The 115,343-nt window shown below is 60.7% G+C and carries 99 protein-coding genes and 1 pseudogene (2 of these 100 running past the window's edge); 75 read left to right on the top strand and 25 right to left on the bottom strand.

What is annotated here, in order from left to right; genetic code table 11:
- On the bottom strand, nt 1–453 hold the 5' portion of the coding sequence (locus BM235_RS06445) for an NAD kinase (protein ID WP_090110707.1). The gene continues 408 nt to the left of window position 1, outside the view; 453 of the gene's 861 nt are visible here — the first part of the coding sequence; it begins with the start codon at nt 451–453; the stop codon falls past the left edge of the window.
- Nucleotides 454–543: 90 nt separating this feature from the next.
- Nucleotides 544–1,710 (bottom strand): nucleoside recognition domain-containing protein, encoded by a 1,167-nt coding sequence (locus tag BM235_RS06440; protein ID WP_255374095.1) that lies wholly within the window; start codon nt 1,708–1,710, stop codon nt 544–546.
- A gap of 207 nt (nt 1,711–1,917) precedes the next feature.
- Between BM235_RS06440 and BM235_RS06435 the strand changes: the two genes are divergently transcribed.
- The 3 genes from BM235_RS06435 to BM235_RS06425 all read left to right on the top strand — a co-directional run bounded on the left by BM235_RS06435 (nt 1,918) and on the right by BM235_RS06425 (nt 5,105).
- On the top strand, nt 1,918–3,417 hold the full coding sequence (locus BM235_RS06435) for an aminoacyl-histidine dipeptidase (RefSeq protein ID WP_090110704.1): 1,500 nt from the start codon (nt 1,918–1,920) through the stop codon (nt 3,415–3,417).
- Nucleotides 3,418–3,975: 558 nt separating this feature from the next.
- Entirely contained in the window at nt 3,976–4,353 is a 378-nt protein-coding gene (locus BM235_RS06430) for a globin domain-containing protein (RefSeq protein WP_090110702.1), read from the top strand.
- 44 nt (nt 4,354–4,397) lie between these two features.
- On the top strand, nt 4,398–5,105 hold the full coding sequence (locus BM235_RS06425; RefSeq protein WP_177244205.1) for a DUF2225 domain-containing protein: 708 nt from the start codon (nt 4,398–4,400) through the stop codon (nt 5,103–5,105).
- A 7-nt stretch (nt 5,106–5,112) separates the two neighbouring features.
- Here BM235_RS06425 and BM235_RS06420 read toward each other — a convergent pair whose 3' ends face one another.
- Entirely contained in the window at nt 5,113–5,349 is a 237-nt protein-coding gene (locus tag BM235_RS06420; protein ID WP_090110698.1) for a hypothetical protein, read from the bottom strand.
- A 132-nt stretch (nt 5,350–5,481) separates the two neighbouring features.
- Between BM235_RS06420 and BM235_RS06415 the strand changes: the two genes are divergently transcribed.
- Both BM235_RS06415 and BM235_RS06410 read left to right on the top strand, forming a co-directional pair.
- On the top strand, nt 5,482–7,272 hold the full coding sequence (locus tag BM235_RS06415; protein ID WP_090110696.1) for a M3 family oligoendopeptidase: 1,791 nt from the start codon (nt 5,482–5,484) through the stop codon (nt 7,270–7,272).
- Nucleotides 7,273–7,513: 241 nt separating this feature from the next.
- Nucleotides 7,514–7,930, top strand: coding sequence for an O-methyltransferase (locus tag BM235_RS06410; protein WP_090110694.1), 417 nt, complete (start codon nt 7,514–7,516; stop codon nt 7,928–7,930).
- An 84-nt stretch (nt 7,931–8,014) separates the two neighbouring features.
- Here BM235_RS06410 and BM235_RS06405 read toward each other — a convergent pair whose 3' ends face one another.
- Entirely contained in the window at nt 8,015–9,109 is a 1,095-nt protein-coding gene (locus BM235_RS06405) for a permease (protein ID WP_090110692.1), read from the bottom strand.
- Between the two features lie 573 nt (nt 9,110–9,682).
- Here BM235_RS06405 and trpS point away from each other — a divergent pair.
- On the top strand, nt 9,683–10,690 hold the full coding sequence (gene trpS, locus BM235_RS06400) for a tryptophan--tRNA ligase (RefSeq protein WP_090110690.1): 1,008 nt from the start codon (nt 9,683–9,685) through the stop codon (nt 10,688–10,690).
- 60 nt (nt 10,691–10,750) lie between these two features.
- On the opposite strand, the gene BM235_RS06395 is transcribed toward trpS, so the two are convergent.
- Entirely contained in the window at nt 10,751–10,936 is a 186-nt protein-coding gene (locus BM235_RS06395; protein WP_090110688.1) for a hypothetical protein, read from the bottom strand.
- 104 nt (nt 10,937–11,040) lie between these two features.
- On the opposite strand from BM235_RS06395, the gene BM235_RS06390 reads away from it, so the two are divergent.
- A complete protein-coding gene (locus tag BM235_RS06390; RefSeq protein ID WP_090110685.1) occupies nt 11,041–11,265 on the top strand; it encodes an alpha/beta-type small acid-soluble spore protein in 225 nt (74 codons plus the stop codon).
- Between the two features lie 159 nt (nt 11,266–11,424).
- On the opposite strand, the gene BM235_RS06385 is transcribed toward BM235_RS06390, so the two are convergent.
- Nucleotides 11,425–12,408: a metal-dependent hydrolase gene (locus BM235_RS06385; RefSeq protein ID WP_090111078.1), complete on the bottom strand. Its 984-nt coding sequence runs from the start codon at nt 12,406–12,408 to the stop codon at nt 11,425–11,427.
- 95 nt (nt 12,409–12,503) lie between these two features.
- Here BM235_RS06385 and BM235_RS06380 point away from each other — a divergent pair, with 95 nt between their 5' ends.
- Nucleotides 12,504–12,821, top strand: a complete 318-nt coding sequence (locus tag BM235_RS06380; protein WP_090110683.1) for a hypothetical protein — start codon at nt 12,504–12,506, stop codon at nt 12,819–12,821.
- Here BM235_RS06380 and gerQ read toward each other — a convergent pair.
- The gene (gene gerQ, locus BM235_RS06375; RefSeq protein ID WP_255374094.1) at nt 12,808–13,290 is read right to left on the bottom strand and encodes a spore coat protein GerQ; all 483 of its coding nucleotides are present in this window, start codon (nt 13,288–13,290) and stop codon (nt 12,808–12,810) included. The genes BM235_RS06380 and gerQ overlap by 14 nt on opposite strands.
- A 355-nt stretch (nt 13,291–13,645) precedes the next feature.
- Here gerQ and cyoE point away from each other — a divergent pair, with 355 nt between their 5' ends.
- Entirely contained in the window at nt 13,646–14,515 is an 870-nt protein-coding gene (cyoE, locus tag BM235_RS06370; protein ID WP_090110681.1) for a heme o synthase, read from the top strand.
- Nucleotides 14,516–14,520: 5 nt separating this feature from the next.
- Nucleotides 14,521–15,243, top strand: coding sequence for an SCO family protein (locus BM235_RS06365; RefSeq protein WP_090110679.1), 723 nt, complete (start codon nt 14,521–14,523; stop codon nt 15,241–15,243).
- A gap of 62 nt (nt 15,244–15,305) precedes the next feature.
- On the opposite strand, the gene BM235_RS06360 is transcribed toward BM235_RS06365, so the two are convergent.
- A complete protein-coding gene (locus BM235_RS06360) occupies nt 15,306–15,665 on the bottom strand; it encodes a DNA primase (RefSeq protein ID WP_090110677.1) in 360 nt (119 codons plus the stop codon).
- A gap of 192 nt (nt 15,666–15,857) precedes the next feature.
- On the opposite strand from BM235_RS06360, the gene BM235_RS06355 reads away from it, so the two are divergent.
- Nucleotides 15,858–17,621 carry an ABC transporter ATP-binding protein gene (locus tag BM235_RS06355; protein WP_090110675.1) on the top strand — a complete coding sequence of 588 codons (1,764 nt, stop codon included), beginning with the start codon at nt 15,858–15,860 and terminating at the stop codon, nt 17,619–17,621.
- A complete protein-coding gene (locus BM235_RS06350; protein WP_177244197.1) occupies nt 17,599–19,377 on the top strand; it encodes an ABC transporter ATP-binding protein in 1,779 nt (592 codons plus the stop codon). Before BM235_RS06355 ends, BM235_RS06350 begins: the two co-directional genes overlap by 23 nt.
- A gap of 268 nt (nt 19,378–19,645) precedes the next feature.
- Here BM235_RS06350 and BM235_RS06345 read toward each other — a convergent pair whose 3' ends face one another.
- Nucleotides 19,646–20,887, bottom strand: a complete 1,242-nt coding sequence (locus BM235_RS06345) for an MFS transporter (protein WP_090110671.1) — start codon at nt 20,885–20,887, stop codon at nt 19,646–19,648.
- A 389-nt stretch (nt 20,888–21,276) separates the two neighbouring features.
- On the opposite strand from BM235_RS06345, the gene BM235_RS32465 reads away from it, so the two are divergent.
- From BM235_RS32465 to BM235_RS06285, 13 genes are all read left to right on the top strand, one after another.
- The gene (locus BM235_RS32465) at nt 21,277–21,399 is read left to right on the top strand and encodes a hypothetical protein (protein WP_255374093.1); all 123 of its coding nucleotides are present in this window, start codon (nt 21,277–21,279) and stop codon (nt 21,397–21,399) included.
- A gap of 72 nt (nt 21,400–21,471) precedes the next feature.
- Complete coding sequence (locus tag BM235_RS06340) at nt 21,472–21,918, top strand: hypothetical protein (protein ID WP_090110669.1); 447 nt, start codon at nt 21,472–21,474, stop codon at nt 21,916–21,918.
- Nucleotides 21,919–21,938: 20 nt separating this feature from the next.
- Entirely contained in the window at nt 21,939–23,036 is a 1,098-nt protein-coding gene (locus tag BM235_RS06335) for a transglutaminase domain-containing protein (protein WP_369803477.1), read from the top strand.
- Between the two features lie 426 nt (nt 23,037–23,462).
- Nucleotides 23,463–25,487, top strand: a complete 2,025-nt coding sequence (locus BM235_RS06330) for a peptidoglycan D,D-transpeptidase FtsI family protein (RefSeq protein WP_090110665.1) — start codon at nt 23,463–23,465, stop codon at nt 25,485–25,487.
- Between the two features lie 155 nt (nt 25,488–25,642).
- A complete protein-coding gene (locus BM235_RS06325; RefSeq protein WP_090110663.1) occupies nt 25,643–26,341 on the top strand; it encodes a response regulator transcription factor in 699 nt (232 codons plus the stop codon).
- Nucleotides 26,331–27,803 carry a sensor histidine kinase gene (locus BM235_RS06320; protein ID WP_090110661.1) on the top strand — a complete coding sequence of 491 codons (1,473 nt, stop codon included), beginning with the start codon at nt 26,331–26,333 and terminating at the stop codon, nt 27,801–27,803. Before BM235_RS06325 ends, BM235_RS06320 begins: the two co-directional genes overlap by 11 nt.
- A 100-nt stretch (nt 27,804–27,903) precedes the next feature.
- Entirely contained in the window at nt 27,904–29,016 is a 1,113-nt protein-coding gene (locus tag BM235_RS06315; protein ID WP_090110659.1) for a TolB family protein, read from the top strand.
- Between the two features lie 82 nt (nt 29,017–29,098).
- Complete coding sequence (locus BM235_RS06310; RefSeq protein WP_090110657.1) at nt 29,099–29,332, top strand: S-layer homology domain-containing protein; 234 nt, start codon at nt 29,099–29,101, stop codon at nt 29,330–29,332.
- A 154-nt stretch (nt 29,333–29,486) separates the two neighbouring features.
- Complete coding sequence (locus BM235_RS06305) at nt 29,487–31,535, top strand: peptidoglycan D,D-transpeptidase FtsI family protein (RefSeq protein WP_090110655.1); 2,049 nt, start codon at nt 29,487–29,489, stop codon at nt 31,533–31,535.
- Between the two features lie 152 nt (nt 31,536–31,687).
- A complete protein-coding gene (locus BM235_RS06300; protein ID WP_090110653.1) occupies nt 31,688–32,431 on the top strand; it encodes a Cof-type HAD-IIB family hydrolase in 744 nt (247 codons plus the stop codon).
- Between the two features lie 7 nt (nt 32,432–32,438).
- Nucleotides 32,439–32,918: a DUF456 domain-containing protein gene (locus tag BM235_RS06295; protein WP_090110652.1), complete on the top strand. Its 480-nt coding sequence runs from the start codon at nt 32,439–32,441 to the stop codon at nt 32,916–32,918.
- A 21-nt stretch (nt 32,919–32,939) separates the two neighbouring features.
- On the top strand, nt 32,940–34,607 hold the full coding sequence (locus BM235_RS06290; protein ID WP_090110650.1) for a putative polysaccharide biosynthesis protein: 1,668 nt from the start codon (nt 32,940–32,942) through the stop codon (nt 34,605–34,607).
- 178 nt (nt 34,608–34,785) lie between these two features.
- The gene (locus tag BM235_RS06285) at nt 34,786–35,193 is read left to right on the top strand and encodes a VOC family protein (protein WP_090110647.1); all 408 of its coding nucleotides are present in this window, start codon (nt 34,786–34,788) and stop codon (nt 35,191–35,193) included.
- A gap of 20 nt (nt 35,194–35,213) precedes the next feature.
- Here BM235_RS06285 and BM235_RS06280 read toward each other — a convergent pair whose 3' ends face one another.
- Nucleotides 35,214–36,560 (bottom strand): DUF2515 family protein, encoded by a 1,347-nt coding sequence (locus BM235_RS06280; RefSeq protein WP_090110645.1) that lies wholly within the window; start codon nt 36,558–36,560, stop codon nt 35,214–35,216.
- A 132-nt stretch (nt 36,561–36,692) separates the two neighbouring features.
- Between BM235_RS06280 and BM235_RS06275 the strand changes: the two genes are divergently transcribed.
- From BM235_RS06275 to BM235_RS06255, 5 genes are all read left to right on the top strand, one after another.
- Nucleotides 36,693–38,240, top strand: a complete 1,548-nt coding sequence (locus tag BM235_RS06275; protein ID WP_255374130.1) for a stalk domain-containing protein — start codon at nt 36,693–36,695, stop codon at nt 38,238–38,240.
- 128 nt (nt 38,241–38,368) lie between these two features.
- Nucleotides 38,369–38,719 (top strand): thioredoxin family protein, encoded by a 351-nt coding sequence (locus tag BM235_RS06270; protein ID WP_090110641.1) that lies wholly within the window; start codon nt 38,369–38,371, stop codon nt 38,717–38,719.
- Between the two features lie 531 nt (nt 38,720–39,250).
- The gene (locus BM235_RS06265; protein WP_177244196.1) at nt 39,251–40,282 is read left to right on the top strand and encodes a COX15/CtaA family protein; all 1,032 of its coding nucleotides are present in this window, start codon (nt 39,251–39,253) and stop codon (nt 40,280–40,282) included.
- A gap of 18 nt (nt 40,283–40,300) precedes the next feature.
- Nucleotides 40,301–42,076: a UbiD family decarboxylase gene (locus BM235_RS06260; RefSeq protein WP_090110637.1), complete on the top strand. Its 1,776-nt coding sequence runs from the start codon at nt 40,301–40,303 to the stop codon at nt 42,074–42,076.
- Between the two features lie 60 nt (nt 42,077–42,136).
- Complete coding sequence (locus tag BM235_RS06255) at nt 42,137–42,952, top strand: acyltransferase domain-containing protein (protein ID WP_090110635.1); 816 nt, start codon at nt 42,137–42,139, stop codon at nt 42,950–42,952.
- A 292-nt stretch (nt 42,953–43,244) separates the two neighbouring features.
- On the opposite strand, the gene cls is transcribed toward BM235_RS06255, so the two are convergent.
- From cls to BM235_RS06240, 3 genes are all read right to left on the bottom strand, one after another.
- Nucleotides 43,245–44,696 (bottom strand): cardiolipin synthase, encoded by a 1,452-nt coding sequence (cls, locus tag BM235_RS06250; RefSeq protein WP_090110633.1) that lies wholly within the window; start codon nt 44,694–44,696, stop codon nt 43,245–43,247.
- A gap of 81 nt (nt 44,697–44,777) precedes the next feature.
- On the bottom strand, nt 44,778–46,334 hold the full coding sequence (locus tag BM235_RS06245) for an ABC-F family ATP-binding cassette domain-containing protein (protein WP_090110631.1): 1,557 nt from the start codon (nt 46,332–46,334) through the stop codon (nt 44,778–44,780).
- A gap of 86 nt (nt 46,335–46,420) precedes the next feature.
- A complete protein-coding gene (locus tag BM235_RS06240; RefSeq protein WP_090110629.1) occupies nt 46,421–46,708 on the bottom strand; it encodes a hypothetical protein in 288 nt (95 codons plus the stop codon).
- 213 nt (nt 46,709–46,921) lie between these two features.
- Between BM235_RS06240 and BM235_RS06235 the strand changes: the two genes are divergently transcribed.
- Together BM235_RS06235 and BM235_RS06230 are read left to right on the top strand one after the other, a co-directional pair.
- Nucleotides 46,922–47,644 carry a Cthe_2314 family HEPN domain-containing protein gene (locus tag BM235_RS06235; RefSeq protein WP_090110627.1) on the top strand — a complete coding sequence of 241 codons (723 nt, stop codon included), beginning with the start codon at nt 46,922–46,924 and terminating at the stop codon, nt 47,642–47,644.
- Between the two features lie 22 nt (nt 47,645–47,666).
- Nucleotides 47,667–48,449, top strand: coding sequence for an SDR family oxidoreductase (locus BM235_RS06230; RefSeq protein WP_090111074.1), 783 nt, complete (start codon nt 47,667–47,669; stop codon nt 48,447–48,449).
- Nucleotides 48,450–48,519: 70 nt separating this feature from the next.
- Here the strand turns inward: BM235_RS06230 and BM235_RS06225 are convergent, their stop codons facing one another.
- Nucleotides 48,520–48,768 (bottom strand): NifU family protein, encoded by a 249-nt coding sequence (locus tag BM235_RS06225; protein WP_090111072.1) that lies wholly within the window; start codon nt 48,766–48,768, stop codon nt 48,520–48,522.
- Nucleotides 48,769–48,850: 82 nt separating this feature from the next.
- On the opposite strand from BM235_RS06225, the gene BM235_RS06220 reads away from it, so the two are divergent.
- Nucleotides 48,851–49,117, top strand: a complete 267-nt coding sequence (locus BM235_RS06220) for a YuzB family protein (RefSeq protein ID WP_090110625.1) — start codon at nt 48,851–48,853, stop codon at nt 49,115–49,117.
- A 23-nt stretch (nt 49,118–49,140) separates the two neighbouring features.
- On the opposite strand, the gene BM235_RS06215 is transcribed toward BM235_RS06220, so the two are convergent.
- On the bottom strand, nt 49,141–50,202 hold the full coding sequence (locus BM235_RS06215; RefSeq protein WP_090110624.1) for an NAD(P)/FAD-dependent oxidoreductase: 1,062 nt from the start codon (nt 50,200–50,202) through the stop codon (nt 49,141–49,143).
- 26 nt (nt 50,203–50,228) lie between these two features.
- On the bottom strand, nt 50,229–51,332 hold the full coding sequence (mqnE, locus tag BM235_RS06210) for an aminofutalosine synthase MqnE (protein ID WP_090110622.1): 1,104 nt from the start codon (nt 51,330–51,332) through the stop codon (nt 50,229–50,231).
- A gap of 268 nt (nt 51,333–51,600) precedes the next feature.
- Between mqnE and BM235_RS06205 the strand changes: the two genes are divergently transcribed.
- Nucleotides 51,601–52,068 (top strand): hypothetical protein, encoded by a 468-nt coding sequence (locus BM235_RS06205; protein ID WP_090110620.1) that lies wholly within the window; start codon nt 51,601–51,603, stop codon nt 52,066–52,068.
- Between the two features lie 63 nt (nt 52,069–52,131).
- On the opposite strand, the gene BM235_RS32830 is transcribed toward BM235_RS06205, so the two are convergent.
- Both BM235_RS32830 and BM235_RS32825 read right to left on the bottom strand, forming a co-directional pair.
- Entirely contained in the window at nt 52,132–52,443 is a 312-nt protein-coding gene (locus BM235_RS32830; RefSeq protein ID WP_304441393.1) for a pentapeptide repeat-containing protein, read from the bottom strand.
- Nucleotides 52,444–52,563: 120 nt separating this feature from the next.
- A pseudogene (locus BM235_RS32825) lies at nt 52,564–52,734 on the bottom strand (pentapeptide repeat-containing protein); the annotation flags it as partial.
- Nucleotides 52,735–52,882: 148 nt separating this feature from the next.
- Between BM235_RS32825 and BM235_RS06195 the strand changes: the two are divergent.
- Nucleotides 52,883–53,245, top strand: coding sequence for a HesB/IscA family protein (locus BM235_RS06195; RefSeq protein WP_090110616.1), 363 nt, complete (start codon nt 52,883–52,885; stop codon nt 53,243–53,245).
- A gap of 334 nt (nt 53,246–53,579) precedes the next feature.
- Here the strand turns inward: BM235_RS06195 and BM235_RS06190 are convergent, their stop codons facing one another.
- Nucleotides 53,580–53,912 (bottom strand): hypothetical protein, encoded by a 333-nt coding sequence (locus tag BM235_RS06190; RefSeq protein ID WP_090110614.1) that lies wholly within the window; start codon nt 53,910–53,912, stop codon nt 53,580–53,582.
- Between the two features lie 22 nt (nt 53,913–53,934).
- The gene (locus BM235_RS06185) at nt 53,935–57,261 is read right to left on the bottom strand and encodes a DEAD/DEAH box helicase (protein WP_090110612.1); all 3,327 of its coding nucleotides are present in this window, start codon (nt 57,259–57,261) and stop codon (nt 53,935–53,937) included.
- Between the two features lie 336 nt (nt 57,262–57,597).
- Between BM235_RS06185 and BM235_RS06180 the strand changes: the two genes are divergently transcribed.
- The 21 genes from BM235_RS06180 (at nt 57,598) to BM235_RS06070 (ending at nt 85,296) form a co-directional block, all read left to right on the top strand.
- Nucleotides 57,598–58,269 (top strand): YheC/YheD family protein, encoded by a 672-nt coding sequence (locus BM235_RS06180; protein WP_090110610.1) that lies wholly within the window; start codon nt 57,598–57,600, stop codon nt 58,267–58,269.
- Nucleotides 58,270–58,562: 293 nt separating this feature from the next.
- The gene (gene sda / locus BM235_RS06175; RefSeq protein ID WP_090110608.1) at nt 58,563–58,709 is read left to right on the top strand and encodes a sporulation histidine kinase inhibitor Sda; all 147 of its coding nucleotides are present in this window, start codon (nt 58,563–58,565) and stop codon (nt 58,707–58,709) included.
- Nucleotides 58,710–59,228: 519 nt separating this feature from the next.
- Nucleotides 59,229–60,422 (top strand): NAD(P)/FAD-dependent oxidoreductase, encoded by a 1,194-nt coding sequence (locus BM235_RS06165; RefSeq protein ID WP_090110604.1) that lies wholly within the window; start codon nt 59,229–59,231, stop codon nt 60,420–60,422.
- Complete coding sequence (locus BM235_RS06160) at nt 60,422–60,703, top strand: hypothetical protein (RefSeq protein WP_090110602.1); 282 nt, start codon at nt 60,422–60,424, stop codon at nt 60,701–60,703. Before BM235_RS06165 ends, BM235_RS06160 begins: the two co-directional genes overlap by 1 nt.
- Before the next feature lie 157 nt (nt 60,704–60,860).
- Nucleotides 60,861–62,651: a sensor histidine kinase gene (locus tag BM235_RS06155; RefSeq protein WP_090110600.1), complete on the top strand. Its 1,791-nt coding sequence runs from the start codon at nt 60,861–60,863 to the stop codon at nt 62,649–62,651.
- Nucleotides 62,644–64,056, top strand: coding sequence for a response regulator transcription factor (locus tag BM235_RS06150; protein ID WP_090110598.1), 1,413 nt, complete (start codon nt 62,644–62,646; stop codon nt 64,054–64,056). The genes BM235_RS06155 and BM235_RS06150 overlap by 8 nt, the downstream gene beginning before the upstream one ends.
- Before the next feature lie 220 nt (nt 64,057–64,276).
- Nucleotides 64,277–65,185, top strand: a complete 909-nt coding sequence (locus tag BM235_RS06145) for an ABC transporter permease (protein WP_090110596.1) — start codon at nt 64,277–64,279, stop codon at nt 65,183–65,185.
- A 15-nt stretch (nt 65,186–65,200) separates the two neighbouring features.
- On the top strand, nt 65,201–66,112 hold the full coding sequence (locus BM235_RS06140; RefSeq protein WP_255374092.1) for a carbohydrate ABC transporter permease: 912 nt from the start codon (nt 65,201–65,203) through the stop codon (nt 66,110–66,112).
- Nucleotides 66,113–66,160: 48 nt separating this feature from the next.
- Nucleotides 66,161–67,828, top strand: a complete 1,668-nt coding sequence (locus BM235_RS06135) for a type 2 periplasmic-binding domain-containing protein (RefSeq protein ID WP_090110592.1) — start codon at nt 66,161–66,163, stop codon at nt 67,826–67,828.
- A gap of 147 nt (nt 67,829–67,975) precedes the next feature.
- Nucleotides 67,976–69,721: a right-handed parallel beta-helix repeat-containing protein gene (locus BM235_RS06130; RefSeq protein ID WP_090110590.1), complete on the top strand. Its 1,746-nt coding sequence runs from the start codon at nt 67,976–67,978 to the stop codon at nt 69,719–69,721.
- 385 nt (nt 69,722–70,106) lie between these two features.
- Entirely contained in the window at nt 70,107–71,129 is a 1,023-nt protein-coding gene (locus BM235_RS06125; protein ID WP_090110588.1) for a LacI family DNA-binding transcriptional regulator, read from the top strand.
- Between the two features lie 183 nt (nt 71,130–71,312).
- Nucleotides 71,313–73,463, top strand: coding sequence for a DUF5054 domain-containing protein (locus tag BM235_RS06120; protein WP_110468937.1), 2,151 nt, complete (start codon nt 71,313–71,315; stop codon nt 73,461–73,463).
- Nucleotides 73,464–73,605: 142 nt separating this feature from the next.
- Nucleotides 73,606–75,471: a 3D-(3,5/4)-trihydroxycyclohexane-1,2-dione acylhydrolase (decyclizing) gene (gene iolD / locus BM235_RS06115; RefSeq protein WP_090110586.1), complete on the top strand. Its 1,866-nt coding sequence runs from the start codon at nt 73,606–73,608 to the stop codon at nt 75,469–75,471.
- 12 nt (nt 75,472–75,483) lie between these two features.
- A complete protein-coding gene (gene iolE, locus BM235_RS06110; protein ID WP_090110584.1) occupies nt 75,484–76,404 on the top strand; it encodes a myo-inosose-2 dehydratase in 921 nt (306 codons plus the stop codon).
- A complete protein-coding gene (iolC, locus tag BM235_RS06105) occupies nt 76,401–77,456 on the top strand; it encodes a 5-dehydro-2-deoxygluconokinase (protein WP_090110582.1) in 1,056 nt (351 codons plus the stop codon). Before iolE ends, iolC begins: the two co-directional genes overlap by 4 nt.
- 37 nt (nt 77,457–77,493) lie before the next feature.
- Nucleotides 77,494–78,939 carry a CoA-acylating methylmalonate-semialdehyde dehydrogenase gene (locus BM235_RS06100; RefSeq protein ID WP_090110580.1) on the top strand — a complete coding sequence of 482 codons (1,446 nt, stop codon included), beginning with the start codon at nt 77,494–77,496 and terminating at the stop codon, nt 78,937–78,939.
- 30 nt (nt 78,940–78,969) lie between these two features.
- Nucleotides 78,970–79,995 (top strand): inositol 2-dehydrogenase, encoded by a 1,026-nt coding sequence (iolG, locus tag BM235_RS06095; protein WP_090110577.1) that lies wholly within the window; start codon nt 78,970–78,972, stop codon nt 79,993–79,995.
- Between the two features lie 5 nt (nt 79,996–80,000).
- Complete coding sequence (gene iolB / locus BM235_RS06090; RefSeq protein WP_090110575.1) at nt 80,001–80,810, top strand: 5-deoxy-glucuronate isomerase; 810 nt, start codon at nt 80,001–80,003, stop codon at nt 80,808–80,810.
- Nucleotides 80,811–80,822: 12 nt separating this feature from the next.
- On the top strand, nt 80,823–83,294 hold the full coding sequence (locus tag BM235_RS06085; RefSeq protein WP_090110573.1) for a glycoside hydrolase family 95 protein: 2,472 nt from the start codon (nt 80,823–80,825) through the stop codon (nt 83,292–83,294).
- Entirely contained in the window at nt 83,291–84,604 is a 1,314-nt protein-coding gene (locus BM235_RS32460; RefSeq protein WP_255374086.1) for an HAD family hydrolase, read from the top strand. The genes BM235_RS06085 and BM235_RS32460 overlap by 4 nt, the downstream gene beginning before the upstream one ends.
- Before the next feature lie 386 nt (nt 84,605–84,990).
- Nucleotides 84,991–85,296 (top strand): family 4 glycosyl hydrolase, encoded by a 306-nt coding sequence (locus BM235_RS06070; RefSeq protein WP_090110571.1) that lies wholly within the window; start codon nt 84,991–84,993, stop codon nt 85,294–85,296.
- A gap of 125 nt (nt 85,297–85,421) precedes the next feature.
- Here the strand turns inward: BM235_RS06070 and hemQ are convergent, their stop codons facing one another.
- A complete protein-coding gene (gene hemQ / locus BM235_RS06065; protein WP_090110569.1) occupies nt 85,422–86,168 on the bottom strand; it encodes a hydrogen peroxide-dependent heme synthase in 747 nt (248 codons plus the stop codon).
- 169 nt (nt 86,169–86,337) lie between these two features.
- On the opposite strand from hemQ, the gene BM235_RS06060 reads away from it, so the two are divergent.
- The gene (locus BM235_RS06060) at nt 86,338–86,622 is read left to right on the top strand and encodes a YuiB family protein (RefSeq protein ID WP_090110567.1); all 285 of its coding nucleotides are present in this window, start codon (nt 86,338–86,340) and stop codon (nt 86,620–86,622) included.
- Between the two features lie 37 nt (nt 86,623–86,659).
- Nucleotides 86,660–87,076 carry a GtrA family protein gene (locus BM235_RS06055; protein WP_090110565.1) on the top strand — a complete coding sequence of 139 codons (417 nt, stop codon included), beginning with the start codon at nt 86,660–86,662 and terminating at the stop codon, nt 87,074–87,076.
- A 55-nt stretch (nt 87,077–87,131) separates the two neighbouring features.
- Here BM235_RS06055 and BM235_RS06050 read toward each other — a convergent pair whose 3' ends face one another.
- Both BM235_RS06050 and BM235_RS06045 read right to left on the bottom strand, forming a co-directional pair.
- Entirely contained in the window at nt 87,132–89,219 is a 2,088-nt protein-coding gene (locus BM235_RS06050) for a class I SAM-dependent methyltransferase (protein ID WP_090110563.1), read from the bottom strand.
- Between the two features lie 21 nt (nt 89,220–89,240).
- A complete protein-coding gene (locus BM235_RS06045; RefSeq protein WP_090110561.1) occupies nt 89,241–89,732 on the bottom strand; it encodes a GAF domain-containing protein in 492 nt (163 codons plus the stop codon).
- Between the two features lie 206 nt (nt 89,733–89,938).
- Here BM235_RS06045 and BM235_RS06040 point away from each other — a divergent pair, with 206 nt between their 5' ends.
- From BM235_RS06040 to BM235_RS06030, 3 genes are read left to right on the top strand one after another with little or no spacing between them, the layout of a single operon-like run.
- Entirely contained in the window at nt 89,939–90,502 is a 564-nt protein-coding gene (locus BM235_RS06040; protein ID WP_158543892.1) for a type IV pilus modification PilV family protein, read from the top strand.
- Complete coding sequence (locus tag BM235_RS06035; RefSeq protein ID WP_158543893.1) at nt 90,486–91,001, top strand: prepilin-type N-terminal cleavage/methylation domain-containing protein; 516 nt, start codon at nt 90,486–90,488, stop codon at nt 90,999–91,001. The genes BM235_RS06040 and BM235_RS06035 overlap by 17 nt, the downstream gene beginning before the upstream one ends.
- A 14-nt stretch (nt 91,002–91,015) precedes the next feature.
- The gene (locus BM235_RS06030; protein ID WP_090110553.1) at nt 91,016–92,944 is read left to right on the top strand and encodes a hypothetical protein; all 1,929 of its coding nucleotides are present in this window, start codon (nt 91,016–91,018) and stop codon (nt 92,942–92,944) included.
- 74 nt (nt 92,945–93,018) lie between these two features.
- On the opposite strand, the gene BM235_RS06025 is transcribed toward BM235_RS06030, so the two are convergent.
- Nucleotides 93,019–98,961, bottom strand: coding sequence for an Ig-like domain-containing protein (locus BM235_RS06025; RefSeq protein WP_090110551.1), 5,943 nt, complete (start codon nt 98,959–98,961; stop codon nt 93,019–93,021).
- A 329-nt stretch (nt 98,962–99,290) separates the two neighbouring features.
- Here BM235_RS06025 and BM235_RS06020 point away from each other — a divergent pair, with 329 nt between their 5' ends.
- From BM235_RS06020 to BM235_RS05960, 13 genes are all read left to right on the top strand, one after another.
- Nucleotides 99,291–100,958 carry a GspE/PulE family protein gene (locus BM235_RS06020; protein WP_090110549.1) on the top strand — a complete coding sequence of 556 codons (1,668 nt, stop codon included), beginning with the start codon at nt 99,291–99,293 and terminating at the stop codon, nt 100,956–100,958.
- A 28-nt stretch (nt 100,959–100,986) separates the two neighbouring features.
- Nucleotides 100,987–102,030, top strand: coding sequence for a type IV pilus twitching motility protein PilT (locus BM235_RS06015; RefSeq protein ID WP_090111066.1), 1,044 nt, complete (start codon nt 100,987–100,989; stop codon nt 102,028–102,030).
- Nucleotides 102,030–103,238: a type II secretion system F family protein gene (locus BM235_RS06010; protein ID WP_090110547.1), complete on the top strand. Its 1,209-nt coding sequence runs from the start codon at nt 102,030–102,032 to the stop codon at nt 103,236–103,238. Before BM235_RS06015 ends, BM235_RS06010 begins: the two co-directional genes overlap by 1 nt.
- A 115-nt stretch (nt 103,239–103,353) precedes the next feature.
- Complete coding sequence (locus BM235_RS06005; RefSeq protein ID WP_090110545.1) at nt 103,354–103,872, top strand: prepilin-type N-terminal cleavage/methylation domain-containing protein; 519 nt, start codon at nt 103,354–103,356, stop codon at nt 103,870–103,872.
- A gap of 73 nt (nt 103,873–103,945) precedes the next feature.
- Entirely contained in the window at nt 103,946–104,704 is a 759-nt protein-coding gene (locus BM235_RS06000) for a prepilin peptidase (protein ID WP_090110543.1), read from the top strand.
- Nucleotides 104,705–104,721: 17 nt separating this feature from the next.
- Nucleotides 104,722–106,233: a pilus assembly protein PilM gene (gene pilM, locus BM235_RS05995; RefSeq protein WP_090110541.1), complete on the top strand. Its 1,512-nt coding sequence runs from the start codon at nt 104,722–104,724 to the stop codon at nt 106,231–106,233.
- Nucleotides 106,205–106,828, top strand: a complete 624-nt coding sequence (pilO, locus tag BM235_RS05990) for a type 4a pilus biogenesis protein PilO (protein WP_090110539.1) — start codon at nt 106,205–106,207, stop codon at nt 106,826–106,828. The genes pilM and pilO overlap by 29 nt, the downstream gene beginning before the upstream one ends.
- A 150-nt stretch (nt 106,829–106,978) precedes the next feature.
- Nucleotides 106,979–108,502 carry a DnaD domain protein gene (locus BM235_RS05985; protein ID WP_090110537.1) on the top strand — a complete coding sequence of 508 codons (1,524 nt, stop codon included), beginning with the start codon at nt 106,979–106,981 and terminating at the stop codon, nt 108,500–108,502.
- Nucleotides 108,503–108,623: 121 nt separating this feature from the next.
- Complete coding sequence (locus BM235_RS05980) at nt 108,624–109,571, top strand: ATP-binding protein (protein WP_090110535.1); 948 nt, start codon at nt 108,624–108,626, stop codon at nt 109,569–109,571.
- Between the two features lie 265 nt (nt 109,572–109,836).
- Entirely contained in the window at nt 109,837–110,976 is a 1,140-nt protein-coding gene (locus BM235_RS05975; RefSeq protein WP_090110533.1) for a sulfate ABC transporter substrate-binding protein, read from the top strand.
- A gap of 36 nt (nt 110,977–111,012) precedes the next feature.
- Nucleotides 111,013–111,849, top strand: a complete 837-nt coding sequence (cysT, locus tag BM235_RS05970; protein ID WP_090110531.1) for a sulfate ABC transporter permease subunit CysT — start codon at nt 111,013–111,015, stop codon at nt 111,847–111,849.
- Between the two features lie 12 nt (nt 111,850–111,861).
- Complete coding sequence (gene cysW, locus BM235_RS05965; RefSeq protein ID WP_090110529.1) at nt 111,862–112,746, top strand: sulfate ABC transporter permease subunit CysW; 885 nt, start codon at nt 111,862–111,864, stop codon at nt 112,744–112,746.
- Between the two features lie 48 nt (nt 112,747–112,794).
- The gene (locus tag BM235_RS05960) at nt 112,795–112,998 is read left to right on the top strand and encodes a YezD family protein (RefSeq protein WP_090110527.1); all 204 of its coding nucleotides are present in this window, start codon (nt 112,795–112,797) and stop codon (nt 112,996–112,998) included.
- Nucleotides 112,999–113,164: 166 nt separating this feature from the next.
- On the opposite strand, the gene BM235_RS05955 is transcribed toward BM235_RS05960, so the two are convergent.
- Nucleotides 113,165–113,314, bottom strand: a complete 150-nt coding sequence (locus BM235_RS05955) for a YqzM family protein (protein WP_090110524.1) — start codon at nt 113,312–113,314, stop codon at nt 113,165–113,167.
- A 168-nt stretch (nt 113,315–113,482) separates the two neighbouring features.
- On the opposite strand from BM235_RS05955, the gene uvrC reads away from it, so the two are divergent.
- A protein-coding gene (gene uvrC, locus BM235_RS05950; RefSeq protein ID WP_090110511.1) for an excinuclease ABC subunit UvrC crosses the window boundary here: on the top strand, nt 113,483–115,343 show its 5' portion. 191 nt of this gene lie beyond the right edge of the window; 1,861 of the gene's 2,052 nt are visible here — the first part of the coding sequence; the start codon lies at nt 113,483–113,485; the stop codon falls past the right edge of the window.

Genomic DNA, 115,343 nt, shown 5'->3' with positions numbered 1-115,343 from the left:
GACGATGCCGTCCCCGCGGAACATCTCGAAAGGCTCGTCGTTAATGTTAAGCTGGGCGACCAGCGTGCCGCCGGGCCGTTTGAGCGTAAATTCGTTCAGGGCAAGATAAGACTTGGTCTCCGTATCCGTGACGACCTGAATATGGAGCAACGGATAGCTGACCTTCTGCGGCTCGGTGGACGCGATCAGCGTGACCAGTTCCTCGAGCTCGTTTTTTTTCCAATCGGCGTAAAATCCCAGGTGGCCCGTGTGCACGCCGACGAAGGCCACGTCCTCGACGCGGTCCGCGAAGGAATGAAAGGCCTGCAGCAGCGTCCCGTCGCCTCCGATCGAGACGATCAGATCCGGACTGCCGGGGTTGGACGTCAGCCCGCGTTCGCGCGCGAGCTTGTGGAACGACTCCGCAAGTTCGCGGGACAGCGAATCGCCCCTGTCGAGCAGCGCATACTTCAATGGAATGCTCCTTCCCAGCTTAAGCGCTCAATCGTTGTCTGACATAGATGATAAACAATATCCGCGCTTAAGACAATGTCGGCGCGGCGATCAGCCCGCATAAAGCCAGGGCCAGAGCAAGTAGACGAGCGCGACGCTGATCGCCGCGTGCAGCAGCCGCGCGCGCGCGAAGGGGCCGTACCGCCAGCCGGTGCGTCCCATGAGTCCCGCGACCTGCGCGTGCACGGACAGGCCGGCCCAAGCCAGGACGAACGAAGCGACCGCGACGCGGTCGATCAATGCGGCGGGTACGCCGTCCGGACCGGCTCCGGCTGCCGACGCGGCGTTGCCCAGCGTCACCTCGAACGCGCCTTGCACGAAGGCGCCGGCGAGACCGGGCTCGAGGCCCACGGTCTGAAGGACGAGGACGATAACGTGCTTCAACGGCAGCAGCAGTCCGCTGTGCAGAAGCAGCTGTAGCGTGGCCGAAAAGCAGACGACCAGTCCGCCGACGACGATCATGAGGGCGAGCGAGGATTTTATGGCCTGGTTCAGCACGATGCCGAATGGCCGTCCGTCCGCCATGCGCGCTTCGTGCATCGCGAGGATCGCCTGTTTGACTCTGCCGAGACCAAGCTTGGATTCGGGAAGCCGGTTTTCATCGCCGAAAGCAGGCGTTTCAGGGGCCGGCCTTGCGCGCTCCTCCGGCTCGGGCTCGTCCTTGCGCCACCGCAGCAGCAATCCGAGCAGCATCGCCCCGCCGTAATGCGCCGCGGCCAACACCGGCACGATGTCAAGCCGGCCGAAAAATCCGAGGCTGACCGCGCCGATGAGGAAAATCGGATCGCTGGTCGTCGTCATCGCGACCAATCGCTCGCCTTCGCCTCGGCTCAGCAAATTCTGCTCCATGAGCCGGGACGTCAGGCGGGCGCCGATCGGATAGCCGGCCCCAAAGCTTAGCGCCAGCACGAAGCCGCCTGCCCCGGGAATGCGGAACAGCGGCCGCATGAGCGGATCGAGCAGCGCGGCGGCCAGATGGACGATGCCGAATCCGAGAAGTACCTCGGACAGGACGAAGAAGGGAAATAAGGCGGGAAACAGCACTTCCCACCAGACGGACAAGCCTTTGAGCGAGGCTTCGAGCGCGATGCCGGGCATGAGCAGGACGAGCAGCCCGACGAGCAGGACGCATGCGCCCGCCCCGGTCACCGCTGCCAGCCGCAGCCCTCTTCGGACGAAGCCGGCGCTTCCTTTTCGCGACAAGATGAAGTCGGACACAAGCGCACTTCCTTCCCTGGACCAAGCTACTCTCTTGTCCGAGTATATGCGCGGCCGGCCGGAAAATTTCAAGGTCGGCGCATTGCGCTTGCCGGACCTTGGTTGCTTAAGGGGAGCCGCTGCTATATATTGCAAGCATGGGCTGTCAAAGCGGCTTGCCGCGCAAGCTTTTCGTAAAAGAAACGACATCAAGGAGGGGCGCGACCAATGAGCGGCGCGAATGCAGAATCGAGGCTTTATCGGGGCGACTGTCCCGTCATTCCGTACTTCGAGGCGCTGTCCGCCATCCCGCGGAGCTCGGGCCATGAGCGGGCCGCCAGCGACTACGTGGCAGCATTCGCGAGAGCGCGCGGATACGAAACCATCCAGGACGCTTCGTTGAATCTCGTCATTCGCAAGCCGGCCTCGCAAGGTTACGAACAGGCGCCGCCGGTTATCGTACAGGGCCATCTGGACATGGTCGGGGAAAAAAACGAGGGGGTCGCGCACGACTTCCTGAGAGATTCGATTCGGCTGCGGCTGGACGACGACTTCATGACGGCCGAAGGCACCACGCTCGGCGGGGACAACGGTCTGGGCGTCGCCTTCGCGATGGCGCTGCTCGATGCCCGCGATGCCGAGCATCCTGCGCTCGAGATCGTGCTGACGACGGAGGAAGAGACGTCGATGAAAGGCGCGAGAAAGCTCGATCCCGGCCTGCTGCAAGGCCGAACGATGATCAACCTGGATTCCGACCGGGAGGGCATCCTCTACGTCAGCAGCGCCGGCGGGGCGCGGGCTTACCACACGGTGCCCGTCGCTTGGACGGATGCGGCCGGGGCCGGGCGCCCGGGGCGGCTGCGCGTATTCGGCCTCGTCGGCGGGCATTCGGGCGACGATATCGTCCACGAGCGAGCCAACGCCTGCGAGCTGCTCGGACGGGTGCTCGACGGCTTGCGCAAGCGGCTGCCGTACGCGATCGCGGACGTGGGGGGCGGCTTGGCGTCCAATGCGATCCCGCGGGAGGCCGAGGCGTCTTTATACGTGCCGGAGGCGCGATTGGCGGAGGCCGCAGAGGAAGCGCGGGAATGGGAGGCAAAATTCAGAGCGGAGTATGCGGTGTCCGATCCGGGCGTGAGCGTCTCGTTCGAGGCGGACGATGCCGCCAAGATCGATGAGGACGGGGCGGCGCGTGTATTTTCCGAAGCGTCGAAAAGCACGCTCGTCGATTCGCTGCTGCTCGTCCCGAACGGCGTCCTCCGGATGGACAAGGCGATCCCGGGATTGCCGCGCACGTCGACCAACGTGGGGATCGTGAAATTGACCGAGGAGGGCGTGCGCTTCGAGAGCCTGATGCGGAGTTCGCTCAGATCGGAGCTCGAAGCGGCCATGAGCAGGATGGAGGCGCTCGCCCGCGTACTCGGCTGCGGCTTCGAGGCGGGAGATTACTATCCCGGCTGGCCGTACCGGATGACGTCCCGGCTGCGCGAAGTTTTTGTAGACGTCTATAGGCGCGAATACGGGAAGCCGATGGAGGTCAAGGCGGTGCATGCGGGCATCGAATGCGGGATATTCGCCGACAAGATGCCGGACCTGGATGCCGTCTCGTACGGGCCCGACCTTTACGACATCCACACGCCCGACGAGCGATTCAGGATCTCCTCCGTCGAACGGACATGGCTTTATCTGCTCCAAGTGCTGCGGGCGCTAAACGTTTCATCCGCTTAAAAACGCAAAAGAGACCTGCCCTTGCGGGCAGGTCTCTTCTCATGCGCGCATGCTGCCGTATGAACATTAAAATTCAACGGCCTCCTCGTCCGACAGACGGGCAAACCCACTGCCGAGAACGTCGTCATGATGCGCGGCGATGTGCGCAGCCATCCGCGGGAAAGCGGGATCTCCTGCCATCGTTTCTTTGTTAGATTGACACGTCAAATTATTTTGTAAGCGGTTGCAAAAAAGTAATGTCGCTGTTACATTCGTGTGGTACAATAGAACCACGATATTGCTTCAGGGAGTGATTAACGTGGCAGGAATCGTGGCAGGTCTTCTGATGTGCGCTTTCGTATATGTCATTCGGGAGTCGCTCAGCGGTCCCGAGGAAGAGATTTAACTCCCGGATCAACCAGTTTTCTATTTCATCCAATCGCCCGACGAGGGCGATTTTTGTTTTGTGCGGAAACGGCAAAATTAGGATAGAAGTCTTACGTCTTTGTGGTATAATAAAGGGACTTCAGGTAGTAAGTCCCGATACCCGCAAAATGAATCGGGAGGAGATTGCAACCTATGAACTACGGAAGTGTGTACGAAGCGATCGGCGGAGCGGCTACCGTCCGCAAGATGGTCGAAGGATTTTACCCGAAGGTGCTGCAGCATCCGCTGCTGGCTCCGCTATTTCCGGAAGACATCACGCCTGTCATGGACAAGCAGTACATGTTTCTGACGCAGTTTTTCGGGGGACCTACTTTATATTCCGACGCCTACGGGCATCCGATGATGCGGGGCAGGCATCTGCCGTTCCCGATCACGCCCGCGAGAGCCGAGGCATGGCTGGATTGCATGCGGCGGTCGCTCGACGAGACGGAGCTGTCCGAGGAACTTAAGGCCTTCGTGCTGGAACGGCTGTCCGGTCCGGCGCATCATTTTGTGAACACCGAAGAGTAACTGACCGTCTCGCGCGTTCGCCGGGACGCGTCCCACATGGAGGGATCGGGATGGAACCCCTGTACCAGACCAAGGTTGCATGCGTATGCTGCGAAGCCGAGTTCGCGACCTCCCGTGTTAGGCCGAGCCTGAAGCGCGCGATTCGTTCGGATTCGGACTTTTGTTCTTATTTCAAATCGGTCAATCCCGATTATTATGTCGTGCGCGTCTGCCCGTACTGCGGATTCGCCTCGACGGAAAATTCAAACCAGCGCCTCGTGGACTGGCAGCGGAACGCCTATCTCGAGCGTATCGGCAAGCATTGGAAGATGAACGACTACGGCGGGGAGCGCAGCGCGGCGGACGCGCTGGCCTGCTACAAGCTTGCGCTTCTGACGGGGCAAATCATCAAGGAAAAGGATCGCGTCGTGGCCGGCATCCTGCATCATATCGCTTGGCTGTACCGGTACGAGGGCAATGCGGAGCAAGAGCGCAGATTCCTTCAGTACGCGCTTGAAGCGTATATTAAGACGTATCAGTCGGAGCGCGAGCTGATGAACAACGCCCGCCTGCTGTACCTGATCGGCGAGTTGAACCGGCGTCTCGGTCATTTTCACGAGGCGGTCAGATGGTTCAGCCGGGTCATCCACGACAAGAGCATCATGGATTCGGCGATGATTCGCGCCTCGCGCGAAGGCTGGCATGCGGTCCGCGACGAGATGTCGGGCAGGGGGGCCGAATTGCCCGAAGAGATGCAGCGGATCGGAAGTTGAGGGCGGGTCAGGCGCGGAGCGGTTTGTTCGCGAGTAAGTAGTCGCTGTCGGCGTCCACGAGCTGGAGTCTCGACCTGCAGCAAGGCATGACGATCGTGCGCTTCATGAGGCCGCCGCGCAGCTGGTCGAGCTCCTCGGTCTTCATCGGCAGGCGAACGTGGGATTGGCGGCAGAACGGGCATTCGGAGGCGTATACCTCGTTCATCTGGATGTCGTAAGGCAAGCTGTTGCGAAATGGGATCATGTCTTCCCCTCTCCTCTCTGGCGAAACCGTGTCCATTAACGATACAATAGATGGGACGGGCTGACAATGTCCGGGTGCCGATGGCAATCGGTACGCCGATCGCCGGCAACGCGAGAGAGGACGGGATCATAGATGACGGACAGCTACTCCCAGATATGGGATCTGGACAAAATTTTCTCCGGGGGTTCCGAATCCCCGGAATTTGCTGCGTTCTCGGAAGCGCTGGAAAAGGAGACAGTCGCGCTGCTCGCGGAGCTTCAAGCCGCCGGCGAAGGCGAGGTTGCGAGCGACGAGGCATTGAACGATTGGACGTCCAGGCTGCAGGACCTTATGGCCCGGTTGCGGGAGGCGTTCTCCTACGTCGGCTGCCTGTCCGCGCAAAATATGGAGGACCGCAAGGCGACGGCTTGGACGGAGAAGCTCCAGACGTTGTCCGCCAAGCTCGGCCAGTCGCTCGATCTGTATGATGCGGCGTTGGCTCTGGTGCCGGAGGAGCGGCTCGAGGCTTGGATCGCCTCGGAGCCCGTCTCCGAGATCGCCTTCGTCGTCCGCGAGCGGCGGGACTTCGTCAAGGAGAAGCTGCCGCCCGCCCTTGAGGCGCTCGCCAGCGAACTGGCCGTCGACGGCTACCACGGCTGGGGCGAGAACTATCAGACCATCGTCAGCCGAATCGCCATTCCATGGGAAGAAGACGGCACGGTCAAGACGTTGTCCGCGGGGCAGGCCTTCAACAAGCTGTCGCATCCGAGCCAGCAGGTGCGCGACGAGATGGGCGCCAAGTGGGAAGCGGCCTGGGCCGGACAAGCGGATCTCGCGGCGGACGCGCTGAACCGGCTTGCGGGCTTCCGCCTGAAGCTGTATCAGGCGCGCGGGTGGCAGGATCCGCTGAAGGAGCCGCTGCTCATCAACCGGATGAGCCGGGATACGCTGGATGCGATGTGGGAGGGCGTCTCGGGCGGGATGGAGCCGCTCAAGCGCTACATGGCGGCCAAGGCCCGGCTGCTCGGCAAGGAACGTCTCGATTGGCACGACGTGTCGGCGCCGGTAGGCGCGGAAGGAGGCGCGATCGGCTACGACGAAGCGGCCGCGCTGATCAAGGACGCCTTCGGCAGCTTCTCGCCCGCGCAGGCCAAGCTTGCCGAGCGCGCGTTCGGCGGGCGCTGGATCGAAGCCGAAGACCGGGCGGGCAAGCGGCCAGGCGGCTTCTGCACCGACTTCCCGTTAACCGGGGAGACACGCATCTTCATGACGTACTCCGGAACGCCCGACAACGTCTCGACGCTGGCTCACGAGTTGGGGCACGCCTACCACGACGTCTGCGTGGACGGCTTGCCGCAGTTCGGACGGAACTACGCGATGAACGTCGCCGAGACGGCATCTACGTTCGCCGAAGGGCTCGTGAGCGATGCGCTGCTGCGTGCTGCAGGCAGCGACGCGGAGCGGCTCTCGCTGCTCGACGAGCGGCTGCAGCGGGCTTCGGCGTTCTGCAACAACATTCGAGCGAGGTTCCTGTTCGAGACTAGATTCTACGAAGCGCGCAAGAGCGGGATGCTCGACGCCGAGGCGCTGAACGAGCTGATGGTCGCGGCGCAAAAGGAAGCGTTCGGGGATGCTTTGGCGTCTTGGCATCCGCACTTCTGGGCGGCCAAGCTGCACTTTTATGCGACGGACGTGCCGTTTTACAATTTCCCTTACACATTCGGGTACTTGTTCAGCACGGGCATCGCGGCCGTGGCCGAAGCCGAAGGTCCGGGCTTCCACGAGCGCTACGACCGGCTGCTGCGGGATACCGGCCTGATGACCGTCGAGGAGCTCGGCAGGCGCCATCTGGGCGTCGAACTCGACAAACCGGCTTTCTGGCAGGCGGCCGTGCGCCGCGCGACGGCTGACGTCGATGCGTTCGAAGCGCTGTGCGCGCGTTAAGCGTTCAAGGATAGCGATATGGGAAAGCGAGCGGAAGAACCGCACACTTGAGGTGTGCGGTTCTTTGCGTTTTGATGAAAATTGTTGAAAAGTAACAAATAGAGAAAAAAATAAGTGATTTAGTCGAATTTTCTAAATTTATTGTTGAAATAATTAATATACCTACCCTATAATGATTCATAAGTCGTAGGTAATACCTGGCGACAATGGGGAGTATCTCCCAGATTAAAGGAGGAGAATTATGACTTATGAGTTTGAAGTCCCGCTAGCCAGGCAGGTGGATATGGCTTTCCGGCAAATGGAAGGCGAGTTGAAGGGCATGACGGCCGGGACGATCGTCCTTCAAGTGCGCAATGATACCGTCGGGAAGTTCGGCATTCGCCATCTGCCGGTCGATCTGGCGGAACGCAGGACGACGGGGGATGTCAAGCCGGATGGGCTGACGGATAGCTCGATCGGCGAGCTGCGGAAAGCGGCGGTGGAGTCGATCAAGCGCAAGACGAGCTGGACGCATGGGGAAGTTACATATGATTTTGGAGTCAAGCAAGGCAAGTTATACTTAAGCGTGACGTTCGAATCGAACTATAATATGGCAAACGTTTTATTTCATGTAAACAACAAAAAATTGGGCAAGCGCGACAGATCCGGCGAGCATTGAGCGGGGGATTCCTAGTAGAAGAGGCAGGCGCCGACGGCGACTGCCTCTTCTTTGTCGCGTTCGAAGCGCGCGTGGCGATTGCGCTCAATTCAGCAACCGCAGTCTTTCGGCCAAGATCGAGCCGGCCAGCACGAGCGCGAAGACGAGCAGCGCGAACCGGATGACGAAGCCTTTGCGGAAGACGGACAGCATGACGGTCAAGCCCTTGAGGTCGATCATGGGTCCGAAGACGAGGAAGGCAAGAATGGCCCCGGGATGGAATAAGCCGTCGAGAGGTGCTGCCACGAAGGCGTCGGATGTGGAGCAAAGAGAGAGCAGGAATGCGAAGCCCATCAGGAAAATATGCGACAACCAGTTGTGGCCCGCCGCGGCCTCCAATGTCTGCGACCGAAGCACGGTCTGAACGAGTGCCGTCAATGCGGCTCCGATCAATAAATAATTCCCCATGTCGCGAAGGTCGATCATGGCATGGGAGGAGATGGACGAGAGGACCGTCGACATGCGCGCGCGCCGCCCCGCCGCCTTGGAAGCCCCATGCCCGTGCCCGTGCCCGTGCCCGTGCCCGTGCCCGTGCCCGTGCCCGTGCTCATGCCCGTGCCCGTGCCCATGCTCATGCTCATGACTATGGCCGTGCTCATGCCCATGTGTGCATCCGATCGGACCTGCCTCTTCCTTGAGCGGGTTTCGCCGCAGGAAGAGCAGCAGGGCCGTGCCTGCGGCTATCGCGACGGCCAGGGCGAGCAGCAAGCGGGCGAAGGCCATCGACGGATCGCCGTCAAACGCGGCAACCGTGGACGCGAAGACGATGGGATTGACGACCGGGCCGGCGATGATATAGACGATGCCGATGTATGCAGGCAGTCCTTTGCGGATCAGGCGGCGGGCGACGGGGATCATGCCGCACTCGCACAGCGGGAGCGCGAGGCCGAGCAGGCTGCCGAACAGCACGCCGCCCAGCCGGCTCTTGGGAGCGGCGGCGCGGACGAGTTTGTCGCTCACGAACGTCTCCAGCGCCGCGGAGACCAGGGCGCCGAGCACGAGAAAGGGAAACGCGTCGAGCAGGACGGAAAAGAAAGAACGAAAAAAGACGGACGGCCAGTTCGGATTCAGTTTCCAAACCACATATAAGCATCCGGCGGCAGCCGCCCAAGTCGCGCCGCGCAGCGCGGTTAAAGTCATGGCCGTGCACGCTCCTCTCCGATGGGACGCGCGCGGGTCTCGCCCGGCAAAGCCGGAGCGCCGCGTCGCCGTCAACGATTACAAATATGCGCGACTTGTCCGATTCCAGAACAGCGAATTGGCGGATGCATGCGAGGATCTCGTCGCCTTTTACGGCAGCCGATTCGGCGGTTGACTTCTAACGTTCCTCGCGTATAATGGACGATAACATACGAGGCGATGATGAGAACAAGTAAGCGTGGCAAGGAACTTCAGAGAGCCGGTGGCTGCTGCGAACCGGCGTTCCTCCAAGGCCGAATGGATCTCGGAGCCGACTGGGCAACGAATTTTCGCGTCTTTCAGGCCATATGCCTGCCTGACCGCGAGGTTCCCATCCAGTCCGTCCGTTCCCCGTTACCGGAACTTAAGGCTCGCGTCGGGCGACCGTCTTCAATAGGCGGCATGCGATCGGCGAGAGCGAATTAAGGGTGGCACCACGACCTCTTCGTCCCTTTGACGGAGAGGTCTTTTTGCGTTCACCGCGAGCTTGCCAGCAAGCGCGCGTATCCCTGCGAACCGAAGGAGCAATGAACAATGAGCGAAGCAAACGGACAAAAGCGCGTCCTCTCCGGCATCCAGCCGAGCGGACAGCTGACGCTTGGCAATTACATCGGCGCGATGAAAAATTACGTCTCGCTGCAGCACGAATGCGACAGCTACTTTATGATCGTGGATCTGCACGCGATCACGGTGCCGCAAGAACCGGCGGCGCTGCGCGAAAATACCGAATCGGTTGCGGCGCTTTATCTGGCAGCGGGCATCGATCCGGACAAGGCGGCCGTTTTCGTGCAATCCCACGTGCACGAGCACGCGGAGCTAGGCTGGATGATGACGACGCTCTCCTACATGGGCGAGCTGGAGCGCATGACGCAGTTCAAAGACAAGTCGGCGGGCAAAGACGCGGTCGGCGCGGGATTGTTCGTGTATCCGCCGCTGATGAGCGCGGACATCCTGCTCTACAAAGCGGACCTTGTCCCGGTCGGCGACGACCAGAAGCAGCATTTGGAGCTGACGCGCGATCTCGCGGGTCGTTTTAATCATCGTTTCGGCGAGACGCTGGTCGTGCCGGAGCCGTTCATCCCCAAGGTAGGCGCGCGTATTATGTCGCTTGACGACGCCTCCAAAAAGATGAGCAAGAGCAATCCGAACGCGGGCAGCTACATCGCGCTGCTCGACCCGCCGGACGTCATCCGCAAAAAGCTGTCGCGCGCTAAGACCGACCTCGGCCGCGAGGTCGCATACGACCCGCAGAACAAGCCGGAGATCAGCAACCTTCTCAGCATATACGCGAACTGCTCGGGAGAGTCGATCGCGGACATTCAGAACCGTTACGAGGGCAAGGGCTACGGGGACTTCAAGAAAGATCTCGCAGAACAGGTCGTCGGCGTGCTGGAGCCGCTGCAGCGCCGCTACGCCGAGATCCGCTCGTCGGGGGAGATTCACCGCATCCTCCAGCAAGGCGCCGAGCGGGCGCGCGCAGTCGCGGCGAAGACGCTGTCCGAGGTGAAGGAAGCGATGGGCTTCCTGCCGCCGCTCAAATAAGAAGCGAAAAAAAGGCCTGCATGCTCCTTCGAGGAGGCATGCAGGCCTTTTCATTTGCGATTAGCGCTGTCTAATCTCCCGCCGCTTCGAGATCTTCGACTTGAGCGTGAAGCCCCAGCCGATGAAGGCGAATGCCAGCACGGCCAAGCCGGATGCGAGCCATCCGTTATAATCGATCGATATCGCCGTACCGAGCAAAAGCAGCATCGAGACGACCGCGAACAAAAGTCCCAAAGGTTTGTTCAAAATGTGTTCACCTCCGAGTATAGTTTTCTTCAAGCATAGCATAATAACAACGCAAGCTTGCAACCAACACCACTCTAAGCAGGACGAAAGGAGAAATATCAATCATGGCAAGCAATAGCTCCGGTTCCCGTAATCAAGTTCTGGTCCCGCAAGCCCGCCAAGCGCTGGAAAACATGAAGTTGGAAGCCGCTCAATCCCTGGGTGTGCAAATCCCTTCCGACGGCTACTATGGCAACGTAACGTCCCGCGACGCAGGCTCCCTTGGCGGCTACATCACCAAGAAGCTGGTTCAAATCGCCGAGCAACAACTTTCCGGTGGCAGCCGCTAACATCCGTTAGCTCACCGAAAGCCCGAGGAAACCCCTCGGGCTTTTATTGTGCGCCTAAGCGGCGCCGAGGTCAACCTTTGGCGGGCAAAAAAGATCGCTCGCGCGAAAAAGACGGCCAAAGCCGTCTGATCGCGAAGCGAACGGGAGCGAAGCGGCCGGTCAATAAGCGTTCATGCGAAGACGCTTCTCTAGGCGATCGTCGCTGAGCCAGCCCACGTAAGATTGAAAGACCTTAAAGGATGCGTCCATCATGACCGTCGCCACAAAAGGATACTGCTTGCGGTGCCGGTACCGGATATCGATCCAGCGAACCTCGTAGCCCCAAGGCTGCTCTCGGACTTGCGCGCAAGGAAACGGCGTGACGTTCAGCAGCGCCTGCACGTCCTTGTTCTTTTTGGACGCATCGACCGCCGGATGGACGTCGCACTTCGTATGGTCGATCCAGTGCACCGCGCCTTTGTCCCATTCGCCGATGGCGAACGTGCAGTCCGTCGATTGACGCACCAGGTTCCAACGATGCAGGTTCAGCGTGGGCAGCAGCGTGTACTGGTCGCCTTCGCGCCGTTCGGGATCCCGGGACGGGATGCGGGCCGACAGCCGACGATGCACGACGCTCCGCCAGACATAATAAACGGCCAACATCGCGTACAGCACGGGAAATACCACGGTGGGGCTCGCCCAGCCCGTGAGCCAGAGCAGAATGGCGACGAGATGCGCGCCGAAAATAAACGGATCGAAAATATGGATGATATTCCATGCGACCCATTTGCGCGTCACGGGCCGGAAAGCCTGGGTGCCATAAGAGTTGAACAGGTCGCTCAGCACGTGGACGATCACGGCGAGCAGCACCCAAAGGCCGATATGCCACCAGGACACGCTTCGGAAAATAAGCGAAAGCGCCAGCGTGATCAGGACCGCCCATCCGGCGATGGCAGGAAAAGAGTGAGACATGCCCCTGTGGTTTTTGATATAATCGGCATTGCTCTTGAATCGCAGCACGGTGTCGAAGTCGGGGGCTTGGGAGCCCGCGACCGTGCCGATCAGCACCGCGACGGGGCCGTACGGCTCGGAGGCGATGACGGGATCGATCAAGGCGAGTCCGCCCAGTCCGAGCCCGAAAACGAGATGCGTCCCGGAATCCATGATCATGATCTCCTTTGCCGTCAGATTCGCCGCGTGGCGCGGCATCGGTATAGTATGGGCGCCGCTCCATTCAAATATGAGGGGAAAGAAACCGCATGTCCTTAATCTTGTTTTGCGAATACAGCATTCCGGAAACGAACAGGGAACGCTTTCTGGCCTGGGCCGGCGAGACGCCGTCGAGATGGGAGGAAGCGGAGTTGGCGGAAAACCGGGAACAGCCCGGCGTATTCGTCGAGCTGCGTCGGCCCGCGGACGAGCGAGAAGCATCGGCCATGAAAAAAGAACGCCTCGAAGGGCGTTCTTGGTCGGAGATGGCTTCATGGGTGAAGGGGGGACGGGAAGGCTTAAGGGTGTGGACCTTCGCCCCCGTCGACTTCGTCGCTCCCGGAACCGCGCCGATTAGCGGCGAGTGATCGGATTGCCCGCAGTGCCGAAGGGCAAATTATAATTAAGCGGCTCGTCGAACGTGATGTAGTCGAGGTTCAGCGTAAGCAGCAGGAACCGCATGCCCGTCGCGGGATCGCTGATGATGATGTGATCGCGTCCGGCGGCCTCAAGGACGCCCTTGAAGATTTTGGCGTTCCACTCGCTGTTGTTCTCGTAGGTCATGTAAAGCGTGGCCACTTTGCCGAGGTTCATGCGCAGGATGTTCTCGACGTAGGACTCCTCGCGGCCCGGTGCCGGGATGAACGTGGCCACGCCGGGGTTAGAGATCGGCATAGCGGCCGGGGGCATCATGTTCATCGGCATCGAACCGTTCGGAACGGCCACCATGCCGGAAGGCATTGCGGGCATCATGCCGACGTTCGGCTGTGCTGCGGTCGTTGCGTTCATCGGCATCTGCTGCATGCTGCGCTGTGGCCAAGCCATTTGATTGTACAAGGGAGATCCTCCTTTAATTGGGGGCGCCTAAGCGCGGGTTAATAAACGAGCGGGCAATCGGACTGCCATCCTGTTGCTTCGCGGCGGTCCGCGGCGAGTCGTCGCCTGCCCGGTCGCCTGGGCGAATGTCTCCGTACAGTGTATTGCGCCCATGGGCGAAAGGTGACAACAAACGCCGACGCTTTTTGACGCTTTGAAGGCGGACGGATGTCGGCCCGATGGCGCACAGGTGGCGATTTGATGAACAGCCCCGCGCGAACATTGTCAAGGTGTGCAGATTTGGTTATCATCTAATAGAAGGAAATAGATAACGTTTCAGCCGCTTGCGGCTTTTTATGTTTGAAGGAGGCACACCGTGTTCAAAGATCTTGTGGCCCTGACCAAGCCGCGCATCATCCGTCTTAACCTCATAGCGGCATTCGGCGGGTTCTGGGTCGCATCCAGGTGGCAAATCCAGAGCTGGGATTTTTGGCTGGAGCTGCTCTGGATGCTGATCGGCACGACGCTGACGATGGCTGCGGCATGCGTCTTTAACAATTATTGGGACCGGGACTTCGATACCAAGATGTCCCGCACGAGCGATCGCGCGCTCCCGCAGGGACGGCTCGCCCCGGGCTTTGTCCTGGGCTATTCGATCGTGCTTGGCGTGCTCGGGATCGCCATATTGTTCCTGCTCGTCAATCCGCTTTGCGGCTGGCTGGGACTGCTCGGCATGTTCGTCTACGGCATCGTCTACACGATCTGGCTGAAGCGGACCTCCACCTGGAGCACGTCGATCGGCGGGATCTCCGGCGCGATGCCGCCCGTGATCGGGTACTGCGCGGTGACCGGCGAAGTGGACGCGGGGGCCTGGATTCTGTTCGCGCTGCTGTTCCTCTGGCAGCCGCCGCACTTCTGGTCGCTGACGATCCGCCGCGTAGAGGAATATCGGGCTGCGGGCTTCCCCGTACTTCCGGTCGTGAAGGGCATTCTTCGTACCAAGTGGCAGATGATTCCTTACATCCTGCTCTTGCTCGTCGCATCGATCCTGATGTATACGTACGACTACGTCGGCATTTATTATCTCGTGCTGTCGGTCGTCATCGTCGGCGCATGGCTCATCCACGCAATCTCGGGGCTTGTGGCGAAGGATACCGAGAAGTGGGCGAAAATGGACTTCCTGTTCTCGGTCAATTATTTGATGATTATGTTTCTCGTGATGATACTCGATACGAACGGAGTGTAGCGTACATGTCTCAAGAGTTCGAAGGACCCGGCGTATCCGGGAATCAAGAACGACCCGGCGCGGGTCCGGCGCCCCTGAACGTCAATTTGGACGGCACCGTTCAGGTCAAGCCTGCGAAGCCTTGGTATGTGCGGTACGGCTTTTCGTTGGCGCTCTTCGCGCTGCTGCTCGTGCTGATCGCCTGGCTGCTCATCCGCCAGCAGCAAGCCGACAAGCTTCCCGTTCTGGGAGCCGCGCCCGACTTTACTTACCAGGATATCGACGGCAAAGATGTAAGCATGAGCTCGCTCGACGGCAAGGTGCGCCTGGTTTACTTCTTCTTCACCAACTGTCCGGACGTTTGCCCGCCGACGACGTTCATGCTCTCGCAGGTACAGGACAAGCTCAAGGCAGACGGCGAGTTCGGCAAAAACGTGGACATCGTCTCCGTGACGATCGATCCGGTTCGCGATACGCCGGAAGCGCTGCGCGTGTTCGGAGATAAGTACCACGCCGACTATACGGGCTGGAAGTTCCTGCGCGGCGACGAAGCCGAGACGGCGGATCTCGCGTCCAAGTACGGCTTACTCGCGGTCAAGGACGCGGACGGATTTTTCTCGCACGCGAACCTAATCGTCCTCGTCGACAAGAAGGGACGCATGCGCGATCGAATCCTGCCCGCATCGTCCGGCCAGCCGAGTGCGGCGACGGCCGATGACGTATACGAAGCGGTCAAGAAGCTGATGTAAAATGGATAAAGCACCCCTAGGCGCGCCTGTCGCGGCGTCGAGGGGTGCTTTGTTTTTGGTCGCTATTCCCGCCACGGATCGGTCTCGGGCGCCGGGTAGCGGATATATTCCTCGAGCCCCGCCTTTTCCAGCTGCTGAATCAGATATTCCTCGGGCGTACCCTCCACGCCGGCGTAGCCGCGCCGCGTATAAATGTGGTCCGCATCCGGGAAAACGTCTCGAAGGACGCCGCGGATGCGCCGCCCGGACGAATCATTGTCCATGTACAGGTAAACGTGCCGGCGACCGATCGCTTTGCGCAGCGCTTCGATCCGGCTCGAGCTGAGCGTGCCGAAGGTGCAGTGGATCGGCACTTCCGGAGACAGGACGCGCGCGAGCCGGCTGCGGTCGTTTTTTCCTTCGACGATGATGGCGATGTCCAACGCGCTGGCGCCTCCTCGTAAAGCGTGAAGCCGGCGCTGGCCGGCTTTCGCCGTCTGTTGTTCGTTCTATTGTACCACACGGATCGGGCATGCTAAGCGCAGGCGACCGGGTGCGCGTTTGAGACCGCTGTCAAAAAGTTTTAGAATAGGGCCTATACGCAAGGACCATCTCTCACCGGGAAGTGATGCAGGTTGAAGCCTAAGCGGATGCTCAGGGATTACATCAAGTCGAAGTGGCATGTATACGGTTTCGCGATCCTGCTCATCGCGGCGGGCAATGCGATCCAGTCCTACTACCCCCGCCTGCTCGGGAGCTTTACGGACCGGCTGCAGCAGGGAAAGCTGTCCCATGACGCGATCGTCGATTACAGCCTGGCGTTGCTGGCGGTCGGCGTCGCCTTCGGCGTGCTGGCCGGCGCGGGCCAGTACGTCGTCATGCGGCTCGGCAGATTGTACGAGTTCGACATGCGCAAAAAGCTGTTCGCCCACTTCACGACGCTGAGCGAGCGCTTCTATTCGAAAAACGGCGTCGGCAAGCTGCTCAGTTACGTGATGAACGACGTGACCGCCGTCCGGGAATCGATCTCCATGGGGATCAACCAGACGACCAACGCGACGATTCTCATTTTGTCGGCGATCGTCATGATGACGCTCAGCGACATTCCGCTGTATCTCGTCCTCGTCTGCGTACTGCCGCTGCTGCTGATCCCGTGGATCGTGACGCGGTTCGGTCCCGTCATCCGCAAGCGTTCCCTGAACGTCCAGGACTCGCTCGGCAAAATGACGGAATCGGCGGAGGAACAGTTCGGCGGCATACGCGTCACGAAGAAGTTCGCGGCGGAGGCGACGATGAACCGGCGCTTCGGCGAGACGGTCGATCGCATCCGCGACAACCAACTTCGCCTCGTGCGCGTCTCTTCGCTTTTTCAGGCAATCATCCCGTTTCTCGGCGCGCTCTCGATGATCGTGACGATCGCCTATGGCGGGTACCTGACCATTCGGCATACGATCACGCTGGGCAACTTCGTCGAGCTCACCTTGTACATCCGCATGATGGTCGCACCGCTGCAGTCGATCGGCAACGTCATCAACACGATGCAGCGTTCGCGCGCTTCGCTAGAGCGGATCGGCGATCTGATGGCGGTAGAGCCGGATATCCGGGAAACGGAGAGCGCTCGTCACCGCAGTCTGGATCAGGCTGCGATCGGTATTCGGCATCTCAGCTTCGCCTATCCCGATGCCGAGCGGCCGTCGCTGCGCGATATCAGCCTCGATATCGCGCCGGGCCGGACGCTCGGCATCCTAGGCAAGACGGGCAGCGGCAAGACGACGCTCGTCAAGCTGCTGCTGCGCGCATATGATCCGCCGCCCGGTACGATCCGCCTCGCCGGCGCGGACATCCGGGATCTTACGCTCGAGAGCCTGCGGAACCAGATCGCCTACGTGCCCCAGGAGGGATTCCTGTTCAGCACGACGATTCGCGACAACATCGCCTTTTACAAACGGGATACAGAGCTGCCTACGGTTGAAAAAGCCGCCAAGCAGGCGCAGATCTACGGCTCGATCGCCGAGCTGCCGGAGAGCTTCGATACGAGATTGGGCGAACGGGGCGTTACGCTCTCCGGCGGACAGCGCCAACGGACCGGGCTCGCCCGCGGCCTGATCAAGGACGCACCGGTGCTCATCATGGACGACAGCGTCAGCGCCGTCGACGCGGTGACCGAGAAGCGGATCATCGACGGCATCCGCAAAGCCCGCAAGGGCAAGACCACGATTATCATCGCGCACCGGATCAGCGCGCTCAAGCATGCGGACGAGATCGTCGTCATGGACGAAGGACGCATCGTGCAGCGGGGCGCACATCTGGAGCTGCTGGCGCAAGATGGCCTGTACGCGACTTTGCACGCTATTCAAGAGGAGGGGGGCCGCGAAGATGCAGAACCGACCGCCCGCTGATCAGAAGGCTGCTTTTCGCGCCTTTTTCGGCTATATACGGCCTCACAGGCTTTCGTTTCTCCTTGTCTTCTGCTGCACGGTGCTGGCCATCGCGGCCGATCTGGCGCAGCCCTATCTCGTCAAAATCGCCATCGACGACAACATCCTGAAAGGACGCGACGATTACAAAACGCTGCTCGTCATCAGCGCGATCTATCTGGGACTGGCGATGTCCGGCTTCCTTTTTACTTATTTGCAAAACAATCTGCTCCAATATCTCGGCCAAAATATCATCGGCCGGATCCGCAAGGACCTGTTCGCGCATATCGGCAAACAGTCGATGTCTTTTTTCGACCGGATGCCGGCGGGCAGTCTCATTACCAACGTTTCGAGCGACACGGAGACGCTGAACCAGTTTTTCTCGCAGGTGCTCCTCTCGCTGGTGCGCGACGGATTGACGCTTATTATCATCATCGCGATCATGTTCCAGCTCGACGTCAGGCTTACGTTGTACTGCCTGATCCTGCTACCGGTCATCGCGCTCATCGCGATCGGATTCCGTACTTATATTAGAAAGACGTATCAGATCTCCCGTGCGGCGCTGTCGCGCCTGATCGCCTTCGCCGCGGAAAATCTGGCGGGGATGAACCTGATCCAGGCCTTCCACCAGGAGAGGGAGCAGCAGAACCGGTTCACCGACAACAACCGGACGTACCTGCGGGCCAATCTGCGCGAAATCCGCACCAACGTGCTGTTCAACCGGTCGTTCGACATCTTGGGCAGCCTCTCCATTGCGCTCGTCACTTGGCTGGGCGGGGTAGCGGCGTTCGACAGCGCGATCGAGTTCGGCGTCCTGTATGCGTTCATCACGTACATCCGACAGTTTTTTCAACCGATCAGCACGATCACGTCGCAGTGGAACACGCTGCAGTCGACCACCGTATCGGTCGGCCGCATCTGGAGCTTGTTCGCCGTCAAGCCGGAGATCGAGGACGCGGCGGAAACGAAGCTGCTGGCGCGCGATGAGGTCGCCGGGCGGATCGACTTCAATCACGTTAAGTTCGGCTATCAAACGGGCGTGTCCGTCCTGCACGATCTGGATCTGCATATCGCGCCGGGCGAGATGATCGGCATCGTCGGCACGACCGGCGCCGGCAAGAGCTCGCTGATCAGCCTGCTGTGCCGCTTCTATGACGTATGGGAAGGCGATATCCGCATCGACGGCACGGACATCCGAACGCTTCCGCAGTCTTCGCTTCATCGTCTCGTCGGACTCGTGCAGCAGGAGCCGTACTTGTACTCGGGCAGCATCGTCGACAACATCCGCATGTTCGACGAGGAGATCACGCGCGAGGAAGTCATTCGCGCCTGCCGGTTCGTCGGGGCGGACGATCTGATCGGCCGGCTGAAGGACGGCTACGACACGATACTGTCGGAGCGGGGGAGCGGGCTGTCCGCGGGCGAGCGGCAGATGATCTCGTTCGCGCGCATCATCGTGTTCAAGCCGAAGATCCTCATTCTAGACGAAGCGACGGCGAATTTGGACTCTTACACCGAGCACTTGATCCAGCGTGCGCTCCGGGTCGTATCGCGGGAGCGGACGACGCTCGTCATCGCGCACCGGCTCTCGACCGTCATGCGGGCGAACCGTATCCTCGTCATGAGCGGCGGCCGCATCGTCGAAGCGGGCAGCCATGCCGAGCTGCTCGAACAGCACGGGTACTATGAGGAGTTGTATTTGCATTCGCAAGGTAAAGAGGAGCGGGGGACGGGATGAGGGCGCGAGCGTCGTCGGATGCAGATAGTGATTCCGCAAATCGCTATTGCGGGATAGAGCCCCGATTTTTGCGAAATAACGATACGGCACATCGCTATTGCGAGATAGCGCCCTATTTTTTGCGAAATAAGATATGTCGCATCGCTATCGGGACGAAGCGCCCCATGTCACGCAAAATTGAGATGTCGTACATCGCTATACGAAAAGAAAACCCTATTCAAACCAACTGCCGCACCCGATTTCGGATGCGGCAGTTGGTTTTTCGGCCTCATGCGTGAGGCACCGCCGGCTGCGGATGCCAGCCTTCCTTGTACACGGGCTTGGGAGCCAGCGCCAGCAGCGCGAGCATGAGGATGGCGAAGGAGAGGAAGAACGGCGACAACTGCCCGCGGAAGGCGCCCGCCGCCACCGGGCCGAGAAAAGCGCCGACCGACGAGGCGATCGCCATGAGCGAGAACGTCCGGCCGTACCGGGTAGGGCCGCTGAGCTGCAGCAGAAACGACGTCATCGCGGGGAAGACGACGCCTTTGGCCATACCCACCATAAACAGCAATGCCATCATGGGGACCGGCCAGTCCGAGGCGAGTCCGTAGTACGCGAGCGCGAGCAGCAGCACCCCGATCACGCAGCGGGAGTAGGGCAAGTATCGCTGCAAAAACAGCAGGCTAAGCGTGGCGAGCGCGCCCAGGCTCACGACGGAAAACAGGATGCCCGTCGTCAGCACGCCGCCGTCCTCGGCCGAGATCGCCCGCAGCGGCAGCTCGAAGGAGAGGATGCCTTGCGCGAACGCCATCGCCACGGGCAGCAGGAACACGGCCCAAGGAAACCTGCGCGGCACGGCCGCGGCCGAGTCCCCTTCAGCTTCTTCGTTCGGAACAGGCGCACCCATCGAAGTCTGTTCCGCCAGCGCGGCTTCGCCCGCGGCCTCGGCCGCATCGGCAGCGACATCCGCATCGGCGTCTTGCTTCGGATCGCGCACGAACCATAGCGACAGCAAGCCGGTCGCGAGCAGCCCCCAACCGAGGAAGGCGAACGACTGGGCGAAGCCGACCTTGGCGGCGAGATAGGCGCCTGCGGCGGGAGACACGACGGAGGCGATCGTATGGACGAGTCCGTTGCCCGCCATCAGTTTGCCGCGCTTGATATGATCCCGCGTCAGCTTCGCCAGCAGGGATAGACAGGCCGGCGACAAGAAGGCGAGCACGAATCCGCTCAACGAGCGGACGTAGAGCAGATGCAAAGGATCGGTGACCCTGGACTGCAGCAGAAGCAGCACGCCGGCGCCTACGAGACTGGCCGAGATAAAAAATCGGCTCCCGTACCGGTCGACGCCGTAGCCCGCCAGCAGATTGCCCGGCAGGTGCGTGAGCGAGTACATCCCCATCACCAGACCGATGAACGAGGGCGCGGCGCCGAGCGACACGGCGAACGGCGTGAGCATCGGATACTGGGCGTGCAGGTCGAAGAACGCGACGAACAAAAACAAATACAGCCAAATGGCCATCCTCACTGCGTTCGCCTCCATTTGCAAAGACGCAGGACGGGCGTCTTAAACGTTAATTCTACTTGTACGCCGAGGCGGACGAGGATATGACCTTTCGCGGGAAAGAGGGCTTGAAGTGTATGGCGGTGCATGGTACTTTTCGCATGGCGGCCGAATCGGGAGCATATTTTATTTATTGGCGGCTTATTTACTGTGCGGGCTGTTCGTCAGCGCGCTTGCCTTCCTGCAGGCCTATACGCTGCGAAGCTCTCTTTTCGGATGGCTGTTCGTGCCTGTTAGGTTGGCAGTCTATTTTTTGCCGGGTTCGATGATGCGCTGGGCGGTCCCGGAGAAGCTGCTGACCGAACGGGTAGGCGACGCTTATTTGGATCGGGCTGGCCGCGGCGGCCGCGCTGGTGCTCGCCATCGCGCCGCTGGCGATCCGGATCGGCGGCAGGTGGACGCATCTCTACATTATCAACACGACCGAAGACCGCCAGCGCCGGCGCGGCGAGCAAGCTTTCAAATTCCGGTCCTAAGTCCGGGGTTTTACGCGGGGCAAATCTGTAAAGTATAATAGAGTACAGATTTATAGCTATGGAGGAGATCTTATGAGCTTCGAACCCGAGGCCTGGAAGCAGTTCGTCACCGATCATTGGGTATTGATCCTGATCGCGGTCGTCGCGCTGCTGGTCATATTGAACGTGGTCAAAACCGTGCTGAAGTGGGTGCTCGCCGCGGCGATCGTCGTAGGCGTCGTCGTCTACGGGGGCTATACGGTGAGCGATCTGAAGGAGATCGGCGGGCAGGTCGTGGAGACCGCGACGTCGGCCGTGAAGGACGAGGCGTCCAAGGCGATGGCCGAGGAAGCCAAAAAAGCGACCTATACGTTGAACCCGGACGGCACCTATCTCGTCAAATCTCCGAATCTGGAATTGACGGGCACGCCGAACTCCGGCGAGGTGGACGTGAAGTTCCGGAGCGTATCGCTGGGCACGTGGAAAATGGAAGGGCCCGTTCGCGACTTCGTGACGACGGCGCTCCAAGCATCGAAATGAGCTGGCTGGACGGGAACTTCGTGACTATCGCGCTGCTGGCGCTCGTAGCGGTGTCCCTCCTGCAAGGCATGAGGCGGGGCGCCAAGGGCTCCGCCAAGCAGCTTTTCCTTTTTCTGTCGGGCGCGCTCCTAACGCTCGTCTCGATGGGTGCTGCCGCCTGGAGCGCATCGGCGGCGTCGCCCGCCGTCCAGCGCTGGCTCGCAAATCGCGAATGGGCGCAGCCGGCCGCCGACGCCTCGACATGGAGACAGCTTGGCTACACCGCTTATTCAGGCGTGCGGGATCTCCCGCTGCTGCGTTTCGCCGTTTTGTTTTTGATCGCCTACTTGCTGCTTCGGTATGTGCTTGGCACGGTCTCCTCGCTGCTCATCCGCGTGGGCGCCGCGCCTTTTGTTCTTGTACCGGGCGGCGGGCCGGTCAGCCGGACCGTCGGCGGCCTCATCGGCGCGGCGCTGGGCGGCGGACGGGCGATCCTCGTGACCGCCGTCCTGTTCGCATACTGCGCGCTATCGCCGCAGAGCGTGTTTGCCCAGTATATCGAGCAGTCGGGGCTCTACCGCGAAGCGGCCGCGCAGATCATCCGGCCGGCCGCCGGCGATCTGCTGACCGAGCGGCTGCCGGTGTTGGCCGCGTCGATGCAGGGCGAGATGGATAAGCTATGGCAGAAGCGCTACGACATCATCGACGCCGACCTGCCGACGGACATCGTAAGCGCGGCGAAGGAAGTGACGGCGCAGGCCGACGGCGACGAGGCGAAGGCGAGGGCGCTGTACGAGTGGGTCGGCACCCGCGTGGCCTACGACAACGGAAAGGCCGAAGCCTACGAGCAGCGGGGGGAGTGGCGCGAGCAGTCGCCGGAGGATACGTTCCGCACGCGCGAGGGCGTCTGCATCGACTATGCCAGGCTGTACGCGGCCATGGCGCGTTCGGTCGGCCTGAACGTGCGCGTCGTGACCGGCCAGGGCTACAACGGGCAGGGCGGCTACGGTCCGCATGCCTGGAACGAGGTGCTGCTCGGCGATCGCGGCGAGTGGATCCCGCTCGACTCGACGTGGGCGAAGACGGGCGATTGGTTCAACCCGCCCCGATTCGACGATACGCACATTCGATCGGCGTAAGCCGGAAACTGAAAAACGGCCGCTTCGCGACGGAACCCGTGCGGGCTACGACCGATAGCGGCAAAAGCCACCGCTATTCCGCTAAAAATGTTTGTGCGGCGTCAAATAGCGGCAAAAAATGCCGCTATTCCGCTAGAAAAGCGTGCGTGGCGTCTGATAGCGGCAAAAATCGCCGCTATTGCGCTAGAAAAGCGTGCGCGGCGTCTGATAGCGGCAAAAAATGCCGCTATTGCGCTAGAAAAGCGTGCGCGGCGTCCGATAGCGGTAAAAAACACCGCTATTGCGCTAGAAAAGTGTGTGCGGCGTCCGATAGCGGCAAAAAATGCCGCTATCGCGACATCGCCTGCAGTACCGACGGTCCATACCGCGGCCGCATCGGCATGAGGGTCCGCTTGCGGGCCAAGCATTTACAGGAGGAACTGCCTTATGAGCGACAAGCTGACGGAAGAGGCGGAGCGGAGAGGGATACGCAACCGCCGTCACTTCAGCATTCGTCTGAACTTTTTCTTTTTTACCGTTTTCGGATTGTTCTCCGTTCTCATCATTCGTCTCGCATACCTGCAGTTCGTCGAAGGGCCGAATCTGAAGGAGCAGGAACATCAGCTGGCGACCAAGGACGTGTCTATTCCGCCGATCCGCGGCAATATTTACGATTCGACGGGGTTTCCGATCGCTTATTCCACGTCGACGCAGTCGCTCTACTTCACGCTCGAGCCGGGCACCAAAAAAGCGGAAGGACTCGCGCTGGCCGCGCGCATCGAGGCGGTGTTCAAGCAGTACGGGGATCAGGCGAAGGAACCGCTCACGGCGGCCGAGATCTATGAGGACATGGACTTCGAGGGCAAGGTTCACTACCCGTTCCAGCAGCGGCGCATCAAGTCGGGGCTGACGGATCAGGAGATCGCTTACTTCAGCGAACACCGCGACCAGTTCGAAGGCATCGACATCGTCGAGGAGAGCATTCGCCAGTACAGCACAGAACGCGTCGCGACGCAGCTCGTCGGCTATATGAAGCAGCTGTCCGGGGCGACCTCACTTGATTTTTACAAGGATATCAACAAGGATCAGGAAGACCCGACGCTCAAGTACTTGGATACCGAGGACGTCGGCTTCGACGGTCTCGAGCTTATGTACCAGTCCGAGCTGCGCGGCCGCAACGGGCTAAAAACCTATCCGGTCAACAATCAGAGCCAGATCATCGGCCCGATGGAGCTCACCAAGCCGGTCAAGGGGGACAACCTGTACCTGACGATCAACAAGGACGTGCAGCTGGCGACGCAAAACGCGATCACCCAGCATCTGCAGAAAATTCGCACTTCTAACAATAAGCAGGAGCGCGCCCCGAACGCCAAGACCGGTTACGCGGTGGCGATGGAGGTCAAGACGGGCAAGGTCGTCGCCATGGCGAGCATGCCCGACTACGACGCGAACGTGTGGCAGGGCGGGATCAGCGCGAAAAACTACGAGCAATTCCAGTTTTATCTGAGCAACGGCGCGATCCGCGAGGTCCAGGCGCCGTACGAAGACGAGAAGGAGCGCAAAAAGCACCCGTCCTCCCTCGTCAACCTGGGCTCGACGCAGAAGCCGCTCACCATTTTGCTTGGCCTGAACGAAGGCCTGATCTCAACAGGTTCTACGATGTCCGATCCGGGCTACTTCGAGTTCGGCCGAGAAGGCCACAAGACGAAGGTCCGCAACGCGGGCAGCGCCGCCAACGGCACATTGACGCCTTCATCGGCGATCGCCCACTCCTCGAACGCCTACATGGCGAAGATGGTAGGCAACTCGCTTTACATGCGCGACGGCTCCAAGGGGCTGGACGTCTGGGACAAGTACATGAAGGAATTCGGGCTCGGCGTCAAGACGGAGAGCGGTCTGCCGGGCGAATCGAAGGGTTCGATCAACTATTATATCGAGTCCAAGCGGGGCAGCGCGCAGTCCGCGCTCATCTATTCGTCGTTCGGCCAGCAAGGGCGCTACACGGCGCTTCAGCTGGCGCAGTACGCGACGACCCTCGCGAGCCGCGGCACACGGCTGAAGCCGCAGTTCGTCGACCGCATCGAGGACACGGACGGCAACGTCGTGCAAGGCTACGAATCCGAAGTGCTGAACAAGATCGAATTTCCGAAGAGCTACTGGCAGACGATCGAGAGCGGCATGTCGCAGGTCAAGGTGCAGGGCTTCGACGACTTCAAGTATTCGTTCCGGCGCAAGACCGGTACGTCGGAGCAGGACGTCGGCGGCGGCCGCGTCGAGAACGCGGTGTTCATCGCCTATGCGCCCGCCAACGATCCGAAGCTCGCGGTCGCGGTCGTCGTCCCCGAGGGCGGCTACGGCGGTTGGGGCGCGGCGCCGATCGCGCGCAAAATCTTCGACGCGTACGACGCGGCGGTGGGTTTGACGGACGCTGGTCCGGCGAAGACGACGACGGGTACGGCTGCGGGGCAATAAGGAATAAATGAACCGTTGCGATTAAAAGCATCGATTAAAGCTCCGTCTGCACGACCGTGTTCTCCCGCGAGAGCCGATCTGCGGCGGAGCTTTTTTTAAACGAAGCGTGAATGGGGAAATGATCCTTATCCTTTACAATACGGAGGAACCGCCGGATGCACGAAAAAGTAATGGTGATCGAGGACGAGCGGAAAATCGCCGATGCCATAGCCTACGCGCTGAGGCGGGAGGGCTATGAGGTCGAGGCGGTCTACGACGGCGGCGAGGCATTGGCAAGACTAAGCATCTACCAGCCCGATGCCATAATCCTGGACGTGATGCTGCCGGGCATGGACGGCTATGACATTCTCAAAAAGCTGCAGAACAAAGGGCGCATCGGCGTCATCATGCTGACGGCCAAGGAAGATATCGTCAATAAGATACTCGGGTTGGAGCTCGGCGCGGACGACTACATGACCAAGCCGTTCGACATGCGCGAGCTGCTGGCGCGCCTCCGGTCGCTGCTGCGAAGGATGCAGGCCGCCGGGGAAAAAGAGGAAGCCGCCAAAATCGAACTAGGGGACATCGCGCTGCATATCGGCAAGAGGCGGGCGGAGGCAGGCGGGAGGCAACTCGACTTGACGCCCAAGGAGTTCGACCTGCTGGCGCAGCTCGCCGCCCGGCCCGGCTTGGTATACACGCGGGAGCAACTGCTCGACCTGGTGTGGGGCATGGATTTCGCAGGAGGGACCAGAACCGTCGATATCCATGTGCAGCGGCTAAGAAAAAAACTGGGCGAGGCATACAGCGAGGCGATCCAGACCGTGCACGGAATCGGGTATAAAGCCGCGGGAGGCGGGCGCAGTGAGAATTAGCATCAAGCTCAAAACGAGCGCTTTTTTGGCCGTGCTGCTGCTGTTGACGGTTATCGTACTGAGCTTGCTCGTACTCCAGGGGATTCAGAAAAATCAGCGCGCGCAGGTCGAGCAATTGTTGGCGCAGCAGGCATCGACGGCGAATACGTATCTCTACCAATCGTTGACGCTCACACAATCGTACAAGGTGCCCGAGACATACCTCGCCACTAAAGGAGAGGAATTCGGCAGGCAGCTGGAGTGGATCAGCGGCCAGACGGTCGAATTGTACGATGCGAACGGGAAGGCGATCTATAAAAACAAATCCGGCGCCGTGTCCGAGGGCATCGGCCAGACGCTGGCCTACGCGCTTCAGCAGAAAACGGCTTATTTAGTCGAAGGCGATTCGCTTTATTACCTGTCCCCCTTAAAGGCCGGCGCCGAACAGGTGGGCGTCGTGCAGTTTTATTACGATCTGGCCGCGAACGACGTTTTTTATCGTCAGATCAGGCAGCTGTTTGTTTATATCGGCGCCGGCACGTTTTTGCTCAGCTTCCTTTTGGCGTATTTTTATTTTAACTCGTTATCCGGCGTCATCATTAAGCTGAACCAAACGGTAAACCGGATTCGGGAGGGCAGCTACGAAACGGACGTCCTGGCGCGCAAGGACGAACTCGGCGAGCTTGGCGAAGGCATTCGCATGATGAGCGAACGCATTAGACGAACGATCCGGGACAAGGACGAGGAGCAGGAGAAGCTGAAGCTGGCGGTCGACAAGCTGTCTAAGCTGGATCAGCAGCAGAAGCAGTTTATCGGCAATGTCACGCATGAATTCAAAACGCCGTTAACGTCGATTAAAGCCTATCTCGATCTGATGGATATGTATCCGGACGACGAAGCGCTGCTGCAGACGGCCAGGACGAATATTTCCGGCGATACCCAACGTTTGTACGAAATGGTCGAAAAGGTGCTGCAGCTGTCCGCGCTGGAGAAATACGATTTTGAATTTTCCAAAGAAAAGGTGGACGTGCGCAAGACGATCGAGTCGGTGCTGGGCAGCCTGCAGGGCAAGATGGACAAGTTCGGCCTCCGTCTGGAGACGAACCTGGCAGAAGCCAGCGCGGACGCGGACGGCGACAGCTTGACGATCGTGCTGATGAACCTGCTCGACAACGCGATCAAGTATAACAAGACCAAAGGCAGCATCAGCGTCAACTGCGCGGAGCGGAACGGGCAGGTCGTCATCGAGATTGCCGATACGGGCATCGGTATTCCGCAAGCGGTCGTGCACAAGATCTTCGAGCCTTTTTATACGGTGGATAAGAACCGGTCGCGGGAAAACGGCGGTGCCGGCCTGGGACTCGCTCTGGCTAAAAAATATACGGAAATGCAAGGCGGCTCCATCGCGCTCCTGCGGTCGGATGCGGAGGGAACGACGTTTAGCGTCGCTTATCCGGCCTGGGGCAGCAGAGAATCCGCTTAGACATCGCTCATTCTCGAAATGTTTGTTTACATTTTCGAAACAATCGGTCGTACTTTATCTACATTCGGTTGGTAAATTGAATGGCAAGGAGGCGATAACAATGAAAGCAAAAGCTTTGAAAATGGCGGTCGCCGTTCCGGCGCTGCTCATGACGCTCGCCGCGTGCAGCGACAATCAGTCCGGCAACCGCGAAGTAATCAAGGAGCCCGGCAAAACGATAACGGTCATCGACGATGCCGGCAAGGAAGCGGGCACGCCGGATATAACGGTAGGAAAGATCGACGCTCACGAGCATGTCGCGATTACCGACTGGCTTGACGATGAGACGGCGGTCGCGATTAAAGCCAATGAAGCGCTGGGCAAGATGAGCTCGGAGGAATTGGCGGATTCCTACCCGAGGAGTCTTTATCGCTACCATCTCGGGACCCAGAAGTTGGAACCGCTGAAAGAACAAAAAAACGTAAATTTGGGCGACGGGGAGCTGTCGCCGGATAAAAAGCATCTGCTGTACAGCGAGTTTTCGCTGGGCGATCCGATCTACCGCGTGCTGGACCTTGCGACGCTGGATTCGTTCCCGATTACAGGCGGTCCGACGGCCGGCGCGATGAGCGCGCATTGGACGGACGACGGCAAGGTGATCGGCGCCGCATACAGCGGCGGAGCCTACACGGCCAGTACGGACGGCAAGATCACGGTTGTGAAAGGAGTTCCCGCGGAAGGCTTGATCATCGTGCGTCAAATGAACGGCAAGATTTATTACAACTCGAATGCGGACGAGACGCTGCACATGGCGGATCCGGCCACGGGCACGCAGACCGATCTGAATCTGGCGCGGGTATCCGACCTGGTGCCGTCCCCGGACGGCAAGCAGATGCTCGTGCTGCAGTACACCGATTCCAAAAAAACGTTGACGATGTACGATGCCGACGGGAAAAATCCGAAGGTAATCGCGGAAGGCACGGAGCTAGGCGGCGTCTCCTGGTCGCCGGACCAGCGGCTCATTGCCTATAGCCTCAAAGGCGCTTCGTCCGGAACGAACGTGACGGGGCTGTACGTGTACGACCTGCTGGCCGACAAGTCGACCGGCATCGCGGTGAACGTCGAGAATCCGCAGACCGTATGGAGTCCTTCCGGGCAAGCCTTTGCTTATACCGTATGGGACGGCAAGGATTTCAACAGCAGCGTCGTGCATCTGACAATAGGAATGAAATAACGCTAGGAAATGAAGATCGTCACCATGCCTGAGGGACTTCGAGACGGGCGGCCGCCAGGTGACGCGTCAGGAGCTGGCCGTAATGCTCTATCGCTTCGCGCGGTTTATCAAAGCGGATGCGGATACTGAGGCAGGTTCGGAGCTAAGCTACTCCGATGCATCGGCAATCGACGCTTGGGCTGAGCAAGCGTTACTGTACGGCCAGAACAACGGCTTGATCGCCGGCCGTCAGAACGGCGCCTTCGCCCCGAAAGAAACGGCGACGAGAGCGGAAGTCGCGGTCATTCTGAAGCGATTTATCGAGACCGTGGTCTAAATCAGATGACAGGCACCGGCCCTGCTCCCCAAGAGCGGCGGCCGGTGTTTTTTTGGCGAATAGGACCTCGGGATGCAGGAATATCGGCCGCCTGCTCCGCGAACGCATTTATGCTAGAATGATAGAGAGTCCGAGCCGGGAGGGAAGCTTCGAGATGAACGCCGAAGTCAAGACAGAAGAGCAGAAAAAAAAGGAATCACGCAACCGTCGTCACTTCAGCATCCGGCTGAACGTTTTTTTCATGCTCACCTTTCTCCTATTTTCCATGCTGATCGTACGGCTGGCGTATCTCCAGTTCGTCGAAGGCCCGAGCCTCAAGGAACGCCAGACGAGCTTGATCACGAAGGGCGTGTCCATCCCGCCGATCCGCGGCAATATTTACGATTCCAAAGGACAGCGAATCGCCTATTCCATCTCTACGCAGTCCCTTTACTTCACGCTGAAGACGGGCATGAAGCAGGAGACGGCGGAGGGAATGGCCGCGAAGCTCGTGAAGCTGTTCAACGATAAGGGCGATCCGGCGGCCGAGCCGATGACGGCGGAGGACGTCGTCAAAGCCATGGATATCAAGGGAAGAACGCATCTGCCGTTCCAGCAGCGACGGATCAAGTCCGGACTGACGAAGGAAGAGATCGCCTACCTCAGCGAGCATCGCGACGAATATCCGGACGTGGAGATCGTGGAGGAGAGCATCCGCCAATACAGTCCGGACCGGGTCGCCGCGCAGCTGGTCGGTTATATGGCCAAGATGAAGGGCGCCAAGCAGAATCTCGATTTTTACAAAAAAATCAACGAGGATCAGTCCGATCCGGCGCTGAAATACTTGGATACGGAGGATGTCGGCTACGACGGCATCGAGCTCATGTACCAGAAGGAGCTGCGCGGCCTGAACGGCTACAAGTCCTACCAGATCGACAGCATGAGCCGGATCGTCGGGGACATGAAGCTGACCAAGCCGGTCAAGGGGCAGAACCTTTATCTTACGATCAACCGCAACGTGCAGCTCACCGCGCAGCAAGCGATCCTCGACCAGATCGCGACGACCCGCGCGTCTACGGTCAAGACGCTGAAGGACGCGCAGCCGACGACGGGCTATGCGGTCGCGATCGAGGTGGCTACGGGCAAGGTCGTGGCGATGGCGAGCATGCCGGATTACGACACGAATGTATGGCAGGGCGGCATCAGTCAAGAGGAGCTTGACGCGATCACGCCTGCGATGGGCAACGGCGCGATTCGCGAGGTGTTCCCGCCATACGACGATCCGAAGGAGCGCTCGCAGCATCCGACGTCGCTCGTGCCGCTGGGCTCCACGCAGAAGCCGCTGACGATTCTGACCGGGCTCATGGAAAAGTTGATCACGCCTTCGTCTACATGGACGGATCCGGGCTACTTCAAATTCGGGCGCGACGATCAGGCTGAAGTCCAGAATGCGGGACGCTCGTACAACGGCGAGCTGACGCCTACGAGGGCGATCGCCAAGTCTTCGAATGCGTTTATGGCCAAAATGGTAGGTAACGCGCTGTATATCAAATATAAGAAAGAAAGCGTCGACATCTGGGATAAGCACATGAAGGAGTTCGGCCTAGGCGTCAAAACCGGCAGCGGACTGCCGAAGGAATCGCCGGGCATCGTGGATTATTTCAACAGCGCGACGCGGGACAGCTACCAGTCCGCGATGATCTACTCCTCGTTCGGCCAGCAGGGCAAGTATACGGCGCTGCAGCTCGCCCAGTACGCCGCGACGCTCGCCAGCCACGGCAAGCGGATGAAGCCGCTGTTCGTCGACCATACGACGGACGCGGACGGCACCGTCGTGACGACGATGAAGCCCGAGGTGCTGAACGAGATCAAGCTGCCCGATTCGTACTGGAAGACGATCGAAAACGGCATGGCACAGGTCAAGGTGGAAGGCTTCGAAGGCGTGCGCTACGACTTCTACCGCAAGACCGGCACGTCGCAGCAGCAGGGCGTCGGCAAGCGCAAGTTCGTCGAGAACGCCGTCTTCATCTCGTTCGCCCCGCAGGATAAGCCGAAGCTCGCGGTCGCGGTCATCGTGCCGGACGGCGGGTACGGCGGCTGGGGCGCGGCGCCGATCGCGCGCAAGATTTTCGACGCGTACGACGCCGAGGTCGGCCTGACGGACGCAGGTCCAAGGCCGCCGATCGTGACGAACGTGGCGGTCGACATGACGCAGCAGCCTTAAAAGATTGGCGTTCGGGCCGATGCCCGATCCGCCCCCGGCCCATCGCTTCGACGCGGCGGGTCGGGGGCTTGTCGTTTTTTACCCCTCGATTATGTTAGAATGACTTAGATTGCAAGCAGGCTGCGGCCGCATCAGAAGGAGTGGTAGGCTAGGTGGTCAGATACAAGCTGCTGGCGCTCGATCTGGACGGGACGCTGCTGAACGACCGGCAGGAGATCAGCGAGGAAAACAAGAAATGGATTCAAAAAGCGAGCGAGGCCGGCGTGACGGTCATCGCATCGACGGGACGCGGCTTCCCGACGGCGCTGCCGATCGTCGAGCAGCTCGGGCTGCAGACGCCGATGATCACGGTCAACGGCGGGGAGATCTGGACGAAGCCGAACAGCATCCACCGGCGCATCCCGATGGACACGGAAAAGATCATGAAGCTGCACATGCTTGCGGAGCGGCACCCGGTCGCCTGGTTCTGGGCGTACGCGACGGACGGTATTTACAACAAGGAAAAATGGGTAGACGATACGTATTCGCGCACGTGGCTCAAATTCGGCTACTACGACGAGGACGCGTCGGTCATTGCAAAGCTGTGGGAAGAGCTGCTGACGTGGGAGGGCCTGGAGCTGAGCAATTCGTCGCCCTTCAACATCGAGGTGAACCCCGCGGGCGTGAGCAAGGCGGCGGCGATCGAAGAGGTGTGCCGCATGATCGGCTGCGACATCTCCGAAGCCGTAGCGGTCGGCGACAGCCTGAACGATCTGGCGGCGATTCGCGCGGCGGGTCTCGGCGTCGCGATGGGCAACGCGCAGGACGCCGTCAAGGCCGAAGCGGACGTCGTGACGGGCACGAACAACGAGCACGGCGTGGCGCAAGTGATTCAAAATTATATTTTAAAGGCGTGATGTCCGAATGGATATTTTGGGCTGGGTACTCGTCATCGCGTTGTTCGCGATCGGTCTAGCAGGCGCTGTCTATCCGATTCTGCCCGGGGCGCTGGCGATCTATTTCGCCTTCTTCGTCTACGGCTGGTTTTTCTCGTTCGAGCCGTTCGGCTGGTGGTTCTGGAGCTTTCAGACGCTGATCGTCATTATTTTGTTCGTCGCGGATTACGTGGTGAACGCTTGGGGCGTCAAGCGCTTCGGCGGATCCAAGGCGAGCGTCTGGGGCAGCACGATCGGGGTGCTCATCGGGCCGTTCGTCATCCCCGCCTTCGGCCTGATCATCGGCCCGTTCGCAGGCGCCTTCCTGGGCGAGCTCGTGAGCGGATCGAACGTAAAAAAGGCGATGCTCGTCGGCTGGGGCTCGCTCGTCGGGCTGTTCACCAGCACGGTGGCGAAGGTCATCTTCCAGGTGGCGATGATCGTCATCTTCTTCATCTGGCTAATCTAGCGATAGGACTGATACCCGTAGATGGTTAAAAAGGATTCGCTTATCAAAGGCACGCTGATCCTGACGGCGGCGGCGCTCATCGCCCGCGTCATCGGGATCTTTCAGCGCGTGCCGCTCGAGCATGTGATGGACGAGGTGGGCAACAGCGCGTTCGGCATTTCGAATACGGTCTATTTGTTGCTATTAGTTGTCGCTACCGCCGGTATTCCGAGCGCGATCAGCAAGATGGTATCGGAGCGCGTCGAGCTCGGCAGGGGCAACGAGGTCAAGCGCATCTATCGTGCGGCAATGAAGTTCGGCATGATCGCCGGCCTCGTCCTGACGATCGGATTGCTGCTTTTGGCTCCAGTCTATACGTGGCTGGCCGGCACGCAGCATGCGACGCTGGCGATCCGCGCGATCGCCCCTTCGCTGCTGCTGTTCCCGGTCATCGCGATGATGCGCGGCTACTTCCAGGGCCGTCAGCTCATGATGGCGGGCGGCGTGTCCCAGGTCGTCGAGCAGATCGCCCGCGTTGTCACGGCAATCGGTTTCGTATTTGCCTTGCACGGCTGGGGCTACGGCAATGAAAAGATGGCCGCAGGCGGCGCGCTGGGAAGCGTCGTCGGCAGCGTCGGCGCGTTCGCCGTCATGGTGTATTACGGCGTCAAGCTGAGAAAAAGCGACGAGCGAACAGGCGAGCTGGAACGCGCGGAACGATCCCCGGGTAGAGGCGCGGCGGGCGGTCCTCCGGTGCTGCGCAGCAACCGGGATATTTACCGGGCGATCTTCCGTATCTCCATTCCGATTCTGGTGACGGCGATGACCGTACAGGCGATCTATATGATTGACCAGACGCTTTTGACCCGGCTGAGCGAGTGGCGCTTCGGCGAGGAAAAGACGCTGACGTGGCTCGCTTATCTGACGACCAACGCACAATCGATCGCCGGCATCCCCCCGGTGCTCGCGATCGCGCTCAGCCAATCGATTCTGCCGGTGCTCTCGGCGGCATACGCTTCCGGAGACCGATCGCGGGTCGAGAAACAGGCGACGCTCGCGCTCCGAATCGGCATTTTCTCGGGGATGCCCCTCGTACTGCTTATGACGGTTGGCGCCCATGCAGTTAACGGATCGCTGTTTTCCACGCCCGACGCCAGCTTGATCGTCGGCATGCTGGCAGGCGGTACCATTTTCCAGATCACGATGATGACATCGAACTCGATACTGTATGGACTCGGCCAGCAGCGACTCGCGATGAAGCATACGCTTGTGGGCATTTTCATCAAGCTGGTGCTGTCGCTCATCCTGACGCCGCTGTTCGGCGTTTACGGCCTTGTCACGGCGACAGCGCTCTGCTTCATGTTCTCGACGATGACCAACATGATGTCCATCCGCAAGCGCGCCGGCGTCCGCGCGCTCGGAGACCGCTGGACGGGCTTCGCGGCGACGGTACTGATTCTTTCCGCGGCGGGCGGCGCTCTCGTATATGCCGTGCTTCACCTGGCCGCGCCGCTCGGCTGGAAGTGGCCGTATCTGCTCGCCACCGGCGCGCTCGGTTTGCTCATCTGCGCCGTGTATCCGGTGCTGCTCACGGCGTTCGGCGTGCTTCGCGCTGACGACCTCGATTCTTATCCGGCGCGCATCCGGCGCGTGCTGCGTCCGTTCCTGCGCTTCGCGCGGGGCGGGCGAGCGACGAAAGGCACTGCTTAAACTGTTAAAGCGAATCGTAAAAAGGCCACGTCCGTATGGACGTGGCCTTTTCATGGGGACTAACGCTTTTATTTTCGCTTGATTTTTCGGCGTCATTATTGATAATTTATGGATGTCGGATGGAATTCTGGTAATCGAGATAACCGCTTCAAAATCGAAAAACGAGGAGCGAAAAGCGATGACTGAAAATGCCGCGCAAGATCGCCGGGCAGCTGCCAGTCCGATCGGGCGGAGAGTGGCGAGCGTGTTCATTCCGGTAAAGGATATCGAACGGTCGCGGGCCTGGTACTGCAGGCTGCTCGGATTTGAGGAAAGCGAACGCGACATTTTGTTCGGCCATATTTGCGTGCTGCCGCTGGACGGCACCGACGTCATCCTCGATACGATGCCGAAGTGGGGCGGTGCCGAGCCGGGCGGCGCGGCGGCGATCGAGACGCCCGTGCTGATGCTGCCGACGGCAGATCTCGAGGCTTCGCTCGCTTTCGTCGACGCGCTCGGCGCGGAACGGCTTACGGATATCGAAGACGGCCACTGGTTCGTGTTCAAGGACCTCGACGGCAACAAGCTGATGATCTGCAAGGAATGAACGGGCGGTCGCGTCCCGGTTCACGCTTCGGGCCGCGACGCCCGCCGCTTAAGGCTTTCCAGCGCGAGCGCCGCGACCTGGAGCTTGCGCTGGCCGAACGCATGCTCATGCGTCATGACGAAGTTGATCGGCGCCCGCAGCGACCTCAAGTGCTTGAGGACATTCAGATCGACCAGCCAATCCCCATCGCTCACGCTTCCGAGCGGCCGGTCGGGCCAGGCGTCTGCGAGCCTGGGGCTGTACCAGGCCCGTTCGTCTTCCCCGTTAGTCTCCTTCGGACGATCCCCTTGCCCTGCTCCCGCCGTGAACCGTTCCGGCCAATAGTCTGCCCGCGAGCCCGTATGGCCGACCGTCTCCGCAAAAGCCAGCGCCCCTCCCAGCACTTTCGGGTACGCGAACAGCATGGCGTACAGGCTTTTGCCGAACGCGATGCGTTCATCGACGTTCGTGAACGACTCCAATACGCGGCCGGCCAGCACGCTGTCCGCGGATTCTTCCCCGCCGTCCGGCGCGACTGCGCGGGCTGTGCCCGGCTCCCCGAGCCGCAAACGCGCGGCCCGTACGCCGCCTAGCGGCACGACCACTTGCTGCAGCTGCAAGGGACGCATGCCTTTGAACGCCGCGGAGCCGAGCACGGTATCCTTGTACGCGGGATCCTGGACGACGCGCCGTTCGATCACGTGCTGCTCGTTCACGATAAGGGCGACCGTCAGCGCGGTCGGATCCCGTTCGATCCAGAAGCGCTCCCAAAACGGCCGCATGAACGCGGACACGCCGAAGGCGGGCAGCAGCGCAAACCGGCTGCGCCCCGCCCGGCGGCTCTCCGCGTATAGACGCAGCTGCGGATAGGCGTCGCGGAAGATGAGCGCGTTGCAGGATTCGAGCATGCCGAACAAGGTCGCTCTGTCCCGGTGCGTGAGCAGCTTCGGCAGCCAGGCGCCCTGCAGGTCGGTCATGTTCCATCCGCCGTTGCGGGACACCAGATGCGCGAGCAGCGCCCAATGCAGCTCCGGCAAAGCTTTGTACATTTCCATATAGGCAGCCGTGCGCGTCACGTTGTTGCGATTGTACGCCTCCGTCTCATCCCGGATGCAGGCAACGAGCGACGCGTTGGTCGCATCCAGGTGGGAGGAGGCGCCGCGCCAACCCCGATTGATCGCTCCGCTCAGCTCCGATTCGGCCCAGGCGGCGATTCCTTTGGGCAGGCGAAGCGATGAACGCGGACGAGCGAGCCTGACGGATTCCAGCAGCGCCGCTCCCTTAATAGCCGCGCCTTTAACCAACCCGCGGGTCACGGCGGCCCATGCCGGTTGCTCCGGACGCTCGCTGCTTTTCCGGTAAGCGCCGGTCGTATCTTCGATCGTCATCTCCCCCTCTCGCGATGAATCGTTCTATTTGGAAGGATTTCCAAATGTCGCGTCGAACTATCCATAACCGGGTATCAATTATTGGATATCATTGGATGGTTATAATCGGGAGGGGATGGGTTCGTGGTAAAAATGAAGTCGCGCGGATTGGGGATGGCATTGGTCGCCCTCCTGATCATCGTGCTCGTCGGCTGTCAGGCCGTGGGCGGCGTCAATTTGAACGAGATGCTGACCAAGCAGCTGGACGTCCGTTCGTCGGCGGGCAGCGGGTCTCTCGAGGTTCAACTGAATTGGGACGAGGAAGCGATCGCGGCCGAAGACGAAGAGACGCAGCGGTTGATTAAGCTTTTCAGCCGAATCAAGCTGCAGCTCGATCAAGTGCGGTCGGATGAAAAAGGCAATATGAATGCGAGCGGCAGTCTCTCCCTGAACGATCGGACGATTCCGTTCGCGCTGCAGATCGACCCGACGACCGCGGTATTAACGGTCGAGGGCGCTAAGCGGCCTCTCGTATTGGATGCAGCAGAGCTTCAGGCGGGCGCGATCCCAGGGGAGGATCTGTTCCCGGGAATTGGCGATATGACGTCCCAAGTCGCCGAGCAGGCGGTAAGGGACGCGGTGAAGCAGGTCGCGTCCTTCGTGGTCGGGCATCTGCCGAATCCGCCGAAGATTCAGGCCGAAGCGGTTCAGGTGCCGATCAACGGCACGCCGACCGACCTGATGAAGGTGCATGCCGAGTTGAACGGCAAGGAGCTGGGCGAACTGATTCCGGTATTCCTCGATTCGGTGCTTTCGGACGGTCAAGGCGTGAAGAGCCTGATCGAAAAGCTCGCCGCATGGGTGTCGGATCTGCCGCAGGATCTGAAGGACGCGATCGGCATCGTGCCCGAAGACACCGATTGGACGCCGGAGGAACTGACGGACGCAGCGCAAACCGTGATGGACGGCGTGAAGGAGCTGCGCGACGAATATGAAGAGGCGAGCTCGGAGGAAGATTGGCAGCAGGCGTTCAACGAAGCGCTGACGTTCAAGGGCGACTTTTACGCCGACAAATCCCTGCACGTCCGCAAATCCGACGTCGAGATCGCGCTTGACGCGAGCTTGTTCGGAGAGGAAGACATCCCGCTCAAGAGCTTGGTCATCCGCACCTCCCAAGAGGCCTGGAACATCAACGAGGATCAAGGGCTCGGCGAGGTAAAGGTACCTGCGAACGCCATGGACGTCGAGGAACTGGCGGCCATGAAGCCGCGTAAACTGCTCGGTCAGCTGAGCGCGAATTCGGCCGTGTACGGCTTGCTCAAAAACGACCTGCAAATCGACGACCAATCGTTCACGTTGAGCTCGGAGTGGGGCGTGCCGTTCGCGAGCGACGACGACGGCAACCTGTACTTGCCGGTCAAGGAGACGATGCGCGAGTTCGGCAATCCGATCGCGTTCGACGCGGCGCGCAAGCAAATTCGCTTCTACGACGAACCGACGATCCAGGAGTTCGTGCTCACGCTCGGCTCGGATCAGGCGCTCGTTAACGGCGAGACCGTGCAGCTTCAGTCGCCGGTCGCCCGGCTTGGAGGCGTCTCGTACATGAGCGCGGACGACCTGCTCGGCATGCTGCACGCGACCTATACGCTCACCGATGGCTATGACGGCGAACAACTGCTCGAAGTGAAGCGGGATCTGTAACGCGCCTCAGGTTTTAAAGGCATGATTCCTTTGGCGGGCGGCGGTTGTAAGGCGAGGGGAACGGGCGTATAATGACCGTTAACGACACGGACGCCGATCCCGGCGCTCGTCCAAGGAGGTTATGCGGCATGGAGAAAATCACGAACGAGTCCGACTTCAGGGCGCGCGTAGGCGCGGATGGTTTGACGGTGGCGGTATTCAAGACGACCTGGTGTCCGGATTGCCACTTCATCGATCCGTTCATGCCCGCGGTAGAAGAAGCCTATGCCGATCGGCTCCGGCTGATCGAGGTCGACCGCGACGATCTGCCCGACCTGTGCAGCGAGCTGAACATTCTCGGCATCCCGAGCTTCATTGCCTTCCGCGAGGGACGCGAGTTGATCCGCTTCGTCAGCAAGCTTCGCAAATCGCGCGAAGAGATCGAGCAGTTCTTGGACCGCGCGGTGGCGGTGTCCGCCGAGATCGCGCCGAAGGCTTGACCGTGCCGGCCTGCGGGCCGGCGAAACGGCCGAGATAGCCGAAAAAATCGGGTATCGGCGCTCCGCGGACCGGCGAAACGGTCGTGATAGCCCGAAAAAATGGCTATCGGCGCTCCGCGGACCGGCGAAACGGTCGTGATAGCCGAAAAAATCGGCTATCGGCGCTCTGCGGACCGGCGAAACGGCCGAGATAGCCGAAAAAATCGGCTATCGGCGCTCTGCGGACCGGCGAAACGGTCGAGATAGCCGAAAAAAACGGTTATCAGTCCTCTCTTTGGCCTGCTTTTCGCCAGCGCCCGTCCGGGCTTAGCCTCGCATAACGAAACACGGGACGATGCAGGAAACACCTGCTTTTTCCCGTGTTTCTTTATGCGTCAACGAGGCCTCGCCGATCAAATTCGACGCCTTTGTGACACTCTTCACAATGTTCGGGACCGTTCACAGTTTGAACATAGCATTGACCGCAATCGCTCGGGTATAATGAAAACGGGCTGAAGCCGACTACTTCATTATAGAAATTAGGGATGGAATATGACTGCTAGAGCTTACAGGCTGCTGGCCTTGTGGAGCTGCATCGGCATGCTGCTCGTGCTCATCGCCGGCGTCGTCGTCACCAATACCGAATCCGGCCGCGGCTGCGGAACGGACTGGCCGTTATGCAACGGGAAGTTCATACCCGCCTATACGGTCGAATCGATCGTCGAATACACCCACCGCGCGGTAAGCGGTCTCGAAGGCTTCCTGGTCCTCGCCGTTTTCCTGCTCACCATGCGCCTGAAGCCGGCGAGCGGAGAGGCTCGCATGTACGCGGGCGCCGCGCTGCTTTTCACCATCTTCCAGGCCGTGCTTGGGATGTTGGCCGTCATCATGCCGACGTCGGACGCCGTGCTCGCCATTCACTTCGGCATCTCGATGATCGCGTTTACCAGTACGTGGTTGTTGTACGCTTGGGCCAGACGCTGGGACCGCGCGCTTCGGGCCGGGGATGCCGGGGCATGGCCGATTCCCAAAGCGACCGTCCCTGCGCCCGGTTCGCTTGACGGCGGACGGCAGGGCGGCTCCGCTGCGAAGATTCGTCCAAGCTTCGCGGGCGCCGGCGCGTCTGCCGTCTCCGTGCCTGCCGGCCTGTTCGGTTGGATCTTGTCGGTTATTATTTATTGCTATGCGGTTGTTTACTTAGGCGCCTACGTGCGCCATACCGATTCGGCGGGCGGCTGCATCGGCTGGCCGCTCTGCAACGGCGAAGTCGTGCCGGAGCTGAGCGGCGCGACAGGGATCGTTTTCCTGCACCGGGTAGGCGCGATCTTGCTGTTCCTCTTCATCGCCGCGATCGTGCTGCTCGTCCGGCGGCGCACCGGCGGACACGAGGAGCTGACGCGGATCGGCTACGTATCGCTCGCGCTCGTCATCCTGCAGAGCCTGAGCGGCTGGCTGCTTACCGCCACGCTCGAGCACCACGACGTATACGTCTTTACCAGTTTATTGCATACGATCATCATATCCATCTTGTTCAGCGCGCTGTGTCTATGGGCCATCCGCGCCTGGCAGCTATCCCGTCGCTGACGTCATTGGAGGAATCATATGAGTTTTTCTTCGCTTCGTCCTTTTTTGGAAATGCTGAGGAAAGAGGGCGACCTGGCGGTCATCGAGACGCCGGTCGATCCCGTGCTGGAGATCGCCGAGATACATCGCCGGGTCATCGATTCAGAGGGCCCGGCTTTGCTGTTCACGAATGTCAAAGGCGCCGCCTTCCCGGTCGTCACCAACTTGTTCGGGACGAGCCGCCGCGTGGATCAGGCGTTCGGTCCGCGGCCCGAGCAGCTCGTGAACCGGTTGATCGGCGCGATGGACACGCTAATGCCGCCGACGTTGCCCGCGCTCTGGCGGGAGAAGGATATGCTGCTGGACCTGATGAAGGTCGGCATGAAGAAAGTATCGCAGGACGCGGCGCCGGTGCTCGGCGTCGCGAAGCGCGAGCGGCCGCTGGCCGGACTGCCGGCGCTTACCTGCTGGCAGGAGGACGGCGGCCCGTTCATCACGCTGCCGCTCGTCTACACCGAGTCCCCGGCGCACGGCAAGAAGCATAATCTCGGCATGTACCGGATGCAGGTGTACGACGATTCGACGACCGGCATGCACTGGCAGATTCACAAGGGCGGCGGTTTCCACTATCACGAGGCGGAGCAGATGAACCGCGCGCTGCCGGTATCCGTCTTCCTCGGCGGTCCGCCCGCGCTCATCGCTTCGGCGATCGCGCCCGCGCCCGAAGGGCTGCCGGAGCTGCTGCTGACTTCGCTCATCTTGGGCGGCAAGCTCCCGATGGCGGAGGATCCGCTCGGCGGCCATCGCATCCCGGCAGAGGCCGAGTTCGCGATCAAGGGCAGCGTGCCGCCGCATCTGCGCCGCCCCGAGGGGCCGTTCGGCGATCACTTCGGCTATTACTCGCTGACGCATGACTTTCCGGTGTTTAACGTCGACCATGTCTGGCACCGCAAGGACGCGATCTATCCGGCGACGATCGTCGGCAAGCCACGCCAGGAGGACTATTACCTAGGCGAGTTTCTGCAGCGGCTGCTGTCGCCGGCGTTTCCGATGGTCATGCCGGGCATCCGCAGCCTGTGGACATACGCCGAGACCGGCTTCCACGCTCTCGCGTCCGCCGTCGTCCGCGAGAGCTATTCGCGCGAGGCGCTCGGCACGGCGTTCAGCATCCTCGGACAGGGGCAGCTGTCGCTGACCAAATTCCTCATGCTGACGGACCGTCCAGTCGAGCTGGAGCATTTTTCCGAGCTGCTGACGACGGTGCTGGAGCGGTTCGACCCGCTAAAGGACCTGTTCGTGTTCGACAATACGTCGCACGACACGCTGGACTACACCGGCCGCAGGCTCAATCACGGCTCGAAGGCCGTCATGCTGGGCGTCGGCGATCCGATCCGCGAACTGCCGCACACGTATGCGGGCGGGGATCTGCCGGGCATCGCGGACATCCGCGTCTTCGGCCCGGGCTGTCTCGTCGTTCGCGGCGACGCGTTCGAGCGCGAGCCGGAGCTGGCGGAGCGGCTCGCGGAGGCGCTGTCCGCGCACGACGGCTGGCAGTGGCCGCTCGTCGTGCTGGCGGACGACGCCGGGATCGCGGAGTCCGAGCGGCAGTTTCTCTGGACCGTGTTCACGCGGTTCAACCCTGCGCATGACATGTACGCCAAGACGATCGCGAGCCGTCATCACATCGGTTACGCACTGCCGATCGTCATCGACGCGCGCATGAAGCCGGGCTATCCGGACGAGTTGTTCCCGCGCGAGGACATCGTGAAGCTCGTGGACGACAGGTGGCGGGAGTACGGGATTCGCAAGTCTTAATACGAGCACAGGGCGGGACGCATTTTTGCGTCCCGTTTTGACGAACGGAGGCGGAGTCGAATGATGGATATCGCGAGTCTTGCAACGGCGATCCGACTGCATGAGGACGCATCGGCGCTCGTGCTGGACTATGATCGGTTAGAGAGCGGCGACTTTCCCGCGCACAAAGCTTTTTTTCAAAACGATCGCGAAGCCATGCTGGCTTCGGTCAGGCAGCGGGCGGATCGCAGGCCATTCTTCTTGTACTTCTTTATGAAAATGGCCGTGGACGCTTATGCGGAGTACCGGTTGAGAGAAATCCCGGACGAGGTATATTTCGAGACGTTCTCGGATATCCGGATCTGGAGCGAGGTTTGCAAGGCGACGTTCGGGGAATACGGCATCGAGGAATCGGGCTGGCTGCAGGAGCATGTGCGCCTTGCTTTGTTCCGGCTCGGTCGGCTGCAGTTTCAGCCGATCCCGCTCGATCGCGATTTGATCGTAGGAGATCGGAAGTTCGCGAAAGGAGACCTCGTGCTGAACGTCCACATCCCAGCGGGCGAGCCGTTGGAGCCGCAGGCGGCGCTGGCGTCCTTCGCGCAAGCGCGCGCCTTTTTCCGGGGCGTGCCGCCGGTATTCGTCTGCCATTCCTGGCTGCTGTACCCGGGCCTGGACCAACTGCTGGACCCGGCCTCGAACATCATGCAGTTCCAGCGACTGTTTGCGATCTATGAGGTGGACGAGGCGTCCAGGCAAGCGGAGGAACGGATCTTCGGCGCGCTGCAGGCCGATCCTGCCGCCTACGACGCGAGCACCGGCCTGCAGCGGCGGGCCAAGGCGCGCTTGGTTGCGGGAGGCAAGCTGGGAGCCGGATTGGGTATTTTCGCACATCATTGAAGAAGGCGGGGAGCGGGAGGCAAAAGAGCAAGCTAGAAAAGTACCGTTAGAACGCGAAGACTTCCCGCGGCCACCGCTGCAAGCGAGAAAAGCACCGCTGCAGCGACCAAGCTCCCATGTAAGCGAGAAAAGCGCCTTTACAGCGCCCAAACTTCCCGTTGCCGCAGCTGCAAGCTAGAAAACCAACGCTGCAGCGCTCAAACGCCACGCGCGCTCCCGCACGATTCCAAACATGCAAATACAAAAAAGTCAGGGAGATTTCTCCCTGACTTTTTCGCATAATGCCAATGCCTCACAAGATCGGCGACAGCAGCCGCGAGATCGATTCCTTGAACTTGATCCGCAGCGGCCGGCTGCGGTACTTCTCGATCGTCAGCAGCTCCGACACGGCGATGTCCTGCTTGAACGCTTCGACGAGGCGCAAGGAGACGTTCGCGTCGTAAATGAACGCGTTGACCTCGAAGTTCAGCTTGAAGCTGCGCACGTCCGTGTTCGCGGTGCCGACGGAGGCGATCTCTTGATCCACGACGAGCGTCTTGGCATGGATGAAGCCGTTTTTGTACAAATAAACGTTCGCGCCGGTCTCGAGCAGCTCCCCGATATTGTAAAGCGTCGCCCAGTAGATGAACATATGGTCGGGCTTGTCCGGGATCATGACGTGGACGTGGACGCCGGACAGGACGGCGATCCGCAGCGCTTCGAGCATGCTCGCGTCCGGGATGAAGTACGGGCTCTGCAAATAGATCGAATGCTTCGCGGAAGCGATCATCTTGATGTAGCCCTGCTTGATGTGCTCCAATCTGGAGTTGGGACCGCTGGCTACGATTTGCATGCCGACCTCTCCCGCGGGGGCATCCTCCGGGAACAGCTCCTGCTCGTAAATGATGTCGTGCTTGCGGGTCGCTTGGTTCCAGTCGAGGATGAAGCGCGTCTGAAGGCTGTGCACCGCCGACCCGCGGATGCGAAGATGCGTGTCCCGCCAGTAGCCGAACTTCGGGTCGAGCCCCAGGTACTCGTTGCCGACGTTGAAGCCGCCCACATAGCCGATTCGGCCGTCCATGATGACCAGCTTGCGGTGGTTGCGGTAGTTCATCCGCAGGTTGAAGACGCGGAATCGCGAAGGGAAGAAGGCAGCCGCTTCGCCGCCGGCTTCGATGAGCGGCCGCAGCATGCGCTTGCTCAATCGCCGCGAGCCGAGCTCGTCGTACAGCAGGCGAACCTTGACGCCCTGCTTGGCTTTGGCGGTCAATGCGTCCAGCACCTCGCGTCCGAGGCTGTCGCAGCGGAAGATGTACGTTTGAAAATGGACCGTCTCGGTCGCCGCGGCGATATCCGCGAGCAGCCGGTCGAACTTGGCCCGCCCGTCCGTAAGGGTCTCCACTTCGTTGTCCTGGCTCCACAAGGCCCGGCTCCCTTTCAGATGAAGATGGATCAGGTCGGCGTGCCGAGAGGCAATCTTACCGAGAGAACGCATCGAATCGGGGGAGCCTAGCGAGTCGAGCTGAGCCTGCGACAAGTTGCGGATGCCGATCTTGTCCAGGTCGCCCCATTTGAACAGCTTCACTCTTCTATAGTCCTGGGCCAGGAACAGGTACATAATGAAGCCGAGAATCGGGATGAAGTAGAGGACGAGCAGCCATGCCCACGTCGAACCGATATCGCGGCGCCCCTGAAAGACGACGAAGACGGCAAAGATCATGTTCAGCACGAGAAACAGTCCGAGAATGATCGAAGTTACGCTCACCGTTTTTCCTCCTCGTCTCTCTTAAACGCTAGCAAGGCTGTACGCGACATGCGTGGCAGCACCTTTCGTCCGCGGTGTCCGTTAGATGACTTTGGTCGTCCACGCTTCGCCGTTCCAGACGTCCGTCGCGACCTCGCGGTAAAATTCAGGCTCGTGGCTGATGAGCAAGATACTGCCTTTATATGCTTTGAGCGCGCGCTTCAGCTCTTCTTTGGCGTCGACGTCCAGGTGGTTCGTCGGTTCGTCGAGCACGAGCAGGTTCGATTCGCGGTTGATCAGCTTGCACAGCCGCACCTTGGCCTTCTCGCCGCCGCTCAGCACGGAGATGCGGCTCTCGATATGCTTGGTCGTCAGTCCGCACTTGGCGAGCGCCGCCCGCACCTCGAACTGCGTCATCGACGGAAACTCGCGCCATACCGACTCGATGCAGGTGTCGTCCGCGCCGCCTTTGACTTCTTGCTCGAAGTAGCCGACGAATTGGTTGTCCCCGCGCTCCACGGAGCCGGCCAGCGACGGAATCTCGCCGAGCAGGCTGCGCAGCAGCGTCGTCTTGCCGATGCCGTTGGCGCCGACAAGGGCGACCTTCTGGCCCCGCTCCATGAGCAGATCCACCGGACGGCTGAGCGGCTCGTCGTAGCCGATGACGAGGCCCTTTGCCTCGAAGATAAGGCGGCTCGAGGTCCGCGCTTCTTTGAAGTTGAACTCCGGCTTCGGCTTCTCCTTGGCCAGCTCGATGACGTCCATGGCGTCGAGCTTTTTCTGCCTAGACATCGCCATGTTCCGCGTGGACACGCGCGCTTTGTTCCGGGCGACGAAGTCCTTGAGGTCCGCGATCTCCTGCTGCTGCCGCTTGTAGGCCGACTCGAGCTGCGACTTCTTCGCCTCGTGCAGGGTCAAGAAGTTGTCGTAGTCGCCGACGTAGCGGGAGAGCTGCTGATTTTCCATATGGTAGATGAGGTTAATGACGCTGTTCAGGAACGGAATATCGTGCGAGATGAGAATAAAGGCGTTCTCGTATTCCTGCAAATAACGCTTGAGCCACTCGATATGCTGCTCGTCCAGGTAGTTGGTGGGCTCGTCCAGCAGGAGGATGTCCGGCTTTTCCAGCAGCAGCTTGGCGAGCAGCACCTTGGTTCGTTGGCCGCCGCTCAGATCGTTGACGTCCCGCTCGAGGCCGATGTCGGCCAGTCCGAGGCCGCGGGCGATCTCCTCCACCTTGGCGTCGATCAGGTAAAAGTCGTTGGTGTTCAAGATGTCCTGAATCTCGCCGACCTCCTCCAGCAGGCGCTCGAGCTCCTCGGGCTCTACGTCGCCCATCCGCTCGTACATCCCGTTCATCTCGGCTTCGAGATCGTTCAAGTACTGGAAGGCCGTCTTTAGCGCATCGCGGATCGTCATGCCCTTGGCCAGCACCGAGTGCTGGTCGAGATAGCCTACGCGGACCTTGCGCGCCCACTCGACCTTGCCGGCGTCGGGCTCCAGCTTGCCCATCACGATGTTCATGAAGGTCGATTTGCCCTCGCCGTTAGCGCCGACGAGGCCGACATGCTCGCCCTTTAAGAGACGGAAGGACACGTCGTTAAAAATCGCCCGGTCGCCGAAGCCGTGGCTCAAGTTTTGCACGTTCAATATGCTCATGGGAATTCCCCTTTTATATCGTGGTAGTATGGCGCTTTCTGAGCACCAAGTACCATTATAGTCGGCGCCGGGGACATAGGGAAGATTTATTGATGGAAAAAGAAGCGGCGACGGGAGGAGCCGTCGAAGGATCCACGATGAATACGGCGCCGGCCGCCGTCCTCCAGCAAATAGGACATGCGCTTTAGAAGAAGGGGCGCCGCCGTGCTCAGTCCGATCGCCGTCCATTCGCCGCTGCCTTTATGCTTGGCGACGGCATAGATCAGGGTACTCATTAAGATATCGTACAGCACGAACGCGCGGATCCGCGATGAGGGAATGACGATCATTACATAAGGCTGCGCGGTGCGGGGGACGGGGGCAGAATCGAGCAAGCCGGTCACTCCTCTCTTTTGCGGGTGCAACGGTCCAGCTTATTCACGCGGGATTGTCCGCTATGCTTGCTCGCGGAAGAGGCGGCGGCATGCGATTAAACGGTTTTGCGCAGTTGAGTCGGGATTCCCCGATGCGGTACAATGAGAAAATAGGCGAATGGCGCGATTCCTTCTTTTAGATTCGATATATGCCGCGCCGGTTGGAGGCCTACTATGTTGCGAGCTTTATTCGGCGAACCCCCTTACGATTGGGGCGGACCGGTTCGAAATACGATCGACGCGATGGAGCGCTTCGCGCTGCTGATGCAGGAGCAAGGAGAAGGGGACTCGGTCGAAGCGGCGCGAATCCGCAAGTACCAGATTTGGACCGAAGGCCTGCTTCGCTCGCTGGACGAATTGGAGTCGAGCCGCTACGCGGCGCTGCGGTTCGCCAAGATGCTGAACGTGACCTCGTTCGAGGAGATGACGCCGGAGGACCGGCTGAACTATTACAATCATATCTACTTCGATAAAAATGCGTTTATCCGCCTGTTCTCGGTGCTCGACAAGCTCGGCACGCTGATGAACGAGTACTTGGGGCTCGATACGGAAAACCGGATGGAGAACCACTTTTCCTTCTTTACGGTGCTTCGCAACATGCGGCACAACGGGTTGCATCCCGAGCTGGCCGAGAAGCTGGAGGCGCTGTACGAGCCGCGGCGCGAGACGATGGGCCGGCTGCGCAGAAGGCGCAACATGGAGATTCATCAGATGAACGCGGAGCTCCAGGACGACCTGCTCCAGGTGCTGAACGTGAAGCGCGAACAGCCGCACCTCGAGAACATCGACGAGAACATGGACGACCTGAACGAGGGCTGGGAGCTCGTGTATCTTGCGCTCGCGCTCGTGTTCAACCATATGTGCAAAAAAGCGAAGAAACAGACGCATCACGCTTAAGGAGCGATCGCAAGTGGGGAAGCTGGCAGGAAGGACGGCGCTGGTAACGGGCAGCGCCAAGGGGCTCGGCAGGCGGACCGCGCTCGAGCTGGCCGGACTCGGCTGCGACGTGGCCGTGAACTACGTGAACAGCCGCGACGAGGCGCTGCGCGTCTGCGCGGAGATCGAGGCGATGGGCAGGCGCGCGATCGCCGTACAGGCGGACATCGCCAAGGCCGAGGACACGGAGCGGCTGGTGCGGACGGCCGAGGAGCGGCTCGGCGGCGTAGACATCCTCGTCAACAGCGCGGGACCGTTCATCCGCAAGCGCAAGCTGTTCGCCGACTATTCCGCCGAGGAGATCGACTTCCTGATGAACGGCAACCTGGTCGGCACGATGCATATGGACCTTCAGGTGCTCCCGGGCATGCGCGAGCGGGGCTGGGGACGCATCATCCACTTCGGCTTCGGGCATGCGGCCGAGGCGAGATCCTGGCCGCACCGCGCCGTTTACGCGGCAGCCAAGGTCGGGCTCGTCTCCTTCACCAAGACGCTTGCCGTCGAAGAGGCGGCCAGCGGCATCACGGTGAACATGATCTGCCCGGGCGACATCCGCGGCAGCTTCAAGGAAAAGGGCATCGCGGACGCCGCTGGCGTGCTGGACGAGGAGTCCCCGCGCGGGAGGCCGGGCACCGGCGAGGACGTCGCCCGCGTCATCGGCTTCCTGTGCCTGCCCGAATCCGACTTCGTGACGGGCAATACGATCGACGTCTCCGGCGGCTTGGACCCGATCAAGAGCAACGTGCGGCGCGCCAAGGACGAATGACACAAAGAAGCCCCGCGCCGCCGGCGGTGAGCCGGACGGGCAGGGCTTCGAACGTTCCCGCGAGGGAATATTAGAATACTTGTACGACTTCCTCGATGCCTTCGACTTCCTCGAGCAGAGCGCGCTCGATACCGGCCTTCAGCGTGATCGTGGAGCTCGGGCAGCTGCCGCAAGCGCCCATCAGGCGAAGCTTGACGATGCCGTCCTCTACGTCGACCAGTTCGACGTCTCCGCCGTCGCGCTGCAGGAACGGGCGCAACTTGTCGAGTACTTCGAGCACCTCGTCGTACTTCGTTGCTTCTTGAACGTTGTCACTCACAATCATCCACTCCCTTCTTCAGCTTATTATAATACAAATTGCGCGCAATTAAAATGGATGTCTCCGAGAAAGGAGTATGGCGATGAATATCGTTGAATTTTGCGTCAGCAACGCTCACCACGGCACCGATCGGCTCATCGACAAGCTGAATAAGCTGCCGGACTTGGAGACGATCGAATACGGCTGCCTGGGCAACTGCGGCGAGTGCTACCTGTCCCCGTACGTGATGGTGAACGGCGAGACGGTCGTCGCCGAGACGGCGGACGCGCTGTACGACGCGATTCTCGAGGAACTGGGCAGCCAGGACGAGCACCGCAAAGCGCTCGACAAGCTGCTGGACGATCTCTAACTCAGGCCGTCCGGTTCCGGATTTTAACCGAAGTGGCGGCGGCTCTTCCAGAGCACGCCGCTCTTCAGCATGCGCGGCACGCGTCCCATGATCGGCGTATGGCCCATGATGCCGAAGCCGGACTTTTTGCCGAGCGAGCCGAGCGTACCGCGCAGCCTGATCTTGGGCAGATGGATGCCCTTGCCGTGCACGCGCGCGGACAGTACGTGCGCGACCTGCTTGCCCTGCGCTTGCGCGAGCTGCGCGCTCGGCGAGAAGGGCTGGCTCGAGCAGTCGCCGATGACGAATACGTTCGGCGCGTCCGGCAGCTCGTGGTACTCGTTCACGACGAGGCGTCCGGCCTTGTCCTTGGCGTATTCGAGCCGCTGGATGAGTTCGACGGGCTGGATGCCCGCGGTCCATACCGTCACGTCCGACGCGATGTCGCCGGTCGCCGTATGGATGACGCCTTCGCCGATGCTCGTCGTCGTGATATGCGACAGCATCTCGACGTTGTGCTCGCGGAACCAGTCGGCGACGAACGATTGGAGCTTGCCCGGGAAGCCGGACATAACGCTCGGACCGCGGTCTACGATGCGGATATTAAGGTCGGGACGGCTCTCGCGCAGCTCGGCGGCCACTTCGACGCCGCTCAGTCCGCCGCCGATGATCGAGATTTGCCCGTACGGCGCCGTATTGTTCAGCATCTGGTACGTTTTTCGCGTGGCCCCCAACGACTGGATGCTGCATGCGAACTCGGCGGCGCCGTCGATGCCGTGATAGTTGTCCGTGCAGCCGAGCGCGAGCACCAGATAATCGTAGGTCAACGGATCGCGCTCGGTAAAAGCGATGCGACGGTCCGCCGGCGAGATCCCCGTCACTTCGCCATGTATGATCTCGAGCTGCGGATGCTTCGGGTATTCGACGCGAATATCCAGGTCGGAGGACGTACCCGCGGCGAGCGCGTAGTATTCGGTTTTCAATCCTTGGAACGGCATGCGGTCGACGAGAAGGATCCGAACGTCCGAGGGAAGCTTCTCCTCGATCAGCTCGTTCACCAGCGTCAGGCCGCCGTAGCCGCCGCCTAGAATGACGATATTGCTCACATTAAACGACTCCTTTAAAACGCCTTCTATTCGTAGACCTTGACTTCGTTGTAGAGCGTATCGCGTTCTACGGGGATTCTACCCGCTCCCTTGATGAGCCAAACGAGGTCTTCCCTCGTGATGCCGGCCGGCGTGAGCGCGCCCGCTGCATGGCTGATACGCTCCTTCACGATCGTCCCGTGCGCGTCGGAGGCGCCCATCGTAAGCGCCACTTGCGTGAGCTGCGTCCCGATATTAATGAAGTAAGCCTTGACGTGCTGGAAGTTGTCCAGCATCAGACGGCCGATCGCGATCGCCTTCAGGTCGTCGAACGCGGAGTTGCGGCGGCGGATGCCCGCCTTCGGGCTCGTCGGCTGCATGGACAGCGGGATAAATACCTGGAATCCGCCCGTCTCGTCCTGCAGCTCGCGCAGCTGCAGCATATGCTGCACGCGCTCTTCGACCGATTCGACGGGGCCGTACAGCATCGTCGTCGGCGTCCGCATGCCGAGCTGGTGCGCGGTACGGTGGACTTCAAGGTACTCTGAAATGCCGGCCTTTTCGACGCGCATCTTGTCCCGGTACTGATCCGACAGAATCTCCGCTCCGCCGCCGGTGAGCGACTCGAGACCGACGTCCATGAGGCGCTTCAGCACTTCGCGGTAGGACAGACCCGAGATGCGGGAGTAAAAATCGATCTCCGCGGCCGTATAAGCCTTGATCGTCACCTGCGGGTAGCGCTCCTTCAGCGCGCGGATCGATTCTACGTAGTATTCGAAGGGGACATGCGGGTTATGACCGCCGACGATGTGGAATTCTCTGGCCGTCGGCGTGATGTGCTGATCGACGTAGGCGAACATCTCTTCGGGCGTCAGCGTATAAGCGCCCTCTTCGCCCTGGTCCTTGCGGAAGCTGCAGAAGGCGCAGTGGGACTCGCACACGTTGGTGAAGTAGAGGCTCATGGTCTCGGTAAAATAAACCTTTTTGCCGTTCTTCTTCAGGTTGACTTCGTTGGCCAACTGGCCGATGGTAAGCAGGTCTTCGGACCGATACAGGTGCACGCCGTCTTCGAGGGACAGCCTGGCGCCGGAACGAACCTTGTCCGCGATCTCCGCCATGCGCCGGTCGGGATGCGTCGTTACGAGTGTCATGGGAATCATGACCTCCTCCGGATGGAATGGGATAAGCCAGCGCCGGGGTAGCGGTAGCGGCTTGTCGATTGAGTTTGTGAAAAAAGGTACATAAGGAAATGAAAAAATACTGCATGAACACACTATTAGCATTATAAGCTTCCTCCGTGTGCAGGGCAATACAATTCGGGCAGGTATATTTCATCCGAAAAGTGGGAATGACCTTGAATAATAAACAAATTATGGTACTGTATTAGAAGATCAATCGAATAAAAGGGAGCCAAAAGGAATGACAAAACCCGATGTTCTGCCGCTTCAGGAATTGGAGCAGCTTGAGCAATCCGACATGATCGCAACGCTGCAACAATACCGCGCAACCTATACGATCAAAGATCTGACGCAAGCTTGGGGGTTAAACAACCCGATTCAATATTATATGTGGCTTCGCAAGCACCAGATATACGAACAGCTCGTTCGCCGGACGGACAAGTTCGAGCCGACCAAGGAATGGAAGCGCACGCGGGACGCGGACGCGCAGCAGGGAGACGACAGGCGGATCAAAGGGCTGCCGGCGGACCAGTTCCGGTACGGCATCGACACCGAATCGAGCGGGCCGGAGCTTGCGATGGTGTTCCGCAGGCTGGCTGATTTTCTGGCCAACGAGACGGGCAGCTTCCGCTGCAGGATCGAGCTGAAGGCGATCCAGATGCCGGCGGCCGCCTTGGCCGAGTGGAAGGACGAAGAACCGGGCGCGTGAGCGCCCGGTTTTTTTTGTATGAGTCCGATGGGTCCATACGGGAAATTAACGCGGAGCTTTCGCTCAATCGTCCACGATCTCGATGTCCATGTTATACAGCAGCGACGTCGCTTCCGGCAGCATGAACTTCGCCTTCTGGATGCGGTTTTGCGTCGGATTGATCGCGTAGCCCGTGGCGCGGGAGAAGTCGGCGCCGGTCAGCGTCGTATCGCCGAACAGGCTCTCGGCAAGGTCCGAGCCGGCGAAGCTCGTGCCGGCGAGATCGGCTTCCCTGAAGTCGGCGTTTTTGGCCATGCAATCGACGATCGCGCAGCCGGGCAGCTTAAGCCCGATAAAGGTAGAGTGGCTGATCGTGCATTGGTCAAAGCTAAGCATGCGTCGTCCCGCCGTTCTCGGCCAATCGGCTTCGGTCCAGTTGACGCCGACGACCTTGCATTTGACGAACGAGGCGTCCGCGAACTCGCTGTCCGTCACCTTGATGAAGTTCATGTTGCAGCTCTCGAAGGCGCAGCCGGAGAACTTGCACGCCCTTAACGCAGCCTCGCTAAAGTCGCAGTTCCTGAAGGTGCAATCGTAGAAGCGTACGGACGACAGCTCTTCATTTGCCAATTGAAGGTCGTTAAACGTCTCGTCATAGTACTCGTCTTCGGTGAACGCTGTCATGCGGCATCCGCTCCGTTCCTAAGGACTCTCCGCTAAGTATAGCACAGGCGGCGAAAGCCCGAGGACGTCAGATCCTCTTGAGAGAAGCGGCCGAGAGGAGTATACTGTAGTCAGTTCGATTACTGTTTTTATACGTCAGGAGGGACCGTACATGATTCAGATCACTGAGGCGGCCGGTCAGAAAATACAGGAAATGCTCGCAGCAGAGGAAAACGAAGGATTGTTCCTGCGCGTCGGCGTGCAAGAGGGCGGTTGCACGGGCTTCTCATACGGAATGGGCTTCGACGACGAACAGCACGAGGACGATCGCGTGCTCGACATCCGCGACTTGAAGGTCGTCGTCGACCAGGACAGCGCGAAGTACCTAAACGGCCTCGAGATCGACTGGAAAGAGTCGGGTCTCGGCGGCGGCTTTACGATTTTTAACCCGAACGCGACCGCGACCTGCGGCTGCGGCTCGAGCTTCCGCACCGCGACCGACGCAGGCAAGCCCGCTGCGGCCGGCGAGTGCTGACAAGGTCCGCTTAAACCAAAACCTCCCGAACAGGCGCATCTATTGCGCTTGGTCGGGAGGTTTCTTTGTCGTTCCCGGACCTAAGAACTAAGATCGCCAATTCCGCTAGCTGGCGGACAGAGGAGCCGTTATTTACGCCCATATCACCCAATCTGATTCGCGGACGGACACAGGATCCGCTATTTTCGCAATGGATGGCCGATTTGGCCTTGATTCGCCCTAATAACGTCCCTCCTGTCCGCAAACGCAGTAGATGGAGTGCTTTTTTACGAGTTAGCGCCCCAGTGTCCGCATCCGCTCCGGAATGACCCGCCACGCACCGCACTTAATCCAATTAGCCCTTACGCAGCGTCGAACGGTAAACAGGAATGAACGCATACAGCCCAATAAACAACAGAAACAAAGTCCACAAACTAGGCACGCCTGCAAGGCCGAGGTACAGCCCGACCGGCAGCGAGGCGCAGAAAGAAAGCCATTTGAGCCGGCGGCTGCGCAGGACAATCGAAGCTGCGACAGCGAGGGCCGGAAGGATCAGGAGCAAGTACGCGATCGCGATCGTCGAGGCGTTAAGCGGCGATACGCCGTGCTCGGCATAAGGATTCGCGTACATGAACATCAGCGCCAGCGCGATCGTCCCCGCCGGAGCCAGCAACAACACCAAGCGCATGCGTGATCCCCCATTCGCCGCCCTAATCCGTTCCGATCGACAGCAGCTCCCGAATGTCCTGCTCGCTGAGCGCGGACAGCGCCTCCGTCCCCGGGCGGATGACCTCGTCGATGAGGTGGCGCTTGCGCTGCTGCAGCTCGGTCATCTTGTCCTCCACGGTTCCCTGGGCTACGAGGCGGATAACCTGTACGGCGCGCTGTTGGCCGATCCGGTGCACGCGATCCGCCGCCTGCTGCTCCACCGCGGGATTCCACCAGAGATCGTACAGGATGACCGTATCGGCCCCGGTCAGATTAAGCCCCGTACCGCCCGCCTTCAATGAAGCCAGGAACAGCTCCCGCTCCCCCGCGTTGAACCGGTCGCACAGCTCCACCCGCTCTGCGGCTGGCGTGTCGCCGTCCAAGTAGAAATGGGTCATGCCGCGCGCGCCGAGCTCCCGCCGGATCATCGCCAGCATCGATGTGAACTGGGAAAACACGAGCGCGCGCCTGCCCGCGCTGCGGCAATCGTCCAACAGCTCGAGCAGCTGGTCGAGCTTGGCGGAGCCGCCGGCGTAATCTTCGACGAACAGCGCGGGATGGCAGCAGAGCTGGCGGAGCCGCGTGATGCCCGCCAGGATCCTGATCCGGTTGCGGTCCAGCGTATCCTGGTCCAGATGCTTCAGCGTCTCGGTCCTCAGCTTGGCCAGATAGGCCGCGTACAGCTTCTTCTGCGCCGGCAGCAGCTCGGAGGCGATGACCGATTCGATCTTGTCGGGCAGCTCGCGCAGCACGTCCGACTTGAGACGCCGCAGCACGAACGGTCGGATGCGGTCCGATACTTCCTCGCGGGACAGCTCGGCGAACGCGCGCCGGCCGGGGAACAAGCCCGGGAATACCGCGCCGGCAATGGAACGAAGCTCGTCCAGCGCATTTTCGATCGGCGTGCCCGTCAGCGCGAAGCGCTGCTCCGCGACGATCCGCTTGACGGCTTGGGCCGTCTGGGTCGTCTCGTTCTTGACCGCCTGCGCCTCGTCGAGGATGAGCGTGTGGAACGTCATGCCCGCATACAGCTGGATATCCTTGCGCAGCAGCGGATAAGAGACGATGACGGCATCGAAGCGGGACGGGTTCGCCAGCGCTTCCGCTCGCTCGTTTTTCGCGCCGTCGGCGATGCGGCACCGGATGTCCGGCGCGAACTTGCGCAGCTCGCTGTGCCAGTTGTACATGAGCGAGGCGGGGCAGACGATCAGCGCCGGCTGGCCGCGTTCGCGCATGACCGGCAGCATCGAGGCGACGAAGGCGATGCTCTGAATCGTCTTGCCGAGGCCCATGTCGTCCGCCAGAATGCCGCCGAAGCGATAGTGGGCGAGCGTCCGCATCCATTGATAACCGTATAATTGGTAATCGCGCAGCGTACCGACGAGCGCGGCCGGGGCGGAGGCGAAAGCGGCTTGATCCGGATGGCGAAGATCGTCGAGCAGGCCGCGAAGCGAGCGCCCGTGCTTCACGACCGTACCGCCTTCCGGCTCGAGCAGATGGAGGCCGCGGACGAGCGGCAGGCGCAGCTTGCCGTCCTTGAGCTCCGACGGGAGCATGCCGGTCGCGTCGAGCAGGCGGTTGATCTCCGCGAAGTCCTGGCCGTCCAGGGGCACGAGGGCGCCGCCGGTCATGCGGTAATAAGCGCGCTTCTCTACGAGCGCCTGCAGGAGCGATTTGATCTCGGCCTCGGGAATGCCCGAGATGTCGAATTTGAATTCGAGCCAGTCGGTTCGCTCGTCCGTATCGGCCGATACCTTGACGACGACCGGTTCGGGCAGCAGGCGGATGCGGACGGCCGCCGTGGCGTAAACGCCGAGCAGCGGTTCGAGCAGCGGAAGCACCCGGTACAAAAATTCGAATTCGCCTTCCTCGTCGCCGCCCATCACGTAGCCGGCTTCGGTGCGGACGAAGGCGCTGCCGTCCATAAGCTCGAGGATGCGCCGCTCGCGCTCGCCGTCCCGAACGAGGATCGGACCGTCGTCCGAACGCTTGGCGCCGGCGGCCTCCAGCGGATTGATGACGACGGAGCCGTAGTGAAACTCCAAACCCCCGAGCAGCCGGTCGCGCACGCGATCCAGGTACAGCTTGGCCTTCAGCGGCTCGCGCACGATCTTGTCCGACACGGCTTCGGCGATCTTCACGCTGCCGAGCCGCATAAGCCCGGGCACGACGCGTTCCATGAAGCCGTCCGCCTGTTCGCGCGGGATGCGAACCTGCCTCGCGTCGGCTGCCTTCGGCGTAACTGTCTGTGCCACCACCGTCGCCGTCGGCAGCATGCGCTGGAGCTGCGCCAGCTGCGCGCAGGAGGCGGCCGGCAGCTTGACGAGCCCGTCCTCCGTCAGCACGAGCCCGTATGCTTCCAATACCGTGACCGACGCCAGTCCTCTGACGTCCAGCTTGCAGCCGCCCTCCGCGTCGTCCGGATCGTAGTCGATCTCGTAGCGCACGGGCAGCGGTCCCTCTGCCGACGGCAAACCCGGCAGCAGACGCTCTCCGGCTTGAAGAGAAACGTCCGAGGCACGGCAGAGCAGCGCGTACAGCGACGCCCAGTCCTCCGGCGGGATCCGAAGCGCGCGTTGATTGCGCGCGCCGCTTAAGCCCGACGGCGACCGGACGAATGCCACGTCGCCGCGGTTAACGCGGACGAGCGCCCGAATGATCTCGTCGTCGGTCTCCGAAAAGCAGTGCAGCTCCGGATCGTAAGCGAAGGCCTTCGCTATCGGATGCGATTCGCCGCGCTCGACGCTGTCGAGCCAGCCTCCGATCTGCTTGACCGCATGCATCCGCCCCGATTCGGAGCCGATGCGCGCTTCGATGCCGAGCGCGTGTTCGCGGCCGTCGTCGAGCGGAACGCAGACGAAGGCGACTTGCAGCTGCTCTCGCGTCTCGAACCGTTTGCGGGCGCCGCTGCGCGAGACGGGCTTGGACGCGAACAGGCCGATCATTTTCGCGGCGAGTCCGTCGTCCGGGCCGGCTCCCTCCGCATCCGGGCGGCCGGCGCTCGCGCCAACCGCGGATTCGGGGGCGCTGCCCGCCAGCCGATGCTCGATGATCCGCAGCAGCGCGGCCGCAATATGGTTGCAGTATTTATCGTACGAAGCCAGGGAAGGGCAGGTGCAGGAGGCGGATACGTCTCCCGCACGCGAGATCCGGAGCTTGGTCTCGTAGACGGATCTGCCGCTTCCCTGGACGACGGCTTCGTAGACGCCGGCTTCGTCGTCGTACGCGGCGAAGGATACTTTGCCGGCGCGGGCGTAGGCCAGTCCGCTCTCGTAGGCGATGCGCCCGCAGAGCGAACGGACGGTCTGGCGCGTGACGGATGCGCTCATGGGGCTAGACTCCTCTTCTCTTCGCTGCCTGGCGGCAGGCAATCCGATATGTCCTATCTATGATACCAGATGCGAAGCCGTTAAGGGACGACGAGCGGGCGGCGCGCAGACTGTGAATAAAGTTGTCCCGCTTGTCCCCAGCGCTGCCCTTGAGATTCCGAGGCTTGTCCACAGAATCGTAGTGTTTTATGCACAGTCGAATGTGGGTAAAAGGGCAGGTTGGTCGCCATCCTCCGCCTGCCGACAAAAGGGCGGGTTGCCACGTCCATTCATCCAAGAAGCTGCGCGGATGTCCGAGTATGCTGGTTATATACCGCATATAAGGAGGACTGGCGCATGCATCAGCAGAACGGACGCATGCTGGCGAGCAAGTGGCTCAAAACGACTGCGCTTTTGACGAACGGCTATGTGGCGCGTCACATCCCGCCTACGAGAAAATACAGCACGGTGAATTTGAAGACGATGCTGAACCGTTACGGCATGGTCGTCCTGAAGCCTGTCCGCGGCGCTGGAGGCCATGGCGTCATCAAGGCTACGCGGGTCGGCAACGGGTATCAGCTTCACGCGAAAACCAGCGTTCGGTATTTCGGCACGTTCGCGGGGCTCTGCGGGCATATCGGCAGGCTCAAGGGAAGGCGCGCCTACCTGATCCAGCGCGGCATTCGGTTGGCCACGATCGGCGGAAGGCCGATCGATTACCGGGTCAAGCACGTGAAGACGGGAGCCGGCTGGCAAATCAGGGCGATGGTCGGACGCGTCGCGCGCAGAGGGCTGTTCGTCACGAACCTCTGCAGGGGAGGCACGCGGGTCACGGCGGGCCAAGGCATCGCGAGGTCGCTGTCGGGACGTCTCGTCGGCGTCAAGAAAAGCCAAATGCGCCATTTGACGCGCACGTCTACGGCGCTGCTGGAGAGCCGCTTTCCGGGCATCGGGCAGCTTGGCTACGACTACGGAATCGACCGCGGCGGACGGATTTGGATGCTTGAGGTCAACACGCGTCCGCAATGACGACTGAAGGAAGCTGATTTTTCTATTATTGGTAGCTATCATCGCAAATTTCGCTATGAATTATTTTTATGGAAAAAACAGTATTTTGCCTGTGGATAAATCCATCCACAATATCCATTCCGAGCAAACGCGGAAAACGGCTTTTTTCAACAATTTAATCACATCTTGTACACAGGTTGGTGTGGATAGCCAAGCGCTTGTCCGTCTGTCGAGGAGCATGCTATGATGCATCACGAAGAGCTCGCTGAGCGGGATCCTCGTCAGAATAGCCTGCTTAAGAAAGGGTGTAGGCCATGTTGCCGTTGTTGTCGGATGAGCTGCTACTGGAAGCTTACCAACATGCCGTCCGCTTGAAGCTGGAAAGGGAATTCGTTCATCTGCTGCACGCCGAGATCCGGCGCAGACAACTGCCCATTAAGGAAGAGCGGCTTGCGAAGTAGTCGCGCGCGTCCCGATCATATGGATGAAGGCATCCTCGCTTTTTCGGCCGTCCGGGCCGAGGGCAGGGATGCCTTCTTTATTATAAATGCGCCATTCGATGCGTTTAGAACTTCGAGCCGAACTTTCAGGTTGTCGAACGATCAAGGTGGCGGACATCGCCGCATGCGTCGGTAGAAGGCGGCGAACATGCCGGCGGAGCCGCCGCCGATGATGGCGACGTCCGCGGGCTTGGCCGATTCGAGGCCTAATCTCGGCCCCTCCGATTTTTCATGGACTTACCACTATTATAAGTCCGGCGCCCGGGCGAATAGGCCGCTGCCGCAAGCGGGGCGCACGCAGGATAAAGCCAGGCAGAACAGGGTAAATTTGTGGAGAAGTCCAAACGATTTTGTAACAATGAACCTTGAAATAGAAGGGTAAAGCCGATATGATTCTTTTGAGGCAAAGAGACAAATATGCCTATCTTCATTGTGGAATTTTTCACATGTTGAACACCAAACTGGATTGGATGGGATCCCATGAGCAGTATACCCAAAATCGTCATCCTAGGCGCGGGGTACGGCGGCGTCCTGACGTCGCTGCGTCTCCAAAAAGAGCTTAATTATAATGAAGCTGACGTGACGCTCGTCAATAAGCATGATTATCACTATATTACGACGCATCTCCATATGCCGGCGGCAGGCACGGATCATCCGGACAACGCGCGCGTGAGCATCTCCAAGCTCATCGACGAGTTCAAGATCGACTTCGTCAAGTCGACCGTCGTGCAGATCCGTCCGCAGGACCGCAAGGTCATCCTGGAGGACGGCACGTTATCCTACGATTATCTGATCATCGCGCTGGGCGGCGAGTCCGAGACGTTCGGCATCCCGGGCATGGCGGAAAATGCGTTCACGATCCGCAGCATCAACTCGGTCCGTCTCATCCGCGAGCATATCGAATACCAATTCGCCCGCTACAAGCGCGAACCGCACCGCACGGACTATCTGACGTTCGTCGTGGGCGGCGCGGGCTTCACCGGGATCGAGTTCATCGGCGAGCTGGCCGACCGCGTGCCGGACCTGTGCAAGCAGTTCGACGTGGACCGCTCGCTGGTCAAGATCATCAACGTCGAAGCGGCGCCGACCGCGCTGCCCGGCTTCGATCCGGAGCTGGTCGAGTACGCGATGGAGGTGCTGCGCAAGAAGGGCGTCACTTTCCGCATCGGCACGGCCATCAAGGAGTGCACGGCGGACGGCGTCATCGTCGGCGAGGGCGAAGAGATCAAGTCGCAGACCGTCATCTGGTCCGGCGGCGTCCGGGGCAACCGGCTGATCGAGGAAGCCGGCTTCGAGACGATGCGCGGACGCGTCAAGGTCGACGAATATCTGCGCGCGCCCGGCCACGAGAACATCTACGTGCTCGGCGACAACTCGTTGATGTTCAACCCGGAGGGGCGTCCTTATCCGCCTACGGCCCAGATCGCGATGCAGCAGGGCGTCAACTGCGCGCACAACCTCGTCGCTTCGATCCGCAATCAATCGCTGCGGCCGTTCGCGTTCAGCAACAAAGGCACGGTGGCTTCGCTCGGCAAGGGCGAGGCGATCGGGATGGCGTTCGGCAAAAAGTATAAAGGACGCGTCGCCGCCTGGCTGAAGAAGGCGATCGACCTTCGCTACCTGTTCATCATCGGCGGCATCCCGCTCGTGCTCCGCAAGGGCAAGTTCCTCTAATGCGCCATTGCAGCGTGCAGGTGCGCGGGCTGCTGACGCGGGACGAGCTCGACCGGTACAACGCGCTGATGGAAGTCGGCGGGTACCTCGAGTCGCAGCAGCGGTACGACTTGTCGGCGGTCGTGCAGGCCGAAGTGGACCTGCTCATCCAGCCGGGCATCGAGCGGCTTAAGGAAAAGGGACGCGAGCGCGACCGCATGTCGCAGGAGTATCTGGAAGAACGCCGGCGCGCGGAGTGGGAAGCGCAAATGCGCGCGGCGACGGACGACGAGGAAGACTAGGCGCGAGAGGCGCCGCGATAGGCAGGCCGGTTCCGATTCGATCGGACCCGGCCTGCCTTTGCGTTTGCCGCCGGTTTGCCGTCGGCTTGACGAAGCGGAGCCGCGGGCTGATAATAGGCCGTACTTGCAGTCATTCTAACGGTGGGGATGAGACCGAATGGCCTTCCTGAGAAGACTGTCGATCCGCTCGCAGCTGTTCATCCTGGCCGGATCGGCCATCCTCGTCATTCTGGCGATCATTTTGCATACGTACACGACCATGTCCGGGATGATCACCCGCAACCACGAAGCGTACGTCAAACAGACGATCGCGGAGATCAAGAAGAACGTCGCCTCCAATCGGGACGTTCTTTTCCGGCTGATGCAGACGATCTCGTACAATGCCGACGTCCAGAGCTTCCTGGTGGAGAAGAACGAGCTGCGGCGATACGAGATGTTCAAAGAGATCAGCCGGCTGCTCACCAGCCAGAGAGAGCTCAAGGACGGCATCCTCGACATCGTCGTATCCGGCGACAACGGCGCCTCGATCGACATCAACGGCGGCAGCCGTTATGTCGCCGAGCTGAACGGGCGGCTGCCCGACAAGTCGAACGCCTATTACGTGGACATGCGGCAGTTCGGCACGCTGTACGGCTCGGGACAAGGGCTCGTGTTCGCCACGACGATCTATTACGTGCAGCAAGGCGAACTGTTCAATACAAGAGTGGGCACGCTGTACTTCATCGTCGATCCCGCTTCGCTCGCGGGCGAGCAGGGTTACACGCTCAAGCAGACCAACACCCAGATCTACTTGTTAGACCGCGCGTACAAGATCATCGCCAGCAACACCGAGCGGGCGACCGGCAGCCGGCTCGCGGATCTGACCGGACGACTGCCCCAGAACGGCATCCTGTCGTTGAAATGGCAGGGCAAGCAATATGTCGTTCAAACCGAGAGCCTGCCGGGCGTCGATGCCGTTATTCTAAGCGCCGCACCCAAGGACGCGCTGCTGCGGGAGCTGCTCGATATCCGCAAGCAGGAGCTGATCATTCTGTCGATCGGGCTGCTCGCGCTGGCGGTGCCGCTCATGATCATCGTCAACAACATTTTGCGGCCCTTGAAGAAAATGATTTTTTTCATGACGACGGCCGCGAGCGGCGACAGCCTGAAGTTCAGGAAGCGCATCTCCCTCAAGGGCTACATGGAGATCAGCATCATGGCCTCGGCGTTCAACGGCATGCTGGACGAGATCGAGCATCTGACTCAGCGTCTGTTGGAGACGAACGCCAGGCTGTTCGGGACCGAGCTCGAGCGCAAAAAGTCGGAGCTCGCCTTTCTCCGCAGCCAGATCAATCCGCACTTTTTGTACAATACGCTCGAAGCGATCACCGGCATCGCGGCCGTGAACGGCCAGGACAACATCAAGACGATGACGCGCTCGCTGTCCAGCATTTTCAGGTACAGCGTCAAGGGCGCCGACGCCGTCCCGCTTTCCGAGGAGATCCGTATCGTGGAGGCGTACGCGCGCATCCAGCAGATCCGGTTCGCGGACCGGTTCACGGTGCGCTACCGGATCGCGCAGGCGGCGTCCGAACGCGTCGTGCCCAAGATGATCCTGCAGCCGCTCGTGGAAAACGCGATCTATCACGGCGTCGAGCCGACGCTGCGGCCCTGCGTGCTGGAGATCGCGGGAGAGATCGACGAGTCGGGCGACCTGATCGTCGACGTACGGGACGACGGCGTCGGAATGCCGGCTGAGCGTCTCGAGGAGCTTCGGCGGATGCTGCAGGGTCCCGCGTCCGGGCCGGTAGAGGCGGACGAGCCCCGGAGCATCGGGCTGGTCAACGTGAACAATCGACTGACGCTGACGTTCGGCGAGCCGTCGGGCTTGTCGATCGACAGCTCGCCGGACTGGGGTACGCATATCCGGCTGCGGTTCGCCCGCGAGAGGAGGGATTCGGATGCATAAGGTGCTGCTCGTCGACGACGAGAGCTGGGTCGTGGAGAGTCTGAAGGATCTGGTCGATTGGGAGCGCTACGGCTTCCGCGTGACCGGACAGGCTGCCAGCGGAGAAGAGGCGCTTGCGGCTATCGGCAGGCTGAAGCCGGACGTCGTATTCACCGATATACGGATGCCTGAAATGAATGGCTTGGAGCTGATCCGCAGAGGCAGGGAGCTTCCGGAGCCGATCCAGTTCGTCGTCGTCAGCGGCTACGCGGAGTTCGCGTACGCCCAGAAGGCGCTGGCTTACGGAGCGGCGGCCTACTGCCTCAAGCCGTTCGACGAGATCGAGATCGCGGGCGTGCTCGTCAAGCTGGCGGCCAAGCTGGACGCGCGAGGCGCGGATCCGGCCGAAACGCTGCTGCGGCTCCTCGACGAGCCCGATCCGGAGGTCGCGGACCGGCTGCTCGGCGAGCTGCGGGAGCGCGGACTCGCGGCGCGCATCGAAGCGGGCGTCGTGCCGGTCGTCGCGATCGGCGGGGGAGAGCCGCAGGGACTTGGGGGCGCCGTCTTCCGGCTGAAGACGGGAGCGTCCAAGACGGCCTACTTGGCCGGCGCCCGGGAAGTGCAGGCCGCCCGCGAGGGCTGGGAGGCCGGGATGCCTGAGGGCGTGACCGGCATCGGCATCGGCCGTCCGGTCGCGGACTGGCGGGCGATCCGCGACGCCATTGCGGAGGCGGACATCGCGGCGCACCAGCGCTTCGTCGCCGGGCGCGTCGGCGTCTACGAGCCGGCCCCCTGGCAGGAGGAAGCGCTGAATGCGTGCATGCTGGACGTCGGCAAGGCTGTCGAGGACAAGAACGGTCAGGCGCTTTCGGACGCATTTGCGCGCATCGGGGCGCTGTTCCGGGAAGGCGGACTGTCGATTCGGCACGCGTTTCAGGTATATAACATGACGAACTCCTTCCTGTTCAAGCTGGGCCGGACCGAGACGGCGCTGTACAGCTACGAACAGCTCGCCCAGGCGTTCGCCGACGTGCATGCCATGCTGGCGGGCCTTGCGGCCGTGTCGTCCCGCTATCTCAAGCAGAGCGACGTGCCGGTGCCGGAGACGCGCAACCAGACGTTTAACGCGATCCTGCAGTACGTGACCCAGCATTATCGGGACGATCTGTCGCTGCAGGGGCTGTCCGAGCAGTTTTTCATGAATCCGAGCTATATCAGCCAGCTGTTCAAAAAAGAAACGGGCGAAACGTTCACCGCCTACGTGGCCAGACTGCGAATCGGCCATGCGTGCGGGCTGCTTCGGGAGGGAGACGAGTCCGTCCAGGAGATCGCGGCCAGGATCGGTTACCAGGACTACTTTTATTTCACCCGGCTGTTCAAGAAGCTCACCGGACAGACGCCTTCGCAATATCGGGAGTCGCGATAGGCGGGTTCAAGAGGGATCCGCAGAACCGGCCGCTTTTGGCTATGCTTTATTTTTAGAACCTCTATGGATGTATTTTAGAAAACCTTCGCAGAAGGTTTTTTCTTTTCTTGCGAACGCTTTCAGATTGCAGGCAAATCCATAAATCCCGTGCATACCCCGCGCGGCCGCCGAGAGGGATAATAAGTCCCAGAGCAATGGCAGCGCTTACGGGAGGTACGCAATGGAAAAAAGATTAGGGAAGGAAATCTACAAGAGCCGTTATTTGTACATCCTGCTCCTTCCGACCGTGCTGTTCTACGTGCTGTTCCAATACTTCCCGATGTACGGCGTTCTGCTGGCATTCAAGGAATACCACATCCGGGAAGGAATACTCCGCAGCCCGTGGATCGGCATGAGCAACTTCGAGGAGCTGGTCAAGCAGAGCGAGTTCTGGCGTGCGTTCCGCAACACGATCATCATCAGCGTCGGACGGATCGCGCTTGAATTTCCGGCGGCCATCGCGCTCGCGCTGCTGATCAACGAGGTCGTTCGGCAGAAGCTGAAAAAGTTTTACCAGACCGTGTACACGTTCCCGCACTTCATCTCGTGGGTCATCGTAAGCGGCATCATGTTCAATTTCTTAAGCAACGACGGCGTCCTGAATCAGATCTTCGCGGCGCTGGGCTTCGGGAAACAGACGTTTCTGACCGACCCCGGACTGTTCCGCCCGATCATCTTCTTGTCGAACATCTGGAAGGAAGTCGGCTGGAGCGCGATCATCTATCTGGCGGCCATCGCAGGCATCAACCCGGAACTGTACGAGGCCGCGCGCGTCGACGGCGCCGGGCGCTGGCAGCAGCTGCGGGCGATCACCTGGCCTTCGATCCGGGGCACGGCGGCGATCCTGCTCATCCTTGCCGTGGGCAACGCGATGAACGGCGGGTTCGATCAGATCTTCAATCTGTACAACCCCGGCGTCTACGCGACGGGAGATATCATCGACACCTATGTGTACCGGGCGGCCTTTGCGGACGGCTCGAGCTTCGGGGTGACGACGGCGGCGGGACTGTTCAAAGCGGTGCTTAACTTCGCCCTCCTGTACGGCGCCAACTACATGGTGAAAAAACTCGGCGGAGAGGGGCTGGTCTAGATGGAGACGACGATCATGAGAAAAGCGAACGCCGAGCCGGCGCCGTCCGCTCTCCGCCGCAGACGTTGGAACTGGGCCGACATCGCCATCCACGCCGTTTTGATCCTGCTGACGATCGGCACGCTGTTCCCGTTTTACAACGTCCTGATCATGTCCTTCAGCGATTCGGCGGCGGTATCCAAGCAGGTCGTCTACCTGATCCCCACGACGTTCAAGACGACGGCTTACAGCTACATCTTCCAGGAGCCGCGCTTCCTGAAGGCATTCCTCGTCACGCTGTTCGTGACGGTCGTCGGCACGTCGGTCAACCTGATCGTCACGCTGACGGGCGCCTACGTACTGTCGAAGAAGGGCTACCCCGGGCGCGGGATAATCATGTCGGGCATCATCTTCACGATGTTTTTCAACGGCGGCCTCATCCCTTTCTACCTGACGATGAAAAACCTGCATCTCATCAACAACCTGTTCGTCATGGTGCTGCCGGTCGCGGTCAATACGTTTTACCTGATGATCTGCATCGCCTTTTTCCGAACGCTGCCGGCGGGTCTCGAAGAGTCCGCGAAAATCGACGGCGCGAACGATATCCAGGTGTTCTACAAGATCGCGCTTCCCGTCTCCAAGCCGATGATCGCGACGATCGCTCTCTTCTATGCGGTCGACCGCTGGAACGAATGGTGGTACGGCGTCCTGTTCATGACCGACGTGAACCTGCTGCCGCTGCAGGCGCTGCTGAGGGAGCTGCTCACGAACTATGCGCAGGTGCTGTCCGGCATTACGACCAGCGTCCGCTTCCAAGATTCGGGCCTGTATCCGGAGATGCTCAAGATGGCGGTGCTCGTCGTCAGCGCGCTGCCGATCGTCTGCCTGTACCCGTTCATGCAGCGATATTTCGCCAAAGGCGTGCTGATCGGCTCGATCAAGGGATAGTAAGAGCGACAAGCTTTTATTATAAAAATATCGAAGGGGACTACACACATGAAAAAAGCGAAGCTTCTGGGTTCTGCAGGACTATCCGCCGTCATGCTGGCTACCGTGCTCGCGGGCTGCGGCAACGATTCGAACGAGGAACAGGCTTCGTCTTCCGCGCCGGCCGCCGCTTCTTCGGAAGCAGCGTCTTCCGCTTCGGCCTCCCCTGCGGGGGACGCCAATCCGTTCGCGGAGCATTTGGACCTGTCCGTCTCCTGGTGGGGCATCGGGGTCGGCTTCGAGAAGCATGACGAGATCCTGCTGAAGCTCGAGAAAGACTTCAACGTCACCTTGAAGCCGATGGACATCGGGTGGGACAACTACAAAGAAAAAGCGCAGGTGTGGGCCGCGGCCGGACAGCTGCCCGACATCATCACGAACAGCATCACGAACGACAATCCCGCCACTTATAACGAATGGGTCAAGCAAGGGCTCGTGCATGCGCTGCCCGACGATCTGAGCGCTTATCCGAACGTCGAGAAGGTCGCCAAGGCGCCGGAAGTGCAGGGCATCTACCGCGAAGGCAAGCTGTACGCGATACCGCGCATGACGTATCCGAACACCGACCTGTGGGCCGTGGACCGCGCGATCTACGTCCGCAAGGACTGGATGGACAAGCTGGGCATTCAGGATCCCAAAACGTTCGAAGAGTTCGAAGCGATGCTGACAGCGTTCGCTACCAAGGACCCGGACGGCAACAACAAGCAGGACACGACCGGCATCGTCATGAACACGCTCGGCTATTTCAAATCGGTGTTCGTCCCGACCTTCCCGCAATTCGGCAATCAAAGCTGGCTGCAGGAGGACGGAAAGTGGATCCCGTTCTATGCGTCCAAGCAAATGGACAACGTCGTCGCGCAAGCCCGCAAGATGTACGCGGACGGGGCGCTCGACAAGGACTTCGCGGTCGAAAAGGCCGGCGAGGCCAACCAGAAGTTCTATCAGAACAAAGCGGGCGCGCTGGCGTTTAACGTCGATTCGGTGAGCGGTTCGACGGGCATCCGGGCCGAGTGGGAGAAAAACAATCCCGGCGAGAAATTCTTCGACCACGTGAAGCTTCTGCACCTGTGGCCGGCGGCCGACGGAACGGTTTATCGCCATACGACCAACTCGTGGTGGTCCGAGACGATGATCAACGCCGACGTCGACGACAAGAAGCTCGACCGCATCCTGCGCATCTACGACTGGCTGCTCTCTCCGGCAGGCAAGGAGATGTTCGACTACGGCATCGAGGGCAAGGACTTCACGAAGAGCGGCGATCAATACACGATTACGCGTCCGAAGGACGGCGATTCGTACATCGATCTGAAGAAGGAATACCCGTCCATGGACATCATTTCGCAGCTGGCGATGTGGCGCAACGTGAGCGCGATCGAGGATTCGCCGATTAATAGAGCCGCGAAGGGCGACGATGTGGTACAGTTCGTCCAGGACGAACTGAACTGGCAGATGCAAAACGCCAAGCCGATCCCGACGGCATTCGAGATCTTCACGATGTCGACGCCGGCCAAGGATAAGCTGTCGGCGATCAACTTCGACGACGACTTCACCCGCATGATCCTGAGCAAGGACGATCCGGTCGCGATGTGGCACGATATCGTCAAAGGCTACGACGGCAAGGGGCTGCAGACGGCAATCTCGGAAGTGACGGCGGAGATGGCGAAGCAGGGGAAGTAAGCGGTTGAAGTAGGGCTTACGGAATGCTAGAGTGCTAGAGGAAAGCAAGAGGAAGCTTGAGATAAACTTGAGGAAATGCCTGCCGGGTAGCCGGCCGGGCATTTCCTTGCTTGTGCGCGAAGAGCTTGAAGGAGCAGGGGGAGAATCATGCGCGATACGGAACAACAGGCGGGCGCGGAGCCGACGGTATGGCGGCTCGAAGACTTCGGCGCGCGGGCGGATTCCGGCGAGGATACGGTGTCCGCGATGCGGCGGGCGATCGCGGCGGCTGCAAGCGCGGGGGGACCGGCGCTTCTGACATGCGGGCCGGGCCGATACGATTTTTATGCCGAGGAAGCCGCTCGCGTGCCTTATTTCATCACGAACACGGCCAGCGAGACGGAGAATCCGGACATTACGAAGACGATCGGCATCTATATGAACGGCGTGCGCGATCTGACGCTGGACGGCGATGGGGCGCTATTCGTCTTTCACGGCAAGCAGACGATGCTCGCGCTGGACGGTTGCGAACGGATCGCGATTCGTAACTTGCACATGGATTACGCGGAGCCGACGGTGACGGAGGCGAAGGTGACGGGCGTCGGCGACGACTGGATCGAGCTGGAGATTCATGCGGATTCACGCTGTGTCGTGGAGGACGGCAAGCTCTATTGGATCGGAAAGGGCTGGCGGTTCCGCGAGGGACCGATGCAGGCATACGATCCGGCGCGCGATACGACCTGGCGTATCGACAATCTGATCGAGGCGGCGACGAAGGCGGAGTCGATCGAGCCGGGTCTGGTTCGGCTGGGCTTCGGCGATGCGGCGTCTGCGGTCAAGGTGCTGGCAGGGATAGAACCCGGCTATGTCCTGCAGAGCCGCGACGGCATCCGCGACCAGGTCGGCGCTTTCCTGCTGGACAGCCGCGATGTCGTCATGGAAGGCGTAGGCATGCACTTTATGCACGGGCTGGGCATCGTGGGGCAGTTCAGCGAGAACTTAACTTTTTTGCGGATGGCGCTTGCGCCGCGTGCAGAGACGGGCAGGACCGTCGCAGCCTTCGCGGACTGTATCCATCTGATGGGCTGCCGGGGCCGGATCGAGATCGCGGACTCCCGGTTTGCCGGCGCTCACGACGACGCGATTAACATCCACGGCACGTATTTGCAAATCGTGGACAGGCCGTCGCCGAACGCGGTGGAAGTGCGGTTCATGCATCCGCAGAGCTACGGCTTCGAGGCGTTTCGGGCCGGCGACGAGATCGAGTTCGCGAGGCGCCGCACGCTAACGGCGTTCGGAACCGGCCGGGTGCATTCAGTGGAGCGGATCGACGACCGGACAATAAGACTGATATTGGCGGAGCACGCACCGGCTGTGGATGATAGCGAGCCGGGGGATGTCGTCGAGAACGTGACTTGGACGCCGGAGGTGCGCATCGCCGGCAACCGCTTCGCCCGCATTCCGACGCGAGGCATCCTGATCACGACGCGCCGCAAGGCGACGATCGAAGGCAATACGTTCGAGCGGATGCGGATGAACGCCATCCTGATCGAAGGGGACGCGTCGTCCTGGTTCGAGTCGGGTCCGGTACATGACCTGACGATCCGGGACAATCGGTTCGTCGAATGCGGAGACGCCGAGTGCCCGGCGATCGCCATCACGCCGGCGGTCGACGTGCCGGACGCGGCGCGGCCGGTACACCGTCACATCCGTATCGAAGGCAATCGCTTCGAGACGCGGGAGGCCGTCGTGCTAAAGGCGAAGGGAGCGGCAGGCGTTTCTTTTAGGGACAACGAGATTCGGGCGGCGGCGGTACCAGGCGGCGGCTTCGGCGCGATCGAGGAGACGATTCGGATGAGCGATTGCGCGGATACGGACGTTCGGGACAACCGGTTTATAGTTTCGACAGATTAAATAGCTGCAAATATACATTTATTTCTGACCGATCCGAGCGCTTTGGAACCGATAACTGCAAAAATGCATCTATTTCTGTCCAATCCGGTCCCATGCGCCACCAGTAACAAAAATAACTGCATATTTGCGCTTATCGCGACCGGCCCTGGTTTAACGGAGAAAGTAGATGCAAAAATGCAGCTATTTCGGGGACGGCGGTTGCGAAGACAGTAAGGATGTCCGACGGCGGGGCGGGGGGCGTGAGAGGCGCAGAACTCCCGAACCTGGAGACTAACCTTGCGCGAGAGCTTCGGCACCGATTGCAATGACGGCTCCGACATCGGATAATAGCCCTAGGCGCGCGCCTTGCGCGCTTTTCTGATTCGATTGAAGTGGGGCTGCGTCTATGAAACCGACTACGATATACGATGTCGCCAGAGAGGCGGGCGTATCGATCGCTTCCGTCTCCAATGCCATCAACGGCAAAGGCAAGATCGGCAAGAAGAAACGCGAAGAAATATTGAAAGTGATGGAGCGGCTAAACTACCAGCCGAGCGTCATCGCGTCGGCGCTGACGGGCAAGAAGACGTATACGCTCGGACTGCTCATCCCGGACGTCGCCAACCCGTTTTTCGCGGAAATCGCGCGGGCGGTCGAGGATATCGCCCATTCGGCGGGATACAGCGTCATCACGTGCAGCACGGACAATCAGGACGAACGCGTGCTGGCGTATATTCGGCTGCTGGAGCAGAAAAGCGTCGACGGCATTCTCATCGGCACCGGCGGTGGCGCGGATATATTGGCGCAGCTGGCCGAGAAGCCGCTGCCGACAGTCACGATCGCCCGCGAGGTGCAGGGCTTGCCGGTGAGCGGCGTCGCCACCGACGACTTCCGGGGCGCGACGCTCGCCGCCGCGCATCTGCTCGCGCTGGGCCACCGCCGGATGGCGGTGCTCGCCGAGGACTTGAAGGTGAGCAGCAGCCAGGAGCGGGTGCGGGGTTTCCGCTTCTCGCTGTTCGAGGCCGGCATCCGGCTCGAAGACCGCGACATCCTGCCCTGCGCCTCCAGCATCGAGGACGGCAAACGAGCTACGCTCGAATTGCTGCGGCGCGAGGACCGGCCGACGGCGGTGTTCTGCAGCAACGAGCTGTTGGCGGTCGGGGCGCTCCAAGCGGCGCGGGAAGCCGGAATCAGCGTACCTGCCGAGCTGTCCGTCGTCGGCTACGACAACACGCTGCTCTCGACGGCGACCAATCCGCTGCTGACGACGATCGCACAGCCGATCGAGCAGATGGTGAAGCTGGCTTTTGAGCTGCTGATCGGAAGCGGGCAGGAGAGCGCCGGCCTCGTTCCTCAGCGGATCGTCATGCAGCCGGAGCTCGTCGAGCGCGAGTCGACGGCCATGCCGGGCACGGCGGAGCTCGATTAATGAGGAATCGCGGAAGCCTGGAGTGCGCTCCGGCTGTCCGCAGAAGGCATCCGAAGCCATGTCGCTTTTTTAGAGTTGAAAACGGCGGGGCTCTTTTTTAATATTAGGTTAAGCGCTTTACCCTTTTGGGATTATCGTTTAAAGTAGAGGAAGTAATCTAAACGTTGCAGGGGGAATGCGGCGGTGGCGCCAATCGAACGCGTGCACGTCATTTTCAAAACGCATCTGGATATCGGATTCACCCACCTCGCGGAGCAGGTCGTCCGGCAGTACATGGACGACTATATACCGAAGGCGATCGAGCTCGCCGAGCAGCTGGAGGCGGCAGGCGGCGCCGAGCGCTTCGTATGGACGACCGGCTCCTGGCTGATTAGCCGCTATCTGGACGAAGCGCGGCCCGAGGACAAGGCGCGCATGGCGCGCGCGATCGCGGCAGGCCATATCGCCTGGCACGGCCTGCCGTTCACGACGCATACCGAGCTGATGGACGCCGGGTTGTTCGAGGCCGGTCTCGCGATCGGCCTCGAGCTGGATAAGCGCTTCGGCAAGCGGACCGTCGCGGCCAAGATGACGGACGTCCCCGGGCATACGCTCGGCATGGTGCCGCTTATGGCGCAGGCAGGGCTGCGTTACCTGCATCTCGGCGTCAATCCGGCTTCCAAGCGGCCCGACGTGCCTCGCTTGTTCCGCTGGCAGGCCGAAGACGGCTCGGAGATCATCGTCAACTACGCCGGCAATTACGGCGAGGCGGTGGAGGTCGAGGGACTGGGCGACGCGCTGCTGTTCGCCCATACCGGCGACAACTGCGGACCGCCGGATGCGGAGGAGATTCGCCAGCAGTTCAGGGACATCGAACGTCGCTATCCGGGCGCGCAGGTGCTGGCCTCGACGATGGACGCCTTTGCGCTGCAGCTCGAGACCGTACGCGGCAAGCTGCCGGTCGTCCGCGAGGAGATCGGGGACACTTGGATTCACGGCGCCGGCACCGATCCGCTGAAGCTCGCCAGGCTGCGTACGCTGCAGCGGCTGCGGGGCGAGTGGCTGGCGAATGGTAGGCTGCGGGCGGACGAAGCTGCCTGCCGCGCGATAAACGAGGCGCTGCTGCTCACCGCGGAGCATACGTGGGGGCTGGACGTAAAGAAGTGGCTGCCCGATTTTCGCAACTATGCCAAGGCCGACTTCATGGAGGCGCGCCGCCGAGACATCGTCGATCCGCACGACCAGCCCGCGAAGTTCGCCTACATCGGCGCGTTCGCCATGGACGAATTCGACAAGCATTCGGCCGGGCTGTTCGAAGGAGAAGAGAGCGTGCGGTCGTACGCCATGATCGAGCGCTCCTGGGCGGAGCAGCGCGCGTATGTCGAGCAAGCGGTCCAGGCGCTGCCTTCGGCGCTCCGAGTAGAAGCGGAGGCGGCGCTCGCCGAGCTGGAGCCGCGCCGTACGGATACGGATACGGATACGGATACGGATACGGCCGGCTTCGCCGAGCGGCGCCCGCACGAGCGGTACAAGAGCGGCGGGTTCGAGCTCGCTTTTGCGGACGACGGTTCGCTCTCGCATCTGTCGGACAGCGCCGGCAAGCAGTGGGTCGCCGAAGGCGAGGGCGGAGGCGTCGGCGCCTACGTGTACGAGACGTTCGGCACGGACAGCTACGGTCATTATTTTCGCACGTACATGCAAAATCTGCCGGTCACCCATCCTTGGGCCGACGCCGACTTCGGCAAGCCCGGCTTCGAATTCGTCCGCCCGCTGCCGAGCCACAAGGCCTACCGGCCTACGATTGTCGACATTCGGCATGCGGCGGATACTTCGGGTGAGCGGTACGTGCTACGCCTGCGCATGCCCGAGGAATCGTGGACGCTGTACGGCGCGCCGCGGGAGCTGGAGTTGACTTATGCGTTCGGCGCGGACGACAGGGACGAGATCGGCCTGACGCTGCAGTGGTTCGGCAAGGACGCGAGCCGGCTGCCCGAGGCGAGCTGGTTCGGCTGCGGACTCCAGGTCGGCAATCCGAACCGCTGGACGATGGACAAAATGGGTAGCGCCGTGTCGCCGCTGCAGGTCGTGCAAGGCGGCAACCGCAACCTGCATGCCGTAGGCACGGGCGTGAACTACCGGGGAGCGGACGGCGAGGCGGACATCGTGACGCTGGATGCAGCGCTTGCGGCGCCCGGACAGCGGAGGCTGCTTCAGTTCGACGGCACGTTCGCGACGCTGGACGGCGGCTGGCATTTTAACCTGCACAACAACATCTGGGGCACCAACTTCCCGATGTGGTACGGGGAAGACGGGAAATTCCGCTTCCGGCTGAAGCTGCGGTCGAATCCGATCTAGAGGCGGCGGACCGGCTGCGGGGAGACGCCGAGAGCACGGTGCGGAATAGCGGCGGAGCGAGATCGAATGCGATTTCGCAACCGTTTTTCTCGCCTGTTGGATTAAGCGCTTAATCCCATTAAACGATTGGAGGACTTGGCTTATGGAAACGATCCGACTGACGATGGCGCAGGCGCTGCTCCGGTTCCTGGACGCGCAGTACATCAGCGAGGACGGGGTAGAGACGAAGTTCGTGGCGGGCGTTATGGGCATCTTCGGCCATGGCAACGTGACCGGCATCGGAGAAGCGTTGGAGCGAAGCCCGGGCAGCCTGACCTACGTGCAGGGCAAAAACGAGCAGGGCATGGCCCATGCCGCGACCGCGTACGCCAAGCAGAAAAACCGCAAGCAAATTTACGCCTGCACGTCCTCGATCGGGCCGGGCGCGCTCAACATGGTGACGGCGGCGGGCACCGCGACCGTCAACCGGATCCCGCTGCTTCTGCTGCCCGGCGACAACTTCGCGTCCCGCCAGCCCGATCCGGTGCTGCAGCAGATCGAGGCGCCGGGCGACTACACCGTGTCCGCCACGGACTGCTTCAAGCCGGTCAGCCGCTACTGGGATCGGATCGTCCGGCCGGAGCAGCTCATGAGCGCGGCGCTGAACGCGATGCGCGTGCTGACGGATCCGGCGGAGACGGGCGCCGTGACGCTCGCGCTCCCGCAGGACGTGCAAGCCGAGGCCTACGACTATCCGGCTTCCTTTTTCGCGAAGCGCGTTTATTACCGCGACCGCACCTTGCCCGCCCCGGAGGCGATCGAGCGCTGCGTCCGTCTTGCGGCCGCGGCCAAGCGACCGCTCATCGTGGCCGGCGGCGGCGTCCGCTATTCCGGCGCGTCCGAGGCGCTGGCCGCGCTGGCGGAAGCCTTCGGCATCCCGGTCGCCGAGACGCAGGCGGGCCGCGGCTCGCTGCCCTGGAGCCATCCGCTCAACGTAGGCGGCATCGGCGTGACGGGCGGGCTCGCGGCGAACCGGCTCGCGAAGGAGGCGGACCTGATTATCGGCATCGGCACCCGCTACTCCGACTTCACGACCGCCTCGAAGTCCGCGTTCGCCCGCGAGGGCGCAGCCTTTCTCAATATCAACGTCAACGGCCTGGACGCCGCCAAGCTGGAAGGCACGGCCTGGATCGGCGATGCGAAGGGGGCGCTGGAGATGCTGCTTGAGCGTCTGTTCGCGCTCGGCTATCGCACCGCTTACGGCGCAGACGAGATCGCGGATATCCGCGCGCTGTGGAACGCCGAGATCGACCGGCTGTACGCGCTCGAGCGCGAGGACGGCTTGGCGCAGACGCGCGCGCTCGGCGTCGTCAACGAGACGCTCGGCGACGAGGCGGTCATCGTATGCGCGGCAGGCAGCCTGCCCGGCGACCTGCAGCGGCTTTGGCGGACCGGCACGCCGGACGGCTACCATCTCGAATACGGCTTCTCGTGCATGGGCTACGAGGTGAGCGGCGCCTTCGGCGCGGCGCTGGCCGCGCCGGATCGCGAGGTGTACGCGCTCGTCGGCGACGGCAGCTATCTGATGCTGCACTCCGAGCTCGTCACGAGCCTGCAGGAGGGACGCAAGTTCACGATCCTGCTGTTCGACAACCACGGCTTCCAATGCATCCACAACCTGCAGCGCGGGCACGGCAGCGACGGCTTCGGCAACGAATTCCGCTACCGCGAGCCATCCTCATCTCGCTACACCGGCGCGTATATGCCGATGGACTTCGCGGCGCACGCCCGCAGTCTGGGAGCGGCCGCCTACAAGGCCGATTCGGCCGAGACGCTCCGCGAGGCGCTGATGCGCGCCCGGGAGGAGCAGGTCACGACGCTGATCGAGATCTCCGTGCTGCCCGGCACGAATACGGACGGCTACGAGTCGTGGTGGAACGTGGGCGTACCGGAGGTGTCGGCAGGCGAGCGGGTGGTCGCGGCGCATGCGGACATGAAGCGGAGGATCGGCGAGGCCAGACCTTATTAGGAGGGATTTTCAGTGAGCGCTTTTCCTTGGAATATGGGCATTCATCCGATCAACTGGGTCGGCGAGGACGTACGGGAGCATGGCGAGGAGACGACCTGCGAGCAAATTTTGGACGATATCGTCGCGCTGGGGCTGACGGGCACCGAGATGGGCCGCAAATTCCCGGAGGACCGCGATCGGCTGCGCAAGCTGCTGGACGCGCGAGGCATCCGGCTCGTCTCCCGCTGGAAGTCCGTACTGCTGAGCGATCCGGCTTACCGCGAACGGGAACTCGCGGATTACCGAAAGCACGCCGCGTTTTTGCGCGACATGGGCAGCACGGTCATCAGCACCTGCGAAGTCGGCGGCTCGCTCCATTTCGATCCGCGGCGCACGCCGAACGAGCGCGAGGTGCTGCGGCTCGATGAAGACGGCTGGCGCCATCTGGCCGAAGGGCTGAACGAGGCCGGAAGGGTCGCGCGCGAGCTCGGTCTCAAGCTGACCTACCACCATCACGGCGGCACCGCGATCGAGTCTGCGGAGGAGATCGACCGGCTCATGGACATGACCGACCCCGAAGCCGTATTTCTGCTCTACGATACGGGGCACGCGCTGTACGGCGGGGCGGATCCGCTCGCGCTGCTGCGCAAGCACTACGATCGCATCGCCTACATCCATCTGAAAGACGTGCGTCTGAGCGAGCTCGAAGCGGCGCGCGCCGGCGGCGTAGACTTCGTCACCTGCATCCGCAGAGGCGTATTCACCGTGCCGGGCGACGGCGGCATCGACTTCGGCCCGATCGTGCGGGAGCTGCGGACGCGCGGCTACGACGGCTGGGCGATGCTCGAGGGCGAGCAGGATCCGGCGGCGCACCCTCCGCGCGAATACGCGGCGCGGTCGCTGGCCTATCTGTCGGCGCTAATAAGCGAACAAGAGAAGGAGGAACGGGCATGAGCGCGCAACGCGGCAACGGCAGTAACGTAAGCGGGGGCCGGACGGCGGGTTTGGTGTTGCCGGAAGGACGCGAGTTCGACCTGACGGCGCTCGGACGCCTATGCATCGATCTGAACGCGAACGAGATCAACCGTCCGATGGAGGAGACGCTCACCTTCACGAAGTACGTCGGCGGCTCTCCGGCCAACATCGCGATCGGCGCGAGCCGGCTCGGACTCCGGACGGCGTTCATCGGTAAGCTGGCGGACGACCAGATGGGCCGCTTCATAGAGGGTTACCTGCGGCGCGACGGCATCGATACGCGGGGCGTGTCGACCGACCGGACGGGCGCGGTGACGGGACTCGCTTTTACCGAGATCAAAAGCCCGTCCGATTGCAGCATTCTCATGTACCGGGACAACGTCGCGGACCTGCTGCTCTCTCCGTCCGAGGTGAGCGAGGAGCTGATCGCGCGCAGCCGGCTGCTGCTCCTGTCGGGCACGGCGCTCGCCGCGAGTCCGTCCCGCGAGGCCGCGCTGCTGGCGCTTACCTATGCGCGCAGGCACGGCACCGCCGTCGCCTTCGACATCGATTACCGCCCTTATACGTGGAAGTCCCCGGAAGAGACGGCCGTTTACTACAATCTGGCCGCCGAGAAAAGCGACATCATCGTCGGCACGCGCGAAGAATTCGACAGCATGGAGCGCTTCGAGCATAACCCGGACCGCAGCGACGCGTTCACGGCGTCCAAGTGGTTCGGCCATGCGGCCGGCCTCGTCATCGTCAAGCATGGCAAAGCCGGCTCCGTCGCGTATACCCGGGACGGCGGCGAGCACCGGGCCGTCTCTTACCCCGCGAAGGTCATCAAGACGTTCGGCGCCGGAGATTCTTACGCGGCAGGCTTCCTGTACGGGCTGCTGTCCGGCTGGGCGGTCGATCGCAGCATGTCGTTCGGCAGCGCCGCCGCGAGCATCGTCGTCTCCAGCCACAGCTGCTCCGACGCGATGCCGACGGTACGGCAGGTCGAGGAATATATCGCGCGCTGCGAGCGCGGAGAGATCGTCGCAAATTGACCTTCCATCCTAATAACACAGAAAAGGGGAATCGCATATGGCAAACACGCTGAAAAACTGGATCTCCGGCGAATGGGTCGAGGCATTGGGCGAAGGGACTGAAGCAGTCTTCAATCCCGCGAACGGAGAGGTGCTGGCGCACGTGCCGCTGTCCTCGCGCGAGGATGTGGACCGCGCGGTCGCCGCGGCTGAGGCCGCCTTCAAGGACTGGAGCCGGACGCCCGTGCCGAAGCGCGCGCGCATTCTTTTTAAATACCAGCAGCTGCTGGTCGATCACTGGGAGGAGCTCGCCCGGCTCGTGACGCTCGAGAACGGGAAGAGCTACGCCGAGGCGCACGGCGAAGTGCTGCGCGGCATCGAATGCGTCGAATTCGCGGCGGGCGCGCCTTCGCTCATGATGGGCAAGCAGCTGCCCGACATCGCGACGAATCTCGAATCGGGCATGTACCGTTACCCGATCGGCGTCGTCGGCGGCATCACGCCGTTCAACTTTCCGATGATGGTGCCTTGCTGGATGTTCCCGCTGGCCATCGCTTGCGGCAACGCCTTCGTGCTCAAGCCCTCGGAGCGCACGCCGCTCTTGGCGAACCGTCTCGCCGAGCTGTTCAAGGAAGCGGGCCTGCCGGACGGCGTCCTGAACATCGTGCACGGCGCCCGCGACGTGGTGAATGGCATTCTGGAGCACCCCGGTATCCGCGCGATCTCCTTTGTCGGTTCGCAGCCGGTCGCCGAGTACGTCTATAAGACCGGCACCGCGCACGGCAAACGGGTGCAGGCGCTCGCAGGCGCCAAAAACCATTCGATCGTCCTGCCGGACGCGGACCTGGACCTCGCGGTCAAGGAAATCGTGAGCGCGGCGTTCGGCTCGGCCGGCGAGCGCTGCATGGCCTGCGCCGTCGTCGTCGCGGTCGGCGGCATCGGCGACGAGCTCGTCCGTCGCCTGCGCGAGGCGGCGGACCGGCTCACGATCGGCGACGGCTCGCAGCCGGGCGTGTTCCTCGGGCCGGTCATCCGCGATTCGCACAAGGCGCGCACGGTCGGGTACATCGAAGCCGGCGAGCGCGAAGGCGCGGAGCTGGTGCGCGACGGCCGACTCGACGATGCGGCGCGGGGCGAGGGTTACTTCGTCGGGCCGACGATCTTCGACCGGGTGGGTACGGACATGGCGATCTGGCGGGACGAGATTTTCGCGCCGGTGCTGTCGGTCATGCGGGCCGATACGCTGGAGGCGGCGATCGACATCGCCAACGCGTCCGAGCTCGCGAACGGCGCGTGCCTGTTTACGGCGAACGGTTCGAGCGTTCGGCAGTTCCGCGAGACGATCGATGCGGGCATGCTGGGCATCAATTTGGGCGTGCCGGCGCCGATGGCGTTTTTCCCCTTCTCCGGCTTTAAGAAGTCGTTCTACGGCGATCTGCACGCCAACGGCGGCGACGGCGTCGAGTTCTATACGCGCAAGAAGATGGTCACGGCGCGCTGGTAATCCATATCTACTGACGAAAGGCGATGCGGCATGAGAAAAATCAACATCGGCATCATCGGCATGGGCCGGATCGGCCGGATTCACGCGGACAACCTGCTGCGCGATCCGCAGGCGGCGCTCGTCGCGATCAGCGATCCGTACGCGGGCGAAGAGCTGCGCGAATGGGCTGCGGCCCGAAGCATCGCGATCGCGGACAGCGACGCGCTGCTGGACGATCCGGCGATCGACGCCGTATTCATCTGCTCCTCCACCGACACGCATGTCCCGTTCATCAAACGGGCCGCGGCGAACGGCAAGCATATTTTCTGCGAAAAGCCCGTCAGCATGGATCTATCCGCTACGGAGGAGGCGCTCGAAGCCGTTCGTCTCGCGGGCGTCCAGCTGCAGGTGGGCTTCAATCGCCGGTTCGACCACAACTTCAAGCGCGTCCGCGAGCATGTGCTGGAGGGCGCGGTGGGCGAGTCGCACATGATCCGGATCACCTCCCGGGACCCTTCGCCGCCTCCTGCCGATTATATTAAGGTGTCCGGCGGGATTTACATGGATATGATGATCCACGACTTCGACATGGCGCGTTATTTGTCGGGCCGCGAGGTCGAAGAAGTGTTCGCGCAAGGCGCCGTGTTGATCGATCCGGCGTTCGCGGCGCACGGCGACGTAGATACCGCGATCGTCACGCTGCGCTTCGAGGGCGGCGCGCTCGGCGTCATCGACTGCAGCCGGCAGGCGGCATACGGCTACGACCAGCGCGCGGAAGTGTTCGGTTCCGGCGGCAGCGTAGCGGCGGCCAACGACTATCCGAACACCGCGGTAGTGGCGACGAGGGAAGGCGTGCGGAGCGACAAGCCGCTCCATTTTTTCCTCGAACGCTACAATGGCGCCTATATCGAAGAAACCCGGCAATTCATCGAGTGTCTGCTGAACGGAACGCCGGTGCCGGTGAGCGGCGAAGACGCCTACCGGGCCGAGCGGATCGCGTTGGCTTCCAAGCTGTCGGCCAAGTATAAACGCATCGTGAAGCTGTCCGACCTGGACAGCCTGCGGGAAGGGATGTGAGCGGCATGTCCGATCTGATCGTGCGCCCGTCGCCCGTGCCGGATAAGGATGGACGCCTGCTGTCGGTAACGCCGGCCTCCGCAGGCTGGGACTACGTCGGCTTCGAAGCTTACAGGCTGGAGCCGGGGGCGACGCTGAGCCGCGAAACGGGGGACCGGGAGTTCTGCCTGGTGCTGCTGTCGGGAAAGGCGAATATCGCGACTGCGGACGGGGAGTGGAAGGACGTCGGCGGGAGAATGGACGTGTTCGAAGGCACGCCGCCCTACTCCGTCTATGTGCCGGCGGGCAACCGCTTCGCCGTCGAGGCGCTGACGCCGCTCGAGCTGGCGGTATGCGCCGCGCCCGGCCGGGGAGGCCGCGCCTCGCGCCTCATCGCGCCGGCCGACGTCGGCGCGGAGGTCCGGGGCAGCGGGTCGACGGAGCGCTATATCCACAACATTTTGCCCGAGTCCGAACCGGCCGACAGCCTCCTCGTCGTCGAAGTATTCACGCCGGCCGGCCACTGGTCCAGCTATCCGCCGCACAAGCACGACCGCGACGCGCTGCCGGACGAATCGTTGCTCGAGGAAACGTACTATTTCCGCGTCAAGCCGGAGCAGGGCTTCGCCGTGCAGCGCGTGTACACGGACGACCGCTCGCTCGACGAGACGCTGGCCGTCGGAGACGGGCAGACGGTGCTGGTGCCGAAGGGCTATCACCCGGTCTCCGCGCCGCCCGGCTACGAGGTGTACTATCTCAACGTGATGGCGGGGCCGGAGCGCGTATGGCGGTTCCACAACGATCCCGACCATGCCTGGATCGTAAAGAAAAGCTGACGAGGTGCAGGGATGAAACTCCAATACGACAAGCCTGCGGCCGCCTGGACGGAGGCGCTGCCGCTCGGCAACGGTCGGCTCGGCGCCATGCAGTTCGGCGGCGCGGAGCGCGAGCGGATCGGGCTCAACGAAGATACGCTGTGGTCGGGCTATCCGAGGGAAGTGAACAATCCGGCGGCGCTGCAGGCGCTTCCCCGCGTCCGCGAGCTCGTTCGGGCGGGCAAGTACGCGGAAGCCGATCTCGCCTGCAAAGAGATGATGGGGGCGTACACGCAGTCGTACCTGCCGCTGGGCGATCTCCATCTGCGAATGGGGCACGGGGATATCTGCCGCGATTACCGGCGATCGCTCGATCTGGGCGACGCGGTGTCGCGGGTGGAATACAGCGTCGGCGGCATCCGTTACGCGCGGGAGCTGTTCGCGTCGCATCCGGATCAGGCGCTCGTGCTGCGGCTGACCGCAAGCGAACCCGGCGCGATCGATCTGCACGCGACGCTGGACAGTCCGCTGCGGCATGCGGCCGGCGCCGAGGATGGGCGCCTGGTCATGCGCGGCACGGCGCCGGAGCATGTCGATCCGTCGTACTACGAGACGGATCGGCCGATCGTTTACGCCGACGGCGACGATGCGAAGGCGATGCGGTTCGCCTGCTGCCTGCAAGCGATCGCCTGCGGCGGCTCGGTCAGCGTGGCGGCGGACGGACTGCGCGTACGCGGCGCGAACGCGGTGACGCTGATCGTCGCCGCGGCCACCGGGTTCGCCGGGCCGACGCGCGTGCCGGGCACCGACGGCCGCGATGCGGGGGCGATCGCGATCGCGCTCGCCGGACATGCGGCGGCGCAGCCATACGAAGAGCTCAAGGCTGCGCATATCGCGGATTACCGCGCGTTGTACGATCGGGTGAAGCTGGAGCTGGGCGGCAAGAAAAGAAGCTTTGGTGCCGACGCAGATACGAGCAAGGGAACGGGGGCGGGTTCGGTCGCGCCGACAGGCCTGCCGACGGACGAATGGCTCGCCGCCTATGGCGCAGACGATCCAGACTTCGCCACGCTGCTTTTCCAATATGGCCGTTACCTGCTGATCGCGAGCTCGCGCCCCGGGACGCAGCCCGCCAACTTGCAAGGCATCTGGAACGCTTCGACGCGCCCGCCCTGGAGCAGCAACTGGACGCTGAACATCAACGCCCAGATGAACTATTGGCCCGCTGAGACGGCTAACCTGGCCGAGTGCCACCAGCCGCTGCTCGACTTCATCGGCACGCTGTCCCGCAGCGGGCGGCGGACCGCGCAGCTGCACTATGGCGCGCGCGGCTGGGTCGCCCACCACAACGCGGACATCTGGGGCCATGCGGCGCCGGTCGGCGACTTCGGCCACGGCGACGCCAGCTGGACGATGTGGCCGATGGGCGGCGTCTGGCTCGCCCAGCATCTGTGGGAGCGCTTCGCCTTCGGGCGCGACGAGAAGTATCTGCGGGATACCGCCTACCCGATCATGCGGGATGCGGCGCTGTTCGTCCTCGATTTCCTGATCGAAGACGAGCAGGGCTACCTCGTCACCAATCCGTCCACCTCGCCGGAAAACCGGTTCCTGACGCCGGACGGTCCCGCCAGCGTTTCTATGGCTTCGACGATGGACCTGTCCCTGATCTGGGACTTGTTCACCAACTGCATCGAGGCCGCGCAGGCGCTCGGCATCGACGGGGAATTCGCCGCCGAGCTCGCGCAGGCGAGAGATCGCCTCTGTCCGCTGCGGATCGGCGCGGACGGACGGCTGCAGGAATGGTACCGGGAATTCGAGGAGGAGGACCCGCATCACCGGCATACGTCCCATCTGTTCGGCGTCCACCCGGGCAGGCAGCTCACCGCGCGGGAGACGCCCGAGCTGTTCGCCGCGGCGCGCAAGTCGCTGGAAGTGCGCGGCGACGAGGGCACGGGCTGGAGTCTAGGCTGGAAAATCGCGTTCTGGGCCCGCTTCGGCGACGGCGACCGCGCGCTGCGGCTGCTGAAGCAGCTCACGCGGCTCGTGCGCGAGGACGATCGCGGCCCGCAGCACGGCGGACTCTATCCGAACTTGTTCGATGCGCACCCGCCTTTCCAGATCGACGGCAACTTCGCGGCCACCGCGGGCATCGCGGAGATGCTGGTGCAGTCGCACCAGCCGTTCATCGAGCTGCTGCCTGCGCTGCCGGGCGCCTGGGGCGAAGGCAGCGTCCGGGGCCTCCGGGCCAGGGGCGGCTTCGAAGTCGGCGTCCGGTGGGCGGACGGCAGGCTGCTTGAAGCGACGATCATGTCGCTGTACGGATTGCCTTGCGCCGCAGCGGTATCCGGCGGCGCGCTTCTATCGGTGTCTTCGGACGACGGCATGACGGTTGAGGCTCATCCGTCCGGGGACGGCATCGTCCGTTTCGACACGCGGGAAGGCCGTACGTACACGATCAGACTTTCCTCGGAAGCGTCGCCCATGGAAGGAGGAGCTTCTAAATGAGCGATAAGAGCGAAATGACCGAGCGGAGCGAACGGAGACGACTCATCCTCTTTCTGGACAGCGGCGACACGATCGTCGACGAATCGACGGAGGTGCGGGACGCGGACGGCATCGTCGTCCGAGCCGAGTTGATCCCTGGAGCCGACGTCATGGTGAGGACGCTGCACGAGCAAGGCTTCACGCTGGCGCTCGTAGCGGACGGCGACGCCCAGTCGTTTAAAAATGTCTACAAGCAGCATGGGTTGTACGATTATTTCGATGCGATGATCTATTCGGAGAATATCAAGGCGGTCAAGCCGAGCGCGCGAATGTTCAAGGCGGCGCTCGGCGCGCTCGAGCTCGGCGAGGACGAATGCTGCCGCGTCGCGATGGTCGGCAACAACCTGAGCCGGGACGTCAAAGGCGCCAATGCGCTTGGCATCGCGAGCGTCCATATCGGGTGGACGCCGCGCTATCCGCGCGATCCCGCCGACGAGAGCGAACGGCCGAACTATACGATCGGCGAGCCGCTGGAACTGCTGGAGCTGGCGGAGAGGCTGGATGCGCGCCTAGCCGCAGGGCTCGGCGCCCGGCCGGATGCTCTGCCGGCTCGGACGGAGAACATCCCGTCCGAGGAGCCGCCAGCGCAAGACGGCAGCCCCGCCGACCTGACCTGGCAGACGCTTGCCGCGCGCTACGCGCCGATTCTGCTGCTGGACGAGCGGGAGCCGTTCCGCCCGATTCGAGCGGGCATCGCCGTTTTCCGCGAAAACGGCCCCTCTCCTTCTTTTAACCGGCAAATCGAGTTGGACCGGGACCGGCACGCCTGCGTCATCGAATACGCGATTTATTGGGACTACGACATTCAGCATCTGTACGATCTGGAGCACGTCTGGGTCTACGTCGGCCATAACGGGGAGGTCGTCTCCTGCGAGGCCAGCTTCCACGGCAGACGGCTCCTCGGGCTGAACCGGGACCGCGGCAATCTGGTCGGCGGCCGCCGCGTGCGGCTGTACGTGCAGCCGGGCAAGCACGCGATGGCGCCGATCGAGGACGCGCTGCACCTGCTCCCGGATCTGACGTCCTGCTGCATGGAAGACGCAGGGACGGGCGGCCTGCTGGAGCCCGCGATGTTCGGGGGCGAATTCCGCAGGGGGGCGCCAATCGACGTGGATACCCTCGCAGAGCGGCATTTGCGGGATTTCGGCTTCCGTCCTCGCTTCGACTATTTGCCTTGGGCATGGCCGGCGGACGCGTTCGTCCCCTGGGAAGCGCTGCGCGAAGAGATTCCCGTGCGGATTCGGAGCCTGATCGCCCAAATCGCGGAATAAACCGGACGTCATTGTTCTTTATCCCTTTTCGACAGGCTCCCCATCAGGCAGTACAGGCCAAGTAAAAGCCTGCTGTCGTATGGGGAGCTTTTTCAGAAGATCAGAAGATATAAATTGGGCGCGCTATCCTCGCACCGGAGCTTTCCACCGTCTGGCGGGTTAAGAAGCCTGCATTTGTACATGTATTTTCTGACGATGAGCGACACTTGATAAAATACCTGCAAATGTGCAGGTAAATTCTGAGCACAAGACGGAAATCCGGATGAAGGAGCGAAATAAATGCGTATTTGCATGTTTTAACCTCAAAAAGGTCGACAACGGAAAAATTAGATGTAAATTTGCAGGCATTGTGGCATAGGTAGGACGCTGGCGACGACACGCGAGCCATTACGCCTTTAAAAATCGCCGGCAAAGTGCTGAACACGGACGGCCTCATCTCCAACCTGACGGAAGAAGCTTGCGCCGAGGTGCCGTTCTTCCTCGATGCGAACGGCGTCACGCCGACGCGCTCGGTCCGCTGCCGCCGCAGCTGGCGGCGCTTAACCGTACCAACATCAACATGTCAGTTGCTCGCCGTCGAAGCCGCGCTACTCGATCTGCACAAATCCGCGGAGCTGCCGATCGACCAGATCAAGGCGCTCGCCGACGAGATGCTCGATGCGAACGGCGATATACTACCCGCTTACGTTTAGAAGGGATGGGAGTGTCATGCGGCCTTAGGCTGCGCTGACCTTGAGCAAGCATAAAGAAAAAGCAAGCGCGCGTCCGGTTCATGCCGGATGGTGCTTGCTTTTTGAGCTGCTTGATCAATCGTTAATTACGCCCGCAGCAGATCCGCGAATCCGTCCGCCGTCAGCAGGTTGCCGACATAGAACGGACCGAACTCGCCGTAACGCGCGCTGACCTCGTCGAATCTCATTTCATACACGAGCTTCTTGAACTGCAGCGCCTCGTCCGCGAACAGCGTGACGCCCCACTCCCAGTCGTCGAGCCCGATCGAGCCGGTGATGATCTGCTTGACCTTGCCCGCGTAGTTGCGGCCGATCATGCCGTGGCTGCGCATCAGCGTCTTGCGCTCGTCCATCGAGAGCGAATACCAGTTGTCGCCGAGCAGGCGGCGCTTGTTCATCGGATAGAAGCAAATATGCTTGGACTGCGGCAGGATCGGCTTAAGGCGCGCGGCGACCTCGGGAATCTGCATCGGATCGGACCCCGCCGGCGCGAGATAGCTGCTCAGCTCCACGATGCTCACGTACGAATATTCGGGCTTCGCGAACTTGGCGAAGGCCGAGCGGTTAAACGCGTTCTCGATCGCGTTCAGCTCCTCCAGCGTCTCGCGCAGGTGCATGAACACGAAGTCGGCCTTCTGGCCGACGATCGCGTAGACGGCGAGGCTGCCTTCCTTGCGCGCTTCGGTCGCCCGCCAGTCCGCGATCAGGCCCAGCAGCTCCTGCCGCGCGGTCTCGCGTTCCTCGGGGCTGGCGGCCTTCCAGGCCGTCCAGTCGATCGTGCGGAAGTCGTGCAGCGCGTACCAGCCGTCCAGCGTTTGTGCGGCTTCACTCATTTAGCTTCAACTCTCCTTCTCGTCGTGCCTTGTCCAACATGGCTTTTCCCATTTTAGCGTATATTCGCTCCCTCCGGCAAACGCCGTCGCGTCTCGTGCGTTGACTGTCCTTAAACCGATCTTGTAAACTAATAGAGCACACATCCGACCGGGAGGCTTAACATTTAAGATGAGAGAGATTTTGCAAGAGATTCTCGGTACGCTGCTGTTCTTCGTCTTGTTCTTCGGCATCGGCTTCATCCTGAACATGCTGATCAAGACGACCTGGCTGCCGACTTGGATATATGTGATCGTCGTGCTGCCGCTGGGCGTATGGCATTTCTGGAATCCGGAGCTTAGCGTGCTCGCGTTCATCGGCGTATTCACGCTGCCGTTCCTCGCCGGCATCGGCGGCGCCCTGACGAGCGGGTGGGCGATCCGCGCGCTGCGGCGCGGCGGCTACCGAATGTTCTGATCGAAGCGCGGATATCCGGGAAAACGAGGGACGAGCCATGAAAATCGACAGCCAGGAAATCAAGCGCGTCCTAAAGTTCGCGTCCATCGGCGTGGTGAATACGGGCATCGACATCGCGATATTCGCGGCGCTCGTCTACGCGCTCGACTGGTCGTCGCTGCCGGCGCAATGCGTCTCCTATTTCCTCGCTTTCCTCAATAGCTATTGGTGGAACCGGCGCTGGACGTTCGGCATGCGGGAGCGCGGCAGCGCCAAGGAGCTGATCAAGTTCGGCCTCGTCAACGCGCTATCGTTCTTGTGCGCCACCGGCGTACTGCTCGCCGCGGAGAAGGGGCTCGACCTGTCGCCGATCGTCGCGAAGCTCGTGTCCGTCGCAGCCTCGCTCGCCGTCAACTACGCGGGGAGCAAGCTATGGGTGTTCAGGCAGGCGTCGGAGCTGGGGCGCGAAAATTAAAGTTATAGGAAAAAAGCCGACGGAGCGCATGGCGCGTTCGCGTCGGCTTTTTCATTTAAGCGCGTCGTTCTACGACGATGAAGCAGGTGCTGTCCGGCAGCGGTACGGGGCGCCCCTGTTCGTCGAACAGGGCGACCTTATCCGCCAATGCTTCGGTATATCCTTCCTGCAGGTAGTGGCGCATAACGACGATCTCGGCCTTTTCGCCCAGCGTGTCCCGAATGAAGCGCTCGTACGCGCTCGGCGTGAAGTAGCCGAACTGCTCCTGCACCTCGTGAACGTAGGCTTCTTCGCCCCAAGTATACGTATATAAAAATTCCATGGCGTCGTTGACCGGCAGGACGACTTCCCGATCGTTCAACTGCTCGTAGACGATCTTGCGCCCGGCGAAGTCCCGGCTGTACCGCTCAAGCCAAGCCGGTCCGTCAGGCTTCAGGAACCGGATGACGCGACGCGCGTCCGGCTCGGTCATGATGCCGTCGCGGATGATGATGCGTCCGCCGGTCGAGAGTACGTCGAACGCGCTCTTCAGCGCCGCGGCGACCGTGTCCCGGTTGAATCGCGAGCCATTATAAGGAATGTAGGAGTACAGCTCGTGCAGGATCGAAGAGAAGATGACGGTGTCCACGCTGCCGGCTTCCACGTAGTCCTTGAGCGCCAGAGCATCGCCTTGAAGCACCTCCCAGCCGCGGGCTTCCGCATGCTTTTTGCGGGTCAGCGCTTCGATGACGTTCGCCGAGATGTCGATGCCGACGGCCTTGACGTGCGGCAGCTTTTCCTCCAGCAGGTCCAGCAGCACGCCGCCGCCGGGCCCGATGTCCAGCGCCTTTTCGCCGACGACGTAATCCAGAATGACCTTTTTATAATCGGCCGTGCTGTTCATGTCCGCGAGATAGGTCTCTTCGTTGTGGAAGCGGTCGTAGGCGTCGCGGCGCAGCTCGAACAAGTCGAACAGCAGCAGCACCGCCTTCTCGTAGAGCGACGACTTCTCGGCCTCCACGCAAAAATCGATGAGCTTGTCCGCGGCCGGCGAAAATTCGAAATCAAAAAACAGCGTGTCCGGCAGGCCATCCTTACGGACGAGCCGGTGGCGGAGATGCGGATTGTCGTGCCGTACATCGCCCGTCCGGATGCGGTCCCAGTCCAGCTCGCCCAGATACTTCTCGATAATGCGCTTTTTATAGACGTTGATTTTTTTGCTGCCCTTATAGTCGTAGTACATCGCGTTCATGACATTCTCGAAGCTCACGTGCTTGACTTCTGGCAGCGCTGCGTCGCCTGCGACGATGGCGAACACCTTCAGGAACTGCTCGAGCGAAAAATCCTTGAGCGCGGACTCGACGTACCAGAACGTCTTGGGCTCAAGCGGTTGCAGTGCCGCGAGCAAACCTTGCTCCGGGTCGATCGCGTCGAGCTCGCCCTCGAAGTCCTCGCCCCTGCGGATCGACTGCGTCCGCAGCCGGCGCAGGCGCTCGCGGATCGGCAGCCGTGTCTCGGACGGGTTGCCGGCCGCGATCCGGCGCACGATCGCGGCGACCTCGGGCTCGACCTCCGCCCAGAGCGCCGGGGAGACCGCAGCGATGATGCAGTAGTTCAGCGCGATCAGCAGGCGCTCCCGCTCTTCCGCCGAGGCCAGCGACCGTTCCAGCGCACGCGCCAGCGGGTCGTGGTCCTGCGGCGGCACCTCGCCGCGGAGCTCCTGGCCGACCAGGCCGTGCGTCTCGACGAGCGCGCGAACGAGCTGCGCATGCTCGCCTCCCGGCTTGCCTGCGGCTTCCTGGCGCGCATACAGCTGGGCCGAGCCGATATTGTGCACGCGGAAGTTGATCCCCTGCGCCTGCCAGCTGAGCCGTTCCCGGCGAGAACCGCCTTTGGCCGTCTCGCACCAGGCGAGCGCTTCTTCGACGAGCTCTTTGATCCAATACGAGACCGGCAGTTCGTCCAGCAGCCGCAGGCTTCGCTCCACGTAGTCGAGCACCGGGTTGGACTGCGTCAGCTCGCTGAAGGATGCGATTCGTTCCAGATTGACGACCGGCTCCTCCGAGGAAGCCAGCAGCTTCAGCCAAAGCGGCGCCGCGGACAGCGCCTCCTCGGCATAGGGGGAACGTCGGTAAGCTTCAATGGCCTCCAGCGTCTTCAGCATCGGTTTCACCTCCTGCTTCATCTATAGATATTGCGCCAGCAGCGCGTTGAATCGCTCCAGCAGCAGCTGATCGTCTTCGCTGAAGCGATCCGGCAGCGGGCTGTCGATATCGAGCACGCCGATCAGTTCGCCTGCGGCGTCATAGAGCGGCACGACGATCTCCGATCGCGACGCCGCGTCGCAGGCGATATGCCCTGGGAATGCGTGCACATCCGGCACGCGCAGCGTCTCGCTGCGCGCGGCGGACGTGCCGCACACGCCCTTGCCCAGCGGGATGCGGACGCAGGCGGGCAGGCCCTGGAACGGACCGAGCACCAGTCCGCCGCTATCCCCATCGAGCAGGTAGAAGCCGACCCAGTTGATGTCGTCCAGGTAGCCGCGCAGCAGCGCGGAGGCGTTGGCTAGATTGGCGATGCGGTACGGCTCGTCTTCGATCAGATGCTGCAGCTGCGTCAGCAGCAGCTTCTCGTTTTCCGCTCTCGTGCCGGCATAGGCTTGCGGGTTAAACGTCATTACGAATCATCCTCTCTGATCCGATTATAAAGGATAGCGGGGACGTTCACCAAGACGCCCGCCGGCGTGGACGCGGGCCTGTCGAATCATGCGGGAGACTGGCGACTCGATCGTTTCACTCATGTATTATACGGTTACTCTATGTTAAAATAAGAGAATAATTTAGGTAGAAAGTAGCTATTTTTATAGGAAGTAGGTAGTGTATTTTGGGAACTTGGCTCCGTAAACGCCGGTCGGCTGAAGAAGGCTTCTCGTTAATCGAGGTGTTGGCGGCAATCACGATCCTATCGATCGTTTCTTTGGCCATGACGGCGTTTTTCATACAGGCGATGAGCTACGCGAAGGGGAACCAGAACAAGACGGTGGCGGTGAATCTGGCGCGGAACGCGCTGTTTTTCGTGGAAAAGCAGAGTTTTGAAACGATGAAGGGCTACTTTCTCGACAAAAACTTATTAGCCGAGGACGGGACCGTCACGTTTAACCCGGCAGCTTGTACCGTTAACGGTCCGAGCCGTCCCGTTTGCACTACGCAGATGAACGATCTGCTGCAGCAGGTGCCGACGCTATGGGACGTATTGACGCCCGTAGTGAACGGCAACCGGTATTTTGCAAGCATAACCTACGATCCTTCGATTTTTTCCGACGACAAGAAAGAACTGGCCCCGTACCTGATCCCGGTCAGAATCAGCGTGGTCGATGCCGCCGATCCCGCGGACAAGCGGAGCGCTTCGGAAGTGGAGGGATATATCGCGAATGAAAAGATTCGTTAGAAGAATCCGCGGTGACGAGCGCGGCATGACCTTGATCGAGCTGATTGCTTCCATATCCATTATGTCCATGGCCTTATTGGCTATCTACGGCGTCATTCACTTCGGGTTCAATACCTATCACAAGGTGACGATCGAAAATTCGCTCCGGGACGAAGGGGATCTGATCATGTCGACCGTGATCTCCCAGCTATACGACAAGGGCGCGAAGTCAGTTACCCAGTCCGCGTCGGGCATCGACATCGTCGGAGTTGAAGAAGAAGACACCTTCTCGATTCGGCTCGCGAACGAACAGCTTCAGGTGGTTAATACCAAGACCTCGAGCATCCAGGAAATCGCGACGGACTCCAGGATCGATCAAGACCGCTCGGGCATTACGCTCGTCTGCACGCCGGCCTCGCCGACCTGCGGCAGCGGCAGGGTCGATATCAAACTCGTGCTTTATCAGATGTACGGCGGCAGAAGGCAAGAGCTCGAGCTTGAGAGCCGGTTCGGATTTTGAAGGGGAGGATCAACATGAGGACGCTTCGTCCGCGGGAAGAACGCGGCTCCGCGCTGTTGCTCGTCGTATTTATGGTGCTCGTCTTTACGGTCTTGGGCGTCGCGATTATGGGCGCGACGTTGGGCGGCGCGAAGCGCGCGGAGACGCGCGAGAACGACGTGCAGAGCCTGCACCTGGCCGAGCGCGCATTGAACGAAGCCGCCGCTGAGATCGCGCTCAAGTTCGACAAGAAGGAAGGCGCGATCGATCTGGAGCAGCTGCCGAACGATCTCAAAGAGATCCAGACGAAGGTGAACGGATCGGATACGAAAAGCGGATTGCAAGGCGCGAAGGGCAGAATTTTGGACATCGAACTGCCGGATGCGTATAACACGCAATCTGTCGTAAGCGGCGGCGCGCCGGTGGACAAGGTTGAGCTCCAGATTAAAATTAAGGCCGAGGCGGAGGTCAACGGCGTCAAACGGATTTTGGCGCAGGACATTACGCTCGATTCGTACCCCGAGTTTTTGAAGTACGCGTTCGGCTCGGAGAGCAACGTCAATATCAACGGCGCGCCTTATATTATCGGGGATTTTTACTCGGGGCTGGACTTGCGGGCTAAAAACCAGGCCGAATACCGGTACAATCGGGCGATCGAAGAGAAGGATCAATTCACGCCCTCCCAGTTCCCGACGCTCGACGGAGACATCTACGTTCAAAACGAAAAAAGCATATTGTCCTGTACGGGACCGGATTATTGCGATTATCAGACCGGTTCGAATTATTCGCCGATTCAGCTCGACGGTACCGATAACAGCAAGCTTCAGCTAAAGACCGTCGTCAACAATACGATCGACAATATCGTTTACAGGGACAAGAGTAAGTTCGTATCCGTAAATATTGAAGAATCCTTCCTGGATAAGTTGGCCGAGGCTTCCGGCGACAGCAAGATGGATCGGGACAACCCGACACTCTATCCAGGGATCAAAGATATCAATAAAGGTTCGTTGAACAATTTGGAAGCTGCCTCGGCCTACGCGAGCGAAAGCGCGCATCAACGAATCCAAAGCTTGGCGAACCGTGCCGGTATCATTGACCTTCCCGAGAAGCCGACCTATCCGACGACCGATAAGGAAGACGATATCCAGCAGTATTACGAGGATTTTGCGAACTATCAGCTCTTATTCGCCAGCGGGCAATCGCTGGACAAGACGGCGATTTACGACGGCAGTCTGACGATCAACGGCAATGAACTGCAGCACATGAAGTTCGATCCCGACGTCAAAAACAAACGCGAAATCAACGGTTCGTACATGAAAAGCGCTTGGCTCATCGTCAACGGCAACCTGACGATCGACAATCAGAGCGGGGCGCCGCTCGAAATACTAGGCAATATTCTGGTCAATGGCGACGTTAAAATCAGAGGCAGAGTCAGCATGGACGCGACGATCATCACGCTCGGCAAAGCGACGATCGAGGATGCCGAGATCGCGGGCCTCAAGGTGAACGGCGTAGAGAAAGAGCTGCTGCTGATCGCCAAAGGCAAAATATTTATTAATCGCGTTGATTCGTTCAACACGATCGCATCCCCGTTTGTGAAGAGAGCATCCACTCAAGGCTCGGGCAACCCGCCGCTGCTGAAAGCCTTTTTCTATACCGATTCCGATGCGGAGCTGTACGGCGTCGGTTCCGCTTTCTGGATTCGCGGAGGCTTCTTTGCCAAAGGAGAGCTGACGATCAACGCGGTGCTGGGCAATACGCAAAAGCCTAGTGAAGACGCTACGTATCTAATTCCGGACAATAATCTGAACGGGATCCCGGTCGATGATCAAGATCGGCTGCGGAGCCGCTTTATCATCCAGTACGACGATCAGATTTATGCCAATCAGGCAGTCGGGCTTCCCCGCGTGAAGACGATTAATATGCGGATCGGCAAAAAGCACTTTGCCGACGCCGACAAATAAACATGCAAGGCATAAATTCCAAGCAAAGAGCCCCTCCGACGAGGGGCTCTTTGCTTGCTTCGTATACGTTTAAACTAGTACTTATTGCCGCCGTAAGTCGGCTTGTTCTGTACGGCTGGGAGCACCGAGACGATGACGGAGGCCTTAATCTCCGCGCCGTCGCTAGGTTTGTAGCTGACTGTAACGGTCTCGGTGACAGGATACTTGCTATTGTTTATTTTTGCCGTAATGATTCCGGCATTGTCGACCGTCAAGTTATTTTTGCCTTCGTCGCTCCACTTGAGATTGCCGGCGATCGCATCGTGCACTTGCCCTGATGTCGGCAGGATGCCGAGCTTGTCTACCGTGCTGAGAGGTCCCGGCTTCAGATCGTAGGTCGCTCCCGATGCGATCGAGAGAGACGCTGGCAGGGAGAGCTCGACAATGTTAATGGTAAATACCCGCTTCGCGATGTCGGGACCCGCGTCCGTCTTCCGGTAGGCGACCGTAACGGTCGCGGTGCCCGTCTTGCTCGGAGTCAGGCTGCTGCCGGTCAGCACGGACTTATTGTCGTCCTTGATCGTCCAATGCAGCTTGCTCTTAATGTCCGCAGGCAGCTTTGAGAGCGTATCGTCCTGCAAGAGGTCGATCGCAGGCTGATTCCATCGAACCGTCTTCGAAGTCGCCGGGCCTAGATAGACCGGATCGACGTTCACTTCGATCTTGGCGGTAATGATCGCAACCGCGTCCTTCGGCGCGTAAGTCACGAGAATGACGCCATTACCGGGCTTGTTGTCCGGCGTCTCTCCAGTGACCGTGCCCGTGTTCGATACGGTGAGGTACTGGTTGCCAGACTCGACCGACCAGTGAAGCTGAGGCAGAATCTCGTCGCGGCGCGCCTCGGGCTCGATCTTGATGTGCGAGGCGAGCGATTCGCTCATCGTATTGCCGATCGTGATCGGTCCGTCGAACGACAGCCCGACGACGCGAATATTGACGGTGCCCGAAGCGGTATAATCAGGCGCGGCCGGATTCGCATAGACGGCGCTGATGTGCTCGTTGCCCGCTTGAAGGCCTCTGATGGTGCTGCCGCTTAAACCGACCTTATCCCCGGCGTCCGTATTTGACCAAGTGATATACGGCAATATCGAGCTTCTCCATTCAACAGGCTCGATTCCTAGACTGTCTGACAGATCGAAGTCGTAATTGAGTTCTTCCGACCAGAGCCCGATCGTCAACGTTTCAGGCAGATTGAGATCTACGGGGATGACCTCGACTTGTACGCTCGTATCGATCGATGGGCGCGCCGGATCGGGCCTATAGGATGCAGCAACCGACTCCTTCCCGACACGTTTGCCCGTAGCCGTGCTATTGCTGACCGTGATCGTGCTGTTCGTTACGTCTTCGCTCCAGGTCACTGAGGCCTTAATCTGGGAGTCGAGCGAATCGGGCTTGATGGCCAGCAGATCCTTCAGGTCGACGGTCATGCCGACGGGGATCGTCGCCGTACGGCCGTCGAGCTTAACGACGTTGACGGCAATCGTCTTCGTTATCGTCGTATTGCTGTTTCCCGGCAGGGCGTAAGTCACCGTGATCGTTTCGGAGCCGGGGGCGTTGCCGGTGACAATCCCGGTAGCAGCGTCTACGGATGCATAGGTTCTTCCGGGTTCGTCGCTCCATTTCAGATCCTTTACGATACTCGACGGATTGGCGGTGACGATCGCGCCGTTCAGGTCGTAGCTGCCGCCGACGGCAAGCGTGACGCTATCCTTGAGCGACAGGTCGACCACATGAACGTTTAAGGTCCATTCGGCGATGACCGGCCCATCCGGCTTTTCTCTGTACGACACCGTGATCTTCGACGTGCCCGCTCCCTTGCCGGTCGCTACCCCGTCCTGTCCGACAAGGGCAGTGCCGGCAGCCTCGCTGCTCCAGCTCAGATGCTCCCGGATGCCCGTTTCCAGGCTCCCTGGCAAGACTTGAATCAGTGCGGCCAGATCGATCTTGTCCCCCTTGGCGACAAGTACGTCGGACGGGCCGCTAATGTCCACCACGTTCACTTGGATCGTCTTCTGTATGACGATCGGTCCGCCGTCCGTCTGGCGATACGTCACCGTGACGTTTTCAACGCCTGCAGCCGTGCCGGAGACGATCCCGGTCGATGCGCCGACGGACGCGAAGTTTTTACCCGACTCGTCGGTCCAGGTCAGACGGCTCAGTACCGTCGAACTAACTTCGGCAGGCGCCGCGCCGACCAGCGCTTTGACGTCCAATGTCTTGCCTTTGCCCAACGTAACTTGTTCAGGCACGCTGAGGTCTACGACCGCGACGCGCGTCGATGCGGTGACCGGCGTCGTCTTCGGATTTTTCTGATACGAAGCGCCGACCGTGACGGAGCCGGTCTTTTTGCCGATCACGACGCCGTTGCTTGCTCCTGCCTCGACGATGGCGGCGTCGCCGCTCGTCCACGTCGTATAGCTCTGGATGCTTGTCTTGCTCGCCTCAGGCGTCACGCCGAGCGCGGTATTCCACAGATCCCGCTTCCACTCCGTGCCGAGCCCGATATGAACTTCGGCAGGGAGCGTCAGTTGAATCGGCTGGATGACGGTGACGCGATAGGTCTTGGTATAGGTCTTGTCTTTGCTGGTCGTGGCGACGACCGTGATGTCGATCGGCCCGGCATTGACGCCGGTCAGCGTCTTCTTCATGTCGTCAGCGCCGCTGCCGAGCTCGCCGACCGCGGATTGGCCGGAGCCGACGGACCAGGTGAGCCCGGTCAGCGTCTCGTTCGCCAGGATGAGCTTGGCTTCAAGATTGATCGTGTCGTCGACGTTGACGGTGTTCGGTCCGACGACGTTGATGCCCGGCACGACGACCGTCACGTTCGACACGGCGGTCAGGCCGCTGCCGTCCGTCGCCGTCGCCGTGATCTTGGCCGTGCCTTCGGCGATACCCTTGATGACGCCTTTGGCGTCGACCGTGACGAGTTCGGGATGATCGGTCGTCCAGGTCAGCGTTTTGTTGGACGTATCGTCAGGACCGATGACAGGCGCCAGGATCGACTCGTCGCCTTTCGCGATGACCGTGTCCGGTAGACTCAGGCTAGCCATTTTGGTGACCGCTTGAATCTGATAAGGCTGGAACTGCAGGCTGCGTTCGATATCCTTGGTGACGATGGCCCCGTTTACGTAGAAGTCCGTAAAGTTGAGATACGAATTGTCGAGCAGGTAGCTGCCGTTCTGCTTCGGCGTGGCCTTCACCGTGAAGCTGACCGGGTCGGCGATGAAGTTTTTGCGGTCCGGGCTCAGTCGGTATTGGATGTCGGCCAGCGAGCCGGTCAGCTTGTAGCCTGACGCAAGCGTGCCGGCCACGGCCGGATTCAGCAGCAGCGGCGATGCGTCGGCCGCGATCACTTCTAGATTGGCAGGCAGCTTCTCGTCCAGCTTGAAGTTCTTGATGAGCAAGTCGTCTGCGCTGATGCCGTTTTGATAAGGAATATTTTTCGGCGTGATCGTGTACGTCATCGTAAAAGGCACGTTCTTTTCAATCTGGTTGTTCACGACGTTGGCGGAGAGCGTACGGGTCAGATCCACGTTGGCGGTCACCTTTACGACTTTGGTCGTGATCGTCTGGGTCGTGCTGGCGCCGCTTTTGTCCCTCGCCGTGACGTAGATAACCAGGTCGCCGCCGTTCGGCAGCGGATTGTCGTACGATTCGGTGACGATCTCGCCGGTTTTGACGTCGGTGTACGCTTTGACCTGCCTTTCGGTCCAGGCGTCCGAGGCGGTAGCCCGGTACTTAAACGTGACGGCCGTACTAAGCGAGCGGTCGATGACGTCGTAGTCCTGCGGCGTATAGCTGAGCAGCACCTTGTTGTACGACGGAATGATCTTGCCGGTATCCGCGTAGTTCGTAGGCGTGCTGACGTTCACAATCGGCGCATGGTTCGATCCGATAAACGCCCGGTACATCGTATTGACGAACAGGCGCTGCTCCCAATCGGGGAAATCGTGGTTCGTATGTCCGGTACCGGAGTAGGTGACGTTGCCGTACGAGTACGTATAATAGTGGTTCCAGCTGTCGTCGTCGTCCCGCGGACCGCCCGTGATGTTGTACCACGGGATCAAATTCGGATCTTCGAGCTTCAGGCCGAAGTACTGGTCATGCGTCGTGTTGACCTGCGTGATGACGCTGCTGATGTTGAACGGGAATCGGGTCAGCAGGCCGTCGTTCACCTTTTTGGTCGTCGTCGATTGGTTCGGCGCATTGAGACCCATATTGGTCATCGGACTTAATTGGCCCGTCGCCGTCTGGAAGTAGCTGATCCAATTCGAGCTGCCCTGGTAGATGGTATCGTGCGTGAACATGACGCTTTGTCCCGTGGCGATATAAGCATTGACTGCGGCGGCGGCCGTTGCGCTGATGTTGGCGCCGCCGTTGTAGGAGTCCGCGAAGCCGAAGATCAGCATGTCGTAGTAACCGTTGAGCTTGGTGTAGCCGCTGTTGTTGAAGTTGTTCATGGACATGACCGTGATGGCGATCTCGTAGTCTTCCGTCTTGAGATAGCTTTGATTCATGTTGTTGCTCTTGAGCAGGCTGCTGGTCGTGTCCGCGTTGCTGGTCACGACCTGCAGGACGTTGATCTTCGTGACCTCGTCGCGGAACCGGAGGACGCCGCTTTGGATATCCTTCAGCTTGCTGCCTTGATCGACGAGCTCAAGCTTCCAATAGTGAACGCCGGAGTAGCCTTTGGGCAGGCGGAAGGTGAGCGTATTGCCGGTCGTGGACGTCACGGGCTGCGAGACGATCAGGTTGTTCGAATCGAACTTCAGCACGCTGTCGATGCCGATATACAGGTTGGCGGTCATGCTCCGCTGGGCGATATTGCCGACATTGGCTACGTCGAACGTATAGGTGAGCGTATCCCCTGCCACGTATATTTGATTCTGGTTGACGGTATAATCGATCGGTTTGCCCGTTACGACAAGGCGCGGCCGTTCGGCGGCGCGGTTGATCAGATCGGTCTTCGTCAGAAAATTGCCGGCGCTATCTATGCTCGAATCGCCGACAAAAATCACGTTGCTCTTGTTCGAGGCGGGGACGAACTTATCGCCTGACCCGGAAAGGGCGGTCGCGTAAGGCAACAGAGCGGCATTCAGAATGCCCGCTTTATTTTGGTATAGGGCGCCGCTTGATGAAGAACTCGTTTTCTGGCTATAGACGATGACGGGCAGCCCGCGATCGATATAGTATTTCTGGATTTCTCCCATTTTTAAATTCGTGATGTCGTTCATGATGCTTTTCGTATCGTGGTTCTGGCCGCTGGTAGAGACGAGCGTGGCGTTGTAGGCGCCTTTCCCGATGTAAATGGCATCGTAGCGACCGTCGAGCTCGTCCCGCTGCGCGACGAATTGCTTCATCCGGATGGAGTCGATCTTGATGACCGGATTGTTGTAGCCGCCCAGAATGGGCAACAGATCCGACGTGCCGTCGTCCGTGATTTCAAGCACGCGGATTTCTTGCTTGGAGGAGGCGGGAGAGACGTCGATGATATTGAATTTCTGTTTGGCATCCGTCGCCGCGTCGCTATTGGCTTTAATCGTAGTCGTGGCATTATTGCCATTGTTAGGGGAAGAGGTCGTTAAATACTTGCTATTCGAAAGGGATTTTAAAGTAAACGCGCTGCCGGAAGATTCTTTTTTGAAGGTCTCGGTCATTTTGACCGCAGTTGCAGTAGCGGTTAAATCGTTGGTCCCGCTGGCCGTGACGAACATGCCGTTCGCCTGCGCGCGCAGCGAGACGGTGCCGTCGCCCCAATCGGTCATAACGAATTTGGCCGCGGCTCCTGTTCCGAGTTGCAATTGCGAGCCATTCAAAACGACGTTCTGAACGGCATTGCTTGGCGTCGTTCCGGTGAGCGTAACGATCGTGTACGTAGCCGCATGCGAATGAGCCGGCCCAAGTCCGGTTAGCGGCAAGCCTCCAAAGATTAGAACCGTCGCCATTGCCAAGCTCAACCATTTCCGAACTCGCGACATCTTATTTCCCCCTAGCGATTTTATCTAGACACGATAGCTGAATAAGTGAGTTGAAAAAGTCGATTTGTCAATAAATAGGATGATAGACCTAGAACTCTCCTAAACGATTTTACCATATTCTTCTGAAAAATTACTGAACAAATTTCATGTCGGGTTTTGGATAATTATGCCACAAAAAGCTGCTTGTCTTTTCATTATACGACGAGATATAATCCTTCTGAGAAAAAACTTGGAAAAATGTCGAGTGGTATCATTTATTTCACTGGAAATTCCTAAGCCATTAAACATATAAATGCAGGACTATAGGACTAGTGTCAGGGGTGATCGGATTGGCGATCGTGAAGAAGAGATTGGGAGACTTGCTGGTCGAGAGCCAGATCATCTCCGAGGCGCAGCTTCAGGAAGCGCTCCAGGAGCAGCGCAAGACGAAGCAGAAGCTGGGCGACCTGCTCATCACGCAGGGCTACATCAACGAGCAGCAGCTGATCGAAGTGCTCGAATTCCAGCTCGGCATCCCGCATGTCAGCCTCTTCAAATATCAGATCGAGCCTTCCATCACGCAGATCCTTCCCGAAGCGCTGGCGAGGCGTTATCAGGCGATCCCGATCCATAAGGAAGGCGGCAAGCTGCTCGTCGCGATGGCGGATCCGCTCGATTACTTCGCGATCGAAGAGATGCGGATGAGCACGGGGTTCCGGATCGAGCCCGCCATTACGAGCCGGGACGAGCTCAACCGCGCGATCGCCCGCCACTACGGCCTTCAGGATTCGATGAGCCAGATCATGGGCGAGCTCCCGACGACGCAGGAAGAGATTCGCGAGACCGAGATTACCAACGAAGACTCTCCCGTCGTGCGCCTCGTCAACCAGATGATTCAACAGGCGATGCAGCTGCGGGTATCGGACATACACGTCGATCCCGGCGAGGCGAGCGTGTCGATCCGATACCGGCTGGACGGCGTGCTTCGGACGGAACGGACGATCCCGAAGCAGATGCAGGGCTTTATTACCGCTCGTCTCAAGATCATGGCCAGATTGAACATCGCCGAACGGCGATTGCCCCAGGACGGCCGGATGAAGATGACGTTCGACAATCGGACGATCGACATCCGGGTCTCCTCGCTGCCGACGATTCACGGGGAAAAGATCGTGCTTCGGCTCCTGGATCTCAGTACCGGGGTGAAGTCGATCGACCTGCTCGGCTTCGGCAAACGCAACCAGGCTATTTTCCGGGAAATGATCGAACGCCCGTACGGCATTCTGCTCATCACCGGACCGACCGGCAGCGGCAAGACGACGACGCTCTACTCCGCGCTGAACCATTTGAACCAGGAAGCCGCCAACATCATCACGGTCGAAGATCCGGTCGAATACCAGCTCGAAGGCATCAATCAGGTCCATGTCAATCCGACCATCGGGTTGACGTTCGCGGCCGGCCTTCGCTCCATCCTTCGTCAGGATCCGAACATCGTCATGGTGGGCGAGATCCGGGATACGGAGACGGCAGAGATCGCGATCCGCGCCTCGCTAACGGGACATCTCGTGCTGTCCACGCTGCACACGAACGACGCGATCAGCACGGTGACTCGGCTGCGCGACATGGGCGTGGAGCCCTACTTAGTCGCTTCGTCGCTCATCGGGGTCGTCGCCCAGCGGCTCGTGCGCCGCATCTGTCCAGAGTGCAAGACCGAGCAGGCGCCGACCGAGCAGGAGGCGATGCTGCTCCAAGGACGCGGCCTGCAGGCGGACAAGCTCCATGTGGGCAAGGGCTGCGGCAACTGCAACAAGACGGGCTACCGGGGACGCGTCGCCATTCACGAAGTGCTGGGCATGAACGACGCGCTGCGGCGGATGGTCTCGGAGAACGCGACCGTAGAGGAGCTTCGGACCGCGGCGGCGGAGCAGGGCATGATCGGCCTGATGGACGACGGCTTCGCCAAGGTGCTCGGCGGCATCACGACGCTTCAGGAAGTAATCCGCGAGACTGTCGCCTATTAGGGAAAGGGGGAAGATGATGACAGCAGTGATGAAGAGCCGCATGGTAGACCTGCTGCGAGCGGCGCACGAGGCCGGCGCGTCCGACCTGCATATCTCGGTCGATTCGCCCCCGATCCTGCGGGTGAACGGCAAGCTGCAGACCGTCGGCGAGGAAAAGGTAACGGCCGACGAGGCCGTGCACATGGCGCTGGCGCTCATCGACGAGGAGCAAAAGGAGCGTTTCGAGCGAGCGGGAGAACTGGACTTTTCCTATGAACTCGAAGGGCTGTCGCGGTTCCGGGTGAACGCTTATCGACAGCGGGGTAAGGTGAGCATCGCGGTTCGGACGATCCCGACGCAGATTCCGACGCTGGAGCAGTTGCAGTTGCCTCCGATTCTGAGCACGCTAGCAGCCAAGCCGCAAGGGCTGATCCTGGTGACTGGACCCACAGGCTCCGGCAAGTCCTCGACGCTGGCCGCGATGATCAAGTACATCAATACGCATGAGAAAAAGCACATCGTAACGTTGGAGGATCCGATCGAGTACTTGCACGGACACGGTTCGTCGATCATCGATCAGCGCGAAGTCGGCAGCGACACCAAGAGCTTCGCCAACGGCCTGCGCGCCGCGCTGCGCCAGGACCCCGACGTCATCCTGGTCGGCGAGATGCGCGATTTGGAGACGATCTCGGCCGCAGTGACGGCGGCCGAGACCGGACATCTCGTTTTCGCGACGTTGCACACGACCGACGCGCCGCAGACGATCGACCGGATCATCGATGCGTTCCCCGGCCATCAGCAGGGACAGATTCGCGCCCAGCTCGCCGCGGTGCTCGTCGCCGTCATCTCGCAGCGGCTGCTGCCGCGGACGCAGAACCGGGGCAGAGCCTGCGCCACGGAGATTCTGGTCAATACGCCGGCGGTGGCGAATCTGATCCGTACGGAGAAGATCCATCAGATCAAGAGCGTCATGCAGACCGGCCGTCAGCTTGGCATGCATACGCTGGAGAACTCGATCAAGGAGCTGCTGCAGGCGGGCGCGGTCGAACCGGCCTATGCGCGGGCTTATCTGGCTGAGCCGGGTGTACTCTGATGGCGGACTTTCTGTATCAGGTTCGAAGTCAGACCGGACGGCAGATCAAAGGGAAGCTATCGGCCTCGAGCAAGTCGGCGGCGATGGACGAGCTGCGCAAGAGAAACCTCGTCGTTCTGTCGCTCAATGAGCAGAAGACGACCTTTCTCAACGCGGACATCTACATCGGGAATCCGGTCAAGCACGAGCACTTCATCATTTACTGCCGGCAGTTCGCCACCCTCATGCGCGCGGGCGTCAGCATCGTAGACGCGACGGCCATTCTGGCCGAGCAGACCGAGAGCAAGCCGCTCAAAAAGGCGTTGCTCGACGTGCATACGGGGCTCTTGCGGGGCGTGTCGTTCTCGCAGTCGGCAGGCGAGCACAAGAAGATTTTTCCCGCCATCTTCCTCAGCATGATCCGCGCGGGCGAAGAGACGGGCGATATCGAGGGCACGCTGGAACGGCTAGCCAAGTTCTTGGAGAAGCAGCATGTCACCCGGGAAAAGATCAAGTCGGCGATGACTTATCCGCTCGTCGTCGGCGTGCTGGCGATCGGCGCGGTCATCTACCTGCTGAAGGCTGTCGTACCGCAGTTCGTGTCGATGTTCGAATCGATGGACGCGCAGTTGCCTGGCATCACACTTATGGTGCTCGCGCTCAGCAAATCGATCGAGCATCAATGGTACCTGTGGCTGCTCGGCGCGCTCGCGCTCGTCGTCGCCCATCAGGTCGCCAAGCGATCGGATAAGGGACGGTACTGGATCGACTACGGCAAGCTGAAGGTGCCGATCTTCGGCAAGCTGGCGCAGAAGGGCGCGATCGCGCAGTTGACCCGCACGCTGTCTTCGCTGTATGCGAGCTCGGTGCCGGTGCTCCAATCGCTGCAGATCGTCGAGGAGCTCGTCAACAATGTCGTCATCGGCGGCTATATCCGCAAATCCGCGGACTCGCTTCGCCAAGGCAATCCGCTGTCCGAGCCGCTCAAGCAATCGTGGGTGTTTCCTCCGATGGTCACACAGATGATCGCGATCGGCGAAGAGACAGGTGCGCTCGACCAGATGCTGGAGAAGATCGCCGACTTCTACGAGATGGACGTCGAGAACACCGTCGACCGGCTCAAGTCACTGCTCGAGCCGCTGCTCATCGTTTTCTTGGCCGGGCTCGTCGGGACCATCGTCGCTGCGATCATGCTGCCGATGTTCACGCTGTACGGGCAGATGGGTTGAGCGGGAAGCGTGAGGCAGCCAAGGAGAGAGCAGTGCAGGAACAGATTGTCCATGCGTCAACAGGCGCTAGAGCATATAGATTTATAAAATGAATTGAAAGCGGAGGGATTGGAAGATGAGAACAGCTGTAATGAAGCGTCTCGGCAAGGCGAAGGAAGATCAAAAGGGCTTTACGCTGATCGAGCTTTTGGCGGTAATCGTTATTCTGGCGGTTATTGCGGCGATTGCAGTGCCTTTGATCGGCGGAATTATTAATAAGTCTAAAAAGGATTCTGATATTTCAACTGCTCGACAAATTTATGATGCTGCCCGCTTGTATGTAACCGCCGAAAAGGGCGGAGATTTTAAGAATACAGGTGCTACTACTAACTTATCTGTCCCCATTGTCGGTGCTGCTGGATCGGAAACCTTGCAAGGGAAGAATTATCTAGACCAAAACCTGGTTTTACCAAGCACGAAAGCAGCAATTACAGGCGGTACTGTAGTGTTCAGACAATCTGATGGTGCATTGCTTTATGTCTCTTTTACAACGGAAGAGGGGGGGGCTACAGGACTTAAGTATTACAAGGGTTCTGATGTGCTCGCTTCGAAGTCTGATGTAGATCCTGTGTCTACTGCACCTTCTGCTCCTTAAATTTACTTCACACCAGGAACCGGCCCAACCGGTTCCTTTTTCCTAACTAACATCGAAAGCGACCATCGCCATCATGACGATTCTTCTATATATATACCTGTTCGCGCTCGGCGCGGTGCTCGGATCGTTCTACAACGTCGTGGCTCTGCGCGTGCCGGCGGGCGAGTCAATCGTTTCGCCACCTTCGCGCTGCCCGCGATGCGGGACGCGGCTTACGGGACGCGACCTCGTCCCGATCGCGAGCTGGCTGCTATCTCGCGGCCGATGCCGTCACTGCAAGGCGCCGGTGTCGCCGCTTTATCCGCTTGGCGAAGCCGCGACAGGACTGCTTTTCGTCTGGGTGTACGCCACCTTCGGTTGGAGCCCGGCCGCGCTCATCGGACTTTTGCTCGTCAGCCTCTGCGTCATCGTGACCGTATCGGATCTGACGACGATGCTCATTCCGAACAAGGTACTGCTGTTCTTCGCGCCATTCCTGGCTGCAGCCTGCCTGCTGCTCCCGAACAAGATCCCTTGGTGGAGTCATCTGCTAGGCGCGGTCGCCGGTGGAGGCATTCTGCTGCTCATCGTGATCGTCTCGAAGGGCGGAATGGGGCTCGGAGACGTGAAGCTGTTCGCGGTGCTCGGCTTCGTCGTCGGACTGCCGAACGCGGTCGTGGCGTTAGTCGCGGCTTGTTTGGCCGGCACGCTCGTCGGGGTCGCCCTAATCGCGTTCGGCGTCGTGAAGCGCAAGCAGCCTGTGCCGTTTGGCCCTTTCCTGGCGCTGGGCGCATGCTTCGCGTACGGCTATGGCGCGGACGCGATCGATTATTATTTATCTTTATTTACCTGAACGGGGCGTGACTCACAATGTTCGGATCAGGCGGCAAGACCATCGGCCTGACCCTGGATCCGTCCGGGGCAAGACTCGTTAAACTTAAGAAAAAGAAGAGCTGGGAAATCGAGCGCGTCAGCGTGCTGCCCCTGCCGCCCGGCCTATTCGAAGAGGACCGGATCTCGGATTATGCGGAAGCGCGCAGCCTTCTGACGGAATGGGTGAAGGCGGAGAAGCTGCAGGGCCAATCCGTGACGCTTTCTTTTCCTACGTCGCATGTCATCGTCCGCCGCCTGCGCATCCAGAGCACCAGCGAGAGAGATCTGGCCGGACTCGTAGCGTTGGAAGTCGAGACCACGCTGCACCTGCCGTTCGAGGACCCCTTGCACGACTTTATCAAGCTCGGCATTGAAGGGGAGAGTACGCACGTACTCGTATTCGCGGCATCCAGGCAGTTGATCCAGTCCTATACGGACATGGTCGAGGGAGCGGGCCTTAGAGTGTCCGGCATCGAGCTGTCGGCGACGGCGCTGGCGCGCGCGATCCGGGAGTTGCAGGACGAGAAGTTCGAAGAGACGATGCTGATCAACCTGGACGCGAGCGCGCTCGAGATTTATATGTTCCATGGCGGACACCCTGTCTTCCTGAAGACGATCGCGCTCTACGGACAAAGCGACTCGGACGGCGCGCTGAACGAGACGCAGCTGTCCGAGGTGACGGCCGAGATCGCGCGGATGCTTAACTTCTACCAGTTCAGCATTCACGAGGGCAATGCAAGAATAACTGAAGCGCTTATTGTCGGTTCGGATCAAGGCCGGAATCAGTTGCTTGCGGGATTGCAGCAGTCTCAGCCGGAAGTGAGCATTCGGGCGTTTTCCTTCGATACCTATGCGACCCAGCATACCTACAGCGCGGACAACAATCGAGTCGCGGTCGGTCTTGCGCTTTGGCATCAGGACAAGAAGCGAATCAATCTCATGCCGCGCGTCGACCGCGATGCGCGCCTGTATCCGGTCATCCTGGCGGTATCGCTGGCCGTGTGGGTGCTGGCGGTTGCGGCTGTCTCCTACTATTATTTTGACAACAAGTCCGATCTTCGAGCCGGCGAAACGACGATCGCGCAGCTGAACGATCAAATCGCGCTGCTGCAGAGCGGTCTGGAGGCGAAAAACAGCCAGCAATCCGGGCAAACGAATCCGCTCAAGGCGATCGAGGACATTCGGGGCCATCGCCGCGACGCGATAGCGATACTGGCTGAACTGGAGAGCAAGCTGCCGTCCGGGGGCAGACTCCAAAGCGTTAGTTACAGCAGTCTGGGCCAAATCGGCCTGACCGTCCAACTGTCGGATTACGACAGCGCGTCCCGCTATCTATTCGATCTGAAGCATATGTCGTTCGCGGCTTCGGCGCAGCTGCAGTCGGTCGCGCAGAGCCCCGCTGGAGAAGGCCCGGCCGTGCTCGTCTCGAAGACGGCGATCTATTCGCTCGATATGAAGAAGCCGGAAGGAGGAGAAGGAGATGACGGGACTGCAGACGCAGCTCAATAAACGATCGCTGATCCTCATCGGCGTCGTCCTGCTTTTCCTGCTCCTCCTGATGTTCGTCGTGTACAAGCAGATGCCGCTCAATACGCGATTGTCCGAGCAGAGCGATCAGATCGCCAGTCTCCGCAGCCAAGCGGATGTGCTCGCGAAAAAAGCCGCCGAAGGCAGCTCCGCCGAAGCCGAATACTCGGACGCGTCCGTCCAGCAGGCGCTCCCGCTGTCGGACAATACGGAGCAGATGCTGCTCGATCTGAAAAGCGTCAGCCAGGCGACAGGCGTAGCGCTGCTGAACGCGACCTTTAGCGCGTCCGACAGCAATCAGCTGCAGAGCATGTTGGGCGGCGAGCAAACGCCGTATGCTTCGGTCGGCGAACTCAAGACGGCGGTCGCCATCGAAGGCACGTACGATCGGCTGCTTCAATGGGTGGGCGCCCTGCAGAAGCTCCCGCGTCTCGTATCGGTGGACAACTTCGCGATCGCGAAGCCGTCTGCGGCGGACTTGGGCAAGGCGATGACGTTAAACGTCAACTTCACCGCCTTCTTCGATCCGTCCTATCGCAATCTGGTAGACGAAGAATTGCTGCCTTACAAAGAGTAGTGACGATTCCTTTATTGGAAGGGGACGCTGCGGAGCGACGCTCCGCTCCGTCCTCTTTTCATTTTTCGGAGCGGATTTCCACCACCAGCGGGACCGAAGGATATGCTACAATAGAGAGACACTCTATGGAAAAAGGTTGTCGAATACGGTATGCGAGTGTCGAACAAGCTTGAATTTACGGAGCATCATCGCTATACCGCCTGTCGCGACTTCTCGCTCGGCGGCCTGGAGCGACGCGTGCTGGCCGAACTCTATCAACCGATGGCGGGCGCGCTCTCTATCGGCTTATATCTGTTGCTGTACCATCATCTTGGCGACGACGAGACCGGCTGCGTGCAGCCCGAGACGCAGCGCAAGCTGTTCCTCGGACTGGGCTTGGAGCCGAATGCGGCCGGGCGGCAGGCGCTGGTCGAGAGCGCCTCGAAGCTGGAGGCAGTCGGCCTCCTGCAGACGTTCAGGCAGCACGATCCGGCGGCGGACGAGACGCTCTACGAGTACGTGCTGCAGCGTCCGCTTGCGCCCGGCGAGTTTTTCGCCAACTTGCATCTGTCTTTGCTGCTAAGGGACCGGATCGGCAAGCCGGCGCTGATGGAGCTTCGCGAATCGCTCGCGCCGCGCAGTCCCTCGGGACTCGCGCGATTCCTGAACCGCGAGGAGATCACGGTGCCGTTCTACGAGCTGTTCCGCATCAATGCGGCGCAGATCGATCCGGAGCTGGAGCAATCGCTGACGCAGTCGGCGCCCGCCCGCGAGGCCGTCGGCGCGTCCCAGCCGGAGCGCGTGCGCCACAGCGAGCTGCTGCTCCGCTTCCCGAGAGGCTCGTCGAACCGGGCGTACGTCGAGCGGCTGAACCGCGCGCCGGAGTCGATGGCGCAGATCAACTTCCTGGCGTACAAGTTCGACCTCGAGCTGCCGGAGGTCAGCCGCCTGCTGGACGAAGACGGCGTCTTCCTGCCCGACGGCACGCTGCATTGGGACGAACTGCAGTCCCGGGCGAACCTGATCTACCGCCAAGGCCGCAAGCGCGGCGAGGAACGCGAGCGCTATCTGTCGCGCATCGGAGAGGCGGCTTCGAGCGAAGCGGCTTCTGGCGAAGCGGCGTCTGCCGCGTTGGACGAGGCGCTGTACGCCGTCCCGCCGTTCGAGGTGCCGGAGCGGCTCAGCAAGCAGGTCGCGTTGGACGAATACGGTAGATTGCTCATGCTGGAGCCGCACACGCGGTTTTTGGAGCGCTTCTTCCCCGGCTCCGTACCCGACGTATTCGCGCGCATCTTCGAGCGCATCGACCTGAACTACAAGCTGCCCGAAGCGGTCATCAACGTGCTGATCCACTACGTGCTCGGCACGAATCACGCGCAGCGCCTGACGGCGAGCTTCATCGATTCGGTCGCTGCCAATATGCTTGCCAAGGGCATCGATTCCTATGACAAAGCCGTCCGGTACGTGCGCGAGCAGGATAAGCTGAACGAGACGCTCGAGCGCAGGCGCAGAGGCGAGAGCGAGCCCGCGTCGGCCGGCAAAGGCAAGACGGCGTCGGGGCGCAGCCGCGCGGGCGCCTCGGGCGCGCGCAAGCCGTCCATGCCCGTCGTCGAGGACAAGGGACCGGCGAAGGCGCTGTCCGCCGAAGAGCGTCAGCGGCTCCGCGACCTCGCGCGGCAGCTGGATAAGAGCTGAGCCGGCGGACTCCGCCGGGCGATTGACGCATACCCCGCGCATAACGAGTACGCCATTGTCTTATTTTCCCGACATACACTTATACACTTGACCTATCTCGCTACGGAAAGGAGGGATCGCGATGGAGTCGCTTGGAGAAGCGCTGCGCAGCTGGAAGGCCGCGCCGGGCGTCGGCGATCTGGACAACCTGACCCAACGGGTGCTCACGGATCCGCTGGTCATGCAGATTCGCCGCCGGTACCCCGGCCTGGAAGAACGAACCCTCCGCATCAACTTGAACAAGCTGTATCAATATGCCAAGGAAGACCGAAGCTGCAGGAATTGCCCGGGGCTGGATCGCTGCCCGAACGATATGCAAGGCCATTATACGTCGATTACCTGCGCGGAGCAGAACGGCAAGTGGCAGCTGTTCGACGGCAAGACGCCGTGCGCGAGATGGATCGCCAACGAGCATCAGGAGCAGGTCCGTCGCAGAATCACGAGCCTGAGCAGCAACGTCGACATCGAAGCCGACAGCTACGAAGCCGAACAAATGCTGGATCTGGACGACGAGCGGGAGGACGCAGTGTTGCAGCTGCTGGCGTACGTGAACCGGACGCGAACCGACGGCCTTCAGAAGAAGGGGCTCTATCTGATGGGCAGCTTCGGCACGGGCAAGACGTACATGGCCGCCTATTTGCTGCATAAGCTCGCCAAGGAGGGCAAGACCGGCGTCATCGTCTACATGCCCGACTTCGTGGAGGACGCCAAGGCGCTCATGATGGAGCCGCAGAAGCTCAAAGAGACGATGACGCTCATGAAGGAAACGGATTTGCTCGTTTTCGACGACATCGGCGCCGAAAACTTGAGTCCGTGGGTTCGCGATCACGTCATCGGCGCGATCCTGAATCACAGGATGAACCGCAAGCCGACCTTTTACACCTCCAATCACGATCTCGAATCGCTCGAGCGGCACTTCAGCTTTACCCACAAGGAAGGCGAGGAGCTTCATAAAGGCCAGCGTCTCATGGACCGGATCCGTCCGTTTGTAGACGTCGTGCACGTACGAGGCCGCAACCAGCGCGGATAAGTCTTCATTCGGTTCGGTCCTAACGCATTCTTCCCGAAATCCAAGCCCGCAGTTAAGCTGCGCGGCTTTTTTTTTTGCGTTCTAAATCACCTCTTTATCGATTGATTATTTTTGTTATTCAAGCTCATCTATCAACAAAACTTATAAGTGAATTAAATTAAGCTTATTGACACTAAACCCACCTGCCTGCTATGATTTGTTAAAACCTATTGAAATGGTAGGAATTATGTGAATTGCTACCGGATAACCGGAGGGGGAATTGAAAATGAAATTGAAATCATCTAAAAGAATTATGTCGTTCGCCGTCGTGGCCCTGTTCGTCGCCTTGCTGTCCGCTTGCGGCTCGAACAACAACAACAATGCCGCTAGCTCCGGCAGTGCGTCGGCATCTGCATCGGGAGCCGCATCTGCATCCGCATCGCCGTCCGGTTCGGCTTCATCCGAGCCATCGGCTACGACGACCGCCCAGCCGAAGTCCATCGAGCTGCTGAACGTATCTTACGACCCGACCAGAGAGCTGTACGAGGCGTTTAACAAGAGCTTCGCGGACTATTGGAAGAAAGAAACCGGCCAAACGGTCAAGATCAACCAGTCGCACGGCGGCTCCGGCTCGCAAGCGCGCAAGGTGCTCGACGGTCTCGAAGCGGACGTCGTCACGCTCGCGCTCGCCTACGACATCGATTCTCTTACGGACAGCGGTCTCATCAAGAAGGATTGGCAGCAGTCGTTCGAATCGAACAGCTCGCCTTACACGTCGACGATCGTCTTCCTCGTTCGCAAAGGCAATCCGAAGGGCATCAAAGATTGGGGCGACCTGATCAAGGACGGCATCCAGGTCATCACGCCGAATCCGAAGACGTCAGGCGGCGCGCGCTGGAACTACCTCGCAGCATGGGGCTACGCGCAGCAGCAGGACGGCAATGACGAAGCGAAGACCAAGGATTTCCTGAAAAAGCTTTTCGCCAACGTGCCCGTGCTCGATACCGGCGCCCGCGGCTCCACGACGACGTTCGTCGAGCGCAAGATCGGCGACGTACTGCTTGCCTGGGAAAACGAAGCTTACCTCGCCAAGAAGGAATACGGCGACGAGTTCGAGATCGTAACCCCGTCGCTCAGCATCCTGGCCGAACCGCCGGTCGCCGTCGTCGATAAAAACGCGGACAAGCGCGGCACGCGCGAAGTCGCGGAAGCTTACTTGAAGTATCTCTACACGCCGGAAGGCCAAGAGATCGCCGCGCAGAACTTCTACCGTCCTCGTCTGCAGGAGGTAGCCGACAAGTACAAGGATCAGTTCCCTACGCTTAATCTGCTCACGATCGACAAGGATTTCGGAGGCTGGACCGAGGCTCAGAAAAAGCACTTCGCCGACGGCGGCACGTTCGACGAAGTCTATACCAAAGGTTAATATCTCCTAACCCGACAGCGAGGAAGGACGATCGCAATGGCTTCCCAGGTCAAAGAAAAACGCATATTGCCCGGATTTCGGATTACGATGGGTTATTCCATTCTGTATTTGAGCCTTATCGTGCTCATCCCGCTGGCGGCGCTGATCGTGAAAACCGCGGGCCTCACGCTTCCGCAGTTCTGGCACACCGTGACGAGCGAGCGCGTGCTCGCTTCGTACCGGGTCAGCTTGCTGACCTCCCTGTTCGCCGCGCTGGTCAACGTCGTGTTCGGCCTCCTCGTCGCCTGGGTGCTCGTACGCTATCGTTTCCCCGGGAAAAAGATCGTCGACGGCCTCATCGACATGCCCTTCGCGTTGCCGACGGCGGTGGCGGGCATCGCGCTCACGTCGATCTACGCGCCGAACGGCTGGATCGGCTCGCTGCTGGACCCGCTCGGCATCAAGGTGGCCTACACGCCGCTCGGGATCACGGTCGCCCTCATCTTCATCGGATTGCCGTTTGTCGTGCGGACCGTTCAGCCGGTGCTTCATGAGCTTGAAAACGACATGGAGGAAGCCGCCGCGCTGCTCGGCGCGCACCGCTGGCGGACGTTCCGCAAGGTGCTGCTGCCCGAGCTGATCCCGCCTTTAATCACGGGTTTCGCGCTCGCCTTCTCGCGTGGCATCGGAGAGTATGGCTCAGTCGTGTTCATCTCCGGCAACATGCCGATGAAAACCGAGATCACGCCGCTGCTCATCATCACGAAGCTCGAGCAGTTCGAATACAGCCAGGCGACGGCGATCGCGCTGGTACTGCTGATCATCTCGTTCGCGCTCCTGCTGCTCATCAATACGCTGCAACGGTGGACCAACCGCCGTCTGCGGACGAGTTAAGGGGGCCTCGCGATGTCAGGAGCCGTACCGGCCGCGGCCGCGTCTCAAACTGCTCAAGTCGCACACGTCCGTCCCAAGCATCTGAACGAATCGCGCGGCGTGCGCATCGTGCTGATCACGATCGCGCTCCTTTTCGTCGGACTCGTCGTCGTACTGCCCATGCTGACGGTCATCGCCCAGTCCTTCCGCAAAGGCTGGGAGACCTACGCGGAAGCGATCTCCGATCCGGACGCCATCTCTGCGCTCCGGCTGACGCTCACGGTCGCGGTCGTCGCCGTACCGCTGAATACGCTGTTCGGCGCTGCGGCGGCCTGGGCGATCACGAAGTTCAAGTTTCGCGGCAAAAATTTGCTCATCACGCTGATCGACTTGCCGTTCGGGGTCTCGCCCGTCATCTCCGGCATGGTCTACATTTTGCTCTTCGGCGCGCAAGGGCTGATCGGACCTTGGCTGATGGAGCACGATTACAAGATTGTGTTCGCGACGCCGGGCATCATCCTGGCGACGATGTTCGTCACCTTCCCGTTCGTCGCCCGCGAGCTGATCCCGCTCATGGAAACGCAAGGCGTGCAGGACGAGGAAGCGGCGGTCAGCCTGGGCGCCAAGGGCTGGCGGGTGTTTTTCAAGGTGACGCTGCCCAACATCAAGTGGGGTCTATTGTACGGCGTTATCCTCTGTAACGCCCGGGCGATGGGCGAGTTCGGCGCCGTATCGGTCGTCTCCGGCCATATCCGCGGCGAGACCAATACTTTGCCGCTGCACATCGAGATTTTGTACAACGAATATCAGTACACCGCATCGTTCGCGGTCGCGTCGCTTCTCATGGCGCTGGCGATCGTCACCTTGATCATCAAAGGCATCATCGAGCACAAGATGGCGAACAGCCGTACGCATTGAGCGCGAATCATACGGTCATCTAAGGCGAAAACACGAGGAGGAGTCCAAATGGCAAAACCGTTGGAGTTGAACGATAGCTGGATTCAGCGCATTACGGAAGCCGTAGAGGGGCTGCAATACGGCAACGTGCAGATCATCGTGCACGATGGCCGCATCGTTCAGATCGAGCGTACCGAGCGCCGCCGCTTCGACGAGGTGGCGGAGCGCCGCGGCGTCCGCGAAGTGCCGCAGAGCGGCGCTGCAGCGAAGTAGGCGAAAAAGCAGCGGTTTAAGGCAACGGGCCCGGTCCTCGAAGAGGACGGGCTCGCTTTGTGTCAGGGCAAAAGCGCGGATTCGAATGTATGGCTTTCGATGGCAATCAAAAAGCATCCCGTCCTCCGTATTCCCGGAGCGGGATGCTTCGTCATGGTCGCGTAGATTAAGAAATTACTTGCTTGATGATCACGGCGATCAGGAACACGAGGAACATGAAGCCGAACATGCCGCCGAAGCCGAATACGAGATCCTGCAGGTCGTCGCGGGGCTCTTCGTTCACGTGCTGGCGCGGATCTTGTACATAATTGTCCATGGGGAAATCCTCCTGAAACAAGTCATTAATGTTAGTATACCCAACTTCGCAAACGCTTGTAAAGCAACTCTTTTCTTCTGTGGTACAATAGAAAATACGGGATCACATGATCGCATCGGCGGTCGTCATCCTCCGAACTCATTTCTTTTCGGGAGGCGCAACATCAACATGGACGTCCAAGCCAATCCGCCGCTGCCGAGCCGCGAGCAAGCGGCCGAACATATACGCAACAAGCTCGCGCTGCTGCCGGACCAGCCGGGCTGCTACCTGATGAAAAACGCGGAGGGCGTCATCATCTACGTCGGCAAAGCCAAGGTGCTTAAAAACCGCGTGCGCTCCTACTTCATCGGCAGTCACAACGGGAAGACGCAGCGGCTCGTGAGCGAGATCCGCGATTTCGAGTACATCGTCACCGGCAGCAACATGGAGGCGCTCATCCTCGAGTGCAATCTGATCAAGGAGCATATGCCCCGGTACAACGTTCTGCTCAAGGACGACAAGTCCTTTCCTTATATTAAGATCACGAGCGAGAAGCATCCGAAGCTCGAGGTCGTGCGCCGTGTGCTCAAGGACAAGGGAAAATACTTCGGACCTTACCCGAACGCCTTCGCCGCGCAGGAGACCAAAAAGCTCCTCGACCGGCTGTACCCGCTGCGCAAGTGCAATACGCTACCGGACAAAGTTTGTCTCTACTACCATCTCGGGCAATGCGTCGCGCCGTGCGAATACCCGGTCGAGCCCACCGAGTACGAGCGCATGATCTCGGAGGTGTCGCGGTTTCTGAACGGCGGGCACGGCGACATCAAGCGGGAGCTGCAGCGCAAAATGGAAGCGGCCGCCGGCGAGCTCGAGTTCGAACGCGCGCGCGAGTACCGCGACCAGATCCAGGCGATCGAATCGCTCATGGAAAAGCAGAAGATCACGATGACCGACGCCAAGGACCGCGACGTCTTCGGCTATGCCGTGGACAAAGGCTGGATGTGCGTGCAGATTCTGTACATGCGCCAGGGCAAGATGATCCAGCGGCACGTGTCCGTGTTCCCTTATTATGGGGAAGCCTACGAGGACTTCATGACCTATGTTGCCCAATATTATTCGGAAAATCCGGCGTTGCCGCGCGAAGTGCTTCTGCCCGTGACCCCAGGCGAAGCTGCGGAAGCAGAGAGCGCGCCGGCGGCTGAAGGCGCTGGCGTCATGGCCGCGGGCGGCAAGCTGAACGATGCGCTGATCGAGCGGGTCGCGGCGTCGGCCGACGAGACGGAGACCGCCGAAGACGAAGGCTCGGCGGTCGGAGCCGGGGAAGGCGTCGCCGATGCCGCCGACGAGTCAGGCGGCGAGCTTGGCGAATCGCTGCGCACCTGGCTGAAGATCAAAGTGTCGGTGCCGAAGCGCGGCTCCAAGCGTCACCTCGTCGCGATGGCCGCCGACAATGCCAAAGTCGCGCTCGAGGAGAAGTTCCGCATGATCGAACGCGATCAAGAACGGAGCATCAAGGCATCCGAGGGACTTGCGGAGTGGCTCAATATCCCGTCGGCGCATCGGATCGAGGCGTTCGACAACTCCAATATGCAGGGCGCTTCGCCCGTCTCCGCGATGGTCGTCTTCACCGACGGCAAGCCCGACCGCAAGGAATACCGCAAGTACAACGTCCGCACCGTCACCGGGCCGGACGACTACGAGACGATGCGCGAGGTCGTGCGCCGCCGTTACGAGCGCGTGCTGAAGGAAGGACTGCAGCTGCCGGACCTGATCGTCATCGACGGCGGCCGTGGTCAGATCGGCGCTGCGATCGACGTGCTGCAGAACGAGCTGGGCCTGTTCGTGCCGGTATGCGGCCTCGCCAAGGACGCCAAGCACCGGACGGCGCAGCTGCTCGTCGGCGATCCCGCAGAGGTCGTGCCGCTGCCGCGCGACAGCCAGGAGTTCTACCTGCTGCAGCGCATTCAGGACGAGGTGCACCGATTTGCGATCACCTTCCATCGCGAGAAGCGCGGCAAGTCGATGATCGCTTCCAAGCTCGACGCTATCC

The sequence above is a fragment of the Cohnella sp. OV330 genome, assembly GCF_900112065.1.
Classification (GTDB): domain Bacteria; phylum Bacillota; class Bacilli; order Paenibacillales; family Paenibacillaceae; genus Cohnella.
This window is presented reverse-complemented; position numbering and strand designations above follow the sequence as displayed.

What these genes read in the sequence shown, in the direction of transcription:
- BM235_RS06435 (WP_090110704.1), top strand. Translation starts at nt 1,918, where the DNA reads ATGAGCGGCGCGAATGCAGAATCGAGGCTTTATCGGGGCGACTGTCCC.
- BM235_RS06430 (WP_090110702.1), top strand. Translation starts at nt 3,976, where the DNA reads ATGAACTACGGAAGTGTGTACGAAGCGATCGGCGGAGCGGCTACCGTC.
- BM235_RS06420 (WP_090110698.1), bottom strand. Translation starts at nt 5,349, where the DNA reads ATGATCCCATTTCGCAACAGCTTGCCTTACGACATCCAGATGAACGAG.
- BM235_RS06415 (WP_090110696.1), top strand. Translation starts at nt 5,482, where the DNA reads ATGACGGACAGCTACTCCCAGATATGGGATCTGGACAAAATTTTCTCC.
- BM235_RS06410 (WP_090110694.1), top strand. Translation starts at nt 7,514, where the DNA reads ATGACTTATGAGTTTGAAGTCCCGCTAGCCAGGCAGGTGGATATGGCT.
- BM235_RS06405 (WP_090110692.1), bottom strand. Translation starts at nt 9,109, where the DNA reads ATGACTTTAACCGCGCTGCGCGGCGCGACTTGGGCGGCTGCCGCCGGA.
- trpS (WP_090110690.1), top strand. Translation starts at nt 9,683, where the DNA reads ATGAGCGAAGCAAACGGACAAAAGCGCGTCCTCTCCGGCATCCAGCCG.
- BM235_RS06390 (WP_090110685.1), top strand. Translation starts at nt 11,041, where the DNA reads ATGGCAAGCAATAGCTCCGGTTCCCGTAATCAAGTTCTGGTCCCGCAA.
- BM235_RS06385 (WP_090111078.1), bottom strand. Translation starts at nt 12,408, where the DNA reads ATGGATTCCGGGACGCATCTCGTTTTCGGGCTCGGACTGGGCGGACTC.
- BM235_RS06380 (WP_090110683.1), top strand. Translation starts at nt 12,504, where the DNA reads ATGTCCTTAATCTTGTTTTGCGAATACAGCATTCCGGAAACGAACAGG.
- BM235_RS06365 (WP_090110679.1), top strand. Translation starts at nt 14,521, where the DNA reads ATGTCTCAAGAGTTCGAAGGACCCGGCGTATCCGGGAATCAAGAACGA.
- BM235_RS06350 (WP_177244197.1), top strand. Translation starts at nt 17,599, where the DNA reads ATGCAGAACCGACCGCCCGCTGATCAGAAGGCTGCTTTTCGCGCCTTT.
- BM235_RS06340 (WP_090110669.1), top strand. Translation starts at nt 21,472, where the DNA reads ATGAGCTTCGAACCCGAGGCCTGGAAGCAGTTCGTCACCGATCATTGG.
- BM235_RS06330 (WP_090110665.1), top strand. Translation starts at nt 23,463, where the DNA reads ATGAGCGACAAGCTGACGGAAGAGGCGGAGCGGAGAGGGATACGCAAC.
- BM235_RS06325 (WP_090110663.1), top strand. Translation starts at nt 25,643, where the DNA reads ATGCACGAAAAAGTAATGGTGATCGAGGACGAGCGGAAAATCGCCGAT.
- BM235_RS06315 (WP_090110659.1), top strand. Translation starts at nt 27,904, where the DNA reads ATGAAAGCAAAAGCTTTGAAAATGGCGGTCGCCGTTCCGGCGCTGCTC.
- BM235_RS06310 (WP_090110657.1), top strand. Translation starts at nt 29,099, where the DNA reads ATGCTCTATCGCTTCGCGCGGTTTATCAAAGCGGATGCGGATACTGAG.
- BM235_RS06305 (WP_090110655.1), top strand. Translation starts at nt 29,487, where the DNA reads ATGAACGCCGAAGTCAAGACAGAAGAGCAGAAAAAAAAGGAATCACGC.
- BM235_RS06295 (WP_090110652.1), top strand. Translation starts at nt 32,439, where the DNA reads ATGGATATTTTGGGCTGGGTACTCGTCATCGCGTTGTTCGCGATCGGT.
- BM235_RS06290 (WP_090110650.1), top strand. Translation starts at nt 32,940, where the DNA reads ATGGTTAAAAAGGATTCGCTTATCAAAGGCACGCTGATCCTGACGGCG.
- BM235_RS06285 (WP_090110647.1), top strand. Translation starts at nt 34,786, where the DNA reads ATGACTGAAAATGCCGCGCAAGATCGCCGGGCAGCTGCCAGTCCGATC.
- BM235_RS06280 (WP_090110645.1), bottom strand. Translation starts at nt 36,560, where the DNA reads ATGACGATCGAAGATACGACCGGCGCTTACCGGAAAAGCAGCGAGCGT.
- BM235_RS06275 (WP_255374130.1), top strand. Translation starts at nt 36,693, where the DNA reads ATGAAGTCGCGCGGATTGGGGATGGCATTGGTCGCCCTCCTGATCATC.
- BM235_RS06270 (WP_090110641.1), top strand. Translation starts at nt 38,369, where the DNA reads ATGGAGAAAATCACGAACGAGTCCGACTTCAGGGCGCGCGTAGGCGCG.
- BM235_RS06265 (WP_177244196.1), top strand. Translation starts at nt 39,251, where the DNA reads ATGACTGCTAGAGCTTACAGGCTGCTGGCCTTGTGGAGCTGCATCGGC.
- BM235_RS06260 (WP_090110637.1), top strand. Translation starts at nt 40,301, where the DNA reads ATGAGTTTTTCTTCGCTTCGTCCTTTTTTGGAAATGCTGAGGAAAGAG.
- BM235_RS06255 (WP_090110635.1), top strand. Translation starts at nt 42,137, where the DNA reads ATGATGGATATCGCGAGTCTTGCAACGGCGATCCGACTGCATGAGGAC.
- BM235_RS06245 (WP_090110631.1), bottom strand. Translation starts at nt 46,334, where the DNA reads ATGAGCATATTGAACGTGCAAAACTTGAGCCACGGCTTCGGCGACCGG.
- BM235_RS06235 (WP_090110627.1), top strand. Translation starts at nt 46,922, where the DNA reads ATGTTGCGAGCTTTATTCGGCGAACCCCCTTACGATTGGGGCGGACCG.
- BM235_RS06220 (WP_090110625.1), top strand. Translation starts at nt 48,851, where the DNA reads ATGAATATCGTTGAATTTTGCGTCAGCAACGCTCACCACGGCACCGAT.
- mqnE (WP_090110622.1), bottom strand. Translation starts at nt 51,332, where the DNA reads ATGACACTCGTAACGACGCATCCCGACCGGCGCATGGCGGAGATCGCG.
- BM235_RS06205 (WP_090110620.1), top strand. Translation starts at nt 51,601, where the DNA reads ATGACAAAACCCGATGTTCTGCCGCTTCAGGAATTGGAGCAGCTTGAG.
- BM235_RS32830 (WP_304441393.1), bottom strand. Translation starts at nt 52,443, where the DNA reads ATGCTTAGCTTTGACCAATGCACGATCAGCCACTCTACCTTTATCGGG.
- BM235_RS06195 (WP_090110616.1), top strand. Translation starts at nt 52,883, where the DNA reads ATGATTCAGATCACTGAGGCGGCCGGTCAGAAAATACAGGAAATGCTC.
- BM235_RS06190 (WP_090110614.1), bottom strand. Translation starts at nt 53,912, where the DNA reads ATGCGCTTGGTGTTGTTGCTGGCTCCGGCGGGGACGATCGCGCTGGCG.
- BM235_RS06185 (WP_090110612.1), bottom strand. Translation starts at nt 57,261, where the DNA reads ATGAGCGCATCCGTCACGCGCCAGACCGTCCGTTCGCTCTGCGGGCGC.
- BM235_RS06180 (WP_090110610.1), top strand. Translation starts at nt 57,598, where the DNA reads ATGCATCAGCAGAACGGACGCATGCTGGCGAGCAAGTGGCTCAAAACG.
- sda (WP_090110608.1), top strand. Translation starts at nt 58,563, where the DNA reads ATGTTGCCGTTGTTGTCGGATGAGCTGCTACTGGAAGCTTACCAACAT.
- BM235_RS06165 (WP_090110604.1), top strand. Translation starts at nt 59,229, where the DNA reads ATGAGCAGTATACCCAAAATCGTCATCCTAGGCGCGGGGTACGGCGGC.
- BM235_RS06160 (WP_090110602.1), top strand. Translation starts at nt 60,422, where the DNA reads ATGCGCCATTGCAGCGTGCAGGTGCGCGGGCTGCTGACGCGGGACGAG.
- BM235_RS06155 (WP_090110600.1), top strand. Translation starts at nt 60,861, where the DNA reads ATGGCCTTCCTGAGAAGACTGTCGATCCGCTCGCAGCTGTTCATCCTG.
- BM235_RS06150 (WP_090110598.1), top strand. Translation starts at nt 62,644, where the DNA reads ATGCATAAGGTGCTGCTCGTCGACGACGAGAGCTGGGTCGTGGAGAGT.
- BM235_RS06145 (WP_090110596.1), top strand. Translation starts at nt 64,277, where the DNA reads ATGGAAAAAAGATTAGGGAAGGAAATCTACAAGAGCCGTTATTTGTAC.
- BM235_RS06140 (WP_255374092.1), top strand. Translation starts at nt 65,201, where the DNA reads ATGAGAAAAGCGAACGCCGAGCCGGCGCCGTCCGCTCTCCGCCGCAGA.
- BM235_RS06135 (WP_090110592.1), top strand. Translation starts at nt 66,161, where the DNA reads ATGAAAAAAGCGAAGCTTCTGGGTTCTGCAGGACTATCCGCCGTCATG.
- BM235_RS06130 (WP_090110590.1), top strand. Translation starts at nt 67,976, where the DNA reads ATGCGCGATACGGAACAACAGGCGGGCGCGGAGCCGACGGTATGGCGG.
- BM235_RS06125 (WP_090110588.1), top strand. Translation starts at nt 70,107, where the DNA reads ATGAAACCGACTACGATATACGATGTCGCCAGAGAGGCGGGCGTATCG.
- iolD (WP_090110586.1), top strand. Translation starts at nt 73,606, where the DNA reads ATGGAAACGATCCGACTGACGATGGCGCAGGCGCTGCTCCGGTTCCTG.
- iolC (WP_090110582.1), top strand. Translation starts at nt 76,401, where the DNA reads ATGAGCGCGCAACGCGGCAACGGCAGTAACGTAAGCGGGGGCCGGACG.
- BM235_RS06100 (WP_090110580.1), top strand. Translation starts at nt 77,494, where the DNA reads ATGGCAAACACGCTGAAAAACTGGATCTCCGGCGAATGGGTCGAGGCA.
- iolG (WP_090110577.1), top strand. Translation starts at nt 78,970, where the DNA reads ATGAGAAAAATCAACATCGGCATCATCGGCATGGGCCGGATCGGCCGG.
- iolB (WP_090110575.1), top strand. Translation starts at nt 80,001, where the DNA reads ATGTCCGATCTGATCGTGCGCCCGTCGCCCGTGCCGGATAAGGATGGA.
- BM235_RS06085 (WP_090110573.1), top strand. Translation starts at nt 80,823, where the DNA reads ATGAAACTCCAATACGACAAGCCTGCGGCCGCCTGGACGGAGGCGCTG.
- BM235_RS32460 (WP_255374086.1), top strand. Translation starts at nt 83,291, where the DNA reads ATGAGCGATAAGAGCGAAATGACCGAGCGGAGCGAACGGAGACGACTC.
- hemQ (WP_090110569.1), bottom strand. Translation starts at nt 86,168, where the DNA reads ATGAGTGAAGCCGCACAAACGCTGGACGGCTGGTACGCGCTGCACGAC.
- BM235_RS06060 (WP_090110567.1), top strand. Translation starts at nt 86,338, where the DNA reads ATGAGAGAGATTTTGCAAGAGATTCTCGGTACGCTGCTGTTCTTCGTC.
- BM235_RS06055 (WP_090110565.1), top strand. Translation starts at nt 86,660, where the DNA reads ATGAAAATCGACAGCCAGGAAATCAAGCGCGTCCTAAAGTTCGCGTCC.
- BM235_RS06050 (WP_090110563.1), bottom strand. Translation starts at nt 89,219, where the DNA reads ATGCTGAAGACGCTGGAGGCCATTGAAGCTTACCGACGTTCCCCCTAT.
- BM235_RS06045 (WP_090110561.1), bottom strand. Translation starts at nt 89,732, where the DNA reads ATGACGTTTAACCCGCAAGCCTATGCCGGCACGAGAGCGGAAAACGAG.
- BM235_RS06035 (WP_158543893.1), top strand. Translation starts at nt 90,486, where the DNA reads ATGAAAAGATTCGTTAGAAGAATCCGCGGTGACGAGCGCGGCATGACC.
- BM235_RS06030 (WP_090110553.1), top strand. Translation starts at nt 91,016, where the DNA reads ATGAGGACGCTTCGTCCGCGGGAAGAACGCGGCTCCGCGCTGTTGCTC.
- BM235_RS06025 (WP_090110551.1), bottom strand. Translation starts at nt 98,961, where the DNA reads ATGTCGCGAGTTCGGAAATGGTTGAGCTTGGCAATGGCGACGGTTCTA.
- BM235_RS06015 (WP_090111066.1), top strand. Translation starts at nt 100,987, where the DNA reads ATGAAGAGCCGCATGGTAGACCTGCTGCGAGCGGCGCACGAGGCCGGC.
- BM235_RS06010 (WP_090110547.1), top strand. Translation starts at nt 102,030, where the DNA reads ATGGCGGACTTTCTGTATCAGGTTCGAAGTCAGACCGGACGGCAGATC.
- BM235_RS06005 (WP_090110545.1), top strand. Translation starts at nt 103,354, where the DNA reads ATGAGAACAGCTGTAATGAAGCGTCTCGGCAAGGCGAAGGAAGATCAA.
- BM235_RS06000 (WP_090110543.1), top strand. Translation starts at nt 103,946, where the DNA reads ATGACGATTCTTCTATATATATACCTGTTCGCGCTCGGCGCGGTGCTC.
- pilM (WP_090110541.1), top strand. Translation starts at nt 104,722, where the DNA reads ATGTTCGGATCAGGCGGCAAGACCATCGGCCTGACCCTGGATCCGTCC.
- pilO (WP_090110539.1), top strand. Translation starts at nt 106,205, where the DNA reads ATGACGGGACTGCAGACGCAGCTCAATAAACGATCGCTGATCCTCATC.
- BM235_RS05985 (WP_090110537.1), top strand. Translation starts at nt 106,979, where the DNA reads ATGCGAGTGTCGAACAAGCTTGAATTTACGGAGCATCATCGCTATACC.
- BM235_RS05980 (WP_090110535.1), top strand. Translation starts at nt 108,624, where the DNA reads ATGGAGTCGCTTGGAGAAGCGCTGCGCAGCTGGAAGGCCGCGCCGGGC.
- BM235_RS05975 (WP_090110533.1), top strand. Translation starts at nt 109,837, where the DNA reads ATGAAATTGAAATCATCTAAAAGAATTATGTCGTTCGCCGTCGTGGCC.
- cysT (WP_090110531.1), top strand. Translation starts at nt 111,013, where the DNA reads ATGGCTTCCCAGGTCAAAGAAAAACGCATATTGCCCGGATTTCGGATT.
- cysW (WP_090110529.1), top strand. Translation starts at nt 111,862, where the DNA reads ATGTCAGGAGCCGTACCGGCCGCGGCCGCGTCTCAAACTGCTCAAGTC.
- BM235_RS05960 (WP_090110527.1), top strand. Translation starts at nt 112,795, where the DNA reads ATGGCAAAACCGTTGGAGTTGAACGATAGCTGGATTCAGCGCATTACG.
- BM235_RS05955 (WP_090110524.1), bottom strand. Translation starts at nt 113,314, where the DNA reads ATGGACAATTATGTACAAGATCCGCGCCAGCACGTGAACGAAGAGCCC.